This is a genomic window from Microvirga zambiensis WSM3693, from assembly GCF_016735695.1.
In the GTDB taxonomy this organism is placed as follows: Bacteria; Pseudomonadota; Alphaproteobacteria; order Rhizobiales; family Beijerinckiaceae; genus Microvirga; species Microvirga zambiensis.
Genome location: NZ_JAERQD010000010.1, coordinates 1 through 115343 on the forward strand (window position 1 = coordinate 1; position 115343 = coordinate 115343).

The 115343-nt window shown below is 61.4% G+C and carries 98 protein-coding genes, 2 pseudogenes and 1 riboswitch; of the genes and pseudogenes, 76 read left to right on the forward strand and 24 right to left on the reverse strand.

What is annotated here, in order from left to right; all coding sequences use genetic code 11:
- Window positions 1-422 precede the first annotated feature (422 nt).
- The 4 genes from JKL46_RS09935 to JKL46_RS09950 all read left to right on the forward strand — a co-directional run bounded on the left by JKL46_RS09935 (window position 423) and on the right by JKL46_RS09950 (window position 5143).
- On the forward strand, window positions 423-2288 hold the full coding sequence (locus JKL46_RS09935; protein WP_201832453.1) for a TRAP transporter large permease: 1866 nt from the start codon (window positions 423-425) through the stop codon (window positions 2286-2288).
- A 53-nt stretch (window positions 2289-2341) separates the two neighbouring features.
- Window positions 2342-3352 carry a TRAP transporter substrate-binding protein gene (locus JKL46_RS09940; RefSeq protein ID WP_201832455.1) on the forward strand — a complete coding sequence of 337 codons (1011 nt, stop codon included), beginning with the start codon at window positions 2342-2344 and terminating at the stop codon, window positions 3350-3352.
- 85 nt (window positions 3353-3437) lie between these two features.
- On the forward strand, window positions 3438-4241 hold the full coding sequence (locus JKL46_RS09945; protein WP_201832456.1) for an SDR family NAD(P)-dependent oxidoreductase: 804 nt from the start codon (window positions 3438-3440) through the stop codon (window positions 4239-4241).
- Window positions 4242-4288: 47 nt separating this feature from the next.
- On the forward strand, window positions 4289-5143 hold the full coding sequence (locus tag JKL46_RS09950) for a PCC domain-containing protein (protein WP_201832458.1): 855 nt from the start codon (window positions 4289-4291) through the stop codon (window positions 5141-5143).
- A 2-nt stretch (window positions 5144-5145) separates the two neighbouring features.
- On the opposite strand, the gene rocF is transcribed toward JKL46_RS09950, so the two are convergent.
- The 4 genes from rocF to JKL46_RS09970 form a co-directional block, all read right to left on the reverse strand.
- Window positions 5146-6096 (reverse strand): arginase, encoded by a 951-nt coding sequence (rocF, locus tag JKL46_RS09955; protein WP_201832465.1) that lies wholly within the window; start codon window positions 6094-6096, stop codon window positions 5146-5148.
- 145 nt (window positions 6097-6241) lie between these two features.
- Window positions 6242-6676, reverse strand: a complete 435-nt coding sequence (locus JKL46_RS09960; protein WP_201832468.1) for a hypothetical protein — start codon at window positions 6674-6676, stop codon at window positions 6242-6244.
- A gap of 77 nt (window positions 6677-6753) precedes the next feature.
- Complete coding sequence (locus JKL46_RS09965) at window positions 6754-7386, reverse strand: L,D-transpeptidase (protein ID WP_201832470.1); 633 nt, start codon at window positions 7384-7386, stop codon at window positions 6754-6756.
- Between the two features lie 229 nt (window positions 7387-7615).
- Window positions 7616-8092, reverse strand: a complete 477-nt coding sequence (locus JKL46_RS09970) for a MarR family winged helix-turn-helix transcriptional regulator (RefSeq protein ID WP_343074036.1) — start codon at window positions 8090-8092, stop codon at window positions 7616-7618.
- Between the two features lie 17 nt (window positions 8093-8109).
- Between JKL46_RS09970 and hmgA the strand changes: the two genes are divergently transcribed.
- The 14 genes from hmgA (at window position 8110) to JKL46_RS10040 (ending at window position 24315) form a co-directional block, all read left to right on the forward strand.
- On the forward strand, window positions 8110-9468 hold the full coding sequence (gene hmgA, locus JKL46_RS09975; RefSeq protein WP_201832472.1) for a homogentisate 1,2-dioxygenase: 1359 nt from the start codon (window positions 8110-8112) through the stop codon (window positions 9466-9468).
- Window positions 9469-9476: 8 nt separating this feature from the next.
- Window positions 9477-10784 carry a fumarylacetoacetase gene (fahA, locus tag JKL46_RS09980; protein WP_201832473.1) on the forward strand — a complete coding sequence of 436 codons (1308 nt, stop codon included), beginning with the start codon at window positions 9477-9479 and terminating at the stop codon, window positions 10782-10784.
- Window positions 10785-10794: 10 nt separating this feature from the next.
- A complete protein-coding gene (maiA, locus tag JKL46_RS09985) occupies window positions 10795-11430 on the forward strand; it encodes a maleylacetoacetate isomerase (protein ID WP_201832474.1) in 636 nt (211 codons plus the stop codon).
- A gap of 417 nt (window positions 11431-11847) precedes the next feature.
- The gene (locus tag JKL46_RS09990) at window positions 11848-13044 is read left to right on the forward strand and encodes an ABC transporter substrate-binding protein (RefSeq protein WP_201832475.1); all 1197 of its coding nucleotides are present in this window, start codon (window positions 11848-11850) and stop codon (window positions 13042-13044) included.
- A gap of 70 nt (window positions 13045-13114) precedes the next feature.
- The gene (locus JKL46_RS09995) at window positions 13115-14038 is read left to right on the forward strand and encodes a branched-chain amino acid ABC transporter permease (protein WP_201832476.1); all 924 of its coding nucleotides are present in this window, start codon (window positions 13115-13117) and stop codon (window positions 14036-14038) included.
- Window positions 14039-14043: 5 nt separating this feature from the next.
- The gene (locus JKL46_RS10000; RefSeq protein WP_201832477.1) at window positions 14044-15825 is read left to right on the forward strand and encodes a branched-chain amino acid ABC transporter ATP-binding protein/permease; all 1782 of its coding nucleotides are present in this window, start codon (window positions 14044-14046) and stop codon (window positions 15823-15825) included.
- 15 nt (window positions 15826-15840) lie between these two features.
- On the forward strand, window positions 15841-16563 hold the full coding sequence (locus JKL46_RS10005; protein WP_201832479.1) for an ABC transporter ATP-binding protein: 723 nt from the start codon (window positions 15841-15843) through the stop codon (window positions 16561-16563).
- A gap of 31 nt (window positions 16564-16594) precedes the next feature.
- Window positions 16595-17455 carry an IclR family transcriptional regulator gene (locus JKL46_RS10010; protein WP_201832481.1) on the forward strand — a complete coding sequence of 287 codons (861 nt, stop codon included), beginning with the start codon at window positions 16595-16597 and terminating at the stop codon, window positions 17453-17455.
- A 296-nt stretch (window positions 17456-17751) separates the two neighbouring features.
- Window positions 17752-18501 (forward strand): SDR family NAD(P)-dependent oxidoreductase, encoded by a 750-nt coding sequence (locus tag JKL46_RS10015; RefSeq protein ID WP_201832483.1) that lies wholly within the window; start codon window positions 17752-17754, stop codon window positions 18499-18501.
- A 10-nt stretch (window positions 18502-18511) separates the two neighbouring features.
- Window positions 18512-19231 carry an EthD domain-containing protein gene (locus tag JKL46_RS10020; RefSeq protein WP_201832485.1) on the forward strand — a complete coding sequence of 240 codons (720 nt, stop codon included), beginning with the start codon at window positions 18512-18514 and terminating at the stop codon, window positions 19229-19231.
- A gap of 128 nt (window positions 19232-19359) precedes the next feature.
- Complete coding sequence (locus JKL46_RS10025) at window positions 19360-21096, forward strand: FAD-dependent oxidoreductase (protein ID WP_201832486.1); 1737 nt, start codon at window positions 19360-19362, stop codon at window positions 21094-21096.
- A 2-nt stretch (window positions 21097-21098) separates the two neighbouring features.
- On the forward strand, window positions 21099-22286 hold the full coding sequence (locus JKL46_RS10030; RefSeq protein WP_201832487.1) for an NADH:flavin oxidoreductase/NADH oxidase: 1188 nt from the start codon (window positions 21099-21101) through the stop codon (window positions 22284-22286).
- 15 nt (window positions 22287-22301) lie between these two features.
- Complete coding sequence (locus JKL46_RS10035; RefSeq protein ID WP_201832488.1) at window positions 22302-23258, forward strand: MBL fold metallo-hydrolase; 957 nt, start codon at window positions 22302-22304, stop codon at window positions 23256-23258.
- A 118-nt stretch (window positions 23259-23376) separates the two neighbouring features.
- Entirely contained in the window at window positions 23377-24315 is a 939-nt protein-coding gene (locus tag JKL46_RS10040) for a DMT family transporter (RefSeq protein WP_201832489.1), read from the forward strand.
- On the opposite strand, the gene JKL46_RS10045 is transcribed toward JKL46_RS10040, so the two are convergent.
- Complete coding sequence (locus JKL46_RS10045) at window positions 24312-25292, reverse strand: LysR family transcriptional regulator (protein ID WP_201832490.1); 981 nt, start codon at window positions 25290-25292, stop codon at window positions 24312-24314. The genes JKL46_RS10040 and JKL46_RS10045 overlap by 4 nt on opposite strands.
- Window positions 25293-25484: 192 nt before the next feature.
- Here JKL46_RS10045 and JKL46_RS10050 point away from each other — a divergent pair, with 192 nt between their 5' ends.
- From JKL46_RS10050 to JKL46_RS10115, 13 genes and pseudogenes are all read left to right on the forward strand, one after another.
- Window positions 25485-26654: a M20 aminoacylase family protein gene (locus JKL46_RS10050; protein ID WP_343074037.1), complete on the forward strand. Its 1170-nt coding sequence runs from the start codon at window positions 25485-25487 to the stop codon at window positions 26652-26654.
- Between the two features lie 108 nt (window positions 26655-26762).
- Window positions 26763-27557 carry an HpcH/HpaI aldolase family protein gene (locus JKL46_RS10055; protein ID WP_201832491.1) on the forward strand — a complete coding sequence of 265 codons (795 nt, stop codon included), beginning with the start codon at window positions 26763-26765 and terminating at the stop codon, window positions 27555-27557.
- Window positions 27558-27698: 141 nt separating this feature from the next.
- Window positions 27699-29222 carry an ABC transporter substrate-binding protein gene (locus tag JKL46_RS10060; RefSeq protein WP_201832493.1) on the forward strand — a complete coding sequence of 508 codons (1524 nt, stop codon included), beginning with the start codon at window positions 27699-27701 and terminating at the stop codon, window positions 29220-29222.
- Window positions 29219-30649 carry a M20/M25/M40 family metallo-hydrolase gene (locus JKL46_RS10065; RefSeq protein WP_201832495.1) on the forward strand — a complete coding sequence of 477 codons (1431 nt, stop codon included), beginning with the start codon at window positions 29219-29221 and terminating at the stop codon, window positions 30647-30649. The genes JKL46_RS10060 and JKL46_RS10065 overlap by 4 nt, the downstream gene beginning before the upstream one ends.
- Window positions 30643-31560: an ABC transporter permease gene (locus JKL46_RS10070; protein WP_201832497.1), complete on the forward strand. Its 918-nt coding sequence runs from the start codon at window positions 30643-30645 to the stop codon at window positions 31558-31560. The genes JKL46_RS10065 and JKL46_RS10070 overlap by 7 nt, the downstream gene beginning before the upstream one ends.
- Window positions 31561-31572: 12 nt before the next feature.
- Window positions 31573-32403 (forward strand): ABC transporter permease, encoded by an 831-nt coding sequence (locus JKL46_RS10075; RefSeq protein WP_201832499.1) that lies wholly within the window; start codon window positions 31573-31575, stop codon window positions 32401-32403.
- Entirely contained in the window at window positions 32400-33407 is a 1008-nt protein-coding gene (locus JKL46_RS10080) for an ABC transporter ATP-binding protein (RefSeq protein ID WP_246529237.1), read from the forward strand. Before JKL46_RS10075 ends, JKL46_RS10080 begins: the two co-directional genes overlap by 4 nt.
- The gene (locus tag JKL46_RS10085) at window positions 33404-34462 is read left to right on the forward strand and encodes an ABC transporter ATP-binding protein (protein WP_201832501.1); all 1059 of its coding nucleotides are present in this window, start codon (window positions 33404-33406) and stop codon (window positions 34460-34462) included. Before JKL46_RS10080 ends, JKL46_RS10085 begins: the two co-directional genes overlap by 4 nt.
- A gap of 299 nt (window positions 34463-34761) precedes the next feature.
- Window positions 34762-35616, forward strand: a complete 855-nt coding sequence (locus tag JKL46_RS10090) for a substrate-binding periplasmic protein (protein WP_201832502.1) — start codon at window positions 34762-34764, stop codon at window positions 35614-35616.
- Window positions 35617-35745: 129 nt separating this feature from the next.
- Entirely contained in the window at window positions 35746-37410 is a 1665-nt protein-coding gene (locus tag JKL46_RS10095; protein WP_201832503.1) for a gamma-glutamyltransferase family protein, read from the forward strand.
- A 5-nt stretch (window positions 37411-37415) separates the two neighbouring features.
- On the forward strand, window positions 37416-38399 hold the full coding sequence (locus tag JKL46_RS10100) for an ABC transporter substrate-binding protein (RefSeq protein WP_201832504.1): 984 nt from the start codon (window positions 37416-37418) through the stop codon (window positions 38397-38399).
- Window positions 38400-38439: 40 nt separating this feature from the next.
- Window positions 38440-39953: pseudogene (locus JKL46_RS36265) on the forward strand (amino acid ABC transporter permease/ATP-binding protein).
- 130 nt (window positions 39954-40083) lie between these two features.
- Window positions 40084-40180, forward strand: a riboswitch (glycine riboswitch).
- A gap of 150 nt (window positions 40181-40330) precedes the next feature.
- Window positions 40331-41587, forward strand: a complete 1257-nt coding sequence (locus JKL46_RS10115; protein ID WP_201832507.1) for a D-amino acid dehydrogenase — start codon at window positions 40331-40333, stop codon at window positions 41585-41587.
- A 51-nt stretch (window positions 41588-41638) separates the two neighbouring features.
- Here the strand turns inward: JKL46_RS10115 and JKL46_RS10120 are convergent, their stop codons facing one another.
- Window positions 41639-42436, reverse strand: coding sequence for a DeoR/GlpR family DNA-binding transcription regulator (locus tag JKL46_RS10120; protein WP_201832508.1), 798 nt, complete (start codon window positions 42434-42436; stop codon window positions 41639-41641).
- 195 nt (window positions 42437-42631) lie between these two features.
- Here JKL46_RS10120 and JKL46_RS10125 point away from each other — a divergent pair, with 195 nt between their 5' ends.
- From JKL46_RS10125 to JKL46_RS10150, 6 genes are all read left to right on the forward strand, one after another.
- Window positions 42632-43438 carry an HAD-IIB family hydrolase gene (locus JKL46_RS10125; protein WP_201832510.1) on the forward strand — a complete coding sequence of 269 codons (807 nt, stop codon included), beginning with the start codon at window positions 42632-42634 and terminating at the stop codon, window positions 43436-43438.
- A 27-nt stretch (window positions 43439-43465) separates the two neighbouring features.
- Entirely contained in the window at window positions 43466-44467 is a 1002-nt protein-coding gene (locus tag JKL46_RS10130) for an ABC transporter ATP-binding protein (protein ID WP_201832512.1), read from the forward strand.
- 78 nt (window positions 44468-44545) lie between these two features.
- Window positions 44546-45829, forward strand: a complete 1284-nt coding sequence (locus JKL46_RS10135) for an ABC transporter substrate-binding protein (protein WP_201832514.1) — start codon at window positions 44546-44548, stop codon at window positions 45827-45829.
- A gap of 79 nt (window positions 45830-45908) precedes the next feature.
- Complete coding sequence (locus tag JKL46_RS10140; protein ID WP_246529247.1) at window positions 45909-46811, forward strand: carbohydrate ABC transporter permease; 903 nt, start codon at window positions 45909-45911, stop codon at window positions 46809-46811.
- Window positions 46808-47617 carry a carbohydrate ABC transporter permease gene (locus JKL46_RS10145; protein ID WP_201832515.1) on the forward strand — a complete coding sequence of 270 codons (810 nt, stop codon included), beginning with the start codon at window positions 46808-46810 and terminating at the stop codon, window positions 47615-47617. The genes JKL46_RS10140 and JKL46_RS10145 overlap by 4 nt, the downstream gene beginning before the upstream one ends.
- A complete protein-coding gene (locus JKL46_RS10150) occupies window positions 47617-48456 on the forward strand; it encodes an endonuclease/exonuclease/phosphatase family protein (RefSeq protein ID WP_201832516.1) in 840 nt (279 codons plus the stop codon). Before JKL46_RS10145 ends, JKL46_RS10150 begins: the two co-directional genes overlap by 1 nt.
- A 105-nt stretch (window positions 48457-48561) precedes the next feature.
- Here JKL46_RS10150 and JKL46_RS10155 read toward each other — a convergent pair whose 3' ends face one another.
- The 10 genes and pseudogenes from JKL46_RS10155 to JKL46_RS10200 form a co-directional block, all read right to left on the reverse strand.
- A complete protein-coding gene (locus tag JKL46_RS10155) occupies window positions 48562-49197 on the reverse strand; it encodes a helix-turn-helix domain-containing protein (RefSeq protein ID WP_281399858.1) in 636 nt (211 codons plus the stop codon).
- Between the two features lie 140 nt (window positions 49198-49337).
- Window positions 49338-50264 carry a hydroxymethylglutaryl-CoA lyase gene (locus JKL46_RS10160; protein ID WP_201832518.1) on the reverse strand — a complete coding sequence of 309 codons (927 nt, stop codon included), beginning with the start codon at window positions 50262-50264 and terminating at the stop codon, window positions 49338-49340.
- Window positions 50265-50267: 3 nt separating this feature from the next.
- Window positions 50268-51491: a CaiB/BaiF CoA transferase family protein gene (locus JKL46_RS10165; RefSeq protein WP_201832519.1), complete on the reverse strand. Its 1224-nt coding sequence runs from the start codon at window positions 51489-51491 to the stop codon at window positions 50268-50270.
- Entirely contained in the window at window positions 51488-52483 is a 996-nt protein-coding gene (locus JKL46_RS10170; protein WP_201832631.1) for a branched-chain amino acid ABC transporter permease, read from the reverse strand. Before JKL46_RS10170 ends, JKL46_RS10165 begins: the two co-directional genes overlap by 4 nt.
- A gap of 5 nt (window positions 52484-52488) precedes the next feature.
- Window positions 52489-53376 carry an ABC transporter permease subunit gene (locus JKL46_RS10175; protein ID WP_201832520.1) on the reverse strand — a complete coding sequence of 296 codons (888 nt, stop codon included), beginning with the start codon at window positions 53374-53376 and terminating at the stop codon, window positions 52489-52491.
- 3 nt (window positions 53377-53379) lie between these two features.
- Window positions 53380-54087 (reverse strand): ABC transporter ATP-binding protein, encoded by a 708-nt coding sequence (locus tag JKL46_RS10180; RefSeq protein WP_201832522.1) that lies wholly within the window; start codon window positions 54085-54087, stop codon window positions 53380-53382.
- A complete protein-coding gene (locus JKL46_RS10185) occupies window positions 54077-54829 on the reverse strand; it encodes an ABC transporter ATP-binding protein (RefSeq protein ID WP_201832523.1) in 753 nt (250 codons plus the stop codon). The genes JKL46_RS10180 and JKL46_RS10185 overlap by 11 nt, the downstream gene beginning before the upstream one ends.
- On the reverse strand, window positions 54826-55488 hold the full coding sequence (locus JKL46_RS10190) for a glutathione S-transferase family protein (protein ID WP_201832524.1): 663 nt from the start codon (window positions 55486-55488) through the stop codon (window positions 54826-54828). Before JKL46_RS10190 ends, JKL46_RS10185 begins: the two co-directional genes overlap by 4 nt.
- An 89-nt stretch (window positions 55489-55577) precedes the next feature.
- Window positions 55578-56777: an ABC transporter substrate-binding protein gene (locus tag JKL46_RS10195; RefSeq protein WP_201832525.1), complete on the reverse strand. Its 1200-nt coding sequence runs from the start codon at window positions 56775-56777 to the stop codon at window positions 55578-55580.
- 134 nt (window positions 56778-56911) lie between these two features.
- Window positions 56912-58374: pseudogene (locus tag JKL46_RS10200) on the reverse strand (aldehyde dehydrogenase).
- Window positions 58375-58845: 471 nt separating this feature from the next.
- On the opposite strand from JKL46_RS10200, the gene JKL46_RS10205 reads away from it, so the two are divergent.
- Entirely contained in the window at window positions 58846-60345 is a 1500-nt protein-coding gene (locus JKL46_RS10205; protein ID WP_201832526.1) for a fumarate hydratase, read from the forward strand.
- 17 nt (window positions 60346-60362) lie between these two features.
- Here JKL46_RS10205 and JKL46_RS10210 read toward each other — a convergent pair whose 3' ends face one another.
- Window positions 60363-61145, reverse strand: coding sequence for an enoyl-CoA hydratase-related protein (locus JKL46_RS10210; protein WP_201832527.1), 783 nt, complete (start codon window positions 61143-61145; stop codon window positions 60363-60365).
- A 136-nt stretch (window positions 61146-61281) separates the two neighbouring features.
- Window positions 61282-62115: an enoyl-CoA hydratase-related protein gene (locus tag JKL46_RS10215; protein ID WP_343074038.1), complete on the reverse strand. Its 834-nt coding sequence runs from the start codon at window positions 62113-62115 to the stop codon at window positions 61282-61284.
- A gap of 363 nt (window positions 62116-62478) precedes the next feature.
- On the opposite strand from JKL46_RS10215, the gene JKL46_RS10220 reads away from it, so the two are divergent.
- The 24 genes from JKL46_RS10220 (at window position 62479) to JKL46_RS10335 (ending at window position 90004) form a co-directional block, all read left to right on the forward strand.
- Window positions 62479-64071 (forward strand): ABC transporter substrate-binding protein, encoded by a 1593-nt coding sequence (locus JKL46_RS10220; protein WP_246529239.1) that lies wholly within the window; start codon window positions 62479-62481, stop codon window positions 64069-64071.
- A gap of 99 nt (window positions 64072-64170) precedes the next feature.
- The gene (locus JKL46_RS10225; protein ID WP_201832528.1) at window positions 64171-64743 is read left to right on the forward strand and encodes a biotin transporter BioY; all 573 of its coding nucleotides are present in this window, start codon (window positions 64171-64173) and stop codon (window positions 64741-64743) included.
- 47 nt (window positions 64744-64790) lie between these two features.
- A complete protein-coding gene (locus JKL46_RS10230; protein WP_201832530.1) occupies window positions 64791-66047 on the forward strand; it encodes a CaiB/BaiF CoA transferase family protein in 1257 nt (418 codons plus the stop codon).
- On the forward strand, window positions 66044-67585 hold the full coding sequence (locus JKL46_RS10235; RefSeq protein ID WP_201832532.1) for an acyl-CoA carboxylase subunit beta: 1542 nt from the start codon (window positions 66044-66046) through the stop codon (window positions 67583-67585). The genes JKL46_RS10230 and JKL46_RS10235 overlap by 4 nt, the downstream gene beginning before the upstream one ends.
- A gap of 14 nt (window positions 67586-67599) precedes the next feature.
- Window positions 67600-67827, forward strand: a complete 228-nt coding sequence (locus JKL46_RS10240) for an acyl-CoA carboxylase biotin carboxyl carrier protein subunit (RefSeq protein ID WP_201832533.1) — start codon at window positions 67600-67602, stop codon at window positions 67825-67827.
- Window positions 67824-69239 carry an ATP-binding protein gene (locus JKL46_RS10245; RefSeq protein ID WP_201832534.1) on the forward strand — a complete coding sequence of 472 codons (1416 nt, stop codon included), beginning with the start codon at window positions 67824-67826 and terminating at the stop codon, window positions 69237-69239. The genes JKL46_RS10240 and JKL46_RS10245 overlap by 4 nt, the downstream gene beginning before the upstream one ends.
- A gap of 88 nt (window positions 69240-69327) precedes the next feature.
- Complete coding sequence (locus JKL46_RS10250; protein WP_201832535.1) at window positions 69328-70503, forward strand: CaiB/BaiF CoA transferase family protein; 1176 nt, start codon at window positions 69328-69330, stop codon at window positions 70501-70503.
- 43 nt (window positions 70504-70546) lie between these two features.
- Complete coding sequence (locus JKL46_RS10255; protein ID WP_201832536.1) at window positions 70547-71278, forward strand: SDR family oxidoreductase; 732 nt, start codon at window positions 70547-70549, stop codon at window positions 71276-71278.
- Window positions 71279-71289: 11 nt separating this feature from the next.
- Window positions 71290-72147 carry a MaoC/PaaZ C-terminal domain-containing protein gene (locus JKL46_RS10260; protein ID WP_201832537.1) on the forward strand — a complete coding sequence of 286 codons (858 nt, stop codon included), beginning with the start codon at window positions 71290-71292 and terminating at the stop codon, window positions 72145-72147.
- Window positions 72144-72947 (forward strand): enoyl-CoA hydratase-related protein, encoded by an 804-nt coding sequence (locus JKL46_RS10265; RefSeq protein WP_201832538.1) that lies wholly within the window; start codon window positions 72144-72146, stop codon window positions 72945-72947. The genes JKL46_RS10260 and JKL46_RS10265 overlap by 4 nt, the downstream gene beginning before the upstream one ends.
- A 3-nt stretch (window positions 72948-72950) precedes the next feature.
- The gene (locus tag JKL46_RS10270; RefSeq protein WP_201832539.1) at window positions 72951-73955 is read left to right on the forward strand and encodes an NAD(P)H-dependent flavin oxidoreductase; all 1005 of its coding nucleotides are present in this window, start codon (window positions 72951-72953) and stop codon (window positions 73953-73955) included.
- Between the two features lie 71 nt (window positions 73956-74026).
- On the forward strand, window positions 74027-75610 hold the full coding sequence (locus JKL46_RS10275) for an AMP-binding protein (protein ID WP_246529250.1): 1584 nt from the start codon (window positions 74027-74029) through the stop codon (window positions 75608-75610).
- A gap of 269 nt (window positions 75611-75879) precedes the next feature.
- A complete protein-coding gene (locus JKL46_RS10280) occupies window positions 75880-77448 on the forward strand; it encodes an ABC transporter substrate-binding protein (protein ID WP_201832541.1) in 1569 nt (522 codons plus the stop codon).
- A gap of 315 nt (window positions 77449-77763) precedes the next feature.
- Window positions 77764-79335, forward strand: a complete 1572-nt coding sequence (locus JKL46_RS10285) for an ABC transporter substrate-binding protein (protein WP_201832542.1) — start codon at window positions 77764-77766, stop codon at window positions 79333-79335.
- Window positions 79336-79459: 124 nt separating this feature from the next.
- On the forward strand, window positions 79460-81037 hold the full coding sequence (locus JKL46_RS10290; protein ID WP_201832543.1) for an ABC transporter substrate-binding protein: 1578 nt from the start codon (window positions 79460-79462) through the stop codon (window positions 81035-81037).
- 25 nt (window positions 81038-81062) lie between these two features.
- Entirely contained in the window at window positions 81063-81983 is a 921-nt protein-coding gene (locus JKL46_RS10295; protein WP_201832544.1) for an ABC transporter permease, read from the forward strand.
- A complete protein-coding gene (locus tag JKL46_RS10300; RefSeq protein WP_201832545.1) occupies window positions 81976-82860 on the forward strand; it encodes an ABC transporter permease in 885 nt (294 codons plus the stop codon). The genes JKL46_RS10295 and JKL46_RS10300 overlap by 8 nt, the downstream gene beginning before the upstream one ends.
- Window positions 82861-82916: 56 nt before the next feature.
- Entirely contained in the window at window positions 82917-83867 is a 951-nt protein-coding gene (locus JKL46_RS10305) for an ABC transporter ATP-binding protein (RefSeq protein WP_246529241.1), read from the forward strand.
- Complete coding sequence (locus tag JKL46_RS10310) at window positions 83864-84865, forward strand: ABC transporter ATP-binding protein (protein WP_201832549.1); 1002 nt, start codon at window positions 83864-83866, stop codon at window positions 84863-84865. The genes JKL46_RS10305 and JKL46_RS10310 overlap by 4 nt, the downstream gene beginning before the upstream one ends.
- Window positions 84862-86583, forward strand: coding sequence for an AMP-binding protein (locus JKL46_RS10315; RefSeq protein WP_201832551.1), 1722 nt, complete (start codon window positions 84862-84864; stop codon window positions 86581-86583). Before JKL46_RS10310 ends, JKL46_RS10315 begins: the two co-directional genes overlap by 4 nt.
- Window positions 86580-87350, forward strand: coding sequence for an SDR family NAD(P)-dependent oxidoreductase (locus JKL46_RS10320; RefSeq protein WP_201832553.1), 771 nt, complete (start codon window positions 86580-86582; stop codon window positions 87348-87350). Before JKL46_RS10315 ends, JKL46_RS10320 begins: the two co-directional genes overlap by 4 nt.
- A 34-nt stretch (window positions 87351-87384) precedes the next feature.
- On the forward strand, window positions 87385-88554 hold the full coding sequence (locus tag JKL46_RS10325) for a thiolase domain-containing protein (protein WP_201832555.1): 1170 nt from the start codon (window positions 87385-87387) through the stop codon (window positions 88552-88554).
- A gap of 3 nt (window positions 88555-88557) precedes the next feature.
- On the forward strand, window positions 88558-88962 hold the full coding sequence (locus JKL46_RS10330; protein WP_201832557.1) for a Zn-ribbon domain-containing OB-fold protein: 405 nt from the start codon (window positions 88558-88560) through the stop codon (window positions 88960-88962).
- Window positions 88963-89005: 43 nt separating this feature from the next.
- Window positions 89006-90004 (forward strand): LysR substrate-binding domain-containing protein, encoded by a 999-nt coding sequence (locus JKL46_RS10335; protein WP_201832559.1) that lies wholly within the window; start codon window positions 89006-89008, stop codon window positions 90002-90004.
- 22 nt (window positions 90005-90026) lie between these two features.
- Here the strand turns inward: JKL46_RS10335 and JKL46_RS10340 are convergent, their stop codons facing one another.
- Together JKL46_RS10340 and JKL46_RS10345 are read right to left on the reverse strand one after the other, a co-directional pair.
- A complete protein-coding gene (locus JKL46_RS10340) occupies window positions 90027-91004 on the reverse strand; it encodes an MBL fold metallo-hydrolase (protein WP_343074039.1) in 978 nt (325 codons plus the stop codon).
- A 118-nt stretch (window positions 91005-91122) separates the two neighbouring features.
- Window positions 91123-92856 carry an AMP-binding protein gene (locus JKL46_RS10345; protein WP_246529242.1) on the reverse strand — a complete coding sequence of 578 codons (1734 nt, stop codon included), beginning with the start codon at window positions 92854-92856 and terminating at the stop codon, window positions 91123-91125.
- Window positions 92857-93258: 402 nt separating this feature from the next.
- Between JKL46_RS10345 and JKL46_RS10350 the strand changes: the two genes are divergently transcribed.
- From JKL46_RS10350 to JKL46_RS10400, 11 genes are all read left to right on the forward strand, one after another.
- The gene (locus JKL46_RS10350) at window positions 93259-96630 is read left to right on the forward strand and encodes a carboxyl transferase domain-containing protein (protein WP_201832563.1); all 3372 of its coding nucleotides are present in this window, start codon (window positions 93259-93261) and stop codon (window positions 96628-96630) included.
- A gap of 62 nt (window positions 96631-96692) precedes the next feature.
- Window positions 96693-97325 carry a hypothetical protein gene (locus JKL46_RS10355; RefSeq protein ID WP_201832565.1) on the forward strand — a complete coding sequence of 211 codons (633 nt, stop codon included), beginning with the start codon at window positions 96693-96695 and terminating at the stop codon, window positions 97323-97325.
- Window positions 97326-97428: 103 nt separating this feature from the next.
- Window positions 97429-98628, forward strand: coding sequence for a pimeloyl-CoA dehydrogenase large subunit (pimC, locus tag JKL46_RS10360; protein ID WP_201832568.1), 1200 nt, complete (start codon window positions 97429-97431; stop codon window positions 98626-98628).
- Between the two features lie 7 nt (window positions 98629-98635).
- Entirely contained in the window at window positions 98636-99787 is a 1152-nt protein-coding gene (locus JKL46_RS10365; RefSeq protein ID WP_201832570.1) for an acyl-CoA dehydrogenase family protein, read from the forward strand.
- A 254-nt stretch (window positions 99788-100041) separates the two neighbouring features.
- The gene (locus JKL46_RS10370; RefSeq protein ID WP_201832571.1) at window positions 100042-100965 is read left to right on the forward strand and encodes an SDR family NAD(P)-dependent oxidoreductase; all 924 of its coding nucleotides are present in this window, start codon (window positions 100042-100044) and stop codon (window positions 100963-100965) included.
- A gap of 39 nt (window positions 100966-101004) precedes the next feature.
- A complete protein-coding gene (locus JKL46_RS10375) occupies window positions 101005-101832 on the forward strand; it encodes an HpcH/HpaI aldolase/citrate lyase family protein (RefSeq protein ID WP_201832572.1) in 828 nt (275 codons plus the stop codon).
- Window positions 101829-102683 (forward strand): HTD2 family dehydratase, encoded by an 855-nt coding sequence (locus tag JKL46_RS10380; protein ID WP_201832573.1) that lies wholly within the window; start codon window positions 101829-101831, stop codon window positions 102681-102683. The genes JKL46_RS10375 and JKL46_RS10380 overlap by 4 nt, the downstream gene beginning before the upstream one ends.
- Window positions 102684-102706: 23 nt before the next feature.
- Complete coding sequence (locus JKL46_RS10385) at window positions 102707-103870, forward strand: acyl-CoA dehydrogenase family protein (RefSeq protein ID WP_201832574.1); 1164 nt, start codon at window positions 102707-102709, stop codon at window positions 103868-103870.
- A 13-nt stretch (window positions 103871-103883) separates the two neighbouring features.
- The gene (locus tag JKL46_RS10390) at window positions 103884-105272 is read left to right on the forward strand and encodes an MmgE/PrpD family protein (RefSeq protein ID WP_201832575.1); all 1389 of its coding nucleotides are present in this window, start codon (window positions 103884-103886) and stop codon (window positions 105270-105272) included.
- A gap of 142 nt (window positions 105273-105414) precedes the next feature.
- A complete protein-coding gene (locus JKL46_RS10395) occupies window positions 105415-105660 on the forward strand; it encodes a hypothetical protein (RefSeq protein ID WP_201832577.1) in 246 nt (81 codons plus the stop codon).
- 157 nt (window positions 105661-105817) lie between these two features.
- Window positions 105818-107005, forward strand: a complete 1188-nt coding sequence (locus tag JKL46_RS10400) for a multidrug effflux MFS transporter (RefSeq protein ID WP_246529243.1) — start codon at window positions 105818-105820, stop codon at window positions 107003-107005.
- Window positions 107006-107062: 57 nt separating this feature from the next.
- Here the strand turns inward: JKL46_RS10400 and JKL46_RS10405 are convergent, their stop codons facing one another.
- From JKL46_RS10405 to acnA, 4 genes are all read right to left on the reverse strand, one after another.
- Window positions 107063-107449 (reverse strand): acyl-CoA thioesterase, encoded by a 387-nt coding sequence (locus JKL46_RS10405; protein ID WP_201832582.1) that lies wholly within the window; start codon window positions 107447-107449, stop codon window positions 107063-107065.
- A 31-nt stretch (window positions 107450-107480) separates the two neighbouring features.
- Window positions 107481-108401: a GntR family transcriptional regulator gene (locus tag JKL46_RS10410; protein ID WP_201832583.1), complete on the reverse strand. Its 921-nt coding sequence runs from the start codon at window positions 108399-108401 to the stop codon at window positions 107481-107483.
- A gap of 133 nt (window positions 108402-108534) precedes the next feature.
- Window positions 108535-109500 (reverse strand): tripartite tricarboxylate transporter substrate-binding protein, encoded by a 966-nt coding sequence (locus tag JKL46_RS10415; protein WP_201832584.1) that lies wholly within the window; start codon window positions 109498-109500, stop codon window positions 108535-108537.
- Between the two features lie 54 nt (window positions 109501-109554).
- Window positions 109555-112245 (reverse strand): aconitate hydratase AcnA, encoded by a 2691-nt coding sequence (gene acnA, locus JKL46_RS10420; protein WP_201832585.1) that lies wholly within the window; start codon window positions 112243-112245, stop codon window positions 109555-109557.
- A gap of 528 nt (window positions 112246-112773) precedes the next feature.
- On the opposite strand from acnA, the gene JKL46_RS10425 reads away from it, so the two are divergent.
- Genes JKL46_RS10425 through JKL46_RS10435 form a run of 3 tightly spaced genes read left to right on the forward strand, consistent with a single transcriptional unit; the run spans window position 112774 to window position 115170 of the window.
- Window positions 112774-113403, forward strand: a complete 630-nt coding sequence (locus tag JKL46_RS10425; RefSeq protein ID WP_201832586.1) for a hypothetical protein — start codon at window positions 112774-112776, stop codon at window positions 113401-113403.
- A gap of 45 nt (window positions 113404-113448) precedes the next feature.
- Window positions 113449-114078: a L,D-transpeptidase gene (locus tag JKL46_RS10430; RefSeq protein ID WP_201832587.1), complete on the forward strand. Its 630-nt coding sequence runs from the start codon at window positions 113449-113451 to the stop codon at window positions 114076-114078.
- A 54-nt stretch (window positions 114079-114132) separates the two neighbouring features.
- On the forward strand, window positions 114133-115170 hold the full coding sequence (locus tag JKL46_RS10435; protein WP_201832589.1) for an amino acid ABC transporter substrate-binding protein: 1038 nt from the start codon (window positions 114133-114135) through the stop codon (window positions 115168-115170).
- The last annotated feature ends 173 nt before the right edge of the window (window positions 115171-115343 follow it).

The window sequence follows — 115343 nt, forward strand, 5'->3', positions numbered from 1 at the left end:
CTCTCCTCGACGATATCGCTCAGCTTGGCGCCGCCCTCGGCCTCGCGCCCGACGAGCGCCAGCAGACGCAGGGCGCGGTCGACGCTCTGGGATCCTGACAGATCGCCGGTCGATAAGGAGGCTTCATCCATCGTGCGTCGGAGATCCATATTGTGGACCTTAGATTCCATGCTCAGACTTCAGTCGCAAGCTAAATTGCTTCGATCCAGGTTGCAATGACTTGTAAGAAGTGTATCTTTTCCGCCATCCGTTAGGAAATAAAGATCCATAGAATGGACCTGTCTGATCGCATTCGTTGCGATTGCCGCAAGAACGGGAAGGAATCGCGATGGAGGCCCTCCCAGTCACGGCAGCAGGGATATCCGCCGGCCGGTGCGCAATGCTCGAACGCGCCGGCTTGAGCTGAGATAGGGGAGAGCACGATGGCTGCTGCCGGCGACACGATCGCCCTGCCGAATGCCGACGAAGAGGTGACACACCGCGTCGGCTCATTGCTGGTCCGGCCGCTCGAGGTGGTGTCGGCGGTGCTTCTCTCCGTCATCATCGTCTTGCTGCTGGCGGGCGTCGCCTCGCGCTATGTCTTTTCCTATCCCGTTGTGTGGATCGACGAGGCCGCCTCGATCTCCTTCCTCTGGCTCGCCATGCTGGGCGCCGCCATCGCCATCGACCGAAACGAGCATCTCAAGCTGACGCTGTTCCTCGGGATGTTCCCCGAGAGGATCCGCGGCTTCATCCAGACCCTCGGCCTCGTCCTTACCGCGACGTTCCTGCTCGTCATGCTGCAGCCGGCGATCGAGTATGTGGAGGAGGAATGGTTCGTCACCTCCGCCGCGCTCAACATCCCGAACAGTTTTCGCGTTGCGGCCATCGCCTTCGGCATCTTCGCCATGCTGGGCTTCACCGTGGCGCAGGCGGTGAAGACATCGTCCTTACGCGACATCGTCGCCTCCGTGCTGCTCGTCGCCGCCATTGCCGGGGCGTTCTGGCTTCTGTCGCCCGCGCTCCTGCGGCTCGGCAACATCAACATCCTGATCTTCCTCGTCGGCGTCGTGGCGCTCTGCCTCGTCATGGGCGTTCCCATCGCCTTCTGCTTCGGCATCGGAACGCTCGCCTTTCTCGCCTTCAGCACGCGCGTGCCCATCTTCGTGATGATCGGCCGCATGGATGAGGGCATGTCGAGCATCATCCTCCTGTCGGTTCCGATCTTCGTCTTTCTCGGCTGCATCCTCGATGCGACCGGCATGGGCAAGGCCATCGTCGACTTCCTCGCCTCGCTCCTGGGCCACGTGCGGGCCGGCATGTCCTACGTGCTGCTCGGCTCGCTCTTCCTGGTCTCGGGCATTTCCGGCTCGAAGGTGTCGGATATGGCGACCGTGGCACCCGCTCTCTTTCCGGAGATGAAGCGGCGCGGGCACAAGCCGCGCGAGATGATCGCGCTTCTCGCGACGGGTGCGGCGATGGCCGATACGGTTCCGCCGAGCATTGTGCTGATCGTGCTCGGATCAGTCGCCGGCGTCTCCATCGCCGGGCTGTTCACGTCGGGCTTCGTGGTCGCCATGGTGCTGCTCGCGGTTCTCGCCGTGCTGGCGCGGATCAAGGCCGCCCGCGAGGAACTCGGCAACGTGCGCCGCGCTCCTCTTGCGGTCATCGGCAAGACGATGCTGATCGCGGCGCCCGCCCTGGTGCTGCCCTTCATCATCCGCAGCGCCGTCGGCGGCGGCATCGCGACCGCGACCGAGGTGTCGACCATCGCGGTGCTCTACGCGCTCATCATCGGCATCTTCCTCTATGGCGGCATCGGCCTGCGCAAGTTCTACCAGATGCTCGTCGAGACGGCGGCGCTCTCGGGCGCGATCCTGCTGATCCTCGGCACGGCGCTTGCCATGGCCTGGGCGCTGACGCAGACCGGCTTCGCGCAGCAGCTCGCAACCTTCATGGCGAGCCTGCCCGGCGGCTGGATCATCTTCATGGCCGTGACCATCGTGGTGTTCCTGCTGCTCGGCTGCGTGCTCGAGGGTCTGCCTGCGATCGTGCTGATGGCGCCGCTGATGTTCCCGATCGCGAAGAATCTCGGCATCAACGACATCCATTATTCCATGGTGGTCGTGACTGCGATGAATATCGGCCTGATGGCGCCGCCCATCGGCATCGGCTTTTACATCGCCTGCAAGATCGGCAACGTCTCGCCGGACGAAGCCATGGGCGCGATCTGGCCTTACATCCTGGCGCTGCTCGTCGGCCTCGTGCTGATCGCCGCGATCCCGGGGATTTCCACCGCATTCCTCTGACCGGAGCCAACCTCCAAAACCGTTCACCAAAACAGCCGAAAGGGAGAGAAGACATGACGATTTCACGCCGCACCCTGCTGCAGGGCACTGCCTCCGTCGCGATGGTCAGCACGTTCGGAGCCCGCGCCCAATCGGCCGAGTTCACCTACAAATACGCCAACAACCTTCCGGTCACGCATCCGATGAACCTGCGTGCGAAGGAAGCGGCCGACAAGATCAAGCAGGAAACGAACGGACGCGTCGAGATCCAGATCTTCCCCAACAACCAGCTCGGCTCCGACACCGACATGCTGAGCCAGGTCCGGTCCGGCGGCGTGGAGTTCTTCACCCTCTCGCCCCTGATCCTGTCGACGCTCGTGCCGAACGCGTCGATCAGCGGCATCGGCTTCGCCTTCCCGAACTACGACACGGTCTGGAAGGCGATGGACGGCGAGCTCGGCGCCTATGTGCGCGGCCAGATCGCCAAGGCGAACCTCGTCGTGATGGACAAGATCTGGGACAACGGCTTCCGCCAGATCACGAGCTCCAACAAGCCGATCCAGACGCCTGAGGATCTGAAAGGCTTCAAGATCCGCGTTCCGGTGAGCCCGCTCTGGACCTCGATGTTCAGCGCCTTCGGCTCGGCACCGGCCAGCATCAACTTCGCGGAGGTCTACACAGCCCTTCAGACCAAGGTGGTCGACGGCCAGGAGAATCCGCTCGCCATCATCTCGACCGCGAAGCTGTTCGAGGTGCAGAAATACACCTCCATGACCAACCATATGTGGGACGGCTTCTGGTTCCTGGCCAACCGCCGCGCCTGGGAGCGTCTGCCGGAGGATCTGCGGGCCATTGTGGCGAAGCACCTCAACGCCGCGGCCGTCGAGGAGCGCGCCGATGTGGCGAAGCTCAACGGAAACGTCAAGGACGAGCTCGTCTCCAAGAGCATGCAGTTCAACGATCCGAATCCGGCTCTCTTCCGCGAAGCCCTGCGCAAGGCCGGCTTCTATGCCGAGTGGAAGAAGAAGTATGGCGACGAGGCCTGGGCGATTCTCGAGAAGTCCGTCGGCAGCTCGTTGAGCTGATCGGGTCAGCTCTCTCGCTTGGCGACCGGCGGCATCCGCCGGTCGCTAAAAGGCAAAGCGCCGGATCGTGGCGCAGGAGACATTCATGGTCGACCGTCTGAAGGGAAAGACGGCCATCGTGTTCGGGGCCGGTTCCTCCGGGCCCGGCTGGGGCAACGGCAAGGCGGCGGCGGTGGCTTATGCCCGCGAAGGCGCAAGGGTTGCCTGCGTCGATCTCGTGCTTGAGACGGCGGAGGAAACCGCCGCCATCATCGCGAATGAAGGTGGAGAGGCCATCGCGGTTGCAGCCGATGTGACCGACACCGGTTCCGTTGAATCGGCAGTCATGCAGACGATCACGCGTTTCAGCGGCATCGACATCCTGCACAACAATGTGGGCGTGACTCATATGGGCGGCCCGGTCGAACTGACCGAGGAGCAGTTCGAGGCCGCGGTGAAGCTCAATCTCGGGCCGGTCTACCGCACGGCGAAGGCTGTCATCCCGCACATGCTGCGGCGGGGCAGGGGCACCATCGTCAACATCTCGTCGCTCGCTGCGATCCGCTGGACCGGCTATCCCTATTTCGCCTATTACGCCACCAAGGCCGCCGTGAACCAGGCGACCGTGGCGCTTGCCATGCAATATGCCCGCCAGGGAATCCGCGCCAACTGCATCATGCCCGGCCTCATCGACACGCCGCTGATCTATCGGCAGATCTCCGGGCAATATGCGAGCGTTGAGGAGATGGTGGCGGCCCGTAACGCGGCGGTCCCGGTCGGTCGCATGGGAACGGCCTGGGATGTCGCCAATGCCGCGGTGTTCCTCGCCTCGGACGAGGCGCAGTTCATCACGGGTGTCTGTCTGCCCGTGGACGGCGGGCAGAGCTGCGCGGTCTCCGAGTTCCATTGATTGCACGTTTCGCTGATTGTAAGTTTCGCTGATTGATCGAACGCCTCATGAGACACATTCGACATCCAGGACCTATCGCACCTGAGCGCGTTGCCGCCGTGATGGGTTCAGGCGTTCCATTGCGCTTCGTGCTCGAACCCGGCCGGACGGTGGACGAGGCGGTTGCCGGTGGCATGAAGGCTGCCGGCTGCATCGGAGGCTTCGTCGCCTTCAAGGGCGGGACATGCGAACCCTTCCGGTATGTGATGCCGGCAGGATCCACTGATCCGCTCCATGCCGCCTGGTACAGTGAGACCTATGAGCCCGCGGGCCCCGTCGACGTAACCCGCGCTTGCGCCATCGTCGGCATCCGCGATGGAAAACCTTTTCTGCATTGCCACGGCGTCTGGCGCACGGCCGACGGGCTGAAGGCGGGCCACATGCTTGCTCCTCAGACGATCGTGGCTGAGCCGATCGAGGTCACGGGCATCGGATTCGCGGATGCCACCTTCGAGGCGATGCCGGATGCGGAGACGAACTTCACCCTCTTCGAGCCTGTTCACAAGGCTCTTGGTGACGGTGGCGCCGCGCATCCGCGGATGCTGCTCGCCAAAGTGCGCCCCAACGAGGATATCGATTTTGCCATCGAGGAAATCTGCCGTCGACACGGCTTTGCTGCGGCGAATGTCTACGGCATCGGCAGCCTGAACGAGGTGCGCTTCACCGACGGCAGAGCGATCGATTCCTATGCGACCGAGGTCCTGATCCGGAGCGGCCGCGTGTCCAGGATCGGCGGCGAGCTGCGATCCCGGCTCGAGATCGATGTCGTCGACATGGACGGTGCGATCCATTCCGGCGAGCTGGTGCGCGGCGACAACCCGGTCTGCGTCACGTTCGAACTCGTGATCGAAGCAGCGGATTAGCTTCAACTTGTCTTCGGCGTATGGCTGTAGCTCTGAGTCGGGCGGTCGAGAACGCTTCGTCCCATGAGGCTGGCGACGAGATCGACCATGAGCAGCGCCGTGCGTCCGCGCTCATCGAGAAACGGATTGAGCTCGACCACATCGAGGCTTCGCACGAGGCCGCTGTCGTGGAGGATTTCCATGATGAGATGGGCTTCACGGAACGTCGCCCCACCGGGAACGGTGGTGCCGACGCCCGGCGCGATTGCCGGATCGAGGAAATCGACGTCGAAGCTGACATGTAGAATGCCGTCCGCATCCGCGACGCGCTTCAGGAATGTGTTGAGAAGAGTAACGACGCCGTTTTCGTCGATTGCCCTCATGTCGTGAACCGTCACGCCGGAGCTCCTCAACGCTGCGCGCTCTGCGGGATCGACGCTGCGGATGCCCATCATGCACACGTTCTGCGGCTTGATCGCAGCAGCAAGCGGAGGGAAATAGCCTTCGAAGCCGTTCAGACCCGTGGCATAGGCCATGGGCACGCCATGGAGATTGCCGCTCGTCGTCGTTGCGAGGCTGTGGAAATCCGGATGCGAATCGAGCCATAGAACGAACAGCTCGCGATTGTCCTCCGCCGCGCGACGGGCGAGTCCCGTCATCGAGCCTGCGGAGAGACTGTGGTCTCCTCCGATGAAGATCGGGATGCCTTTCCCGCTCGCCTCATAGGCTGCTTCCGCGATGGCTTCGGTCCAGGCGACCGTCTCCGGCAGGGCCTTGATCGCCGCGTTGGGGTGGTGAATCTCCCGGTGCGGCTTGGGAGCGATGTTGCCCCGGTCCTCCACGTCGTAGCCGAGGCTGCGCAGCTCCGTCTGCAGACCGGCGGTGCGGAACGCACTCGGGCCCATATCGCAGCCGAGACGGCCCGCGCCTTCCTGAACCGGAGCGCCGAGGACGATACAGGTCTTCGATGTCATTCTACCCTCCCTCCCTGGCCGTCCGCCGGAGCCGGCCCACGGCATATGAAGCAAGGTCGTGTAGCAGAAAGAGCGCCCGATGCTCCACCCCCGGCAGGGTTCGCGGCTGCGTCAGGCATCAGGTGAGCGGCCGGCGCCGACCATTCTACGGCTTTGCCGGGCCTTCGATTTTACGGTGCAGGATTCGAACCCGGCCGTGCCCGAGATCATCGGCGAGATCGTCGGATGGAGCTGAGCGCGCCTCATCCATCGCTTCGCCGGCGACCCATCCTTCCGAACGCCAGGATTCCCGCTGCTCGTCCAGGTCGAGAACGCCCTCCTGGTCCAGGATGCCGACGACCTGGCCGACCTCGGCCGCGCCGCATTTCACGATGACGACCGATCCGCCGCGAATAACGCCTTCCGCATACGCATAGGCATCGGCCCGCGACACGCCGAGATCCTCCAGCAGGGGAGCGAGATTATGCGGCGTCGACCAGATGTCGATTTCGTCCTTCGGGATGCCCGCCTGCTCCAGGTGCTTCGCTGCAGACGCCGCATGCTGATCGGTGTGGAAAAGAGACGTGACTGTCTTGGTCATAGGGTCGATCTCCTGCGGAGGCGCGATGCTTCAATTCATCTGCGAAGAGCTGGGCCGGTTCCTATCGCATCAATCTATCATGGCGCGCCTGTGGCAGCCATCGGAGCCTGCGTCGCTGAGGCCGAAGGTTTCTCGGACGAGCCGGGGCTTTCACTCACTCTGGCTCTCGGCCCGGATCCGCCGGCCATGATCCCCGTCGTCAGCGGATCGAAGCTGGTCAGCCGGCCGTAGCGTCTCGGCGATCCGGGCTCGCCCCCGAGAGCGATCCCGATGGGCTCGTCGCCCGTGATCTCGATCTTCGTGTTCTCCAGTCCCTCCGCAAGGACCAGCCTGAAGAGCGCTTCGGCATTCCTCGGCGCGAGACGGACGCAGCCGTGGGAGGCCGGCTGGCCAAGGCGACCGATCGCGCTGCTGCCGTGGATGGCGTGTCCCGCATCTGTGAAGAAGATCGAGTGCGGCATGGGCGCGTTGTCCCATTCCCGCGAAAAGTGGTGCCTTGCCAGCCGCGACGGGGTAAAGGCGCCCGTCGGCGTGACATAATCTTCGAGGCCGGTCGAGACGAGCCACGCGTGGCGTTCGACGCCATCGACCGTCACGGTCATGCGCTGGGTTCTCTTGTCGACCGTGATGCGCACCTCAGCTGCCGCCGCTGTCGACAGGGCGGCGAGGGACGCAATGACAGCCATCACAGATAAGCTTGCCCTGTACATCGGCCGGTCTCCCCATCGCATGCTGGGAAGATGACGGCTGATTAAGGCTAAGGTTCCATGTCCGACGAGATTGCGAGCCTCGCTGCTCGGTTTGGCTCCAGTCGGAGACGGACCGGCGTGAGAGGCTGCAGTTCAGGTAGCTCTCGATACCATCTATCAGGTACGAGGTACCATTTGATCTGCCATCGGCAGGCGGGCGGTATCCGTGCTTTGATCGGCCCGGAAAAACCTATCGAATCTTGAAGATCGTTTCGAGCTGGCGGAGGGCGGCGTGGAGATCCTCTGCTTCCGGTCCGAGCCGGTCGAGGATCTGCTTCTCGAAGGCGAGTGCCTTGGGCACGATGTCTTTGTAGACCTTGCGGCCCTGGGCGGTCAGGGACAGAATCTCCTCGCGCCGATCCTCCTCGCTCTCGCGACGGGTGAGCCAGCGCCGCTCCTCCAGCGCCCTCACGGCCCGGCTCACCTTGGTTTTATGCATTGAGGAGTGCCGGCCGATCTCCTTGGCGCTGATCCGCTCGGATTGGCCGAGCGTCGCCAGAACGCGCCATTCCGGGATGGTGAGATCATGATGCGGGCCGTAGACGGAGCGGAAATCCTGGGAAACGGCGGCCGCAATCCTGTTCAGGCGGTAGGGCAGAAAGGTTTCGAGCTCGAGATCGGCCATGGTGTTGTTGGTTACAAAATCGACAGTTACATTCGTGACCAATTATGGAGGTCATGCCCATGAATGTCCAGAATCCAGCCCTGAAATCCCAGGCCGCCGACCGGGCCGAAAGCGCCATCCAGCCGGGCTACATGTCAGGCTTCGGCAACGGCTTCGAGACGGAAGCACTGCCCGGCGCGCTGCCGATCGGCCGCAACTCGCCCCAGCAATGCGCCTACGGCCTTTACGCCGAGCAGCTCTCCGGATCGCCCTTCACCGCGCCGCGCACCACCAACGAGCGCTCCTGGCTCTACCGCATCCGTCCGACGGTGACCCATTGGGGCCAGTTCCAGAAGGCCGATATCGGCCTGTGGCGCACCGCGCCTGCCGCTGAGGTCGAGGTGCCGCTTGCTCCCATGCGCTGGGATCCGATCCCGCTTCCGGACCGCCCGGTTTCCTTCCTCGAAGGCATCCATACCATCACCACGGCGGGCGATGCCGGCTCGCAGGCCGGCATGGGCTCGCACGTCTATCTCGTGACCCGTTCGATGGCGGACGAGTATTTCTACAATGCCGACGGCGAGCTGCTTTTCGTGCCGCAGCAGGGAGACCTTCGCCTGTGGACCGAGTTCGGCATCATCGACATCGAGCCGGGCGAGATTGCCGTCATTCCGCGCGGGGTGAAGATCCGGGTCGAGCTCAAGGACGGGCCGGCGCGCGGCTATCTCTGCGAGAATTACGGCGGCGCCCTCACCCTGCCGGAGCGTGGACCGATCGGGGCGAACTGCCTCGCCAACCCGCGCGACTTCCACACCCCAGTGGCGGCCTATGAGGACAGGGACGCGCCGTCGAAGATGTACGTGAAATGGGGGGGTACGCTCTGGGTGGCGGACATGGACCATTCGCCCCTCGACGTGGTGGCCTGGCACGGCAATTACGCGCCCTACAAGTACGACCTGCGGCGCTACTCGCCGGTGGGGCCGATCCTCTACGACCATGCCGACCCGTCGATCTTCACCGTGCTGACCTCGCCCTCCGAGACGCCCGGCACGGCCAACATCGATTTCGTGATTTTCCCGGACCGCTGGCTGGTCGCGGAGAACACGTTCCGTCCGCCCTGGTACCACATGAACGTGATGAGCGAGTTCATGGGGCTGATCTACGGCGTCTACGACGCCAAGACCGGCGGCGGTTTCGTGCCCGGCGGCATGTCCCTGCACAACACCATGCTGCCGCACGGGCCGGACGTCGACGCGTTCGAGAAGGCCAGCAACGTGGAATTGAAGCCGCATCGGCTGGAAGGCACGCTCGCGTTCATGTTCGAGACACGCTTCCCGCAGAAGGTGAGCGCCTTCGCCGCGCAGACGGACGCGCTGCAGAAGGACTACGCCTCCTACGGACACAAGCTCAAGAAGCACTTCAACCCGAACAAGAGATAAGCGGGACCATGGCTCAACTCGATCGAACCCATGATCCGAAGCTCGAAAGCTGGGTGCCTTCGGCCAATGGCCATCCGGACTTTCCGATCCAGAACCTGCCCTTCGGAATCTTTAGTCCTCCTCCCGGCGGCAAGCGGGGCGGCGTCGCCATCGGCGACCAGGTGCTGGATCTGTCGGCCGCTCTCGCCGCCGGCCTCTTCACCGGCGAGGCGGCGCGGGCTGCCGAGGCCGCATCCGGCCCGGCGCTCAATGCCTTTCTGGCCCTCGGAGCCGGGCCGCGACAGGCGCTGCGGCTGCGGCTGTCCGAACTTCTGACGAAAGGCAGTCCCGATCGCGAAAAGGCAGAGCGGTGCCTGCACGCGGTGGAAGCTTGTACCCTGCATCTGCCAGCTCATATCGGCGACTATACCGATTTCTATGTCGGCATTCACCATGCCACCAATGTCGGCAAGCAGTTCCGCCCCGATAACCCGCTGCTGCCGAACTACAAGCATGTTCCGATCGGCTATCATGGCCGCGCGTCATCCATCAACGTGACCGGGACGCCGGTGCGCCGTCCGAAGGGCCAGACGAAACCGCCGGATGCCGAGGGCCCTGGCTTCGGCCCGAGCCGCCGGCTCGACTACGAGCTGGAGCTCGGCGTCTGGGTCGGAACCGGCAACGCTCAGGGAGAGCCGGTCGGCATCGGGGAAGCGGGAAGTCACGTGGGCGGCTTCTGCCTGCTCAACGATTGGTCGGCACGCGACATCCAGGCTTGGGAGTACCAGCCGCTCGGCCCCTTCCTTTCGAAGAGCTTTGGGAGCACGATTTCCGCGTGGATCGTGACGCCGGAGGCGCTTGCGCCCTTCCGCATTCCGCAGCCGCAGCGGCCGGAAGGCGATCCTGCGCCGCTGCCCTACCTGACCGATGCGGGCGATCAGAGGGAAGGCGCTTTCGATCTCGAACTGGAGGTTCTGCTTCTCACGCCGGCCATGCGAGCGAAGCGGCTGGCGCCGCATCGGCTCGCCCTGTCTCATGCACGGCACATGTACTGGACGGTGGCCCAGATGATCGCCCATCACACCAGCAACGGCTGCAATCTCCAGCCGGGCGATCTGCTCGGTACGGGAACGATTTCGGGCCCCGATCAGGAAGGCTGCGGCAGCATCCTGGAGGCGACGCTGGGTGGAAAGAACCCGGTCGTTCTGGCCTCCGGTGAGGTGCGGCGCTTTCTGGAGGACGGGGACGAGATCATCCTGAAAGCGCGGGGCAACCGGCAGGGCTATGCTTCCATCGGCTTCGGCGAATGCCGGGCTGCGATCCTACCGGCACCATAGTGGCAGACGCATGAAGCTATATACCTATTGGAGATCTACCTCCTCCTACCGTGTGCGCATCGCTCTTGCCTTGAAGAGCATCGAGCCCGAGCAGGCCTTCGTTCATCTGGTCCGCAACGGCGGCGAGCAGAATTCCTTGAGCTACCGGGCCATCAACCCGCAGGGGCGCGTGCCTGCGCTCGAACTCGATGACGGCACGGTCATCATTCAGTCGCCGGCGATTCTGGAATATCTGGAGGAAGCATATCCCACTCCGGCGCTGCTTCCTGCCGATCCTGCTGCCAGGGCCAAGGTCAGGGCCGTGGCGTCGCTCATCGGCTGCGATATCCATCCCCTGCACAATGTCGGCCCGCTCAACCATCTCAGAAAAACGTTCGACCGATCCGAGCCGGAGGTGGCAGCCTGGATCGCCACATGGGTCGGGCAGGGGCTTGCCGCCGTCGAGGCATTGATCGGAGATGAAGGTTTCTGCTTCGGCTCAGAGCCATCGATGGCCGACGTTTACCTTCTGCCACAGCTTTATGCCGCGCGGCGGTTTGCGGTGCCCCTGGAGGATTATCCGCGCATCCGGCGCGTGGAGGCGCTTGCGGGCGAGCATGCGGCCTTCCTGAAGGCGCATCCCTCCGCCCAACCGGACGCGGAATAAGCTGAACCCCATCCCAGCCCTGTGAATCCAAGCGGCCGCTCATGCCTTGAGCGGCCGCGTTTGCATGGGGCCCGCATTCCCGGAAATCGAGGGTTCGGACACCGATTCCACCGGACCGCTACCAAAGTCAGATCATTCGTCTATTGCAAACGCGTTCGCTGTTATGTACGAATATCGGCAAGCTCTGGCAAAAGAGCGACAGCATGAGAAATGCAGAAGGGAAGGAACTTCCAACGGCCGAGCCCGGCAATGACGGGCGATAGCGCGGCTGTTGTCGGCGGACGAAGGTCCGCTCCTCATTCCCTCCCTTCGACCTTCGGAAGTGGCAGGCCTTCCTGCCCGAAAGCCCTGGGCGGGGCGTGCGCATCGAGCGCCGAACCCGCAGCCGAAATCGTACCCTTTGAGGGAAGGAAGATTATGACGCCACAATCCAAAGCTCTGAACGCCGCTCTTCTTTGCAGCGCGCTCGCCTTTTCCTCGGCGGCCTATGCCCAGGAGATCAAGATCGGTTTCAACGGCGACCTTTCGGCTTCGCCCTCCGCCCAGAGCGGACAGGCCGGCGTGCTCGGCATCCAGGCCGCCATCGACGACATCAATGCCGCCGGCGGCGTGCTCGGCCGCAAGCTGACTCTCGTGGTGCGCGACGATCTCTCGCAGCCGCCGAAGTCGATCCAGAACATGAGCGACCTCATCGACAACGAGAAGGTCGTGGCCGTGCTCGGCCCGACGAATTCGGGCAATGCGCTCGCCTGGAAGCACATTCCAAACCAGAAGAAGAACCCATCCATCGGCTGCATCGGATCCGCGACCGACATCACCAAGCCGATGAGCGCCAGTGCCGACAACTACATGTACCGCGTCTCCATGGTGGACCGGGCGCAGGTCGCCGGCCTCATCGCCTATGCGAAGAGCAATCCCAAGACCAAGAATGTCGGCTTCCTCGTCGAGACCACGGGCTACGGCCAGGGCGGTCTGAAGGATCTTCAGGAGCTCGCCGAGGCCAAGGGCCTGAAGCCGATTGCAACCGAGAAGTTCGGCGTGAACGACACCGACATGACCTCGCAGCTCAACAAGCTGAAGGCTGCCGGCGTCGATACCGTTCTCGTCTGGGCGCAGGGTACGCCGATCGGTCAGCTCGTGCGCAGCATGGAGAAGATCAACTACTTCCCCGTGACGCTGACCTCCTGGTCCTCCGACAACGCGAGCTTCTACGACACGGCGGGCAAGAATCTGGCCGAGAAGCCGGTCTTCATGCGCACCATCACGGAAGACCGCACGCCGAAGCAGCAGCAGCTTTACGATCGGCTCGCTCCCAAGATGACCTCGAAGAGCGCCTTCAGCTTCGCAGCGCATTGTTACGATGCGCTGATGATCACCGCTGCCGCGATCAAGCAGGCGGGCGGCACGGAAGGGGCGAAGATGCGCGAGGCGCTCGAGAATCTTCAGGCGCCCGTCGAAGGCATCATGAAGACCTACACCAAGCCTTTCTCGGCGACCGAGCACGAGGCTCTGACCGCTTCCGACTATCGCTGGACGGTGTGGAAGGACGGACGTCTGGTCTCCTACACCGATGACGTGGTGAAGGCTCTCAAGCCCTCCGACTTCACGCAGTAAAACATAGGCTTGTGGGCCTGCCGGCTAGAAGCGCCGGCAGGCCCTGATATCCCGTACCGGTGGAGCCCCCATGCTGGACGTATACCTCCAGACACTCCTGAGCGGCCTTGCCGTCGGCGGCGTCTATGCCCTGATCGCGCTCGGCTTCAGCATCACCTTCACGACCACGAAGACGCTGAATTTCGCGCAAGGAGAGTTCATCTCGTTCGGCGCCTTCATCGGCGTGACGATGCTCCTGTTGCTGTCGGGCCTGGCGAGCACGACCACGGCCGTTCCCAGCGAGGCGGCTTCGGCCTGGCGCTATCCTGCAGCCGTTATCGGTGCTGGAGCCGTGGCCGGCTTCATGGGCATTCTCATCTTCCTGCTCGCGGTCAAACCCTTTGCCGGCAAGGGCGGCATGAACTGGGTGATGAGCACCCTCGGGTTCGGCGTGATGCTGCAGAGCCTCGGTCTCGCGATCTGGGGACCGGCTCCCGTCATGGTGCCGTCTCCGCTCGGAGATAACGTGCTGCGCATTGCCGGGGCCGGCGTGCGCCCGCAGGAGCTTCTGGTTCTGGCCTGTGCCATCCTGATCATGGTGGCGCTCGATCTGGTGATGCGCCGCTCGCGGATCGGCAAGGCCATGATGGCCGTCGCCCATTCTCCCCAGACGGCAAGCCTCATGGGCATCAATGTCAACCTCGTCATGATCGGCGCCTTTGCTTTGTCGAGCGGGCTTGCCGGCGTCGCAGGCGTTCTGATCGCCCCAATCGCCTCCGCTTCGCTTTTCATGGGCATGGGATTCGCGCTCAAGGCGTTCTCCGGCGCCATCATCGGCGGGCTCAACAATCCGCGCGGCTGCATTTATGGCGGCTTCATCCTGGGCGTTCTGGAATCCGGCATCGGGCTCTGGCAGGCGCAATGGCGTGAGATCGTGGTGTTCGGCTTGATCATTCTGGTTCTGGCGTTTCGCCCGGCGGGCCTCTTCGGCCAGGCTGCTGTCGACAAGGTGTAGCTCGCATGCGCCATCTGATTGGATCCGTCGCTCTCGTTGCCGCAATTGCCGCAGTCGCCTCGTTCATCGAGAACGAGTTCTATCTGCGCACCATGTTCATGATCTGCATCTACTTCCTGTGTGCTGCAGGGATGAACGTGCTGCTGGGCTTTGCAGGGCAGAAGTCGCTTGGACAGGCCGGTCTGTTCGCTGCAGGCGCCTATGCGGTCGCGCTGCTGACAACCCGCTACGAGGTGGGGCCCTGGCTGTCTCTTCTGCTCGCCTGCGGCGTGTCGGCGTTCTTCGGCGTTCTCATCGCCGTACCTTCGCTGCGCGTGAAGGGGCCGAGCCTTGCCATGGTGACCCTCGCCTTCGGTGTCGTCATCGAGAAGGTGGTTACCGAAGGATCGGAAGTCTTCGGCGGGGCCATGGGCATCTATTCGATCCAGCCGCTCAATATCGCCGGCGTGCCGTTCACGATGCTGCAATGGGTCTGGTTCGGCCTGGCGCTCTGCCTCGTCACCCATCTTCTCCTGCGCAACCTTCTGCAGGGCCGGTTCGGCCGCGCCTTCCTCTCGCTCCAGGCGGACGAGGTTGCAGCCGGCGCGGTGGGCGTCGCAGTCTATCGCTACAAGGTCCTCGCCTTCGTCATCGCCGCCGTCACCTGCGGCCTCGCCGGCGCCCTCGTGGCGCAGCAGAACCAGTACATCAATTCCGACTTCATCAATTTCCACCTGTCGATCTTCATTCTCCTTCTCGTGCTCTTCGGCGGCAGCGGATCGCTCTACGGGCCGCTTCTCGGATCGGTGACGCTCGTGATCATCGGCGCGCTCGTCGCGCGCTGGACCTGGATCGAGCATTTCGTCAACGGCGCGCTGCTGCTGTTCGCCCTGTACGCGATGCCGAAGGGGTTGGCCGGCGTGTTCGGTTCACTGTTCAAGAGGTTCGGGCTCGGCGGCGCGACCACCCGCGCGGACGCTGAACTCGGTCGCATCGCGCCCAGGCTGCCGACCCGCTCCGTCGCGCGTAGTGCCAATGCAAGCCTGCTGACGGCCGACAGCCTCAACAAGGCCTTCGGCGGCGTCGTTCCCGCCAAGGATGTGTCCGTCAATCTGACGGAAGGGCATATCCATGCGCTGATCGGGCCGAACGGTGCCGGCAAGAGCACGTTCATCAACATGCTCACCGGAATCATTCCGCCGGATCGTGGCACGGTGACGTTCTTAGGACGCGACATCACGCAGCAATCGGTGCACGGCATCTGCGGCGACGGCGTTGCGCGAACCTTCCAGAATCTCCGGTTGTTCAAGGATCTGTCGGTGCGCGAGAACGTGCTTCTCGGCCAGCATTCGCGCATGCAGAACGGTTTTCTCTCCTCGCTCCTCGGCTTGCCCAAGTCACGGCGGGAGGAGGCGAAGGCACTCGAGAAGGTCAACAACATCCTGCATTTCACCGGCCTTTCGCGCTATGCCGATGCTCCGGCAGGCAGCCTCGCCTACGGTCTTCAGCGCCGCGTCGAGCTGGCACGCGCGCTTGCGTCCGAGCCGATCCTGCTGCTGCTGGACGAGCCCGCGGCAGGGTTGAACCCGCAGGAAACGGCGGAGCTCGGCCAGCTTCTGGTGCGCATCCGCAACGAAGGCATCACGATCCTCCTGATCGAGCACCATATGGACCTTGTCATGACGATTTCCGACCACGTGATCGTTCTCGATTACGGCCAGAAGATCGCCGAAGGCACGCCCGGCAAGATCCAGGCCGATCCGCGCGTGATGGAAGCCTATCTCGGCACCACCATCGAGGCGGCGTAGGGGAGGGGGACGAACATGCTGACATTGAAGGACGTTCACCTCGCCTATGGTCCGATCGCGGCGGTCCGCAGTGCCTCCATCGACGTGAAGGCGGGAGAGGTCGTCGCCATCGTGGGCGGGAACGGCGCGGGCAAGAGCACCCTGCTCAAGGGCATTGCCGGGCTGATGCCCGTAGGCTCAGGCCAGATCGTCTTCGAGGGCGAGGACATCTCGCGGCTGGCGCCGCACAAGCGGGTGGCGCGCGGCATTGCCCTTTCGCCCGAGGGGCGGCAGGTCTTTCCCGACCAGAGCGTCTACGACAATCTGACCCTCGGCGCCTATTTCCGGAAGCTGCCGAACGACGCACTCGACGCGGAGGTCGAGGAGCAGTTCAAGCTCTTTCCCCGCCTGAGGGAGCGGCGCGATCAGCTCGCCGTCACCCTTTCCGGCGGCGAGCAGCAGATGCTCGCCATCGCGCGGGCACTCATGGGCAAGCCCCGGCTGCTCCTTCTCGACGAGCCGTCTCTGGGTCTGGCGCCGAAGATCATTCAGGAGATCTTCGACATCATCGTCTCCCTGCGCCGGTCCGGCATCACGATCCTGCTCGTGGAGCAGATGGCCAATATGGCGCTGGCCATTGCGGATCGGGCCTATGTGCTCGAAACGGGCAGTGTTACACTGTCGGGAACAGGGCAGCAGCTCCTTCACGACCCCAAGGTCCGCGCGGCGTATCTCGGGGTGTCCCACAGCGCCGCATGAAGCGGCGCGGACCAACGATATTGAGCAGACGATGAGTATAGACGGACGCGGCGTACAGTCAGTGGAGGTCGGAGGGCGGATCCTCGCAGCTCTGGTCAGTGCCGGAAAGCCCTTGATGCTGCGCGAACTCGCCACCCTGGCCGACGTGGCGCCCGCCCAGGCCCATGCCTATCTCGTGAGCTTCCGCAAGCTCGAACTCGTCGAGCAGGAGGCGGCGAGCGGGCGCTATCAGCTCGGCCCCTTCGCGCTGCAGCTCGGCATCGCACGGCTGCGCAGCTTCGATCCGTTGCGGCTCGCGGGCCAGGCCATCATCGATTTCTCGGAAGAGATCGGCCTCATGGTCACGATTGCCGTATGGGGAACGCACGGCCCGACCATCGTGCAGGTGCAGGAGGGCAGCGACCAGGTTCACGTGAACGTGCGCACCGGCACCGTCTTCACGATCACCGGCACAGCGACCGGAAAGGTTTTTGCGGCCTTCATGCCGCCGAAAGTCATTGAGACGCAGGTGACGGAAGAGCTGCGCAAGGGGGCACGCATCCAGGGCATCGGCACGGCCACGTCGCGCAAGGAACTCGAGACCGATATCGCCAGCGCCCGGAGCCTCGGCTACGCTCCGACGGAGGGCAAGCCCGTCACCGGAATCAATGCCATCGCCGCGCCGGTTTTCGATTACAGCGGGAAGATGCAGATCGTCATTACCGTCATCGGTCCGATGGGCGTTCTCGATGTCGGTGCCGACAGCGCCTACACCAAGGCGCTTCTGGCCTTCACCCATCGATTGTCGGCGCAGCTCGGCTATACCCCGCACGCGGTCGACGGGGCGAGTCAGGAAGAAGTCGCGTCTGCCGCGAGCACCGGAACACCGGCGAAGCGTCGCCGTCGCGCTTAAGCTTTTTTGGCTTAACAGACCCTAGAGCATCGGACCCAAAAGTGGACCCACTTTTGGGATCCAATCCGATGCTCCACTCTTTGAAGAGCGCATCGCACGATGCGCTATCGAACACTTCCCAGCGCGTGCTTTGCCTTGCGAAGCGCGCGCTTTTTCACGTCACGGGAATGGCGGAATTTTGCGGTCTACGACTATTCGCTATTTGCGAATGCGTTCGCCATATGCTTATCTAATCTCAGCCTCCACCGACATCAGAAGAGGTGGTTTTCTCAATTCAGTTCAGGGAGCCGAAACGGATGTTGCTCGAAGAGCGTATCGCACTTGTCACCGGGGCCGGGCAGGGCAATGGCGCAGCCATCGCAAAAGGTCTTGCGAAAGAAGGCGCGCGGATCATCGCGACGGATTTGAATGGCGAGGCTGCCGAACGCACGGCCAGGGAGGTCGTCGAGAGTGGCGGCGAAGCTTGGGCCTACACGCTCGATGTCGCCGATGCCGAGGCATGCAAGGCGCTGGCACGGGATGTCGAGACATCCATCGGCCAGGTCTCGATTCTCGTGAACAATGCGGGCATCTGTCCGCGCAACACCATCGACAGCCCCGACGTGATGCGCCTCTGGGACGCCGCGATGCAGGTCAACCTCAACGGCACGCTGAACGTGACGCTGGCTTTCGTTCCGGCGCTGCGGGCGACGAAGGGAACGGTCATCAACATGGCCTCGATCGCATCCTTCGTGTCGACCTCCACATCGATCAGCTACTCGACCTCGAAGGCTGCCGTGCGCATGCTCACCCAGAACCTGGCGCAGGAACTCGCCAAGGACGGCGTTCGCGTGAACGCCATCGCGCCGGGGACCCTCAACACGCCGATGACGGAAGCGACGCGCACCAATCCGGAGCGCGCCGAGCGATTCCTGTCGCGCATTCCGCTCGGCCGTTTCGGCGAGCCCGAGGAGCTTGTCGGTCCGACGGTGTTCCTGGCTTCAAACATGTCGACTTACGTCACCGGAACGACACTCGTCGTCGACGGCGGCTATCTGGCCGTATGAGGAGACGATCATGATCGTACGCATGGGACTTCTCACCCGCCGGCCCGAGATCAGCAGTGCCGAGTTCAGGCACCATTGGCGTGAGGTGCATGGCCCTCTCGCCGCGCGCCTGCCGGGCCTGCGAGGCTATCATCAGAACCACGTCGTCGACAGTCGCCAGCTCGCCATCGATCACGCGCGCGGTTCCTGGTCCGTCGACGGCATTTCCGAACTGTGGTTCGACAGCCTGGACGACATGAACAAGGCCGTGTCGTCGGAGGAATACAAGGCCGTTGCGCAAGACCATCACACCTTTGTCGGCACTACGGGTCTGATCACGGCCGTGCAGAACGTCGTCGTGCCCGTCGATGTCACGGCCGGGCCGCTGGTGAAGCGGATGTCGATCCTCTCGCGCAAGCGAGGCCTCACGCCTGATCAGTTCAAGCATGAGTGGTGGGGCTTCCATGCCGAGGCCGTGCGTAAGTTCCCGAACCTGATGGGCTACACGCAGAACCTCGTCGTCGAACGCAGCGCAGGCTTAGGTCAGCCGGCATCGCACGACGATCTTCCCATCGATGGAATGGTGGAAATGTGGTTCCGCTCCGTCGCCGATATCGAGACCGCTTTCCGCTCTCCGGCCGCCGAAGTCTCGCAGACCCATGCGCTCAGCTTCATCGCGGAGATCACGACGTTTCTCGTCGAGACGCATGAGATCGTGAAGGCGGATCCGCTGCCGGCAGTGGGCGCGTAAGAAGCGCAAAACATCTTGAATTAACGAATGCGTTCGTCTAAAACAAATTAACGAACGCATTCGCAAATGCTGAAGCAAATGTCCTCCCGGCGAAGCTGAGCGGCCGGTACGAGATCAAGAGGAACGCCATGAAGCCGACGAAAACTGTTACCTGCGATGTTCTCGTGGTCGGATCCGGTGCAGGCGGTCTTGCGACCGCGCTCACGGCCCGTCATCACGGGCTCGAGGTGATCGTGGCCGAGAAGGAGCCGGTCTTCGGCGGGACGACGGCGCGCTCCGGCGGATGGATGTGGATCCCCTGCAACCCCCTGGCGCAGAAAGAGGGCTTCAAGGATTCGAGGGAAGCGGCCCGCACCTATCTCCAGCACGAGGCCGGCAACCATTTCGATGCCGGGCGCGTCGATGCATTCCTCGACAACGGCCCGAAGATGGTCGATTTCTTCGAGAAGAATACGGAGATGGAATTCACCCTCGGTCCCGCCTTCTCGGATTACCATCCCGATGCCCCTGGTGGCATGGCGGGCGGACGCTCCATCGTCGCGACGCCTTATGACGGCCGCAAGCTCGGCAAGGAAATTTCCCGCCTGAGGCCGCCGCTCAAGGAGATCACCTTCCTCGGCATGATGATCGGCTCCGGCAAGGAGTTGCTGCACTTCTTCAACGTGACCCGTTCCGTCAAGTCGGCCGCCTATGTCGGCGTGCTGCTGGCGAAATATGGCCGCGATCTCGTCTCGCATGGACGTGCGATGCGCCTGACCAACGGCAATGCCTTGATCGGCCGGCTCGCGAAATCGGCCATCGATCAGAATATTCCGATCTGGACCTCGGCGCCGGTCAAGGATCTCATCGTTGAGAACAATGCGGTCAAGGGCGCGCTCGTGCAGACCGAGGACGGCGTGACCGAAGTGCGCACGCGTCGCGGCGTCGTTCTTGCCGCCGGCGGCTTTCCGCAGGACGTGCTGCGCCGCAAGGAGTTGTTCGCGCATGCGCCTTCGGGCCAGGAGCATTGGTCGCCCGCACCTCCCGGTAACACCGGCGACGGCATTCGGCTGGGCGAAAAGGTCGGCGGGCGTGCCATCGCGGGCCTGCCGAATGCGGCCGCCTGGGTTCCGGTGTCGCTGGTTCCGCGCCGCGACGGGACGTCGGGACCGTTCCCGCACTTCATCGATCGCGGCAAGCCCGGCGTGATCGCCGTGACCAAGAGCGGCAAGCGTTTCACCAACGAGGCCAATTCCTATCATGACTTCGTGCAAGCCATGGTCGGCGCCTGCGGAGACGATCCGGAAAAGGCGGCCTGGCTCATCGTCGATCACCCGACGATCCGCCGCTACGGCCTCGGCTTCGTGAAGCCCTTCCCGGTTCCGCTCACTCCCGTTCTGCAGAACGGATATCTGCTCAAAGGACGCACCCTGCGCGAACTCGCAGCCAAGGCCGGCATCGATCCTTCCGCCTTCGAGCAGACGGTGGAAACCTACAATCGTGACGCGCGCAAGGGCGACGATCCGCAGTTCAAGCGCGGCAGCACGGCCTATAACCGCTATCTCGGCGATCCGGATCACAAGCCGAATCCTTGCGTCGGTCCCATCGAGCGCGGTCCCTTCTATGCCGTCAAAGTCGTGCCGGGCGATCTCGGTACCTTCGCCGGGCTCAGGACCGATCCGAATGCACGGGTCATCGATGAGGACGGGCAGGTCATCCCGGGCCTCTATGCCGCCGGCAACGACATGGCGAGCATCATGGGCGGCAATTATCCCGGCGGCGGCATCACGCTCGGCCCCGCCATGACCTTCGGCTACATCGCTGGCCGTCATCTGGCGGGCGTCGCCGAGACGGGCAACGCCGCTGCAGATCGTCCGGCGGCATAGCGATGTCATCGCCGCACCGGCCGATTCTCTTCCAACCGCTGCAGATCCGCGGGCTCGAACTCAAGAACCGCGTGGTCATCTCGCCCATGTGCCAGCATTCCGCACTGGAGCGCGGCTGCGCGGGAGCGTGGCATCTGGTCCATCTGGGAAAGTTCGCGCTTGGCGGGGCGGGACTGATCTTCGTCGAGAGCACGGCGGTGGAGCAGGGGGCGCGGATCGGCGTTCGCGACCTCGGTCTCTGGTCTGACGAGCAGGTGGCGCCCTTCAAGGCCATCGTCGATTTCGTGCATCAGAACGGCGGCGCCATCGGCGTTCAGCTTGCCCATGCCGGCCGCAAGGCGGGATCGCAGGCACTGTGGGAAGGCGGCCGAGCCCTGACCATGGAACAGCTGCAGGCGACCGGTGAGCCGTGGCGGCGGATCGGCCCGAGCGCTGTCGCGGCAGGGCCGGAATGGTCCGAGCCGGAAGCATTGAGCCTCGACGGCATTGCCGACATCCGACAGATGTTCGTCGCTGCGGCGGAGAGAGCCGAACGCGCGGGCTTCGATGTTCTGGAGCTGCATTTCGGCCACGGCTATCTCGTCGCATCGTTCTTGTCCCCGCATTCGAATCGTCGCGAGGACGATTACGGCGGTTCGCGAGACAATCGGATGCGGCTCGCCCTCGAGATTGCGCGCGACGTCCGCGCGGCCTGGCCTAAGGAAAAGCCGCTCTTCGTGCGGATTTCCGCCGTCGATGGCACGGAGAACGGGTGGGGGCTTGACGATTCCGTCGTGCTTGCGCGCGCGCTCAAAGAGGTCGGCGTCGACGTGATCGACTGCTCGTCGGGCGGGCTGTCCGAGGAGACGCGCAACGCGAACGTGCCGCGCGGGCTCGGCTTCCAGGTCCCGTTCTCGGAGCGCATCCGCCGCGAGGCGGATGTGATGACCCAATCCGTCGGCGTCATCCTCGACGGTCATCAGGCTGAAGCCATTCTGCAGGAGGGTCGTGCCGATCTGGTCGCCGTCGGACGACAGGCTCTGTACGATCCCTATTGGGCGCACCATGCCGCCCACGCCTTGGGCTATGATCTTCGCTTCGGAGGCTGGCCGATCCAGCATGGTCCATGGCTCGCAAAGCGCGCACCGCTCATGGAGCAACTCCAATTCACGGATAACAACACCAGGAGCCTGAACGGCTCGGGTCGCTAAAACGGGAGAACAGACATGACCGCCAAATCCTTCGCTTCGACAGGTGATCTCTCGGAGAAGAACGTATCGTTTACCGAGATTGGGCCGGATCTGTATGCCTACACGGCGGAAGGTGATCCCAATTCCGGCATCATCGTCGGCGACGACGGCTGCATGGTGATCGATGCGCAGGCAACACCCGCCATGGCCGAAGACGTGATCGCCCGCGTACGCACGATCACCGACAAGCCGATCAAGTATGTGGTCCTCTCCCACTATCACGCTGTCCGCGTGCTCGGCGCCTCGGCCTATAACGCGCAAGGCATCATCGCCTCGAACGCCACCTACGATCTCATCGTCGAGCGCGGCGAGCAGGACAAGGCTTCCGAGATCGGGCGCTTCCCGCGCCTGTTCCGCGGCGAGAGCAGCATCCCGGAAGGCTTGACCTGGCCGACGCTCACCTTCGAGAGCGGCATGTCGGTGTTTCTCGGCAAGCGCGAAGTCAAGCTGTTCCATCTCGGTGCAGGCCATACGGCAGGCGATATCGTCGCATGGGTGCCCGATGCGGAGGTGATGTTCTCCGGCGACCTCGTGGAATACCACTCCGCCTGCTATTGCGGCGACGCTCACCTGCGTGAATGGCCGCAGACGCTCGATGCGATCATGGACTTCCAGCCCAAGGCGATTGCTCCCGGCCGCGGCGATGCCCTGCAGGGCGAGCGCCAAGTTCGCGAGGCCATTGCCATGACGCGCGATTTCGTGACGAGCCTTTATGGCGCGGCGGAGATATCGGTGGCGAAGGGGCGGTCGCTGAAGGAAACCTTTGCGGCGACGCGCGAGGTGATGGATCCCAAATTCGGCTCCTTCGCGATCTACGAGCATTGCCTGCCGTTCAACGTCTCGCGTGCCTTCGACGAGGCGTCCGGCATCGATCATCCGGTGATCTGGACCGCCGAGCGTGACCGCGAAATGTGGGCCGCGCTGCAGGGTTAAAGAGATCCTTTCAAACGATCCTGAGCGAGCGATGGTCGATAACGGGATCCTCGCTCGCTCAGTGGCAACGTGCGTTCATACTCTCCGGACGCTGAAGGCTTGCGCGAAGGTTGCATCGATGTCTCTTGCCGGAACGAGCGGTCTTCAAGCAGGCAAGCGGAAGGCCGTTGCGGTCGGCATTCTCTGGGGGCTCGTCGCGGCTTTGGCCTGGTCCGGCTACAATGTCGGCTCACGCCTCGGGCGGCTCGATGGTCTTTCGCCGACCGACATGTCCATGCTTCGCTTCGGGGTTGCGGCCCTGCTGCTGGTACCCTTCGTCGCGTCGCGCCGCAATGGGCATCCGCTCGGCTGGCTGCGTCTCTTGTGCCTCGTCGCTCTCGCAGGGCCGCTCTTCGGCCTGCTGATCAACACCGCCTTCGGGCTGGCACCGTTGTCGCATGCGGTGGTGCTGACGGCGGGGGGCACGATGGTGAGTGCCACCGCTCTTTCCTGGGGGCTCGATCGCAAGAGCCCGCCGCTGTTCAGAAGCGTCGGAATGGCGATCCTCATCGCAGGTCTCCTGGTGATTGCGTCCGATCAGGAGGCACAGGAGGCACGAGCCTCAGGACATGTATGGCTGGGCGATCTGTGCTTCGCCGCCGGGGGGGCGCTTTGGGGGACCTTCACCTATCTTCTCGGGCGCTGGAAGGTGGATCCTCTCGCGGGCATCGGCCATGTTTCCGTTCTGTCGGCGCTCGCTTTCCTGCCCTTCTTTCTGGTCTGGCACACCGGTGATGCCATACCCGCAGGCATCTGGCTCAGCCAGGCGTTCTACCAGGGCGTTCTCGGCGGCTGTCTGGCACCCGTTGCCTTCGCCAAGGCCGTATCGCATATCGGTGCGTCGGAAGCCGCATTGTTTCCCGCCCTCGTGCCGTCTGGCGCACTCCTGCTGGCTATCCCGTTGCTCGGCGAATGGCCGAGCGCATCGGAAAACGCCGGCGTCTTCATCTGCACCGCAGGCTTGCTCACGGCATTCAATATCCTGCGCTTCCTTCGGAAGGACCGCTCCGTTCTTTAAGGCATCGACGCCTGCTCGAGGCCCGTGCCTACGAATGTGCGGAACTCGGCGATGAAAGCTTCCGCCAGCAGGGACGACGGCCGCTGTTCCGACCGGATCGCTTCGAGCATGATCGGCGTCTCGGGAACGAAGGGCTTCACGACGACATTCGGGAACATGCTGAACAATGCGGAATACGGATCGACGATGGCGATGCCGGCACCTGTGTTCACCATGGCCCAGGCATTGATGATGAGGCCAACCTCCACGGCGGGCTGAAAGTTGATGCGCGCTTCGGCGAAGATCCCATTGATGATCGGCGCCAGGCCTTGACTGCTGGTATAGCTGACGAGGGGATAGGGCGCGATATCCGCGACAGACACCGAGTCCAATGCTGTCAGAGGATGTCCCTTCGGGATGATGCAGATCAGGTTCTTCTCGACGATGTCTTCGACCTTGATCGTCGGAAGCTCGGGGGTCAGGAAGCCGAATCCGAGATCGGCAGCACCTGTCGACACCAACTCCATGACTTCCCGTCGCGAATGCATCTGAAACCGGATACTCACGTCGCTCCGGTTCGCGAGGAACGCACCGACGGCTGAGGGCAGCAGGGTCGTGCCGATCGCCGGGATAGCCACGATATTGAGCGTGCCGCTTTTCGCCTCGCGCAACCCTTGGATGGTCCGCTTGACCACATCGACCCGGTCGAAGACATGCTCGATCTGGTTGAAGAGGATCCGCGCTTCCGGCGTCGGCTCGAGCCTGCCCTTGACGCGCTGGAACAGGCTGAAGCGCAGGCGATCTTCCGTGTAGCGCAAGACCCCGGTGACCGAAGGTTGGGAGATGTTGAGCATCTTGGCCGCACCGGTCACCGTACCCGATACCATGATCGCGTAGAAAACCTCCATCTGACGCAAATTCATGGTGCGGCGTGTCCCCAGGCCCCGGCTGAGATTATGGCCCAGATTGGCGAAGTCGCCCTTCGATGGGAAGGCCATAATTGAGCCAACTCTGCCTAAACCGCACCTGAGAGGCCGATTTCGCCGCCATTCTCAAGAACAAAAATCGAACATTCCCTGCGCATGGTCCCATAGCTTCGCACTATCGATCTGCGACATTTTCCAATTTGCCCCATCGGAAGCGGCAACCGATGATCCTGGGCATCGATATTCCGATTGGGAGAAGCGCTGTTGACGAGCATTGCCTCCACCCGCCTCACAGCCGAGATGCAGGCCTGGCGGCATCACCTTCATGCCATCCCCGAGACCGCCTTCGAGGAGTTCAAGACCTCCGATTATGTAGCGGGTCTGCTGACGGAGTTCGGGCTCGATGTTGCTCGGGGAATCGGCGGAACCGGTGTCGTCGGGAGCCTCACGCGCGGCAGAGGGCGAACGATCGGTCTGCGGGCAGAGCTCGATGCCCTCGACATCGAAGAGGTTCGAGATCTTCCTTACCGCTCGCGCCATCACGGCAAGATGCATGCCTGCGGCCATGATGGCCATATGGCGATGCTGCTCGGCGCGGCACGTTATCTTTCGGCTTCCGATACGTTTCGCGGGACAGTCCGTTTCATCTTTCAACCGGCGGAAGAGAACGAGGGCGGCGGGCTGCGCATGATCGAGGACGGTCTTTTCGACCGGTTTCCGGTCGATGCGGTCTTCGGCATGCACAATTGGCCCGGTATCGAAATGGGCCACATGGCCGTCCGGTCCGGGCCGATCATGGCAGCCTCGGACATGTTCGAGATCACCGTCACGGGGCAGGGCACCCATGCGGGCATGCCGCATATGGGCTCGGATGCCATCGTGGCCGCCTCCGCCCTCGTGGCCGCGCTTCAGACCATCACCAGCCGGCGCGTTCACCCGGCGGAGCCGAGCGTGGTCAGCGTCACGCAGATCCACGGCGGGAACACCTGGAACGGCGTGCCGGCAGAAGTCGTCTTACGCGGAACCGTGCGCTCCTTCGATCCGGGCGTCCGCCACGGCATCGAAGCCGCCATGGGCACGATCGCTGCCGGAATCGGCCGGACGCACGGCGTCACGGTCAAGGTGGACTACGATCGGCGCTATCCCGCCACGGTCAATCACCCCGAGGCCGTGGAAACGGTGGCAAGAATTGCCGCCTCCCTGTTCGGAGCGGCCAATGTCGTCAGGGATGCCTTGCCATCCATGGGAGCCGAGGATTTCTCCTACATGCTTCAGAAACGACCGGGATGCTTCGTCTGGCTCGGGGCCGGACCGACCGCCGACGGCCATGTGCTCCATAACGAGCACTACGACTTCAACGACCGGCTGCTTCCGCTCGGCGCCGAGTTCTGGATCCGGCTCGTGCAATCCGAACTCCCTGTCGAAGGACCATAGGCTCACCTTATCGAAGATTCCAAAATCAGTATTGGCCCGACACCGAGCTGCAATCTCAAATTTCCCTACGGTCAAAGGCATCAGCCGAAGCAACGGAGACATCGGCCCATGTATAGAAAGAACACCCTCAAGGAGCGCCTGCGGAACGCGGAGAATGTCTTCGGCTGCTGGACCATGCTGGGCAATCCGCACGTGACGGAGATCCTTGCGCTGGCGGGCTTCGATTATCTCATCCTGGACCAGGAGCACGGCCTCGGCGACCCGACATCCCTGTCGCTGCAATTGCAGGCTGTATCTGCCACGAACACCACGCCGATCGTGCGCGTGCCCTGGAACGATCACGTCTATCTCAAGCGCGTGCTCGATGTCGGCGTCGAAGGCGTCATGATTCCGAGCGTCGAGACGGCGGAGGAGGCCCGTGCCGCGGTGGCGGCCTGCCGCTATCCGCCCCTCGGCCGCCGCGGCACCGCCGCCAGCACGGTCCGCGCCTCGAGCTACGGCATGGCGCCGGATTACGTGTCCACCTGCGCGGACAATCTGCTGATCGTTCTTCAGATCGAGTCGGCCAAGGGCGTGGAGAACATCGACGAGATCCTCGAGGTCGAGGGCATCGACGTCATGTTCATCGGGCCCTACGATCTCTCGGGAACGATGGGGCATCTGGGCAACATCAAGCATCCCGAGGTGGCGCGGGCGATCGAGCATGCGGAGAGCCGGATCAAGGCGAAGGGATTGCCGATGGGAACCGTCCCGCATCCCGGCTGCACGTGGAAGGATATGTTCGCGCGCGGGTATCAATTCGTGAACGCCGGCAGCGACGTGGCTCGCCTGCGCGACGGCTCGCTCGTCGACGTCAAGGCATTCCGGGAGATCTACCGGGATCCAAAGCTTTCGGCGGCATAAGAGCAGGGCGAATGCGCGGGAGCTCGTTCTCCCGCGCATAATGGAGCATGAGGCCAAAGAGCGAAGAAGATGCCGGCACAGGCGCGAACGCTCAGCAGAGGAACTCGGACGGCTGTCCTTGAGCGAAAGTGGAGAGAGCGAATGGCAAGCAACCCAGATTTCACCCGCCGGCACTTTCTCGGCGGTCTTAGTGCCCTGACGGCGGCAGCAACATTCGGAGGGTCCGGCATCGCCTTTGCCCAGGCCGTCGGCGATACGCTGGTCGTCGGTCAGACCGGGGACATCATGTCGCTCGATCCAGCCTACCGCCTGGATACGCTGACCGGCATCGTGCAGAAGCATCTCTACTCCTCCGTCCTGAGTCGAATGCCCGACATGAGCGTCGGGCCGGGCGTTGCCAAGACGGCAGAGCGCGTGTCGCCGACGAAATGGCGTCTCGTGCTGCGCGAAGGGATGAGGTTCTCCAATGGCGAGCCCGTGGATGCGGAGGCTGTGAAATATACGATCGCGCGTCTCAATGCCGAGGAAACGAAATCTCCGATCAAGAGCTTCTTCGTCAACCTGAAGTCCGTCGAGATCGAGTCGCCTTATGTGGTGACGATCGAAACCGAAGCGCCCGACGCCCTGTTCCAGGCGCGCATGACGAACCTGCAGCTCGTGCCGCCGAAATACACAGCGGGCGTCGGTCTGAAGTTCAACGAGGCGCCGATCGGCTCCGGCCCGTACACGCTCGACCGCTGGCGCCGTAACGAGGAGGTTGTCCTCCTTGCGAACCCGACCTACGGCGGCGAGGTGAAGCCGAAATACAAGCGCATCGTGTTCCGTCCGGTGCCGGAGGAAATCGCACGCATCTCGGCCGTCAAGACCGGTGCCGCGCATCTCGTAACGTCGCTGTCGCCCAATCAGGCCGCGAGCCTGTCGAGCAACGAGGACGTCCAGGTGCTCAAGGTCGAGAGCAACCGCGTCATGGTGGTTCAGTTCAACCCCTTTGCGGAGCCGGCGACGAACCCGCTGTTCCGCCGCGCCGTGGGGCTGGCGATCAACCGCGACGAGCTGATCAAGGGCCTGATGAAGGGCTATGCGAGCCCGGTCAAGACGATCTACGCATCGTCGATCCAGGGCGTGCCGGCCGATGCGCAGGGCGATTTCCCGTACAATCCCAACGAGGCCAAGAAGATCATCGAGGATCTCGGTCTCAAGGGGAAGGAGATCGAGCTGGCAGGTGCTGCGGGGCGCTACCCCCTCGACAGAGAGACGGCGCTCGCCGTCGGCGCTCAGTTGCGGCGGGTTGGGCTCGATGTCAAAGTGCGGACGGAGGAGTACGGATCCTTTGCCACCAAGATCAAGTCGAATACGGTCGCGCCGATCTTCATCCAGCCGCACGGCAATGTCTGGCTCGATCCGCTGCCGCAGATCATCGCCTTCTTCTACAGCAAGGGCCATTGGTCGGGCTGGAAGGAGCCGGCTCTCGACGCCATGATCGACAAGGCAAACCAGGCGGACGGGCCCGAGCGCGTCGCCCTCGTCGGGCAGCTGATCAAGAAGCTCAGGGACGATGCCTCCGCCGTTCCCCTGTTCGCGCATGAGGTCGTCTACGCCGCCGCGCCCTCGCTGAAATGGCGCCCGCGTGCCGATGACCTCATCGTCGCCGAGGAAATCGGATGACCCTTGAGGCGTCTGACGAGGCGAGGCTGATCGCCTGGATCGAGCGGAGGGCGGATCTCTCACTCGAAGAGATCCGGCGCTCGATCCGGCAGCCGAGCGTCAGCCAGACGGGGGAGGGGATCGCGGAGATGGCCCAATGGACGCGGGCCTATCTGCAGGAACTCGGAGCGCAGGCCCGGCTGGTGCCGGGCCGCCACGCTCCGATCGTGGAAGGCGAACTCATCGCCGATCCGCAGGCTCCGACCTTGCTGCTCTACGACCTCTATGACGTGCAGCCGGCCGCAGGCCAGGCGGGATGGAACGTGGAGCCCTTCGCCGCCGAGATCGTTCCCGAGGCGAACGGGCGGCAGCGCCTTGTCGGCAGAGGCACCTTCAACTCCAAGGGGCCTCTGTTCGGGACGCTCGCCGTTCTCAAAGCTTTTCGCGAAGCCGGGATCCAACCTCCGGTGAATGTCCGCTTCCTGATCGAAGGTGAAGAGGAAATCGGTAGCCCATCCCTGCCGGGATATATCGACGAGAACCGGGATACGCTTACGCGGTGCGATGCCGCCTTCATTCCCTATTTCGGCACGACGGGTGCCGGCCATACGATTCTGCGTCTGGGATTCAAAGGTCTTGTCCTCCTGGAGTTCAAGGTTACGGGAGGCGCCTGGGGCGGTCCGGTCGCGGGCGATCTTCATGCCCTGCATGGCGCCCTCGTCGCGAGCCCCTCGTGGCAGCTTGTGCAGGCGCTCGCAACGCTCGTCGACCGTCAGGAGAGGATCGTTGTCGACGGCCTCGACGCTGTGACGCCGCATCCGACCGAGCTTGAGCAACGGCTCATCGACACCGTGGCGAAGGTCCATGATTTCGAAGCCTATCGCGCGGAAATCCGCGGCGCGCGCCTGAAATCCGATGCACCGCCGCGGGACCTCCTGACCGAACTCATGTTCTCCTGCACGCTCAACATCGACGCGCTCAAGGCGGGAAAGGTCGAGGAGGGGCACGACCCGGCGACCATCATTCCCCGCACTGCCAGCGCATATGCCGATCTGCGCGTCCTGCCCCGCATGGATCCGAACGTGGTGGTGAGCCTGATCCGGCAGCATCTCGACAGGCGCGGATTCGAGCATGTGGAGATTATCGTTCGATCCGCATATCCGGCATCGAGCAGCGCGGCGGACGAGCCGGTGGTGAGAGCCCTGGCCGAGGCATGCCGCGACCACGGCGCCGATCTGCGGATCTATCCGCTCCATGCGGGTGCTGCGCCCATGTACCTGTTCTCGCAGGTGCTGGGCCTGCCTTACGCATTCGGTGGAATCGGTCACGGCGCCGGATCGCATGGGCCGAACGAGTACATCATGGTCGATGACATCGTGTCGTTCATGAAATCGGTGGCGACGTTCTTTTACCGCTTCTCCCGCTATCAGCGAGACAAACGATGTTGACCTATCTTGCCAGACGGAGCCTCCTCGTCATCGTCACGATCACCGGCGTCATGACGATCCTCTTCGGTCTGCAGAAACTCGCCGGCGATCCCACCATCTTTCTCCTTCCGCCCGAGGCGACGGAAACCGAGCGTCTGAACCTCCTGCGGCAGCTCGGCCTCGATCGGCCTCTCATCATCCAATACATTTCATTCCTGACCAATGCCGCGACCGGGAATATCGGCCTGTCGTGGAAGTACAATCAGCCAGCGCTGCCCATCGTGCTCGAGGCCTTTCCCGCCACGATCCTTCTTGCCACGTCGGCCCTTGCATTCAGCATTCTTACGGCCGTTCCGCTCGGTATTCTGGCAGCGCTCAGGCGCGACACCTGGGTCGACACCTTCGCGAGCGGCATTGCCGTGATAGGTCAGGCGATGCCCGTATACTGGTCGGGGCTGCTGTTCATCCTGCTGTTCAGCACCACGCTGCGATGGCTTCCATCCATGGGCAGCGAGGGATGGCTGGCCTTGATCCTCCCCGCTATCACTCTGGGCCTGAACACCATGGCCCGCATCATGCGCATCACGCGCTCGTCGATGCTCGATGTGCTCGGTCAGGATTACGTGAGAACCGTCCGAGCCAAAGGCATTCCCGAATATACCATCCTGTTCAAGCATGGCCTGCGCAATGCTGCGGTCCCGATCGTTGCGCTGATCGGGCTGCAGCTCGGCGGCCTTCTCGGCGGCGCCGTCCTCATCGAAACCGTCTTCTCCTGGCCGGGCGTCGGGAGACTGGCCGTCAATGCCGTCTACTCCCGCGATTTCCCGCTCGTGCAGTCGGTGGCGCTCATGGTCACGATTACGTTCTCACTCGTGAACATGTTCGTCGATGTACTCTGCGCGATGCTCAACCCTCAAATCCGATTGAATTGAACGGGGATCGACATGTCGAAGAAAGGTCTCGTCGGATTTGGCATCCTTTTCCTGGTGATCGTTGCGGCGATCACGGCCCCGTGGATTTCCCCGTTCGATCCCAATGCCCAAGACATCATCAATAGCCTTGCCGCGCCGCTCGCCGAGGGGAGCGAAGGTGGCATTCATCTCCTTGGCACGGACCGGCTGGGGCAGGATGTCATGAGCCGCATCATCTACGGCACGAGGGTGTCGCTGACGGTCGCGTTCGGCGCCGTAGGGGTGTCGGCCCTGATCGGCATTCCACTCGGGCTCGCGGCAGGGTTCATGAATCGCTCCATCGAGTCGCTGGTCCTCGTCGCCACCGATATCGTCCTCTCGATCCCGTTCATCCTCCTTGCTCTCGTTCTCATGAGCGTGCTCGGCGCCAGCCTGACCAACCTCATCATCGCCTTTGCCGTCGTGCGCTGGGCGCAGTTCGCCCGGGTGACCTATTCGTTGTCCCTCGAGCTGCGGGAAAAGGAATATGTCCTGTCCTGCAAGGCAGCGGGCATTTCGTTGCCGCGGACGCTTGCCGTTCACGTCCTGCCCAACATGGTCGGACCCCTGATGGTGGTGGCGACCCTTGAGCTCGCTTATGCGATCCTGATGGAATCCGGTCTCTCTTTCCTAGGCCTGGGCGCTCCACCGGAGACGCCGTCCTGGGGTGGAATGCTGCAAGAGGGACGCAACGAGCTCGACACGGCCTGGTGGCTCACGGCGGCTCCGGGGATCGCCATCATGGCGACCGCCATCGGGTACAACTTCGTCGGAGATTGGATCCGCGATCGTCTCGATCCGCGCCTGCAGGGAGTGCTGCGATGAACGCGCCGGTCTTTCAGATGCGCAATGTCAGCATCGACCTCGACAGCCCGAAGACTCCGGCACGCCGGATCGCCAACGGGATCGATCTCGAACTGCATCGCGGCAAGACGCTGGCCCTCGTGGGTGAAAGCGGTTGCGGAAAATCCGTGACAGCTCTGTCGGCGATGAATCTCCTCTCGGCCCCTCTCAGGATCAGCGAGGGTTCCATCCTCCTGGAAACCGAAGCGGGTCGGGAAGACATCGCGAGGTTGAACCCTTCGGGATCGCAGATGCGGGCCATTCGCGGGCGCCGCATCGCGATGATCTTCCAGGATCCGATGACGGCGCTCGATCCTGTCTATACCGTCGGCGATCAGATCACCGAAAGCCTGTGCCAGCATCTCGGCCTGTCCCGCAAGGATGCTTGGAAAAGGGCAGTCGAGCTTTTAAGGCTAGTCGGCATCCCGGCGCCCGAGCAGCGCGCCAGGAACTATCCCTTCCAGCTCTCGGGCGGAATGCGCCAGCGCGTGATGATCGCCATCGCGATCGCCTGTTCTCCAAGTGTCCTGATCGCAGACGAGCCGACCACGGCACTCGATGTCACTGTCCAGGCTCAGATCCTGGAACTTCTGCGCGGGCTTGGCGAAGACCTTGGAATGGCGACCCTTCTCATCACCCACGATCTGGGAGTCGTTGCCGAGAATGCGGACGAGGTCATCGTCATGTATCGCGGTTACGTGGTCGAGAAGGCCGGTGTCGATGCTTTGTTCGACAATCCGGCTCATCCCTATACCCAGGGTCTCATGGCGTCCCTGCCGCCAGCGGATGGAGAGCGGATCGAGCTGACGCCCATCCCCGGCCAGGTTCCAGCGATCACCGAGGATATCGTCGGCTGTCCCTTCGCCAGCCGGTGCCCTCATGTCATGCCGAAATGCGGTGAGACGATGCCTGCCCTTGGCGCAATCTCCTCCGAGCAGTCGGTGGCCTGCTGGCTGTATCCTGCTGCCGCGGAGGCTCGCCCATGACCGACCGGCTTCGCATCAGCGATCTCAAGGTCCATTATCCGGTTCGTAAAGGCTTGCTGCGGCGGGTCGTCGGCGCGGTCCGGGCGGTGGATGGTGTGAGCCTGTCGATTCCGACCGGCGCAACCTTCGGCCTCGTCGGAGAGAGCGGCTGCGGCAAGAGCTCCCTCGCGAGAGCCATTCTTCAGCTGCAAAAGCCGAGCGGAGGCAGAATCCTTTTCCGGGCGGAGGGGCAGGACGATGCGGCGACGGACCTGACAGCGCTGAGCCCGCGCAGGCTGCGTGCCTTGCGGCGGGAGATGCAGATCGTCTTTCAGGATCCCTATTCGGCACTCAACCCGCGTTTGCGCGTGAAGACGATTCTCGATGAGCCCCTGCGGGCAATGGAAACTTTAAGCCGTGCGGAGCGCCGCGCGCGGATCGTGCGAAGTCTCGAGGCTGTCGGCTTGACGGAGGCTGCTCTGGAGAGATTCCCGCACCAGTTCTCGGGCGGTCAGCGCCAGCGTATCGCGATCGCCCGCGCGCTCCTCTCGAACCCGAACTTCATCGTCCTCGACGAGCCGGTCTCGGCGCTCGACGTGTCCGTTCGCGCACAGATTCTCAATCTTCTCATTCAACTGCAGCGCCAGCTCGGACTGACCTATCTCTTCGTCTCTCACGATCTGTCAGTGGTCAAATATCTCTGCGATCAAGTTGCCATCATGTATCTCGGGCGCATCGTCGAGAGCGGGCCGACTGCGGAGATTTTTGCCAATCCCCTTCACCCCTATACCAAGCTTCTTCTCGCCGCCGTACCGGTGCCGAAGCCCCGGCGCGGCAGGAAAGCCGTGAAGCTGCAGGGCGATCCACCGAGCCCCATGAACATTCCCGACGGTTGCCCGTTTCACACCCGCTGCCCATCGGCGACGGAGGAATGCCGGAAGAGCGTGCCGTACCTCCGCGAACTTGGGTCCGCCCATGTGGTGGCATGCCATCATGCGGAGCGCTTGACCGCACAGGAGAGTGTGGCCGCTGCCGGTAATCCGAAGAGCATGATCCCGGTTCGCGCGTCGGCTTGATCTTAGAGACGACCGAAGACGGAAGCCTCGGCATCGAAATTATGCCCGACAACTCTATGAGCGGGACCGAGGGTCCGAGCTTGGCCGCGAGAGCATATAGCCCTGACCTATACTTCATCCAAATGTTTGAATTTTTCGCAGTTTTTCTCCTGCGTAAGATGACCTGAAGACGCCGGCACTGACCAAGTTCAGGACGGTTTCGGGCGATCGTGCCTGGAGCGGCCATCCTACTGATCTTGGCTGAGAGACAGATCAAACGCATCCGGCGTCTCAATGAGGATCACCTTCGGGAGAGGCAGATGAGACATTCAAAGTCGTTCCGGCATTGGCTCGGTGCCTGTGCACTTACGCTGAGCGCGGCGTTCGCTGGATCCGCCGCCGCGCAGAATGCCGCGGTCGAGACCGTCGTTCCGGGTCAGTTGACGGTGCTCTTCAATCCGGCCTCGCCGCCGACATCCTTCATCAAGGACGGCAAGGCGACGGGCATGGCCGTGGAGATCGTGGAAGAAATTGCGAGGCGCCACAATCTCAAGGTGGAATTCAAGGCGCATGCCGATCTCGCGGGGGCCCTGCCGGCTGTATCGAACCGGCAATATGACCTTGCCGCCATGGGTCTCATGAGAACGCCGGAGCGCGAGGCCGTCGTCGACTTCTCGGGCTCCTGGTACTATGGCTGGTTTCCGCTGATCGTCGACAAGAGCGCCGGCCTGAACGGCTACAAGGACCTGTCGGGCAAGACCGTCGGCATCAACAAGGGCAGCATCCAGGAACGCTATATGTTGGATAACCATCCCAACATTCAGCTGATGGCGTTTCCGAACGACACTGCGGCCGTCGCGGCGCTCAATGCCGGAAAGGTCGATGGCGTTCTGACGGGCAGTGCGCTGCTCGGAGAGACCCTGAAGCGCTTTCCGCATCTGACGGTGGCGGCACGCACGCCGACGCCCTACCCGAATGCATTCCCGGTGCGCAAGGGCAACGATTCCCTCCGCAAGGCTCTCGACGACGGGCTGCGCGAGCTCGTCAAGGACGGCACCTACGTCAAGATCTTCGACAAGTGGCACGCAGGCGATGCTTTGCCTGAGCCCATGTACAAGGATTATCCCGGCCTGGAGGTCCAGCGCGCTCCCGGCGTAGCCTCTCCGCGCTCTTAAGCGTCCGAAGGAAGGGCAGGATCGCAATTGATGCCGCTGCCGCATGCAGCGGCATCCGATCCCCCATCTCCATCCCCGGCGGCATTTCAGCGCCGCTTCCCGTCACCGGAAAACTGTTTCGAGGGGTCCATGGGCTCGATGGTGGTCTGTCCTGAGCCGCCCGCGGCTGCGGTCGGCGCGGAAATCCTGCATCGCGGCGGCAATGCGGCCGATGCGGCCGTTGCTGCGGCATTCGCCCAGGGCGTGACGAATCCGTTTCTCTGCGGACTTGGAGGCACGGCGATCCTTCTCGCCATGGATCGGCATGGCGAGACGACCGTGATCGATGGCGAGGCCGAAACCGGGTCAGGCCCCGTTCCCGCCGACTGGATCGAAAACCTCCAGGGACGCTCCGAGGCGATCGGCCGGTTCATCGTCGACGGGGAGGACAATCAGATCGGCGCCAAGTCGGTGATGGTCCCAGGATTCGTCGCTGCCTGCGCCGAACTCCACCGCCGGCATGGCAGCGGCAGGCTGTCCTGGGCCGAGCTGATCGCACCATCGATCCGCCTCGCCGCCGGCTTCGAGGTCTATCCCTACATTGCCGAGATCTGGGCCCGGGAATTCGAGGGGCGTGGGCCCGCGGCTCCAGGATATCCGTCCATCATGGCGAAGTTCGAGCGCGACGATCAGGCACGACGGATCTATCTCAAGGACGGATCGAAGCCTTATCGGACGGGCGATACGCTGCGCCAGCCGCTCCTGGCGCGGACGCTGGACCGGATCGCGCATGCGGGGCCGGAGGACTTCTATCGCGGTGCCGTGGGGCAGAGTCTCGGTGCCGATCTGGAGCGGAAGGGCAGCCTGATCCGAAAGGGCGATATCGCGTCCTACAGAGTGCACGGGCAGAAGGCGCTGCACAGCCGGTATCGCGGCCACGACATCTATACCTCGCCGCCGCCCAGCCCGGGTGTCCAGCTTGTCGAGATGCTGGGTGTTATCGAGAAGCTGGATCTCCTGTCACATCCACGCGACAGCCTTGAAGCCGTCGATCTCATCGCGCAGGTCATGCGCGCCGGTTTCGTCGACAACCGCGACGTGAAGGCGGTTCTGCTCCCGGAGGCCGATGCCTGGACGCGTCGCGTGACGGCGGGCGACCGAATCCGCGATTGGGCGGACCGCATCGCGCGAGGCGAGCGCATCGCCGGCGAGGTCGAGCGGCAGAGCACCGGGACCACCCACGTGGTGGTGGTCGACGACGATGGCCTCGCGATCAGCTTCACCCATTCGATCGGCTCCGTCGCGGGATCCGGAACGATCTCGCCGGAGCTAGGCTTCCTGCACAACAACTTCCTCGGCCATTTCGATCCTCGCCCGGGACGGCAGATGTCGATTCTCTCCGGGCGTCGCATCGGCAGCGGCATGCCGACCATCGTGCGCAAGGATGGCCGCACGAAGCTGGTGATCGGCGCTCCCGGAGGAAGCCGCATCATCACCTCGATATTCCAGGTTCTGCTGAATGTCGTGGACCGGGACATTGCGGCGGATGTGGCCGTCGGCCTGCCGCGCTTTCACAGCGAGGAGGATCTCCTCGTCCATCTCGAGCCGGGATGGCCAGACGCCATCCGCTTAGGCCTCGAGGCGAGAGGCTGCAGCGTGCGCTGGAACATCTATCAGGCGCGCGTGCAGGCCATCCAGATCGCAGATGATGGCCATCTCATCCCCGGAGCCGATCCCCGCGGCGGCGTCGTCGGACGCGGACCGGGTAGCGCTGCGCTGTCGTCTTCTTATTCCAACTCACCCATCGGAGAATGAAACCTATGTCCGACCTGCAATTGAACATGACTCTTCGCGCCTACGATCACCTGACTCCGCTTTTCCTGGGCGATGTGCCAACACCGGGAATTAAGCTCAATCTGGATCACCGGGCGCCGCTGACGAGCGCCTTCCCTGAAGGGCTGGCGGCCGCCGAGGTTTCGTTCAATCGCTATGTCCTCGCCGCCGCGAAAGGTGACGACAGCATCATCGGCCTGCCCGCCTTCATTCTCCGCGGCTTCCGTCACCGGAACTACATCGTGCGCCGTGACAGTCCGCTGGAAACGCTGGCGGATCTGCGCGGACGCAAGGTCGGGACGAATTCCTGGAGCGATACCGGCACCATGTGGGCGCGCGCCGCGATGCGCGATGCCGGGGTCGAGGTTTCGGAGGTGCATTGGGTGATCGGCGATCTCGACGAGGCCACCCCTTTGAAGCCTCCGACGGCGCTTGACGTCGATCCGCCGAAAGGGACGCATTTTCTGCGTTCCGGAGAGGCGCTCATGGGCAAGCTTCGCGAGGGAGGCATCGATGCCGTGACCACAGCCTTCATGCCGGAACCCGTCTTCCAGCCCAATGGCGAGTTCCGTCGCCTGGTGCGCAACTACCGTGACGTGGAACGTGAATTCCATCATCGCACGGGCGTCTATCCGGGCTTTCATATCGTTGCCGTGCGCCGCGAGTTCGCGGAGGCGCATCCGGAAGCCGTGATGACCCTCTACCATGCCTTGCGGAAGTCCTGGGACATCTGGTGGTCCAAGGCCAAGAAGTTCGCTGAGGGTTCGCCTTGGGCCATGGAGGAGATCGAGACCATGGTTCGCGACTTCTCCGGCGATACGCCGCCTTTCGGAACCGAGACGGCCGCACACAGGCGCATGCTCGCCATGATCTGCCATGAGCAGTTCGCGCAGGGGCTGATTTCCCGCGCCGCCCGGCCGGAAGACCTGTTCAGCGGGTTCGAGAATCTTGGAGCGCGCATCGCCGCCTGAGCGCGGGTGAGAGCGCCGGAAGCATGGTGAGGGGAGCGAAATGCCTGAGGGATTGCAACGACTCTGGCGCACATTCTTCGATGTCGACCAGATCATGGCCATACTTCCCGAGATGCTGGCGGTCGGTGTGCCGAACACCATCATCCTGGCTCTGGTGGCGGTGGTCATCGGCACCGTCATCGGGCTGGTCGTCTCCATGATGCTGATCAGCCGCAACGCTATCGTGCGGATGCCGGCACGCACGTTCGTGGATGTGTTCCGCGGATTGCCCGTGATTCTGACGATCTACCTTGTCGGTCAGGGGCTGCCGATCGCAGGCATCCGCATTTTCGGCGGGAACAGCTATGCCTATGCCGCGCTCGCTCTCGGCCTGATCGAGGGCGCCTATATCAGCGAGATCTTTCGCAGCGGCATACAAAGCGTCGAGCGCGGTCAGATGGAGGCATCGCGTTCCCTCGGGCTTTCCTATTTCGAAACGATGCGCTGGGTCATCGTTCCACAAGGCATCCGGCGAGTTCTACCGGCCCTGACCGGACAGTTCATCCACATCATCAAAGGATCGTCGCTCGTCTACCTTCTCGGATTGCTGCCGGACCAGCGCGAGATTTTCAGCATCGCCTCGGACGCGTCGCATATCTCGGGGACATTATCGCCGATGGTGGCGGCTGGAATCGTCTACCTCTGCCTCACCATTCCTCTGACTTATGCGGTCAATGCCTTCGACAGGCGACTCCGTGACGGCGCGCGGCCCACACCGGAGCCGGTATTGACGCCGGCGCATCAATCCTAGCATCGAGGTCGGCTGCCATGTCTTCATCCCGCCATCCCGTCGGCGTGCACGCCGAGAACATTACCAAGGTGTTCGACCGCCATCCCGTTCTCCAGGACGTCAGCCTGAAGGTCGAGCCGGGGACAACCACCTGCATCATCGGTCCATCGGGATCCGGTAAGTCGACCTTCCTGAGATGCATCAACCGGCTGGAGGAGCCGACGGCGGGCCGCATCGTGATCGGGGGAGAAGACATAACGAGCGATGATGCGGACATCGATGCCATCCGCTCGCGTGTCGGCATGGTGTTCCAGAGCTTCAATCTCTTCCCTCACATGACCGTTCTCCGCAACATCACGCTGGCCTTGATGCGCGTGCGGAAAATGCCGCGGGATCAAGCGGTTGCCGTTGCAGAGGCTCAGCTCGAAGAGGTCGGCCTCCTGGCTTTGAAGGATCGGCGCCCATCCCAGCTCTCTGGCGGCCAGCAGCAGCGCGTCGCCATTGCCCGGGCTCTTGCGATGCAGCCGGACGTCATGCTCTTCGACGAAGCGACATCCGCACTCGACCCGGAGCTGGTCAAGGGCATTCTCGAGATCATGAAGCGTTTGGCCGCGTCCGGCATGACGATGATGGTGGTCACCCACGAGCTGCGTTTCGCCCGCGAGGCTGCCAATCAGGTCGTCTTCCTCGACAGAGGGCACATTGTCGAAAGCGGGCCGCCGGACAAAGTCTTCAACACGCCATCGTCGGACAGATTAAGGGAGTTCTTGTCGCAGATGTTATAGGGTACTAGTTGCCTGTCGAGGCAGAAGCATGCCACTCGGTGGGTGCGCTGCATCTATCGTGCCGTGCCAAGGCGCGGCTCGGCTTCTGCGTGATCTTCAGAGGAAATGCGGAAGAAATTGTTTTGTCTGGAAAGGCGATGCGGGAGAGTCCGATCTGGAATAATCCAGGCCGGCGCCGACGGAGCAACACCCCGGAATCTCTCAGGCTCAAGGACCGTATCGCTGGACAATCTGGAGAGAGGCGGTGCTCCGCCCACCGAAGGGGATACCGAGCGTCGATGAGGCGGTCAGGTTAAGCTCTCAGGTACCCGAGACAGATGGGGATCGTCGGACCGCCGCAGGGCGGTTCAGAGACCTTGCTGCTTGGGAGAACGTATATGCCTCATATCGTCGTTATCGGAGCCGGAATTACCGGTGTGACTACAGCCTACGCGCTTCTCAAACGCGGTTTCGACGTAACCGTCATCGAGCGGCATCGCTATGCCGGGATGGAAACTTCCTTCGCCAACGGAGGCCAATTGTCCGCGAGCAACGCGGAGGTGTGGAACAGTACCTCGACCATCCTCAAGGGGCTGTCCTGGATGATGCGCAAGGACGCACCGCTTCTGTTCAATCCGCTTCCCAGCTGGCACAAGCTCTCCTGGATATCGGAGTTCGTCGCGCAGATCCCGCATTACCGCCGGAATACGGTCGAGACGACACGGCTGGCCATTCAAGCCCGCCGTTATCTTTTCGAGATAGCGGAGGACGAGAAGATCGATTTCAATCATGAGCGCCGCGGCATTCTTCATATCTATCGCGACCGGAAAAGCTTCGAGCATGCGGCGTCGGTCAATGGCCTTCTGCGTGAGGGCGGGCTCGACCGGTATGCCGTCACCTCCGAGGAGATCCATGCGATCGAACCGGAGCTGCATGGAACCTACTACGGCGGCTTCTTCACGCCCTCCGATTCAACAGGGGACATCCACAAGTTCACGCGCGGCCTGGCGAGCGCCTGCGAGCGTTTGGGTGGGAGGTTCATCTATGACGCGGCTTTCGAGCGGATCGCGCATCTGAAATCCGGAGTGGAGATTACGTGGAGGTCTACCAAGGCAGTCGATGACTCGGCCCGTTCTGCTGCATCGAATCGCATTGCGGCTCATGGCGTCGTCGTGTGCGCAGGAACCGCCAGCAGGGCCATCGCCAACCATCTCGGTGACCGGGTCAATGTCTACCCCGTCAAAGGCTATTCCATCACGGTCCATCTCGATTCCGAACAGAGTCGGAACAGTGCCCCATGGGTCAGCCTCCTTGACGATAAGGCAAAGATCGTCACGAGCCGGCTCGGTATCGATCGGTTCCGCGTCGCCGGCACGGCCGAGTTCAACGGATTCAACAAGGATATCAGAGCCAATCGGATCAGACCCCTGGCCGATTGGACCCGCGACCTCTTCCCCGGCATCGAGATGACGAAGGTCGTTCCGTGGAGCGGCTTGAGACCGATGATGCCGAGTATGCTGCCCTATACGAAGGCAAGCCGGCGGCCGAACGTGTTCTATAACACCGGCCATGGGCATCTCGGCTGGACCTTGTCTGCGGCCACATCGGAAATCGTAGCCGAGAAAGTCAGACAGGCCGTGGCCGGGGCGGGTTGACGGCGCAAGCTAGCCCTTGGCACCTGCTGGCAGAGCGCATTCGGAAGTCTCTCATGACGCTTCGGACAGCCTGTCCTCCCGCACGTGAAGGGTAACACCGCTTATCCGCAGCGCATCGGCCATAGGCCCTGTGGGCAAGGCCTCGGTCACGATGTCCGAGAGGTCTCTCAAGCGACAGACAAGCTCGAGATGACGGCGATTGAACTTGCTGGAGGCAACGAGCAGAGCCCGCCTCTCTGCCCGCTCCAGCATCTTGCGCTTGACCCAGCAGGCACCTGATTCCACATCGTTGGGGCCGTCCGGTGTCAGGCCACTGGCGCCGATGAATGCGATGTCGGCGTTGAAGCGATCCAAAAACGCGCAGGTCTCAGGTCCGTAGACGCCGCCTTCGTGAGCGGAGAACTCTCCCGGACAAAGGACGACACGGGTCTTCTTTTGCGGTGCGAGCGCCTGCGCGACGGCAAGGCAGTTGGTGATCACCGTCAGGCCGTCGATGGAATAGGCCAGGGCTCGTGCGAAATGGGCCGTCGTCGAGCCCGAATCGATCATCAGCACGTCGCCCGGCTTGACCATCCGGACAGCCATGCGGGCAATGGTGTCGCGCTCTTGGACTGCCGTTGCGTCACGATCCTGAAATCCTGGCTGCAGGCCGAGCTGGAGACCGGTCGCGCCGCCATAGGTGCGGCTGACGAGACCGCGCCGCGTCATCTCTTCGATATCGCGCCGGACCGTTTCCGCGGAGACACCAAGACGGGTGGCGAGCTCGGAGGTCCTGACGCTGGGGCTGAGGGCAAGCTCGGTCATGATGACCCGCTGGCGGGTGGCCTTTTTCCCTTCCGAGAATGACATCGACAAAATCCTGAAACAGTCGAGCGGCCATATTGTGTGGTCTTCCTCAAAAATTTTGGACATTCCACATTAGTATGATTGATCTTCCAAATTTCTATTCCTAAGGTCCACAGAAAATACGGTGAGCCGGCTAAAGGGAGTGAGATGTACTCAGATGCAGCCCATGGCGCGGACGCCGCTCGAGAGGTTGAGAAAATGAAGCCCCTGTCCGCGCTGTCTCTGAAGGCGGCTCGCTCCATCCGTGTGGTGCTGACGGACATCGACGACACGATAACCACCGACGGGCAGCTCACCGCTGATGCCTATGCCGCTCTCGAGCGCCTGCATCAGGCGGGTTTCCTCGTGATCCCGGTCACCGGCCGCCCCGCTGGATGGTGCGATCACATCGCCCGCATGTGGCCGGTGGATGCGGTGGTGGGCGAGAACGGGGCCTTCTATTTCCGCTACGACCGGGCCACCAAGACCATGCGCCAGCGCTTCTGGGCCAAGCCGGAGGAGTTCGAGCGCAATCGAGCCAAGCTCGATGCCATCGAGAAAGAAGTGCTGGCGAATGTGCCGGGGGCGGCGCTCGCCAGCGACCAGCCTTACCGTTTGGCCGATCTCGCCATCGATTTCTGCGAGGACGTGCCGCCGCTGCCGGAGGCGGAGGTGGACCGGATCGTCGCGATTTTCGAGCGTCATGGTGCGCAGGCCAAGGTCAGCTCGATCCACGTCAACGGCTGGTTCGGCGATTACGACAAGCTGAGCATGGCGAAGGTCGTGCTCGCCGACGAGTTCGGGATCGGCTGGGACGAGGCCAGGGCCTGCGTCGTCTATGCCGGCGACTCGCCCAATGACGAGCCGATGTTCGCGGCGTTTCCGCTGAGTGTCGGCGTCGCCAACATCCAGGCCTTCGCGCATCGGCTCAGGCACAAGCCGGCCTTCATCGCGCAGGGCCATTCGGGGGAAGGCTTCATCCAGCTTGCGGAAGTGCTGCTCGGGGCACGAGAGAAGACTGCCTGATATCAGAAAGCCATAGGTTCGACGCTCATGTCCGAAATCGTTGTCAATGCCGTGTCGAAATCCTGGGGAGGCGTGGGAGGCGTCGACCGGATCAGCTTCAAGGCCGAGGCGGGGACGCTTCTCGTCCTGCTCGGTCCCTCCGGATGCGGCAAGTCCACGACCCTGCGGCTCATCGCCGGGCTCGAGGAGGTCGATTCCGGCACGATCACCATCGGAGGCAGAGATGTCACTCATCTCTCACCGGCCGAACGGCGCATCTCAATGGTGTTCCAGTCCTACGCCCTCTTTCCCCATCTGAACGTCGCCGAAAACATCATCTTCGGCCTGAAGGTTCGTCGTGTCGGGCGTGCCGAGCGGGAGGCGCGGCTGAAGAAGGTCGCCGATATTGTCGGCCTATCGCATCTGCTCGAGCGCAAGCCGTCCCAATTGTCCGGTGGTCAGCGCCAGCGTGTCGCTCTCGGGCGCGCGATCATAGCGGAGGCGCCGGTCTGCCTGATGGACGAGCCTCTGTCCAACCTCGATGCCAAGCTGCGCCACGAGATGCGCACGGAAATCCGCAGCCTGCAGCAAAGGCTCGGGATGACGATGGTCTATGTCACACATGACCAGACCGAAGCGATGACCATGGCCGACCGGGTGATCCTGATGCGCGACGGTCACATCGAGCAGAACGGGGCTCCGCACGAACTCTATAACGAGCCGGCGAGCGATTTCACCGCGCGTTTCATCGGCACTCCGCCCATGAACATCATTGGGTGGCGCGACGGATCGCTTCTGGGCGTCCGCCCCGAGCACATTTCCCTGGTGGAGCGCGACGGAGTATCGGCGAGGGTCAAGGCGGTCGAGTATCTCGGCGCCGACAGCATCATTCTCTGCGACACGGACGGAGGAACGGTCTGCGTCCGCCAGACAGGATACTGCTCGCTGCCAGCCGGTGCGCAAGTCGAGCTGGGGTGGCAAAACTGTCATATACATCTGTTTGACAAGGACAGCGGAAAGCGTCGCACCGGCGGTGTCTCGCCGCACTGATCGCTTTCTTCTGAAGAAACGCAGGCGGCAACAGCCGCAGGCGCGAAGCTTCAAAGAAGCTCGAAACGGGAGGGTAAAATGAAGTTCAAGTCGAAGGCCCTGCTCACCGCAGGTTTCATGACGCTGGCGAGCCTGGGCGCAACCACCGCTCAAGCGGTCGATCTCACTATGTATTATCCGGTCGCGGTCGGCGGTCCGGTCACGAAGATCATCGACGAGATGGTGCAGGGTTTCCAGAAGGAAAACCCGGATATCAAGATCGAGGCGGTCTACGCCGGCAACTATACCGACACCATGACCAAAGCCATGACGGCCATGAAGGGTGGGCAGCCGCCGCAGCTGTCGGTCCTGTTCTCCACCGACCTGTTCACGCTGATGGACGAGCAGGCCATCGTGCCGATCGATGAGCTCGCCGGGTCCGACGGCAAGGAATGGCTCAACAGCTTCTATCCCGCGTTCATGGAGAACGGTCAGGTCGGCGGCAAGACCTGGAGCGTTCCGTTCCAGCGCTCCACCATCGTGCTTTACTACAACAAGGACGCCTTCAAGGAAGCCGGCCTCGATCCGGAGAAGCCGCCGGCGACCTGGGCCGAGATGGCTGAGGTGTCGAAGAAGCTCGTGAAGAAGGACGCATCCGGCAACGTGACCCGCTGGGGTGTCGAGATTCCCTCCACGGGATACGGCTACTGGATGCTGCAGGCGCTCGCCATCGAGAATGGGCAGAAGCTCATGAACGAGGCCGGCAACAAGACCTTCTTCAACGAGAAGAAGACGGTCGAGGCCCTGCAGTACTGGGTCGATCTGGCCGCCAAGGACGGCGTGATGCCGAAGGGTGCCGTGGAGTGGGGAACCCTGCGCACGGACTTCCTCGAAGGCAAGACCGCCATGATGTGGCACACGACCGGTAATCTCACGGCCGTGAAGGAAGGCGCCAAGTTCAATTTCGGCGTCGCCATGCTGCCTGCCAAGGAGCAGCGCGGATCGCCGACGGGCGGCGGCAACTTCTATGTCTTCAAGAGCGCCACTCCCGAGCAGCAGAAGGCGGCGGTGAAGTTCATCCGGTGGATGACCGCTCCCGAGCGGGCCGCCGACTGGAGCATCAAGACCGGTTATGTGGCTGTCACCCCGGCCGCCTACGAGACGGAAACGATGAAGACCTATGTGAAGGGCTTCCCGCAGGCGATCGTGGCGCGCGATCAGCTCAAGCACGCGGTTGCCGAGCTGTCGGTGCATGACAACGGACGCATCTACAAGATCGTCAACGATGCCGTGCAAGCCGCCGTCACGGGCTCTCAGAGCCCGCAGGAAGCCCTGGAGAGCGCTCAGAAGCAGTCCGAGCGGGTTCTCAGCCGCTACAAGTAGTCAGCAATCCATGCGTCGCGGCGATGCCCGCCGCGACGCGATCGTCCTGCATCAGGAGAGATCGATGGTCGCCGCCGTGATGAGCGATGCCGCGCCGAGTGCTGCCAAGCGCAGAACCTGGACGACGAGCATCAATGCCTGGCTCCTGCTGCTGCCGGCCATCGTTCTTCTTGCGACCTTTACGCACTATCCGATCCTCGCCACGCTCTATCACAGCTTCTTCTCCCTCGGCCGGAGCGGCCCTGCCGAGTTCATCGGCCTGGACAATTACCGCTACATGCTAGACGACGACGTCTTCCGGCAGGTGCTGCGCAACAATTTCATCTTCGCCATCGCGACCGTTCCGACGAGCATTGCGCTTGCGCTCCTGATGGCCGTCTGGGTCGACAAGAAGATCGTCGGCCGTTCCTTCCTGCGCCTCGCATTCTTCACGCCGACGGTGCTTCCGATGATCGCGGTGGCCAATATCTGGCTGTTCTTCTACACGCCGGATTACGGCCTCCTCGACCAGTTCCTGAGGTTTCTCGGGTTCGCCGGCCACAATTGGCTCGGCGATCCAGCCACCGTCATGAGTTGCCTCGCGGTCATGGTAGTCTGGAAGGAGGCCGGCTTCTTCATGATCTTCTATCTGGCCGCCCTGCAGACCATCCCGCCAGAACTGAAGGAGGCGGCATCCGTCGAAGGGGCGAGCCGCTGGTATTTCTTCCGTCGCGTGACGCTTCCGTTGCTCATGCCGACGACTTTGTTCATTTCCATCAATGCGCTGATCAACTCGTTCAAGCTGGTCGATCAGCTCGTCATCATGACCAAGGGAGGGCCGAACAACGCCAGCTCCCTGCTGCTCTACTACATCTATGAGGTGGCCTTTAACTTCTGGGATACCACCTATGCCGCGACGCTGACGGTGACTCTCATCACCATCCTGGCAGCAGTGGCTCTTACCAAATTCGTCTATCTCGATCGCAGGATCCACTACCAATGAGAAGAGACAGCTACTCGATCGAGACTCTCGCCGCCTGGACCCTTGCTCTTCTCTGGCTTCTGCCGTTGGCCTATAGCCTCTGGAGCGCGTTCCATCCGTCGGAATACGCGACACGCTTCGACCTCACTGCGCCCCTTACATTCAACAACTTCGTCAAGGCCTGGAACCAGGCGCCTTTTGCCCGGTACTATCTCAATACGCTCATGCTCGTGAGTCTGGTGCTGGCCGGTCAGCTCGTCATCGCGACACTGGCCGCCTATGCCTTTGCCCGATTCAAGTTCGTTGGTAGGGACGTTCTTTTCGCCTTGGTCCTCGTGCAGCTCATGATCATGCCGGACGTGCTGATCGTCGAGAATTATCGGGTCATCAGTGCGCTCAACCTCCTCGACACGATACCGGCCATCGCACTGCCTTACATGGCATCGGCTTTCGGAATCTTCCTGCTGCGCCAGACTTTTAAGGGTGTACCGACCGAACTGGTCGAGGCGGCACGTGTCGAGGGTGCCTCGTCCTTCGGCGTGCTGTGGCGTGTCTTCGTGCCTCTCGGCAAGACCACCTATATTGCCTTCGGTCTCGTCTCGGTGAGCTATCACTGGAACAATTTTCTTTGGCCGCTCATCGTGACGAACTCCGTGGAGAGCCGCCCGCTGACCGTCGGCCTGGCTGTCTTCGGGGCCCCTGAAACGGGAGTCGACTGGTCGGTCATCACGGCAGCCACCGTCATGACGATGGCGCCTCTGCTTCTTGCCTTCCTGCTGTTCCAGCGCCAATTCGTTCAATCCTTCATGCGCGCAGGGATCCGCTGATGAAGATCGTCACGTGGAACATTCAATGGGGGCTCGGCTGCGACGGCCGGATCGATCTCGCCCGCATCGTTCGGACCGCGAAGGAGTTGGGCGATGCGGATGTCTTCTGCTTTCAGGAGATCTCCAGTGGCTTTGCCGCCCATGACGGTGGCGAGGATCAGCCAGCGATCATTGCCTCGCTGCTGCCGGGTTACCGGCCGATTTTCCGTCCCGCTGTCGAGAAGCTCGACGAGAACGGCAGGCTTCAGGTCTTCGGCAACATGATTCTGTCACGTCTGCCAGTGCTGCAGATCATCAGCCATATGCTGCCTTGGCCGGCGACACCCTGCAAAAGCATGCAGCGCCAGGCGCTGGAGATTCTCGTGGAGAGTTCGTTCGGTGCCTTGCGCGTAATCACCACTCATCTGGAATACCACTCCGAAATCCATCGGGAGGCGCAGATCGGCTATCTGCGTACGATTCACGAGGAGGGTGAGAAGCGAAGCCAGATCGGATTCGAGGATCGCTCCGAAGGGTCATACCGCACCATGCCGCGACCAGTAGGAACCGTCATCTGCGGCGACTTCAATCTCGGGCCGGACGAGAAGCTCCATCGCGACATTCAGGAGCCATACGCGCGGGGCGTGCCTCGACTTCTCGATGCCTGGACCGTTGCTCACGGTCGGACGCCGCACGCCCCGACCACGGGCGTGGCGGATTTCAAGCAATGGCCGCAAGGACCCCATTGCCGGGATTATTTCTTCGTGACGGAGAACCTGACCGAACGTGTCGCGCAGGTGCAGGTGGATGTCGAGACGACGGCATCCGATCATCAACCGCTGATGCTTGAGTTGAAGTAGTTCGGCGTCGCCGAATCGATCTTCTTCCTCTGGACCGACGCGCAGGATGTTTGAGGCCTCGCAGAAGCCGAAGCGGTTCTCGGAAGCTAAATTCTCGGCGGAGGCCTATGGTATGGATCTGACTGGGCTTCCAAGGCGCGACATGAAAAGGTAGTAGCTCACGGGTGTCGCTTCAGGATTGGAGAAGCTATAGGTCGATGTCACGTCGAAGCGCAGCGCATCGCCTGGCTCCATGCCATACCTCTCGCCGCCGATCTCGACGATGAGCGGGCCGCTCGGCGAGAAGATGAGCTTGCGGGTTGGGATGGGGTATGGCGGAAGTGGACCTGTCGATTGAAAGCCAGGCAGGACATGCCGGACCAGCTCGATGTCGTCACCCTCGGCAGGAGAGAATACCGATTCCCGCTCGAGGCCCGTCGCGGGATCGCGGAAGCGGTTGCGGCGATCGGCGCGCTGCAGCTGGATGGCGGCGGGTGGCACCTGCTCGCCAAGCAGCGCGGACAGGGAGACGTTGAGGCCCGTGGCGATGCGAACGAGAATGCCCACCGTCGGCATCTTTTCTCCCCGCTCGATCTTCGAGATCATGGCCCGGCTGACCTGAGCACGCTGAGCCAGCATCTCAAGTGTCAGATTCAATCTCCGCCGCAGATCGCGAAGACGGGCCCCGAGACTGGAGAGCAATTCGCTCGCGGACTCGTTTGCATCTTCGGCATCCTTGATCACCGGAGGGCGTGTTTGCATCGGACTAGGCCTGGATCGGAACAAAAGGGCTGATGAATGGAAGGAGCTCGAGAATTTGCACGACCTTCACCTCATCGCAAGGAAGTGCCACAGGTCGCTCTGCCGGGTGAAGAGTATCCGCGGGAGATGAGAATACATTATTACTCCCCACCGCTGTCACTCCGATTGAGGCGCGGGCCTGCCTTCATCACCTGCCCATCGAGCTTGTGACCGACCAGATTCTCGGCCAAGCGTGCGGCCTCCAGCAAGCGGTTGAGATCCAGCCCGGTCTCTATGCCCATTTCATGCAGCATATGGACCATGTCCTCCGTGCAGACATTGCCGGCGGCATTCGGCGCGAACGGGCATCCGCCCAATCCTCCGACACTGCTTTCGAAGCGTTCAATCCCTTCCTGCAGCGCGACCAGCACACCAACCAGCCCGAGCCCCCGCGTGTTGTGAAAGTGGAACGTCGGTTCGATCGCTGGCAGCTCGCTCTTCAAGGCCCGAGCGACCGCCTGAACCCGGCGCGGCGTGGCCATGCCCGTGGTGTCGCAGAATGTCGTTCTCGTAATGCCTATCTTTTGGAACTCGCGCGCAAGACCGACGACTCTCTCGACCGGGACATCGCCCTCGAAGGGGCATCCGAAGGCCACAGAGAGCGAAACTTCGGCCCGAATGCCGGCATCTGCGGCCATCCCGACAATCTCGCGCAACTCGGCCAGTGAATCGCGAGGTGTCCGGTTCAGGTTACGCTTTCCATGAGTGTCGCTGGCCGAAAGGACGAACACCAGCACATCCGCTTTCGCCGCAATGGCGCGCGCGCCGCCGCGAAGGTTCGGGACCAGCGCCCTGAACTCGACTTCCCGCACATGACGCAGCGCCGCGAGGAATTCGGATGCATCCGCCAGCTGAGGAACGCGGGCAGGAGAGACGAAGGATGTCAGTTCCAGGCTGGTGTGTCCTGCGTCGATCAACGCATGTGCCAAGTCCAGCTTCTCGTGCGTGGACAGGATGCGAGGCTCGATCTGCAGTCCGTCTCGAAGGCCGACTTCCGTAATCGAAACGCGATTGGGCCAGCGTGTCACGGCTCAGAGGGTCCCATCGCGAGAAAGCCGCTCCAGCCGTGCCTCGTCCACGCCTATGAGACCGCAATAGATCTCGCGATTATGCGCGCCGATGTCAGGGCCGGTCCAGCGAACCTGGCGCGAGGACCCACCGAACATCGGCACGGTTCCTGGGTGCAGGACTTTGCCGAGCCGCGGATCATCCACCCACTGCACCATTTGTCGGGCGTTGTACTGCGTATCCTCTGCGATATCGGCAGCTGTATAGACACGACTGGAGGGGATATCTGCTTCCGCCAGCCGACGCTCGAGTTCCCGTGCGTCGTGCTGACGGGTCCATGCGGAGATCTCGGCTTCGAGCACATCGACGTTTCTGCAACGGGCCGGATTATCACTGTAGCGCGGGTCGTCTGCGAGATCCGGACGCTGCATCAGTTTGCACAGGGTGCGGAACAGAGCATCAGAATTCGCTGCGATCAGCACCCAGCTCCCGTCTGCCGCAGGGAAGGCGTTGGTCGGCGCGGCGGTGCTGATGCGGCCGCCGGAGGGCTCGCGCACCATGCCCGTGGCACCGTATTCCGGCAGCACGCCTTCCGTCACGCTCAAGACCGCCTCGGTCAACGCCACATCCGCAACCCTGCCGGCCGGCGCCTTGGACAGAAGTCCGGCGAGCACGGCGATTGCGGCGTAAAGGCCGGCGAGGGAATCGCCGATGCTGACGCCCACCCGCACTGGCGGAAGGTCGGACGTGCCGGGCGTGTGGTTCGACAGGTAGCGTAGCCCACCCAAGGCTTCGCCGATGGCGCCGAAGCAGGCACGATCGGCCAATGGCCCCGTAAGGCCGTAACCGGAGATATGGCAGATGACCAGATCCTGGCGAATAGCCTGCAGCCGCGCGTCGTCGAAGCCGAGCTTTGCCAGCTGTCCGGGGCGAAGATTTTCGACCAGCGCATCGGATCGAGCCACCAACTCGTGCAGCAGGGCGCGGCCTTCCTCGGATTTGAGGTTGAGCGTGATGCACTTCTTGTTCCGGCCGTGAACCGACCACCAATAGCTGCGGCCATCGCGCGCCTTTCCCCAATTTCGCACGGGATCGCCCGAGACAGGCGGCTCGACCTTGATCACCTCGGCACCCAGATCGGCCAGCACACGTGTGGCGAAGGGCGCGGCGATGTAGTGGCCGATCTCGAGGATCCGCAAGCCTTCCAGTGGCAGGCCCTCGGGGGTGATGGGCTTTGCGGCCGTCATTGCAGCTCCACCTTCTTGCGGATCGAGTCAGCAGCCCACTCGCGGCGCATGAAGGCGTCGATCTCGCCAACAATCCCTTTGCGGAAAAGCATGACGCAGATGATGAAGGCCGCTCCGATGAAGATCGTGACCGGCACGGAGGTGGAGGCCATATAGTTTTGAATGGTCAGAACGAGTGCTGCACCAATAACCGGGCCAAGGAAGGTTCCGACGCCACCGAGAAGCGTCATGAGGATCACCTCGCCCGACATCTGCCAAGCGACATCGGTGAGTGTCGCAATCTGAAAGACGAGCACCTTGAGCGAGCCTGCGAGCCCCGAGAGCCCTGCCGATATGACGAAGACAGTCAGCTTGTAGCGATTGACACGATAGCCGAGCGACAAGGTGCGCATCTCGTTCTCGCGGATCGCCGTCATCGAGGCGCCGAAGGGCGAATGGATCACCCGCCAGATCACCGCCATGCCGATCAGGAACACGGCCACGACGAAGTAATAGAGCGCCAGATTGTCGGCGAGCGGCACGAAGCCGAGGAAATTCGGGCGCGGCACGCGCTGGATGCCGTCCTCGGCATTGGTGAACGGTGCCTGGAAGAAGGCGAAATAGGCCATCTGCGACAGTGCAAGCGTCGTCATGGCGAAATAGAAACCCTGCCGGCGGATGGCGATGATCCCCATCAGAAATCCCGCCACCAGGGCGAAGGCGACGCCGATCATAAGGCCGGAGCCGGCGCCGAAGCCCCATTCCTTGATTGCGTGGGCGGTGACGTAGGCTGCCCCGCCAAAGAATGTGGCATGGCCGAAGGCAACCATGCCGCCATAGCCGAGGACGAGATTCAGTGCCGCGGCGAAGAGACCGAAGCACAGAAGCTTCATCAGGAAGACCGGATAGAGAAACATTGGCGCTGCGGCCAGCAGCGCTAGTCCCGCAGCCAGCAGCGCGAGCTTGGCATACATGCGCCGGTGCAGGGGACATACTTGAGTTTTGGCGAGCATGGCAGTCATTCCCCTTTTCCGAAGAGGCCGCGCGGACGCAGGAAAAGCACTACGGCCATGATGAGGAAAGGCACGAGATTGGCGGAAGGCGGCCAGTAGACCTTCGCCAGAGCTTCCAGCACGCCCAGCATGAGCCCGCTGACGATCGCACCGGTGATCGAGCCGAGACCGCCGATGATGACAACCGCAAAGACAACGATGATGAGATTGGATCCCATCAGCGGACTGACCTGGAAGACCGGAGCGGCAACGACGCCCGCGAAACCCGCCAGCGCTCCGCCGAATGCATAGGTGCATGTCAGGAGGAGCGGAACGTTGACGCCGAACACTTCGAGCAGGGAACTGTTCTCGGTCGCGGCACGAAGCTTCGCACCGAGGGACGTGTATTCGATGATCAGCCAGGTCAGCAGGCAGAGGAGCAGCGATATCCCGATCGCGAAGGCCCGATAATGCGGAAGAAACATGAAGCCGAGATTGCTGGTGCCGCTGAGGACGGCTGGCACCTGATAGGGCTGGCCGGCCACGCCGAAGAACATCTGAAGCATTCCCTCGATGAGCAGCGCGATGCCGAAGGTCAGCAGCAAGCCGTAGAGGGCGTCGAGGCCGTAGAGCTTCCGCAAGAGGCTCCGCTCAAGCACTGCGGCGAGCACGGCAACGATCAACGGAGCGATGAGAAGGCTGGCCCAGAAGCTTAAGCCTGCCTGATTGGTGAGGAGAAAAGCCGTGAAGGCTCCTACGGTGTAGAAGGCGCCGTGGGTGAAGTTGACAACCCGCAGCAGGCCGAAAATTACACCGAGACCAAGGCTGAGCAGAGCGTAGAAGGCACCGTTGAACAGGCCGAGGACGAGCTGAGAGGCCAGAGCAACGAGAGGGACGCCGAAGATCATTGTCACGGCCTATACTCCGATCAGGCTGGAGACGGTCTCAAGATTCGCGTCGAGTTCGCCAGCGGGGAAGTCATCCACGACCCGGCCTTCTTCCATCAGGTAGAAATGGTCCGCCAGGTGACGTGCGAAATGGAAGTTCTGTTCGACCAGGAGCATGGTCAGCCCATCCTGCTTCAGAGCGCTCAAAACGCGGCCGATATGCTGAACGATGACGGGGGATAGCCCCTCGGTCGGCTCATCGAGCACAAGCAGTTCGGGACCCGCCCGCAGCACGCGTGCGATGGAAAGCATCTGCTGCTCGCCCCCGGAAAGAGTTCCTCCGGCAGCATGCCGACGCTCCCTCAGGTTCGGGAAAAGATCGAAAATCCGCTCCAGACTCATGCCACGGTCGCCGATCCTGGGCAGCAGGTCGAGGTTCTCCTGCACGGACAGAGACGCATAGATGCCGCGCTCTTCGGGAACATAGCCTATGCCGTTAGAGGCAATGCGATGGCGTGGCATGCCGATCAGTTCGGTGCCGTTCATGCGGATGGAGCCGGTGGCACGTGTCAGGAGACCTACGACCCCGCGCAGCGTGGAGGTTTTTCCGACTCCGTTCCGCCCCAGTATGGCGATCGTGCGGCCGTGCGGCACAGAGAGATTCACGCCGTGGAGGATATGACTCTCGCCGTACCAACCTTCGAGGTTCTCGATCCAAAGCAGGGGCTCATACCTCAAAGCCAGCTCCTATATAGGCCTGCCGCACGGCAGCATTGTCGCGGATCTCGCGATAGGTGCCTTCCGCCATCACCTCTCCGCGCACCAGCACTGTAACCCTGTCGCAGAGACGCTCGACGACCGAGAGGTTGTGTTCGACCATCACTACCGTGCAGTCCTTGGCAACGCTGCGGATCAGCTCGACGATCATCGGGATATCTCCCGCCGCCATGCCGGCGATCGGTTCGTCGAGAAGCAGAACTTTCGGCTGCATGGCGAGCGTCGTAGCGATCTCGAGCGCGCGCTTGCGACCGTAGGAGACCTCCGAACAAAGCCTGTCGGCCAGCGGCGCCAGCCCAACGCGATCCAGAAGCTGATCAGCCTCGTCATCGAACCGGGAAAGCGTGCGCGACGGCAGCCAGAATTGATGGCTCAGCCCGTGACGATGCTGGAGAGCGACACGTACGTTGTCCCGCAGCGTCAGGCCCGGAAATATGGACGAGATCTGGAACGAGCGGCAAAGGCCACGCAAGGCGACGTCCGCCGGGCCCTCTCCGGTGATGTTCTCGCTGTCGAGAAAGATATTGCCGGAGCTCGCGGCGTGGAACCGGGTCAGAAGGCCGAAGAGCGTGGTCTTGCCAGCACCGTTCGGGCCGATCAGTGCGTGGACGCTTCCTTTTTCCACCTTGAGATCGACATTCTTGACGGCATAAAAGCCGCCAAAGTTCTTGCTGACCTTCCGTGCTTCGAGAACGATGCTCATTCGGTCCCCGCATGGTCGAATGGAACGAATTTGGTGAAGAGCGGCCGGGTTCTGGCGAGGGCAGGGCGATCCCGAAGCACGGACACCAGATCGGCGAGATGCCATCGATCAGCAGAGTCGAATGTACTTCCAAAGCGCATCTGCAGATACTCGACCACGATCACAGGAAGAAAGGCTGCGATGCCCGGTTTCTCGATCAGCGTCTTGCTCCCATCGGACAGCAATCGTTCCAGACGATCCAGGCTGCGCCCAATGGCAGCCTGCCGGCGGCGGGCGACCGGCGACGAATCGAATGCGGTCTCATTGACCGAGCCTGATGTGACCATGCGGCCGGCCATGATCGCAGCCGCGGCATCGATGATCCCGAAGCAAACACCGCCGAGCTGCTGCTCGGCATCATTCCGGAACCAGAGACGCTCCGCTTCGCCGGCGCGACGCACCGCGAAATCCGCGATCAAAAGCGATTCCGTTATAGTTCGCGGCTGATCCCCGCCCATAACCAGGGCCGGAACCCGCCCGGCAGGATTATGCTCCAGCAGCTCGGGCGGGTTCTGCCAGGGGTCGAGGATCACGATCTCCAGACCCTTGAGGCGAGCCTCGAGGCACATCACGCATGCCAAGCGTGCGTAGGGAGATGTCGGACTGACATAGAGTCTCATGATAAATCTCCGCTCACGGGGGACCTGCTCGCGCGAGAGCAGGTCCAAGCGCTTCTGGAGGCAGAGGCGGGGGAGCCCGCCGAGTGGGATCACTTCACGAAGGGGCAGCCGCTGTCCTTGGCTGCGCGGAACAGGCCTTCGGCCGGGATCTTGGCGATGATCTTGTAGAGATCGTTCGGACCCTTCGACTCTGATGGATCCTTCACCTCGACCAGCAGCATGTCGTAAGTCACGCGGCCATTGGCCTGGATGCGCGGGTTCTCCCAGATTCCGGTAGTGATGGGGAGTTCCCGCATCTTGGCCGCTACCTTATCAGGATCGTCAGTGCCGGCGGCCTTAACAGCTTCGAGATAATGCGTGACCGCGCCATAGGCGCCCATATGGCCCATGGTCGGAGTCTTGCCGCCGTTCTTCGCCATCATCCGCTTGGCGAGCTCACGTGTCTTGTCGTTCAGATCCCAGTAGGTCGAGACCGACATGCGCATTCCTTTGGAGGCGGCGAGAGACAGCGCCTCGATGTTGTTCTCGTAAACCATCATCGCCGCGAGCTTGCCGCCGAGCCCGAACTGGGCGGCCTGCTTCACCGTCGTCTCGAGGTCCGTGCCGGCATTGGCGAGGCCGATCACATCGGCGCCCGATCCTTGAGCCGTCAGCAATGCCGAGGCCATGTCGTTCGAGTTCAGTGGGTGCAGAGTCTGCCCGAGCACCTTGCCGCCGGCGGCCGTAATCGATTTGGTCGCGTCATCCCTCAGCGAGTGACCGAACACGTAATCGGCGACGATCATGTGCCAGGTTTTCTTGCCCTCGCCGACGATGCGCGAGGTCACGGCACGCGACAGTTCCTGGGTGGAGGGTGCGAACTGGAAGCCGTAGGGCGAGCATTGAGCTTCGGAGAAGTTGGGGGCATAGGCGCCGCTGGCGAGCGTGAACACCTTCGCCTCGGCTGCCCGCGCCTGTGCGGCAAGGCCGACGGCGCTCGATCCGCCGAGGGTTATGGCGCGAACGCCTTGTTCCTGAATGTAGCGCTGGGCTTGGGCCGAGCCCACATCGGGCTTGTTCTGATGGTCCGCTTGCAGGATTTCGATGGAACGGCCCAGCACCTTGCCGCCCGCATCCTCCACGGCCATCTGCACTGCCATCAGCGTTCCGGGGCCGCCGTTCGCTGCGAAGATGCCGGACATGTCGTCGAGCACCAGGATCTTCAGCGGACCGCCCTGTGCGAGTGCGGTCAGGGGCATGACCGATGATAGAAGTGCGGCACTCAGCAGTGTCTTCCAATTGTTATTCATGTCGTCCTCCCTCATTTTTTCGGCAAGCTCGGCGGATTGTTTCCTCCGCTCACCACCGGGATCGCCTGCCTTGTCCCGGATCGATTTTCTGTTCAGGTCCTCCGAACCCGCTGCCTTCGAGGCGTTGGGCTCCTTCACTGCAGGGTGAACGGGTTGGAGATTCTCGATTTCGGATTGATGAAGACGCTCTTTGCTTCGAGGTATTCGTAGATCGCGGCCTTGCCGTTCTCGCGCCCGATTCCCGAAGACTTGAAGCCGCCGAACGGTGCCATGTAGCTCACGACGCGATAGGCATTGACCCAGACCGTACCGGCTCGCAGCCTGCGCGGCAGCGTGATCGCGCGCTCGAGACTCTGGCTCCACAATCCGGCGGCAAGCCCATAGGGTGTGTCGTTGGCAAGCGCCACCGCTTCGTCATCGGTGCGGAACTTGAGAACCGAGAGAACAGGGCCAAAAACCTCTTCCCGTGCAATGCGCATCGAATTGTCGACGCCGGTGAAGATCGTCGGTTCGACAAACCAGCCTTGCTTCAAGGCCTCCGCATCCGGGCGCCTGCCGCCCAGCGCGCAAACCGCTCCCTCCGACCGGGCGATGTCGATGAACTCGAGCGTCTTCGCCAGCTGGGGCTCGGTGGCGATCGGGCCGACATCGGTGGTCTCGCTGCGCGGATCGCCGAGGCGCGCCTGCCGCATGCGCTCGACCAGCTTCTCGACGAAGCTGTCATGGATGCTGTCTTGGACGATGAGGCGTGAGCGGCCATGCAGGTCTGCCCCGCCGCGGCGAAGATGCCGGAAATGACCCCCTTCACCGCCGCATCGATATCGGCGTCATCGAAGATGATATGAGGCGACTTGCCGCCGAGTTCCAGCGAAACGCGCTTGAAGCTCTCTGCCGCCGCGCGGGAGACCATCCGCCCTCCGGCATCCGATCCCGTGAACGCGATCCGGTCGACGAGCGGATGCTCCGCCAGGGCTGCGCCGGCCTCGTGGCCGAAGCCCGTCACGACATTGACGACGCCTGGAGGAAAGCCCGCTTCCTCGAAGAGCTCGAGGAATGCCAGCATCGAGACGGAGGCATGCTCGGAAGGTTTGATCACCACTGTGTTGCCGGCCGCAAGGGCGGGTGCAAGCTTCCAGACGGTCAGGAGAAGCGGTGAGTTCCATGGGGTGATCGCGCCTACGACGCCCACCGGCTCGTAGCGGATGTAATGCAGCATATCGCCCTTATCGATCGGCGTCACCGCTCCTTCGATCTTGTCCGCAAGGCCGCCATAATATTGAAACCAGCGCGGGATGTAGCGCATCTGCCCCAGCATCTCGACCTTGAGCTTGCCGTTGTCGCGCACCTCCAGATCGGCCAGACGCTCCGCATTCCGCTCGATGAGATCGGCAAGGCGATACAGAAGCCTCCCGCGGTCGCTGGCGATCATCGTGGACCAGGGGCCCGCGGTGAAAGCGGCATGGGCGGCGCGCACAGCGCGGTCGACATCATGCGTATTGCCACGCGGAAGCCGCGCCCAAGGCTTACCGCTGTACGGGTCTTTGGTTTCGAACCAGTCACCGGACGACGATCCACACCGCTCACCTCCGATCAGCATCCGGAAGTCCTGGAGCGGCGCTGCTCCGACGCTTGTGGATCCCACGCGAAAGCCTCCCCCTTGGTCAGCACATGCTCGGCTGAAGGCTTTGCGTCCTGCTCGCCAAGTGCTGTATCGTTATTATGTTTATATCATCTACCATAGTAGAACCGCGCCAGGCAATGGGAAAAATCTTCTATAGTGGATTCCCGTGGCTGCCTCGCGCCGTGAGCGCGCTTCCATAAATCATAGGTTGAGTGACCCGCTCCCGCATTAGCCGGCATCTGAAGCACGCCCGGAAGGCTATCGTGTTCGTCGTTCCAGCATGGTGGGCGGGCAGCGTCGTCGTTGAGTGGGCACGTAACCGATTGCGGCAAGCGTGGCCGATCGTCGATCCGACCGCGTGCAGTTTCGCGACGTCACATCTGTTCGACTTGATCTGCTCTTCAACGTCTGCAACGCTGCGTGCATCAACAAGAGTATGCGGGACAGATGGCCGTGACGAATTGGATTGCTGAAAAGGATATCGTCGACAGTGTCACTGACGCTCTCCAGTTCATCTCCTACTTCCATCCGCAGGACTTCGTACAATACCTCTCTCGTGCCTATTCCGTCGAAACGAGCCCAAGTGCGCGCAGTGCCATCGGGCAGATACTCGTCAATTCCAGAATGGCCGCGATGGGCAAGCGGCCTCTCTGCCAAGACACCGGCGTCGTCAATGTGTTTGCGAGGGTGGGCATAGAGGCTCGTATCGCAAGCAAAAAGCCTCTCCAGGAGCTTATCGACGAAGCGGCCAGGCGAGCGTATCTCTCCGATGAGAACCCGCTGCGCGCCTCCGTCGTCGCCGACCCGCTCTTCGCAAGAAGGAATAGCGGCGACAACACGCCCGCCATGGTGAACGTCGAACTCGTGGCGGGAGATAAGCTGGAATTCGATGTTTCGGCCAAAGGCGGCGGCTCCGAGAACAAAACGAAGTTTGCCGTTCTGGAGCCCTCCGATTCCGTCAGCGACTGGGTGGTGAAGACGGTAGAAAAACTCGGTGCGGGATGGTGCCCTCCCGGAATCCTTGGAATAGGCGTCGGGGGAAGCGTCGAGAAGACGATGCTGATGGCAAAGCAGGTTCTCAATGAACCGCTGGATATGTGGGATATTCTCCGTCGCGGACCGTCATCAAAGCTCGAGGAGGTGCGGGTCGAGATCTATGAACGGGTGAATGCGCTCGGCATCGGTGCGCAGGGCTTGGGAGGCATGACGACCGTTCTCGATGTCAAGATCCGGTCGTTCCCAACTCACGCGGCATCGCTGCCCGTTGCGCTCATTCCAAACTGCGCTGCGACCAGGCATGTGCATTTTTCCTTGGATGGATTCGGCCCAGCGCAGTTCGAGCCGCCGGATATCCATGACTGGCCGCAGGTCATTATCGACCACACCGCCTCTTCAGGAAGGCGGGTCGATCTTGATCACCTGACGGATGACGAGATTGCAGGCTGGAAGCCGGGCGAAACGCTGCTTCTGTCCGGTACGCTTTTTACCGGCCGCGATGCCGCTCACAAACGAATGCTCGAAGCGTTGAGAGCTGGGCAACCCCTTCCGGTGGATCTGCGCAATAAGGCCATTTACTATGTAGGCCCCGTGGATCCTGTCGGCGACGAGGTCATCGGGCCGGCAGGTCCGACCACGTCCACGCGCATGGACCGGTTTCTCGATGAGCTTCTGCCGGCGACCGGGCTCAAGGTCATGATCGGAAAGGCCGAACGCGGCGATAGCGCCATCCGAGCGATCGCGAAGAACAAGGCTGCCTATCTCATCGCCGTCGGCGGTGCAGCGTACCTGGTCTCCAAGGCCGTTCGTTCGGCGCAGCCGGTTGCCTACCAGGATCTCGGCATGGAGGCGATCTATCGCATGGTTGTCGAAGATATGCCTGTCATGGTGGCGGTCGATTGTCGGGGCACATCGATTCACACGGTCGGACCAGCGCTCTATCGCCGTTAGGTCCAACCCGTATCACCTTATCGTCCGACGAAGCGTGCAGGCCTCTTTTCACGAAATGCCTTCACACCCTCGATGAAATCCTCGGAGTTTCCCGCCTCACATTGATATTTCCGCTCGAGGGCGAGCGAAGCAGCGTACTCGCTTTCGATAGCGGCCCAGGCGGATTTGCGCGTTAGAGCGAGGGAATATGTCGGCCCGGAGGCGAGTTTCGCTGCTATCGATTCCACCTCCGCGTCAAACTTGCCCTCGTCCACACATCGGTTGATCAGGCCCCATTCGAGTGCAGTGGCAGCAGGCACCTTATCGCCCAGCAGCATCATTTCCATCGCACGGACGCGCCCCGCGCCGCGCGAGAGCACGAACGCCGATCCTCCGTCAGGGATGAGGCCGATCCTCCGGAACGCCTGCAGGAAGTATGCTGATCGGCTTGCGACGATCAGGTCGGCGGAAAGGGCAATCGAGCAGCCGACACCTGCAGCAGCCCCCCGGACGGCGGATATCCAGGGAATGGAGAGGTTCCGGAGATCCGTCATCAACGGGTTGAAGTGAGTCTCAAGCCGCAGCCCTGCGTCAACACCTTTCTGCCCGACTGGACGATCGGGAGAGAGATCCGCGCCGGAGGAGAAGTTGCCGTTCGCGCCCGTGATGACAAGCACGCGCGCAGATTTCTCCGCTTCTGAAATCATGCTGCGAAGGGTCTCCACCACGAGTGGAGAGATCGAATTCATGGTCGAGGCATGATCGAGAACAAGCCGCGCGACCGGCCCCTCGCGCTCCAAGCGAACCCTATCCGATGTCATGCGCGGCTCCGATACTCTAGGTGTTCTCTCTCCAAGTCCGGAGAGGATAGCAATGTAGCCGCGTGCCCCGCCAATAGGCTTCGGATATACCGGGTTCGGAGAATGGCAGGGGCCGCGATCCGATACAGGTGCGTCGCTATCTGTTTTTCCATTCGGGCTCCCGCTTTTCGACGAAAGCGGCGATCCCCTCCTTGAAGTCCTCAGTGTTGCGCAGTTCATCCATCTGCATCTTGCTGTAACGCAGGCTCGCGCCGAGATTGTCCAGATCGTCCATGAAATTCAAGACACGCTTCGTCGCTCTCACGGACGACGGAGATGCGGAAGCGATTTCGCGAGCCTTCTCCATCGCACGGTCCATCAACCCGTCCTGAGGCGCGATCTCGTTGACAAAGCCCAGACGCCATCCCTCCTCGGCCGGCACTCTGCGACCCGTCAGCATGATCTCGACCGCGGGCTTCCGACCGATCTGCCGGCTCAGACGCTGTACGCCCAGTGCAGCCGCGAACAGGCCGACTTTCACCTCCGGCAACCCGAAATTTGAGGATCTTGTCGCGATGATGAGGTCGCAGCTCAGCGCAGTTTCGAAGCCTCCCCCCATCGCGTAGCCGTCCACCGCGGCGATAATCGGCTTCTCGAGATTGAAACGCGACGTCAATCCAGCGAACCCGGATGAGGGCATAGCGCCCCTGTTCCCCTGCGCGGTGTACTTCAGGTCGTTTCCGACGGAAAACGCCCGCCCCCCCGCGCCTGTGAGGACAGCGACCCTGAGTGCGGGATCGGCTGCATACACATCCCAAACCGCTGACAGCTCCTGATGCATGGGCGGATGCATGGCATTCAAAACTTCGGGGCGATTCAGCGTGACGACCAGGATGGAACCGAAAGACTCTGCTTTGATGAACGCGTTCGCCATGAAGGCCTCTGCTCTTCCGGTCTGCCGTTCCATCACGCTTCGATCCGTGACGACCATGCGCGCATTGTCCCGCCGCGCCGAAGGCACGCGAAGCCCGGCAGCTCTCACCCTTATCGATGAAAGCCGATCAGCAGGTCAGCGTGACTTTAGATGCTATCGCGCGCGGATCTAATCCGCTTTTGAATCTTGGGGTATAGGAGGCGTCTATAGCTCGCCTGCAGGCCTTATAACGCCGATCTATAGCGCCCAACGAGTCCGCTATTGGACGGGCTCCGGCTCAACTGTCACCTTCGCCTTAATCGTTCAAGAACCAAAAGATCTGCCGCGAGGAAAAAGCCAGCTTTCGAGATTCAGGTCAGTCGAGGGGCTAGGCCGATGGCAGTGCAACTACACGTTAGGGAGGAAATGATGCCCGCTCGAATGATGGAAACGATCCCCAAGGGTGCCAAGACTCCGGCAAAACTCGCCCGGGTGCTGGTGCTGTCGGCTGCTGCCTCGGTCTTCGCCCTGTCGGGAGCCTCCGCTCAGCAGAAGAACACGCTTACCGTCGCTCTCGCGACGGAAGCGCTGACAATGAACCCGTTCAAATATGCGGGCGCCGCCGACCTTTATTACATCAGCCAGATGTTCGAGATGCTGGTGCGGCCCGACCGTAACGGCAAGATGGTGAACTGGCTGGCGGAAAGCTGGAAGATCGAAGGAACGCCCGAAAAGCCGATCATCGACGTCCAGATCCGCAAGGATGTCGTCTTCCACAATGGTCAGCCACTGACGACCGAGGATCTTGAGTTCTCGTTCCGCATGCAGAGCGATCCTAAGGTCAGCCGCCTTGCCCAACGCCTGAGCAATGTCGAGCGCTTCGAGATCATCGACGATCATCACTTCAAGCTGCATTTGAAGGAGCCGGACGGAAACCTGATCTCGGCTTATCTGCAGATTTTCGCCGTGCCGAAGAAATATTTTCAAGAGGTCGGCGAGGAGGCATTCGCACAGAAGCCGGTTGGAACAGGCCCCTGGAAGTTCGTCTCGCGCAAGATCCGTTCTGACTTGCAGCTTCAGAAGCACGACGCCTACTGGAACAAGGAACATCGGCCCACGGCGGACAACCTTGTGGTGAAGATCATCCCGGAGGACATCACGCGCGTCGCGGCCTTCGAATCGGGTGAGATCGACTGGATCGACAACGTCCCGGTCTCTCTGGTCGAGAAGTTCAAGAAGATGAAAGGGGTTCAGACTGTCAGCCTGCCCGGCGGCAATCATCTGTTCATCGACTTCCCGGCTCACAAAAAGAACTCGCCCTTCGCGAAGCTCGAAGTTCGCCAGGCTATTGCGCATGGCTTCGACATGGAAGCGATCATCAAGTCGGTTCTGAACGGGCAGGGCGAGCGGTATACCGGGATCGGGACCGACAGCCTGGCCTATGATCCTGCGGTCAAGCCTTACCAATACGACCCTCAGAAGGCGAAGGAGCTCTTGGCGAAAGCCGGGTATCCGAACGGCTTCGATACTCCGTGCTACAACCTGACGACACAGCGTGAAGCCAATGTCAAAGAGGTGGGCGAGGCAATCTTCACCTATCTTCAGACGATCGGCGTCCGCTGCCAGATCGTCGGCCTCGAATATGGTGCCTGGGTCGACAAGCTCCGCCGCGCCTCCGGCGACATCGACGGCATTCTCTCGACCATGTCCACGCAAGGAATGCCTGCCGATCCTGGCAACGCATGGGTGCTTTCGCTCCACAGCTACACTCCCGGCACCGGTTATGGCGTCTATTCGCAGACAAGCGATGCCAAAGCCGATGAAATGGTCGAACGGCTGCAGAAAGTCATGGATGTCGACAAGCGGGTCGCGCTCATTCGCGAGATCGGGAAATACAAGTACGATAACCTGTTGGCCGGCATCCCGACCTATCAACCTATCCTAACCTTCGCCTGGCGTGACAATGTCACGTTCGAGCCCTGGCCCTATCCCGGCTATTGGCGCGCATTCCAGGAGATCGGTCTCAAGAAATAGCCCTGGTCTCAAGGCGACTTGAAAAGCCCCCGCGCAATTCTCGCGAACGCGGCTGGCGAACCACGCCGGCTGCTCTCTCTCCAAAGAACGAGGACAAGCATGAACACGAAAACGCTGGCAACCGTCGCAACTCGCAGGGCCGACACATCCATCTTCTTGCGGATCGCCATCCTCGCTCTCGCGTCGGCATTGCTGGCCGCGTCAGCCTATATGCAGGTGCCTGCCTGGCCGGTGAAGATTTCCATGCAGACCGCAGTGGTCTTCGCCATCGGGATCGCACTCGGGTCGCGTATGGCTGTTGCGGCAGTCCTCCTTTACATCGCCGAGGGCGTCATGGGGCTGCCGGTGTTCCAGAACGGATCGGCCGGGCCGCTCTACCTTCTGGGTCCGACGGGCGGCTACCTTCTTGGCTTCGTCCTCGCTGCCTATTTTGTCGGCCGGGCTGCCGAAACGGGTCTCATGTCGACTTTCGGTCGATCGGTCCTGGTCCTGGTTGCCGCAAACGTTATTCTCTACGTTCCCGGCGTTGCCTGGCTCGCGGTTCTGATCGGTGCCGACAAGGCCTTGGCCGCAGGCGTTCTGCCATTTCTTCTCGGCGACGCTTTGAAGATTCTCCTTGTCGCGTCACTTGTTAGCGTCGGCATCCTTCCGTCCACGAAGTCGGTACGCTGAAGTCGTGAGAATCGCGGGCCGGGATCGGCTGTGGGAGGAAGAGTAACATGACTGCAGAGGCTCCTTCACGGGTGCAAGGGCAGCATCGACCGGGTCCGTTGCAAGGGGTTCGCGTCCTCGATCTGACGCGGGCCCTGGCCGGGCCGTTTTGCGGTACCCTGCTTGGTGATCTGGGTGCCGACGTGGTCAAAATCGAAACCTCGGCGGTCGGCGAACGCTCGCGGAAGCTCGAGCCGTCGACGTCGGGCCAGAGTCTCTATGCGCTGGCGGTCAACCGTAACAAGCGCGGCCTCGTCCTCGACCTTCGGAGCGAGGAGGGAAAGGCGGTCCTGCGGGATCTGATCGCCACCAGTGATGTTCTGGTAGAGAATTTTCGACCCGGCGTCATGGAGAGGATGGGCTTCGGCTGGGATGTCGTTCACGCGATCAACGAGCGCTTGATCATGGCCCGCATCTCCGGCTTCGGCAGTGACGGTCCCTACGCTTCACGCCCCGGCCTCGACATGATCGGGCAGGCGATGAGCGGTATCATGCATCTCACCGGCGACCCCAACGGCCCCCCGACAATGGCCGGTGTCTATATGTGCGACTACACGACCGGGATCTATGCCACGCTGGGCATCGTCAGCGCACTCTATGCTCGCCAAGCGACCGGGCGTGGTCAGGTCGTCGAAGCAAGCCTGATCGACACGGCACTTCCCATGCTCCACGGCACGATTGCGGATCTGCTGATCAATGGTCGCAGTGCTGAGCGCATGGGCAATCGCGATCGTCACACCAGCCCAGCCAACACGTTCCGCACGAGCGACGGTCATTGGATCATGCTTCTCGCCGGCAATCAGCAGATGTGGGAGAGGCTTGCCCGCCTGATTGGAAAGCCGGAACTGATCGACGATCCTCGATACCTGACGTCGCCATTGCGCAATGAACATGTCGAGGACGTTGAGAGCTTTGCGGCGGAGTGGATTGGAGCGCACCCTGTCGAAGAGGTGATCGAGGCTATGGCGAAAGCGGCCATACCCTGCGCCAAATGCGCGACTGTGGATGACGTGGTAACCGACCCGAATCTCTTGGCCCGTGGTCGAATTGTCTATGTCGATCAGCCGAGCGGTGCGAGCGTTCCGGTGGCGAATACGGCGGTAACGCTCTCCGACACACCAACGAGCATTCGGCGCGGACTGCCAAATCCGGGGCAGCACAGCGCCGAGGTCCTGACTGAGTGGCTGGGCTATGAGGCGGACAAGATCGGTACCTTGGCGCAAAAGAATATCGTTTATCTCGGCGAGGATGCGGCGCGGAAATGAGTTGGGAAAAGGAAGTAGAAGAGCTCAATCGCCTCAAGGCAATGACCGCAGCCATGGGGGGCGAAGCGGCTCTTGAGCGCCGACGCTCCAGTGGGCGCCTGAACGTCCGCGAACGTATCGAGAAGCTTGTCGACGCAGACTCGTTCCGAGAAGTCGGCGCTCTTACCGGCCGGCCCGAGTTCGACGAAGGCGGCCGGGTTTCGAATCTCGCGCCGGGCAATCTCATCTTCGGTCGTGCGAAGATCGACAGCCGGCCTGTCTGCGTGGCAGGGGATGATTACTCCGTCGTCGGCTCCGCTGGCGGGGCGACGGTTCCCGGCAAATTCGCAATGTGCGAGAAGATGGCCAATGAGCTGCGTATTCCGCTCGTCCGTCTTCTGGAATCGACCGGCGGCAACAGCCGCTCGCTCGAACAATTGGGGCGCACCTATATCCCCCAAATGGAAGGGTGGGAGACAGTCGTCGAGAACATGGGCACCATCCCGGTGGTGGCGCTCGGCCTCGGCCCGGTTGCCGGAATTGGCGCCGCCAAGATGGTCTTCAGCCACTATGCCGTGATGGTTCGTGAGCGGTCCCACATGTTCATGGCCGGTCCGCCGCTGGTGGCGAGACTCGGTGAAGTGGTCACCAAGGAAGAGCTTGGTGGCGCCGAGTTGCAGGCGAGGGCAGGTGGCGTCGACGAGGTCGTCGATACTGAGGAGGAAGCTTTCGCCTGCGCCAAGCGTTTCCTTTCCTATCTTCCGTCCTCCGTCTACGAGCTCGCTGAGAGAACCGTTCCCCAGGACGATCCACACCGTAAGGACGAATGGCTGATCAAGGCCGTCCCGCAGGAGCGGCGGCGTGTCTATGACATGCGGCGCATCATCAAGTCGGTCTTTGACAGCGGCTCATTTATGGAGATGACACAGCGCTATGGCGCGTCGGTCATAACCGGCCTTGCCCGGCTCGATGGTTGGCCGGTTGCCGTCATGGCAAGCGATCCCTATCGCTATGGCGGAGCCTGGACGGCGGAATCCAACGCCAAAGTCGAGCGTTTCGTCGATTTTGCCAACACCTTCCATCTTCCGGTGGTCAATCTCGTCGATGTACCGGGGTTTCTGATCGGGCGCGACGCGGAAATGGCAGGCACCATCCGCTCAGGCGCGCGGGCGCTGAGCTCCGTATTTCAGGCGAAGGTTCCCTGGTGCACCGTGCTCGTGCGTAAGGTATTCGGCGTTGCCGGTGCATCGCACGCCAACCACGCCCGCTATCATTATCGCTTCTCCTGGCCTTCCGGGGATTGGGGCTCGATTCCCGTGGAAGGCGGTGTTGCCTCCGCCTACCGTGATGAGATTGCAAAGGCAGAGGATCCGGATGCGATGCTCAGCCTGATCGAAGCGCGCCTCAATCAGGTTCGCTCGCCATTCCGTGCGGCCATGGCCTTCGATTGCGAGGATATCATCGATCCCCGCGAGACACGCCCACTCCTGTGTGAATTTGCGAACAATGTGGCCAAGCTGCGCGAGCCCGGGCCCGTGGCAACCGCGCTCCGCCCCTGAACGAGGAAGACCTGATGTCGCTGAAGCTCATACACAGCCCGATCAAAGCTCTCGTCTGGAAGGTCGAAGTGGAGGCTGGGCAACCTATCGAGGAATACGATCCTCTTATCATCTTGGAATCGATGAAGACAGAGATCCCCGTCGACTCGTCGCTTTCGGGAATCGTGCGTGAAGTCCTCGTCAAGGAAGGTGATTCTGTTGAAGAGAACCAGCCGCTGGTCAGCATCGAGGCCGCGTTGTGACGCCTTCCTCGCCACCCTTCGCCAAGGTCCTCATCGCCAACCGGGGTGAGATCGCTTGCCGGATCATCCGCACCTGCAGAAGGCTTGGCGTTCGGACCGTTGCAGTCTTTTCCGACGCCGATGAGGGGAGCCTTCACACATTGATGGCCGATGACGCCGTTCTGATCGGAGGAGCGCGCGCGGCTGAAAGCTATCTCAACATCGCTGCCATCATCGATGCTGCAAGGAAGACGGGCTGCGAGGCTATCCATCCTGGCTATGGGTTCCTTTCGGAGAATGCCAATTTCGCCGAGGCGTGCGACGCTGCCGGCATCTGCTTCATCGGGCCTTCCGCGGCAACGATACGCTCCATGAGCTACAAGGGCGCGGCGCGGCAGATCGCAGAATCCTGCGGAGTGCCTTTACTGCCGGGATACGACGGTGACGAGCAAGATGAAGCCTTCCTCGCGAATGAAGCCGAGCGGATCGGTTGGCCAATCATCATAAAGGCTGTCGCGGGCGGTGGCGGTAAAGGGATGCGCCGGGTTGACGCTCCGGCGCAATTCCCACGCAACCTGGCGGCGGCGCGGCGGGAGGCGCAGTCGGCTTTCGGTAACGATCAGGTTCTTCTTGAGAAATTCCTCGTCGAGCCTCGTCATATCGAGGTTCAGATTCTAGCCGATTCTCACGGTAAGGTTGTTTCGCTCTTTGAGCGTGACTGTTCGATCCAACGCAAGCACCAGAAGGTTATCGAGGAAAGCCCGGCGCCGGGCATGCCTGAGGACATGCGCGCGGAAATGATCTCGGCGGCGGTTCGACTGGCTGCGCAGGTTGGATACGAGGGCGTAGGCACAGTAGAGTTCGTTGCCGATGTCAGCGCTGGGCTTCGCGTCGACCGCTTCTATTTTCTGGAGATGAATACAAGGCTGCAGGTTGAGCATCCCGTCACCGAAATGATTACGGGCCTGGACCTCGTCGAGTGGCAATTGCGCGTGGCGGCAGGGGAAGCCATTCCTTTCGATCGCGAGGGAATTACAAGAACCGGGCATGCTCTGGAAGTGAGGCTTTGCGCGGAGGATCCCTCAAAGATGTTCCTGCCCTCTCCCGGCGAACTGACGCGGTTTGATCTCGGCAGTGAGGTTTGCGGGCTGCGTATTGAGACCGGCCTGCGCCAGGGCGACAAAGTCACGCCTTACTATGATTCCCTGCTGGCAAAGCTTGTCGTTCATGCCGCCAGTCGCGATGAGGCGATCCGCACGCTCGGGGATAGGCTGCAGATTATTCAGGTGGAGGGCCTGAAGTCAAACCGTCTTCTGCTTCAGCGCATCTGCGCCCATCCGGATTTCACCGCCGGAGGCGTCAGCACAACCTTCATCGAGCGAAATGCCGAAGTGCTGCTTGCGCCGGAAGCATCGGCGCCAGCCGCCACATAGCAAACTCATATAGGGTGCGAAGAAGGATATATTGGCCCAGAGCCGCGCAATTTTCGACTGTAGCTCATAACGTTTGAGAGCATTGCATATGATCCAACCCCTAGCCGGTACTCTCGTTGTTGCTGTCGAGCAGGCAGTTGCCGCGCCTTACTGCTCCGGCCGTCTCGCCGCAGCGGGCGCACGGGTTATCAAGGTCGAGCGCCCCGATGGTGACTTCGCCCGCCGGTACGACGATTACGTGCTGGGCGACAGCTCCTATTTTGTCTGGCTGAACCGCGGCAAGGAATCCATCTGCCTTGACCTTAAAAAGCCGGACGATGTCGAGGTGCTGCGTAGCATCGCGAGAACCGCTGACATTCTGATCCAGAATCTCATTCCTGGTGCGATGGAGAGACTTGGCCTTGCGCTTTGCGACCTCCGGGAGGAAAACGAGAAGCTCATCACCGTCTCCATTTCCGGATACGGCGCAGAAGGTAATCTCAGTCACCTGAAGGCCTATGACCTCCTCGTGCAAGCTGAGAGCGGTCTCTCGTCTCTTACGGCCAATGCAGCCGGCCCTGCGCGTGTAGGTGTCTCCATCTGCGACATCGCCGCGGGGATGACAGCCTATCAGGCTGTCCTCGAGGCGTTGCTGCAACGATCGATTACGGGGAAGGGGATGCACATCGATGTATCCCTTTTCCACGCGACGGCGGACTGGATGAATGTGCCTCTGCTTCAATACGTCTATGGCGGAAAAAATCCGGAAGGAACCGGTCTCGCGCATCCGACGATTGCTCCCTACGGAGCCTTCAGCTGCTCGGACGGGCGCCAAGTCCTGATTTCGATTCAGAACGAGCGCGAATGGAAAGTGTTCAGCGAGCGGGTGCTCGAGCGTCCCGACATCGCGGTCGAGATTCGCTTCGCGAGCAATACAAGCAGGGTCGAGAATCGGGCGGAACTCGACGCGATCATCAAGAATATCTTCGGCCGATTTGACCGGGATGAGGCAATTCGGAGGCTCGAAGCTGCACAGGTTGCCTATGGTCGAATTAGCACAATGGATGATTTGGCGGATCATCCGCAGAACCGCTACGTCGATGCCGTTACATCGACGGGGCAATCGATCTGCATGCTGTCTCCGGGTGCGTCGTTCAATGGCCTCACGAACGTCAAGAAAGACGTTCCGGCGCTCGGAGCAGACACTGATTCCATTTTAGCGGAGTTCGGATCGGCGCCTCCTGAAATGGAGCGTAAGTCGGCTCGTATCGGAAACAATCAATAAATATTGCTCTTCGGGAGGTAAAATGGAGAAGCGTACTGCAGTAGTGACCGGCGCGGCAGGTACAATCGGCGGCGGGATCGTCGAGCAGTTGCTCAGGCACTCACGTCGCATCGTGATGGTCGATATCGATGGCGGTCGCCTTAACGAGGCCGCCGAACGCTTCCCGCGCGACAAAGTTACTGCGATCGACTGTGATATTGGCGATGAATCCTCAGGAGCTCGTATCCGCGAGTTCATTGCCTCGCTCGGCTGGCGCCCTGCCGAAATTCTCATCAACAACGCCGGAATTTCCCCACGCCGCAATGGCCAGGTCGCAGGTGCCCTCGAGGTCAGCCTCGAGGAATGGAACCACACGATCCATGTCAATCTGACCGCAATGCTGCTTCTGGCCCGGGCATTCATCCCGGATATGAAGGCTTCGGGATGGGGGCGCATTGTCAATTTCTCCTCGCGCGCGGGCCGCACCAATGTCGGCACCTCTGGTCCGGCCTATGTGACCAGCAAGGCCGGCGTGTTGGGCTTGACGCGCTCGCTGGCCTGCGACTTCGCGTCGTATGGAATAACCTGCAATGCTATCGCGCCTGGGCTCGTCGATTCCGCAATGACACGAGCGCTTCCGCCGGAGCGCTTCAAGATGCTCCTCGACGGAACGCTTGTCGGCCGCCCGGGAACGGCAACGGAACTCGGTGCAACAGCCGCGTTCCTGGCGTCGGAGGAGGCCGGATTCATCACCGGTGCCTGTGTCGACGTCAACGGCGGCCGCTCAATGCTTTAGGACGTGCAGATATGATCGATTACGACAAGCTCATGAATCTGCGCATTCCGGAAGTGCGCGCGTCCTACAATTTCAAGGACTCCATTCTCTATGCGCTCGGTATCGGGCTTGGATACGACTCTCTGGACGAACGCCAGCTGGTTTATGTCTATGAGAAGAATCAGCAGATTTTCCCGACAACGCCGGTAGTGCTCGGCTCGCCTGGCTTCTGGATGCGCGATCTCGATACCGGCATCGACTGGACGAAGATCGTACATGGCGAGCAGACACTGCGAATTCATGCGCCGATGCCGGTCTCCGGAAACTTGGTCGCCCAATCGAGAGTCGTCGACATCATCGACAAGGGGGCGGGAAAGGGAGCTATCCTTTACTCGGCTCGCGAACTCCATGACGCGAATACGGGCGTGCATTACGCAACCGTCGGCAATGTCAGTTTCTGTCGCGGTGACGGAGGGTTCGGCGGCCCTCAGAAGTCGCAGCCGAAAGCTCCACCCGTGCCGGAGCGCGCACCGGATTATGCAGTCGATTTGCCGACGCGCCCGGAACAGGCACTGATCTATCGTCTGAGCTCGGACATGAACCCGCTTCATGCGGAGCCGGAATTCGCGCGCAAGGCGGGATTCGATAAGCCGATCCTGCACGGGCTTGCAACCTACGGGACCTGCGCGCATGCCGTTGTCGCTGCCGCCCTTGATTATGACGGGGCCCGGTTGAAGAGCTTCGATGCCCGATTCTCATCGATCGTCTTCCCGGGGGAGACGATCCGCACGGAGATTTGGCTTGAAGACGATGTCGTCCGGTTCCAAGCCAAAGTCGTCGAGCGCGATGCGCTCGTTCTTTCCAATGGTCGTGCAGAGATATCCCAATGACTGAGCAGCTAAGCGATGATGATAGGCCATTGGTCCTGTCCTCCAGAAAGGGCGACGTTGTCACGCTGACCCTGAACCGCCCGGAGGCGCTGAATGCCACCGTTCCCGGAATGGTACCCGCGCTCGCGCTGGCGTCCGATCATGCTGTTGACAGCGGAGCCCGGGCAATTGTTCTGACCGGCTCCGGACGCGCCTTCTGCGCTGGAGCTTTCCTCAAGGGTGGAGGTCAGAAGCCTGGGGAGAAGGACATGGGGGAGGGGCTGGAGAGGATTCTCAACCCTCTCATCGAGAAACTTCTGACGATTCCCGTGCCGATCGTCTCGGCGATCAACGGGCCAGCCGTCGGCGCCGGCGTCGGGCTGGCGCTCGTGGGAGACATTCTGATCGCGGCAAAGTCCGCATATTTCATGCTCGCTTTCTCAAAAGTAGGTCTCGTCGCAGATGCAGGCCTCACGTGGCAACTTCCTCGCCTGGTCGGCCGTCAGCGGGCCCTGGAGATGATGTATCTCGCCGAGAAGGTTCCTGCCGATGAGGCACACCGTATCGGCATGGTGAACAGGGTTGTCGACGACGGAGATTTGGAGGCCGTCGCTGCCGATATAGCAGCGAGGATCGCAGCAGGTCCGACCGCGACCTATGCCGCCATTCGGCAGGGCGTAAAGCGCTCGCTCGAAAGCGACCTTGCCGCATCCCTGACGCAAGAAGCTGCGGCTCAGCGGGCCGCCGGGTTCCGTGCGGATTTTGTCGAAGGTGTCATGGCTTTTGCGGAGAAGCGGCCAGCTCGCTTCGTAGGGCGCTAGGCCATGCCGCTGCCATCCTTGTTGAGGAACCTTCGGCTGCCCCTGATCGGGGCGCCCATGTTCATCGTCTCCGGCCCGGATCTCGTCATTGCTCAGTGCAAGTCCGGAGTTGTAGGCTCGTTTCCGGCCCTCAATGCGCGCGAGAAGGAAGGCGAACCGGTTCAGCTTGAACTCTGGCTTCAGCGGATCAATGAGGAACTCGACCGTCATAACCAAGAAAGTCCGGAAAATCCCGCTGCGCCTTTCGCCGTCAACCTGATCGTCCATCGGTCGAATATCCGCCTGGAACGCGATATCGAGATCCTTACACGCTGGAAAGTACCGATCTGGATCACGTCGCTCGGTGCTCGTCCCGATGTGAACGCTGCGGCGCATGCCGCGGGCGCCATCACGCTGCATGACGTGATCAACGATCGCTTCGCCCGCAAAGCGATCGAAAAGGGGGCCGATGGTCTCATTGCGGTTGCCGCCGGTGCGGGCGGCCATGCAGGTGCACTCTCGCCGTTCGCTTTGATCCAGGAGATCCGAGGTTGGTATGATGGCCCGCTTGCGCTCTCCGGCGCGATCGCGCGCGGAGATGCTATTCTGGCCGCACAAGCGCTAGGCGCAGATCTCGCCTATGTCGGGTCGGCCTTCATCGCCACGAGAGAGGCGAATGCGACCGCCGGCCACAAACAGGCTATCGTCGATGCGGCTGCGTCGGACATTCTCTACACGGACTACTTTACCGGGGTTCACGGTAACTACCTTGCCCCCTCGATCCGCGCGGCCGGTCTCGACCCGGATGCCTTGCCGAAGCGAGAGGGGAATCTCGATTTCTCGGCCAAGAGCGAAAAGCCGAAGGCATGGCGGGATATATGGGGCGCAGGGCAAGGTGTCGGCGCTCTGACTTCAGTCGTGCCCGCTGCCGATCTCATCAATCGACTGCATCGTGAATACCGGGCCGCAGCTCACCGCATCGCCGAACTGGGATTTGCAGCAAGGGAATTGGAAAGCACACCGGCATGAGAATCCACGTCGATCGTCCTTGGCTGAAGCACTATCCCGAAGGCGTCAGCCGCAGTTTTGACCCGCAGCCGATGACCCTTCCGCAATTCCTTGCGGAATCCGTTGAAAGGTTCGCGGAGCGCCCGGCCATCGAGTACTTCGGTCACACATTGAGTTACTCTGACCTCGGTGAAGAGGTGGCCGTGGCTGCCGAGGTTCTTCGCAGGGCAGACGTGCAGAAGGGGGATCGTGTCGGCATATTCCTGCCCAACTGCCCGCAGCACCCATTCTTCTTCTTCGGCACTCAGTTCGCAGGCGGGGCTGCGGTTCATCTGTCGCCTCTCGATGCCATCCGTGAATCCGAGCATAAACTCAGGGACAGCGGCGCGCGCGTGCTCGTGACGCTCTCGACCAAAGCTTTCGCCGAGAAGGCGATGGAACTTCTGAGACGTGGTGCCGTCGAGAGGGTCATCGTCTGCGAGGACCCCGTATCGGCTGCCGCAGAGGGAGCCATCGGCGACTTGCCGAAAGGATTTGTGCGCTACAATGAGCTCGCTGCAGGTGCCAGCAGAGAGCTGGTTGTTCCCGACAGGGATCCGCAGGAATTGGCGCTGCTGCAATATACTGGAGGGACAACGGGTCTGCCGAAAGGCGCCATGCTGTCCCAGCGCAACATCACGGCAGGAACGCTGATCGCGGTGGAGTGGTGGAAGAAAGCGCCAGGTGGCGGGCCGGACAATATCTATCTGTGCTATTCGCCTTTGTTCCATGCACTCGGCCTGACCGGGTTGTTGCGCCGGTTGCGAGAGGGCGCGCTCAGCATCATCCGTCAGCGCTTCGATGTGGAGGATGCCCTCGATCTGATCGAGAAGCGGCGAATCTCGACATTTGCCGGCGTTCCAACCATGTGGATTGCCATCGCCAATTTTCCCGGCATCGAGAAGCGAGATCTATCGAGCCTCCTGTATCTTGGCTCCGGGGCAGCTCCCCTGCCTCTGGAGGTGTCACGCCGGCTTGAGTCCCTGACCGGACATCGATTGCGTGGCGGATGGGGCATGACCGAGCTCGGTGGCGCAACGACCATCCCAAGAGAGTGGCCCCGGGAAAAGAACGGAACTGTTGGAATTCCTCTTCCCGGAATCGACATGCAGATCGTCGCTGCCGATGACCCGCGGAAAGTCCTGCAGGCCGGTGAGGTTGGGGAACTGCGCGTGCGTGGGCCATGCGTCATGTCCGGGTATTGGAACAAGTCGGAGGAGACGAAAAATGTCTTCGTCGATGGTTGGCTTATGACCGGTGATATCGCCCATATGGACGCAGACGGCTATTTCTACATCGTGGATCGTAAAAAGGACCTGATCCTTTCCGGCGGTTTCAATGTCTATCCACTTACCATCGAGAATGCCGTCATGGAGCACCCGTCGGTTGCGGAAGCGATGGCAATCGGTGTGCCGGACGATTATCGGGGTGAATCGGCTAAGATCTTCGTGGTGCTGCGTCCGCAGGCGTCGGAATTTACGATCGAGGAACTGCAAGTCTTTCTCAAGGACAAGCTGGGACGTCACGAGATGCCTCGCTTGCTCGCGTTCCTCCCTGAGATCCCCAAGACGTCGGTTGGCAAGTACTCGCGAAAGATGCTCCGCGACAAGGTTTTGCTGGAAGCGACCGTAGGCTGAAAGTTCCGGCCCGATCCAGTCAGTCGATCTGCCTTCCCGGCTGACTGGATTGGCAATGGTGCCTGCAATGTCGCCGAAATAATAAGATCGCGGCGATCGGCATAGAGTCTCGCGGGCAAAGAAGGTGCCATTTCAGTGATGGCAACAGACCTTCTTGAAACGCAGTCATATGGTTTGGCTATAATACGAAAACTATCTCCTATTGGAAAACGGATCCGCAGAGGGGCGATGCTCAAGGCGTGGATCTGAGTATCCAAGGGAGGACATCAATGATCGCGAAACTCTGTGGCGGGGCCTTGCCGGCCTTGCTTGCAACATCGGTGGGGCTGGCGACCCCAGGCCTCGCACAGGACAAGAACGAAACACTCGTCGTCGGCTTCACGAATGAAGCGGTCACGCTGGATCCGAGCAAGATGGCCGGCACGGCCGACCGCTTCTTCCTATTTCAGATGTTCGAGCTCCTCGTTCAACCTGACAGGGATGGAAAGACGATCCCGTGGCTTGCCGAGAGCTGGAACGTCGTCGAAGAGAATGGCAAGAACCGCATCGACGTGACACTACGGCCGGGACTCAAATTTCATAACGGCGATCCCGTCACCAGCGAGGATTTCGAGTTTTCCTTTCAGCGCGAATCCAATCCGCAGATATCGCGTGGCGCGTCGCGCCATACCAAGGTCGAACGGTTTGAGGTCATCGATGACCGCCGCTTCAGCATTCATTTCAAGGAACCTGATGGCGGCTATATCGCCAGCTATCTGCATCTCACAGCACTTCCAAAGAAATATTTCCAGAAGGTGGGAGATCAAGGCTTCCTCAAGCACCCGATTGGAACCGGCCCCTGGAAGTTCGTGTCGAGAAAACCGGGTGAGGAATTACAGCTGACCTTGAATGAAGATTATTGGAACAAGGACCATAGGCCGACAGTCAAGAACCTCGTCATTCGCGTCATCCCCGAGGAGCTGACGCGGGTTGCCGCCTTCCGCAACGGGGAGGTGGACTGGATTGACAATGTCCCGCTGCCGCTCGTGGCTGAGTTTAAAAAGATGAACGGTGTCAAAACCTTCAGCACTCATAGCGGCAACAATCTTTATTTCGATTTCCCGCAGCACAACACAAAGTCGCCTTTCCATGATGTCCGCGTTCGCCAAGCCGTCGCCATGGGCTTCGACATGGATGCCATCATCAAGAATGTGCTCTATGGGCAGGGTAGGCGGTATACGGGGATCGGAACATCGAGTTCCGGCTATGATGCGGCCGTCAAACCCTACGCCTATGATCCGGTGAAGGCGAAGGAGCTGCTTGCTGCTGCCGGCTACCCGAACGGCTTCGATACGCCGTGCTACAACATGACGACGCAACGCGAGCCGTCGATCAAGGAGATGGGCGAAGCTGTCTATGCCTATCTGCAGACGATCGGCGTGCGCTGCCAAATCCGAAATGTCGAGTACGGCGCCTGGATCGACCTGATCAAGCGGAGCAACAGCAAGCTGGATGGAATCACCACCAACATGTCCTCTCAAGGGATACCTGCCGATCCTGGCAACTCCTGGGCTGCGATCCTGCACAGCTATGATTCGGAACAGGGCTTTGGCGCGTACTCCCATACCGCAGACAAAAAAATGGACCAGTATGTCGAGCAGCTTCAATCGACCATGGATGCGCAGAAGCGGGCTGAGGTGATCCGCGAGGCAGGGCGCTACAGGTACGAAAATGTGCTTGCAGGCATTCCTACCTACGAGCCGATCATGACGATGGCCTGGCGCGACAATGTGGACTTCAAGCCCTGGCCATTCCCTGGCTACTGGCGGGCGTTCCAGGAGGTCGGCCTTAAAAACTGAATGGATTGCGGCGGAAAAGCCTGAGATGCTTTTCCGCCCGGTTCTGCTGGGATCTAAGCGGCCGCATGCAGGCCACGCCCGCAAGCTCTTAAGCAATCACCAATCCCCCAGGATCCGATGGCCACGGGTAGCAGGCGAAATGCTGCATTGGCCATCGGTTTCTTCGTTCTACTCCATAGACATATGTTCTTCGCCGTCATCGGCAGCGCCGAGCCATAAGGTGTCTGTATAGGCAGAAAGCGAACTCCTATTGGAAACCTATAGGGAGAATGGGGGAAGCTCGATCATAGAATTATTGAAATATGGGAGGACGTGATGGCGGCGAAGATCCGCAACTGCTTTGCAGTGGGATTGCTTGCATCCTCGATCGCCTTTGTCGGATCAGCTTTTGCCCTGGCCGCAAAGGACACGCTGGTCGTGGGCTTCACGAATGAGGCCACAACGCTCGATCCCAACAAGGTGGCCGGCACCGCCGACCGCTTCTTCCTTTATCAGATGTTCGAGCTCCTTGTTCAGCCGGACCGCGATGGCAAGCCGATGCCCTGGCTTGCCGAGAGCTGGAACGTTGTGGAGGAGAACGGCAAGACCCGCATCGACGTGACACTCCGTCCTGGGGTCCGGTTTCACAACGGCGACCCACTCACCAGCGAGGATTTCGAATATTCTTTCCAGCGTGAATCCGATCCCAAAGTTTCCCGGGTCGCCTCGCGCCATCGGAAAGTCGAGCGGTTCGAGGTTATCGACGATCGCCGCTTCAGCATTCACTTCAGCGAGCCGGACGGGAACTATGTCGCAAGCTTCCTCCACCTCGCGGCCGTGCCTAAGAAATATATCCTGAAAGTGGGCGAAGAGGGATTCAACAAGGCGCCGATCGGAACCGGGCCTTGGAAGTTCGTGTCGCGAAAGCAGGGCGATGAATTGCGGCTCGCCCTGAATGAAGATTATTGGAATAAGGATCATAGGCCGACGGTCAAGAACCTCGTCATCAAGGTCATTCCCGAGGAGTTGACGCGGGTCGCCGCCTTCAAGAGCGGCGAAGTCGACTGGATCGATAACGTGCCTCTGCCGCTGGTCCAGGAATTCAAGTCGATGAAGGGCGTCACGACGCTCAGCGTAAACGGCGGCAACAATCTCTATTTCGATTTCCCGCAGCACAACACGAAGTCGCCCTTCCATGATGTCCGCGTTCGCCAAGCCGTCGCCATGGGCTTCGACATGGATGCCATCATCAAGAGCGTACTTTACGGGCAGGGCAGGCGCTATACAGGGGTAGGGACCTCAAGCCCGGCCTACGACCCGAGCATCAAGCCCTATGCCTATGACCCGGTGAAGGCGAAGGAGCTGCTTGCTGCTGCCGGCTACCCGAACGGCTTCGATACGCCGTGCTACAACATGACGACGCAACGCGAGCCGTCCATCAAGGAGGTGGGCGAGGCCGTCTACGCCTATCTGCAGACGATCGGCGTGCGCTGCCAGATCCGCAACGTCGAGTACGGCGCCTGGGTCGATCTGATCCGGCGCAACAGCAACAAGCTCGATGGTATCACCACCAACATGTCGGCTCAGGGCATCCCCGCGGATCCCGGCAATACATGGGCGTCGTCCACACTGCACAGCTACCAGCCGAACGAGGGTTTCGGTGCTTATTCTCATACCTCTGATGCAAAGGCCGATGAGATGGTCGAAAAGCTCCAGGTGACGATGGAGCCGGAGAAACGCGACGTGCTGATCAAGGAGATCGCACGCTACAAGTATCAGAACCTGCTCGGTGGAATTCCGACATACGAGCCCGTCATGACGATGGCCTGGCGTGACAATGTGGATTTCAAGCCTTGGCCATTCCCCGGTTATTGGCGGGCGTTCCAGGAGATCGGCTTCAAGAACTAAGGCTGTGCCTCGAAAGGCGGCGATGAGAGGAAACATTCTCACGCCGCTCCGAAGACTCGAGTGCCGAGCGACTGCCTAAAGCGCCGTTCCACGGAGCGGCTTCACAATAAAGCGGGGAGATGAAATGAAATTGCGCGCTGCTAGACTTGTCACGAGTATGGGGTTTGCGTTGGGGCTTGCTCTGGCGTCCCTGCCCGCATTCTCGCGAGATGCCGATACGGTCGTTGCCGCTTTCTCCGCAGAGACGACGACGCTCGATCCGGCGCGCAGCTCGGGAACCGTCGATCGGTTCTACTATTTTCATTTGTTCGAGATGCTTGTGATCCCTGATTCGAAGGGGAACATGTCTCCTTGGCTCGCCACGAAATGGGAAGTAGGCGAGAAGGATGGCAAAGCCTATATCGACGTCTGGCTGCGGGACGACGTGCGTTTTCACAACGGCGATCCGATGACCGCCCAGGATGTAGAGTTTTCCTGGCAGCGCCAGCGCGATCCGAAGGTTTCTCTGACCGCCTCGCGTCATCGCAATGTCGAAGGCTTTGAAATCTTCAACGACCATTACTTCCGCATCAACTTCAAGCAGCCCGATGGCAATTATCTCGCGGAGTATCTGCAGATCGTCGTCATGCCGAAGCGATACTTCGAGAAGGTCGGCAGCATGGAGGCCTTCGGTGCCAAGCCCGTCGGCACCGGCCCCTGGAAGTTCGTATCGCGCGAGATCAAACGGGAACTGAACCTCACTCGAAACGACGATTACTGGAATGCGAAGAATGGCCCCAAAGCCAAGAACCTCACGATCAAGATCATCCCGGAGGATCTGACGCGGGTCTCCGCACTGCGCGCCGGCGAGGTCGACTGGATCGACAACGTTCCTCTTCCCCTGATCTCGGAATTCAAGGCCGACAAGCGCTTCAACACCTTCAGCGTCCAAAACGGCAACTTCGTCTATCTGGATTTCCCGAGTCACAACAAGGCCTTGCCCTTCGCCAAGCTCCCCGTGCGCCAGGCGATCGCTCATGGCTTCGACATGGATGCGATCCTGAAGGTCGTCCTTTATGGAGAGGGAAATCGCTTTGCGGGCATCGGCACAGACAGCAATGCCTACGATCCGAACTTGAAGCCTTACGAATTCGATCCGGCGAAGTCGCGAGAACTGCTGGCAAAGGCAGGATATCCTAACGGTCTCGATATTCCCTGCTATAGCCTGACGACCCCTCGTGAGCCGAACATCAAGGAGGTCAGCGAGGCGATCTATGCCTATCTCCAGCAGGCTGGGATCAGATGCCAGATCCGCGCGGTGGAGTTCGGCGCGTGGCTCGATCTACTGCGCCGCGCGAACCCTCCCCATCTCGACGGCCTGTCCATCCATATGTCCGCGCAGGGAATCCCCTCCGATCCGGGAAATTCCTGGTCCTCGTCGGCCCTTCACAGCTACGCGCCGGAAATCGGCTTCGGCACCTTCTCGCAAACGGCTGACCCGAAGGCGGACGAGTATGTCCAGAAGATCCAGCAGATCATGGACATGGAGAAACGCCGATTGTTGATCCAGGAGGCTGCCCGCTATCGCCAGGAACAGGTCCTGGGCGGCATTTCGCTTTATCAGCCGCGGACGACCTATGCCTGGAACAAGCGGATCGATTTCACGCCCTGGGCCTATCCGGGCTACTGGCATCTCTTCCAACTCGTCGACATCGTCGACTAGCTGATCGGGAGCGGAAAACGCGACAATGTGGACTTACATCCTCAAAAGACTGCTGCACGGGCTCTTCAGCATCATAGGCGCGAGCTTGCTGATCTTCGTGATCACCCGCCTGACGGGCGATCCCGTCGCCATGCTGCTACCGCCCGAGGCCACGGAGGAGATGGTGCGCCAGATGCGCGCCACCCTCGGTCTCGATCGGCCGATCTGGGAGCAGTATCTGATCTTCGCGAGCCATGCGCTGCAGGGTGACCTGGGCATGTCCTATCGGTGGGAGATGCCTGCACTGACCCTCCTGCTCGATCGGTTGCCGGCAACGATCCAGCTTGCCTCCGCAGGCCTGCTGTTCAGCATCAGCGTTGCGGTGCCGCTTGGGGTTCTGTCCGCCGTTTATCGCGGATCCTGGATTGACCGCGTGGGCAAGACGCTCGCCATGGCGGGGCAGGCCATGCCCAATTTCTGGGTGGGCCTTATCCTCATTCTCGTCTTTTCAGTCTCCCTGGGTTGGCTCCCGGCCTATGGTTCAGGCTCGTTCAGGCATCTGATCCTGCCGGCCATCGCGCTCGGGTCATATCCCGTCGCGGCGCAGACCCGCATCGTGCGCTCGTCGATGCTCGACGTGCTGGACAGCGATTACATCAAGATGGGGCGCATCCTCGGCGCCAGCGAGAGCGTGCTGGTCTGGAAATATGCATTCCGGAATGCCGCGGTTCCGCTGATCACGGTTCTCGGCGTCTACTTTGCAGCGATGTTGGGAGGAACCTTCGTTGTCGAGGTCATCTTCGCCTGGCCCGGGGTCGGAAGGACCGTGGTCGAAGCCGTATTCGCGCGCGACTTCCCTGTCGTCCAGGCTGGCGTGCTCTTCACTTCCGTCGTCTTCGTGACAGTCAACCTGCTGGTTGATCTCAGCTACGGCGTCATCGATCCGAGGGCTCGAGTCAATGTCTAGCGTCGAAACCGCCACCATCTCCGCGCCGCGAGCGAGGCTGAATCTGAGCGCGATCATGCGCCTGCCCTTCATCCCGATCTTCATTCTGAGCGTCCTGGTGATCTGCGCCATCTTTGGGAACCAGCTCGCCCCACATAACCCGACCGCGCTCAATCTCGGAATGGCTCTCAAGCCGCCCGGATGGGTCGAAGGGGGGAGCTGGGCCTATCCCCTCGGAACGGACAATCTTGGCCGCGATATCCTGAGCCGCATCATTGCCGGTGCGCGGATTTCCGTGATCGTGGCGATCTACGCAATCATCGTTTCAGGTGGAATCGGCGCGATCTTCGGCATGATGGCGGGCTATTTCGGTCGTACCGTCGATACCGTGATCATGCGTATCGTCGACATCCAGATGTCCGTACCGGCCCTGGCACTGGCGCTCGTTCTCGCGACCCTGCTTCGTCCGAGCCTCAGCACGGTGCTCATCGTCATCGCCATTACCTACTGGAGCTGGTATGCGCGGATCGTCCGTGCCGAGGTGATCTCGCTCAAGCAGCGTGACTATGTGGCCTTGGCGCGCATCGCAGGCGTGTCCACCCCGGTGATCTTCATCCGGCACCTGCTGCCCAACATCATGAACACACTTCTTGTGCTCGCCACGCTGCAGGTTGGCCAGGTCATCATCTTCGAGGCCTCGCTGAGCTTTCTCGGCCTCGGCATTCAGAATCCTGACGTCTCATGGGGGCTGATGCTTGCCGATGCCCGCAGCTACATCACTGTCGCCTGGTGGGCGATCACGATGCCGGGCATCGCGATCATGCTGACGTGCCTTGCCGCCAATCTTTTCGGAGATTGGATGCGCGATACCTTCGATCCCAAGCGCAGGCAGCTCTGAACATGCTAGCAAACAATCGACAACAGACGAGCCAGCCGCTGCTCGAAGTCAATGACTTGCAGACGCACCTTGTGCTGGGTCGCGGAACGCTCAAGGCGGTCGACGGTGTGTCGTTCAGCCTGAACCGGGGGCAGACTCTGGGAATCGTCGGCGAGTCCGGCTCTGGGAAGACCCTCACCAGCATGTCGATCATTCGACTGTTGCCAAAGCCGAGCGGGAGGATTGTCGGCGGCTCGATCAAGTTCGACGGGATCGATATCGTCAGCTTGCCGGAGAAGGAAATCGCCAAGAATTGGCGCGGCAATCGGATCTCGATGGTGTTGCAGGATCCGTTGACCTCGCTCAATCCGGTCTACAGCATCGCGGATCAGCTCGGGCAGCCGTTTCGTTACCATTATAAGGACATGAGCCGCCGCGAGATCAGGGATGCCTCGATCGAGATGCTGCGGAAGGTGCGGATACCCGCGCCGGAAAAGCGGCTCGCAAGCTATCCGCATCAGTTCTCGGGCGGCATGCGCCAGCGGGCGGTCATCGCCATGGCGATCGCAGCCAAGCCCGAGCTGCTGATTGCCGATGAGCCGACGAGTGCGCTCGATGTCACAATTCAGATCCAGATCATGGATCTGTTCCGCAAACTGCAGGAGGAGACCGGCGTCTCGATCATCATGATCACCCATGACATGGGTGTTGCCGCGCAGCTCTGCGATCGGGTGGCGGTCATGTATGCAGGCCGCATTGTCGAGATCGGCGATGCGCGGGACATCTTCAAGCGCCCTGCGCACCCCTACACCCAAGGGCTCCTCCAATCGATCCCGAAGATCGGCCAGCGGCAGAAGCGCCTCTATGCGATCCCAGGGCAGCCGCCGAGCCTGTTCAATCCCCCGAAGGGCTGCCGGTTCGCCGATCGATGCCCGCATCGCATGCCGAAATGCGATGTCTACCCGCCGACGGTCGAGTTGGAGAGCGGGCATTCCGCAGCCTGCTGGCTTCTGGAGAGCAAGGCATGAGCAGTCCTATCCTGAAGGTCAGCAACCTCACCAAGCACTTCGCCACCGGCATGTTCGGCAAGCAGACCGTCGTCCACGCAGTGGAAGATGTCAGCTTTCAGATCAACCGAGGCGAAACCTTCGCGCTCGTCGGCGAGTCCGGTTGCGGCAAGACCACGCTTACGAAGTTGATTCTGGCACTCGAGACGCCCACGTCCGGATCCATCGTCTTCGACGACATCGAGCTGGTCGGCGCATCGCGTGCCGATCTGGCCCGCTATCGTCGTGCGGCACAGGCGGTCTTTCAGGACCCTTATTCGTCACTCAATCCTCGTTTGCGGGTCAAGGGAATCATTTCCGAACCGCTGCAGGCGCAAGGCTATGGCGATCGCGCCGCACGCATGGACCGGGTCAGGGAGGTGCTGAAGATCGTCGGTCTCCCGGCCAGCGCAGCGGACCTTTATCCGCATGAGTTCTCGGGAGGACAGCGGCAGCGCATTGCGATCGCGAGGGCGCTGGCGCCGCAGCCGCCCTTCATGGTGCTGGATGAGCCCATTTCGGCACTCGACGTCTCGATCCGGGCTCAGATCCTGAATCTTCTGACGGATATCCAAAAAGAGTTCGGACTGACCTATCTGATCGTCGCGCATGACCTTGCCTTGGTCGAGCAGTTCTCGACTAATGTCGGCGTCATGTATCTCGGGAACCTCGTCGAGCTCGGTCCCGTCGAGAAGGTGTTCTCCGAGCGCAGCCATCCCTATACGCAGGCCCTTCTCGCTTCGGTTCCCAATCCTGATCCGGACATGCGCAATCCCGCGGACATGATCCGCGGAGAGGTGGGAAGTCCCGTCAACCCGCCATCGGGCTGCAAGTTTCACCCGCGCTGTCCATTCAAGATGGATATCTGCACCACGGAATTCCCGCCGCGCTATCAACTGGACGGAAAGCATTGGTCCGCCTGCTACCTGCACAAGGATGACAGGGCTACGGCTGCTGCTCTCGAGAAGGAAACAGCATGAATCCGGAAGAAGAAAAGGTCCAGTTCGCGGAGCTCGACACCTTGTGGGAGAAGGCGTGGCCGGCCGAGGTCTCGCGCAATCTCCACTACCCGATGGGTCAGATTCCGCTTTTCCGCTACATCACGGAATGGGCCAAGCGCGACCCGGGGCGTCCAGCCATCATCTATTATGGCCGAACTTGGACTTATGCCGAATACGATGAAATGTCGGACAGGTTTGCGGCGCTTCTCGCCGAACGTGGTGTGCAAAAGGGGGATCGCGTCGGGATCTGCATGCAGAACTGCCCGCAATACATGTTTGCATTTTACGGAATCATGAAGCTTGGTGCCGTTTATACGGCAATCAGCCCGCTTTCGAAGAGCTTTGAGATCCAAAACCAATTGCGTGACAGCGGCACGCGCGTCCTCGTCGTCCAGGATCGTGCCATGCAGCTTGCCGAGGAAGCGCGCGAAGCTGGGCTCCTTGACCATATTTTCGTGACCTCGCTTGCGGATGCTCTTCCCGAAGATCCGGAGATCCCGATCCATCCCTCCATCCCGCGAGACAAGATCGCCTGTGAGGGTGCCATCGATCTGATGCCAGCGCTTTTGTCCGCGCGGCGCGAGTACCCTGATAACGACGTCGGGCTGGATGATCTGGCCGCGCTCAACTACACGGGTGGAACAACCGGATTGCCGAAGGGATGCATGCACACCCACGGCAACATGCTCTACACCACATCCTCTTCCCGCTCTCTCATCGGCCGCGAGGACAGAATAGACTGCACGCTCGTTTTCCTACCGCAATTCTGGATTGCCGGCGAGAACGGCAGTCTCATCGGTCCCTTGCTCTACGGTGAGACGGTCGTTCTCATGGCGCGATGGAACCCGCCCGCCGTCCTGAAGGCGATTGCAAAGTATCGGATCACGCAATTCACGCTCCCCGTGGACAGCGCTATCGAGATCGCCGAGCGCACGGATCTCGATGAGTATGACCTGTCGAGCCTGATGAGCGTGCGGGTCATCGGCCTCATCAACAAGTTGACCATAGAGCTACGCAGGCTTTGGCAGAAGAAGATCGGCGTTACGCTCATCGAAAGCTCCTGGGGCATGACCGAAACCCATGCCTCGGACACCTTTACATTCGGAATGCAGGACGACGATTTCGATCTCAAGCAGCCGCGGACATTCGTCGGGCTGCCCGTCGTCGGCACACGGTTCAAGATCGCGGAGTTCGGAACCGGCAGGACCTTGCCGATCGGAGAGGAGGGGGAGATCTGCTGCAAGAGCCCGTCTCTGACCAAGGGCTATTGGCAGCGACCGGATGCGACCGCGGAACTCGTCCGTGATGGCTGGCTGCACAGCGGCGATCTAGGCTTCATCGGCAAGACAGGGCACCTGCATTACCTCGGTCGCCGGAAGGAGATGATCAAGGTTCGCGGTATGAGCGTGTTCCCGGCGGAGATCGAGGTCGTTCTTGCAATGCATCCGGCGGTGGAGATCTCGGCCGTTGCGCCACGCCCCGATCAGCACAAAGGCCAGGTTCCCGTTGCCTTCGTCCGCGTGAAAGATGCGGTCGAACCGGAGGAGCTTCGCCGTTGGTGCTTGGACAAGCTTGCCGACTTCAAGGTTCCGGAAATCCGAATTGCCGACGAGTTGCCGATGACGGGGACAGGCAAGGTGCGCAAGCAGGTTCTCGCCGATTGGCTGGCGGATGAAGCGAAGGAGTCCGCCGCATGAGCGATGGCCGACTGAAAGGGCAGGTTGCGGTGGTGACCGGTGGCGGCCGGGGCATCGGCCGCGCGATCTGCACCCGGCTTGCTGCCGATGGTGCCCATATCATCGTCGTCGATATCACTGATGAGGGAAACGAGACCCGCGATACCATCGTTGCCGGCGGGGGGTGTGCTGACTCCATCCGGATGGATGCGACCGATTTTGCTGCCATCCGCCAGCTTGTGACTGAAACCGATGAAAAGTTCGAACGGCTCGATATCTTGGTCAACAACGCCGCCATATCGCCGAAGAACAACGGCCGAAAGTTCTTCCTCGAGGAGACGACCGGCGAGATGATGAGCGAAATTCTGCACGTCAATCTGACCGCGCCGTTCGTCTTCGCCCGCGAGGTGCTGCCGGTCATGCGCAAGGGCGGAAAAGGCGGTAGGATCGTCAACATCATCTCGCAGGCCGCCCGCACCAAACCGGACAAGACATCGGGCCACTATACCGCGTCGAAGGCCGGTCTTCTGGGGCTGTCACGGGCGCTTGCGAACGAGGTGGCCGGGTATGGCATAACCGTGAACTGCGTCGCTCCAGGCTTCATCGACACCATCAAGCTCGCCGGGTTCTCCGCCGAGACTCGAGAAGAGGTGACGAAGAAGGTGCCGCTCGGTCGCTTCGGCCTGCCTGAGGATATCGCTGGTGCCGTGGCTTATCTGGTTTCTCCGGATGCTTCCTATGTCACCGGCGCGACAATCGATGTGAATGGCGGCGCCTTCATGGCCTGACACTTCTGCTGTGATCTGAACAGGACCTCAAGAAATGGAAAAACTGCAAGCAAGGCTCGTTGGAGCCTATGAGCATCCGACACGGTTTGCGCCGGACAAATCCCTCGTGCAGCTTCACACCGAAGTGGCACTTGGCGCTGTCGCGGATGCGGGGCTGTCCTTATCCGACGTTGACGGCTATTTCTGCGCGGGCGATGCACCGGGCCTGGGCCCGCTGAGTGTTCTCGACTACTTCAATATCACTCCGCGCTATGTCGACACCACCGAAACCGGTGGATCGTCCTACGTTGCGCATGTGGCCCATGCGGCGCGGGCGATCGACGCGGGGCTTTGCGATATCGCCCTGATCACACTCGCCGGTAAGCCTCGGAGTGAGAATAAATCGGCGAGCTCCGTCGCGCTCGCGCTCCCGGCAGACCGACCGGAGCGGGATTTCGAAGTGCCTTATGGCCCGACCGTTCCGGCGAATTACGCGCTGTGCGCAGCACGCCATATGCATGAATTTGGCACGACGAGCGAGCAACTCGCCTGGATCAAAGTCGCAGCCTCCCACCATGCCCAGTACAATCCTCATGCGATGCTTCAGAAGGCTGTCACGGTAGAGGATGTACTCTCCTCTCCGATGGTAGCCTCTCCGCTGCACCGCCTCGATTGCTGCGTCATCACCGACGGCGGGGGGGCGCTCATCGTTGCTCGCAAGGAGATCGCGCGTGATCTGGCGAAGCCGGGCCTCCGCATTCTCGGGACAGGCGAGGCGATCAAGCATCAGAGTGCCGGCGACATCGACCTGACATTCAGCGCAGGAAAATGGTCGGGCAAGCAGGCATTCGACATGTCGGGCGTAACGCACGACCAGATTCAATATGCGTCGATCTATGACAGCTTCACGATCACAGTGCTTATGGAGATTGAGGATCTCGGCTTCTGCAAGCCCGGGCATGGTGGCGGGTTCGTCGCAGAAGGCAATCTGATCTCCGGAAGGGGCAAGCTTCCTTTCAACACCGATGGAGGAGGTCTCTGCAGCAATCACCCGGCGAACCGAGGTGGAATGACGAAAGTGATCGAGGCGGTTCGCCAGCTGCGTGGCGAGGCTCATCCGGCCGTGCAGGTCCCGGATTGTAAGATCGCCCTGGTGCACGGCACCGGTGGCAGTCTTGGAACACGGCATGGTGCCGCGACACTAATTCTGGCCTGCGAGGATTGAGAGATGAGCACGACACGCGAATATATTCATCCGGAGATTTCCCCGGAAGCACGTCCCTTTTGGGATGCGGCCAACGAGGGCAAGCTCGTCATTCATACCTGCAGGGATTGCGGACGCGGTCATCACTATCCACGCGCCATGTGTCCTCACTGCTATTCCGCGGATCTCGAATGGAAGGAGACCGATGGCCACGGCGAGATCTATTCCTTCAGCGTGGTGACGGCGGGCAAGGATCTGCCGCGTTATGTCATTGCGTATGTGGAGATTGCGGACCGGGTCAAAGCGATGACGAATATCGTCGATTGCGACCCGGATTCGCTAAGGATCGGGCAGAGAGTCAAGGCAGTGTTCCGTCGATCGAAAACAGGCCAAAACATTCTGCTTTTCAGCCCCTTAGAATCGTTGTAACCACAATGCTTCAATCAAGGGCTTTGAAACGAAGGGATATTGCGTGAACATCCGGCAATTGCAATTTTTTGTTGCTATTGTTGAAGAAGGCTCTCTATCGAAAGCAGCACTGAAGGTTCACGTCGCTCAACCCTCTCTCAGTCAGCATGTGCGCCAGCTAGAAGCCGAAATGAAGTGCCAGCTTCTGTTCCGAGGCCCGAAAGGGGTCGAGCCGACGGAAGCTGGGCAAACACTCCTGCATCATGCGCGAATCATCCTTGGCCATGTCGAGGTGGCTCGCGATGCAATCATCAGCAGTCAGGAACAGCCAGTCGGCCATGTCCGCTTCGCTCTTCCAGGGACCGTTGCCAATGTGCTTGCATTCCCAATGGTCGAGGCAATTCGCGCGCGTTTTCCGCTGATCCGCCTGAGCGTCGCCGAGGCTATGAGCGGCGACATTCTTTCCTGGCTGCGCGAAGGGCGAGTCGATCTCGGCATCATTTATCGCACGGCCGACGCACAGCTCATCAGCTCGATCCATATTCTCACCGAGGAACTCTGGGTCATAGCACCAAACCGGAAGAACCTTCCGACGCTCCCGATGTCGAAGATCAGCTTCCAGGAAGCCGCCAAATTGGATCTCGTCCTCCCGACGAAGGTCCATGGCCTGCGCACCATTCTCGACGACTTCGCAGCCAAGGAAGGGATCGCGCTCAATCCCCACATGGAGATCGACTCCGCCACCCAGATCAAGCTGATGGTGGAGCGTGGGATGGGCTATTCCATTCTGCCGCTGATGGCGGTCAGCCAGGAAGTGGTTCTAGGGACCCTGAAAGCCATCCGCATTGTCGATCCCACGCCGACACGCAAGCTGTTCCTGGCGCATTCGGCGGAAAAGCCGCTGTCCAATGCGGCGGTTGCAATCCACCGCATGACCGGAGACCTGATCCGAAAGCTCATCAACGCCGGTACTTGGCCCGCCGAGTATGTCGGTGTGACATCCCGGACCCAACAGCCTTCAGCCCCGCGCTACGATGTCGAAGACGACGTCTTGAGCGACTGAGTTCCGTTCGCTATCCCTGCTATCAGGCGGCGATGACCCGGCGTATTCCGTCTTTCGCACACCAGGTCAGTTCGCCCCGCTCCACCATATGATTGACATGGGCATGTGCCTCGCTGAAGGCGAAGGTGAACTGATGCGGGTCGAGAGTGCCTTTGAACAGAACCGGCACGATGTCGGCAACCGTTTTGGCTTCCGTCCGACAGGCCCCGGCAATCCGAAGACAGCGCTCCTCATGATGAGCCGTCAATTCCCGACAGCGCTCATGCAGCCGACGGAAAGGCAGCCGGTGCCCAGGGAGCACCAGCGTGTCTTCCGGTAGCGTCCGCTCGAGAGCGGCGAGCGAGCGCAGGTAGAGGCCGAGCGGGTCGCCATCCGGGTCGGGCGCCCATACGCTGATGTTCGGAGAAACCGTCGCGATGACCTGATCGGCGGCCAACAAAAGCTTGTCCTCGGCGGAATAGAGCATGATCTGCTCCGGCGCATGCCCGTCACCGGACAGGACATCGAACGCTCGCGCTCCCAAGGTCAGGGTGTCGCCTGCCACGATGCGCTTGAAGGTGAGGGGCAACGGCGAGATCATGCGCAGATAGGAATGACCTCTTCCGCTGATCAGCTTCGCCATTTCGGCCGTCAGCCCGTGTTCCTTATAGAAATCCTGATAGAATGCGGCTTCGAGAGCGCCCGGATTGAGCGCGATGTTGAGGCAGCCGAGATAAGAGGACTGGCTCGTCAACAGGGGAACATCGAACCGCTCGCACATCCAGCCCGCGAGGCCGATATGGTCTGGATGATAGTGAGTGGCAATGACCTTCGTGAACTTGAATCCGGCTAGTGGACCAGTCAGCAACGCCTCCCACGCCGTCCGCGCCCTGTCATTGTCGATGCCGGTATCGAGGATCGCCCAGCCACCAATGTCCTCGATAAGATAGACGTTAACGTGGTCGAGCTGGAAGGGGAGTGGAATCTGAGCCCACAAAAGGCCTGGCGCAACTTGTTGCACCTCCCCAGGGCCAGGCGGTTCGGGGAAGGGGAAATGGAGCCTGCCCTCGTGTGAGGCAGCTTTGGTTTTGGAGGCGGTGTTCGATCCCATTTGCTGCGATACCCAAATATGCGGCCGGCTATTGCGCGGCTTGATCCGCGAGCTCGGCAAGCTGCGCCTTCTTGATCTTGCCTGTGCCGGTCATGGGAAATTCGGTGACAAGCCTGACCTCCGGCACCTTGAATGTCGAGAGGCGGTCCTTGCACCATGTGCGAAGCTCATCGACCTCGACCTGATTGCGCGGAATGACGAAAGCCACCGGAACCTGCCCTTTGTCGGCATCGGTGCGGGGCACCACGGCCACGTTGAGAACAGCGGGATGCAGCCTGAGAATTGCCTCGATCTCGGCCGGAAACACGCTCATGCCCTTGACTTTGATCATCTCCTTGCGCCGGCCGAGATAGTGCAGATGTCCCTGTTCGTTGAACATCCCAATGTCACCGGTATGGATCCAGCCATTTCGGATGAGGTTCCCGGTTGCCTCGCTGTTGCTCCAATACCCCTTGGTCGCCGATGGCGTGAGCACGCAGATTTCGCCTTCCGAGCCGATCGGGAGCGGTACGCCGGTTTCGAAGTCGACGATCTTGAACTTGGTTCCCGGAACCGGAAGGCCGACGAAAGTCGGCCGCGCCTTGAGGTCGAAATCGTCGCCCTGCATTCCGAGAGTGAAGGAATCGCTGGTATGAGTCTCCGTCATGCCATACGAGGCCTCGTACAGGATCAACCCCGTTGCCTCCTCCCAGCGCCTGCGCAGTTCGATCGTCAGCTTTCGTATCAGGCTGATCGCCCGGACCGACCTCAACGAAGACAGGTTGTATTCGCTGAAATCAGGACGATCGATGAGCTCGATCGCGGCATCGACGGGCAGCGAGAGTTGAGTGACGCCATAGAGCTCAACGGCCTTCAACACCGCCTGCGCGTCCCATCGTGTCAGCAGCACGATCGTGTTGCCATCGATCATCGGGGCGACGAGGCTCGTGTTCTCGCCAGCGATCCAGAATTGAGGCACGAAGACGAGGGGGAGCTCCGAGCTTGGATTCTGAGCGGCAAATCGACCGGCCGCGCCCGTATAGAGCATATTGAAATGGGTATGCATGCAGCCTTTCGGCATACCCGTTGTGCCGCCGGTATAGTTGAGCGCAGCCAGGTCATTGACATCGATGGACGGTAGGCGACCGTTCACTGGCGTGGCAGCGAGAGCGGGCATCAGATCGATTGCATCGGCGCAGGCGATACGATCCCGTGCGATGTCGGCGTGCAGCGGCAGCTCAGGAGTGGCCGGCAAGACATCTGCAAGCGATGTCACGAACACGGTGTCCAGCAGGCCCGTCTTGCGGGCCTGCCTGACGAGAGGAATGAGCTGATCCTGCGCAACGATGACCCGGGCTCCGGAATCCATCAGCTGGTGAGACAGCTCGAAGGTCTTGGACATCGGGCTGATCGGCGTATAGACAGCGCCGGCTTTGAGAATGCCATAGAACGCAATGCTGAACTGGGGGCAATTCTGGAGCAGAACCGCAACCCTGTCGCCCTTCTTGACGCCGTTGGCGAGGAGAAGGCTAGCGAACTTGTCGCTCAAAGTATCCAATTCGCCGAAGCTGATAATGCGCCCGTAATAGATGATGGCCGGCTTCTCGGGGTGGACCTTCGCCCACTCACGCAGGTAATCGCAGATTGCCCGTCGACCATGAGGAAAGCGCAATTCACGCGGAAGGTTGGCCGGCCAAGCCTTCTCCCAAAGGTCTTCCAGCTCCTTAACCGAACCGAGGCTCGACGGGTCCGCTTGAATGGGCATTTCGCTAACAATATTCATGGGGATTTCCTGATGCGTGCTGTCTCGGCGCGCGGCCTGCGGTCAGCGAAGCTATTCGACGGAATAAAAGTCCCAAATCCGTGCCGGCGGCGGGAATGTTGCAGCGCCGGTCCAGAGCGGGGCACCCCATCGATGTGGCTCACACGATTTCCTCGATCGATACCGAAACCTGTCGGTGCGGCTGGCGCAAAGCGCCATTCGCTCCTTCCTACGTAATAGGTAACGGTTCCGCTGCGCGCCGCGAAATAGCGGTTCGCGTACCCCCTATACTCAGCGTCTATATCTGCGCGCTGGATTCAGCTCATAGCCCTATAGGCGGAAAATATTGGACGCTCCAGACCGCCGCGCGGACTGTAATGCACGGAACAGAAGCCGCTAAGATCGAGTTGGGGAGGCCGTACTTTGAGCCTTAAGAAGGTGCTTATCGCCAATCGCGGTGAGGTCGCGGTTCGGATTATTCGAACCGCGTCGGATCTTGGTCTCGAATCCGTGGCGATCTATTCCGATGACGACCAGAGGGCTCTGCATGTCGCGATGGCTGACGAGGCATTGGCCATCGGCAAGCCAGGTGTCGCGGCCTATCTGGACGGTGCTCGCATTGTCGAACTGGCCTTGGAGGCGGGCTGCGACGCCATACATCCCGGCTACGGCTTTCTGAGTGAGAATGCGGCCTTTTCAGAGGCCTGCGCCTCGGCCGGGATTTCCTTCGTTGGTCCGTCCCCTGAGACATTGCGGCTCTTCGGCGACAAGGCCGCTGCGCGGGACCTTGCGATCAAGCTCGGAGTTCCTGTCATCGAAGGAACGCAAGGGCCAACCACGCTCGCCGAAGTCGAGAAGTTCTTTGCCCGACTAGGCGATGGCGCCGCGGTCATGATCAAGGCGCTGGCCGGCGGTGGTGGCCGCGGCATGCGGCCGGTTCGCAGCGCTGACGAGCTTCCCGATTCATACCGTCGTTGTCAGGCGGAGGCGAAGGCTGCCTTCGGAAGCGACGAGGTCTATGTCGAGAGGTTGTTCGAGAACGCCCGACATATCGAAGTGCAGGTCGTTGGTGACCGCCATGGCGGCCTGACCCATTTGTGGGAGCGGGAATGCTCTTTGCAGCGACAGCGTCAGAAGGTGGTCGAGATCGCACCGGCTCCCTTCATCGTGCCGAAGGTTCGGGAGCTTCTGATAGACTATTCTCTCCGTCTTGCCGCCGAGGCTCGTTACTCCAGCCTTGGAACTTTCGAATTTCTCGTTTCCGCCTCCGCAGACGGCGATGCCGATGTCCGTTTCATCGAGGCGAACCCCCGGCTGCAGGTTGAGCACACCGTTACAGAGCAGATAACCGGCTTCGATCTTGTCGCAGCGCAATTACAGATCGCCGGTGGTCGAAGCCTTGACGATATCGCGATCCGGCCCGGCGTCGCTCCGCCCAAGGCCGTTGCCATACAGGCTCGCATCAATGCCGAAACGATGATGGCCGATGGCTCCGCGCGCCCCTCGCATGGAATTCTCTCTGCTTTCCAGCCTCCGGTCGGTCCCGGCATTCGTGTCGACGGATGCGGCTATGCAGGCTATAGTTGGAATCCGAATTTCGACTCGCTCCTCGCGAAGGTCATCGCAACGGCCCCCGACGGAGATTTCGGACGGGCTTGCCGGTCTCTAAGGCGCGCTCTGTCGGAGTTCCGGATCTCCGGTGTCGATACGAACATCACGTTCATCCAGGCAATCCTCGGAAATCCGCGCTTCGCATCGGGTGAATTCACGACAACCTTCATTGCGGAGAACATCGCCGCTCTTATGGAATCCACCGCTCCGCGCTCCCGCTTCCTCGAGCCGGCCGCGGCAGCCCGCCTGGCGGGCGCCCGCGTCAATAGTAACGACCCACTTGCCGTCATCGATTACGGCCGAAGCTCCGGCCTCTCTTCGAATGGTGTTCCGGAGCGGTTGGCCGCGCCGACCGATCCCAATCAGGTCTGTGCGCCGATGCTCGGCAGCGTTGTCCAGGTCTGTGTCGAGCCCGGATCATCTGTCCGCAAGGGCGATCTCCTAGTCGTCATCGAAGCCATGAAGATGCAGCACGAGGTACGTGCGCCGCATGCAGGATTCGTTCGAGGTATCAGCGTCGCAGCCGGTGATACCGTCAGCGAGAACAGCCCGCTCGTGAATGTCAGCCGATCGGGGCATGAGGTCGACAGCTCCGCGAGCGGTGCCGATAGTGTCGATCTCGACGTGATCCGGCCGGACCTCGCCGAGGTTCTCGACCGCAAGGGACTCACGCTCGATCAGAATCGTCCGCAGGCGATCGAAAGGCGTCGCAAAACCGGTCAGCGCACCGCCCGTGAGAACATTGCCGATCTCGTCGACGAGGATTCGTTCGTCGAGTATGGCGCCCTGGCGCTTCCGCTGAAGCAGACGAAACCCACCCACCGGGAAATGACCGAGGTCGCACCGGGTGACGGGCTCGTGATGGGACTGGCGCGCGTCAACGGCGAGCACTTCGAGGATGAGAAGGCGCGCTGCGCGGTGATGTCCTATGACTACACCGTTTATGCGGGCACGCAAGGCAAGCGTAACCATGTGAAAATGGACCGCATGCTGCAACTGGCGACGAAGCTCAAGCTGCCCGTCGTGGTCTTTGCGGAAGGCGGCGGCGGACGCGGTGGCGATACCGATACGGGCCATGGCGGCGGCCTCGTCGTCGAAACCTTCCATATGCTGGGCAAGATGAGCGCTCTGGTGCCGCTGGTCGGCGTCGTGTCCGGACGTTGCTTTGCCGGAAATGCGGTCGTTCTGGGCTGCTGCGATGTCATCATCGCAACGCGCAATACGACGCTCGGCATGGGTGGCCCTGCCATGGTCGAAGGTGGCGGGCTGGGCGTCTATCGCCCGGAGGAGATCGGACCGATCAGTGTCCAGGCACCGAACGGAGTCGTCGACGTCGTGGTCGAGGACGAGGAGGAGGCCGTTGCGGTCGCACGCAAGTACCTCTCCTATTTCCAGGGCCGGGTGGACGACTGGGAATGCCAGGACCAGCGGCTCTTGCGGCACGCCATCCCGGAAAACCGGCTGCGCAGTTATGACATCCGCAAGGTGATCGAGCTCGTCGCCGATGCGGGATCGGTTCTTGAGCTGCGCCAGAACTTCGGCGTTGGCATCATCACGGCCTTCATGCGCATCGAGGGGCGGCCGGTGGCCGTCATGGCAAACAACCCGAATCATCTTGGCGGTGCGATCGACAGCGATGCGGCCGACAAGGCGGCGCGCTTCATGCAGCTCTGCGATGCATTCGACATTCCGATCCTGTCGCTTTGCGACACGCCGGGGAACATGGTCGGTCCGGAACACGAGCGGACAGGCCTGGTGCGTCATTGCTGCCGCCTCTTCGTCATCGCGTCGAACGTCACCGTCCCGGTGATCGTGGTGGTGCTGCGCAAGTCCTATGGCCTCGGTGCGATGGGCATGGCGGCGGCCGGCTTCCGCGAGCCGATCCTTGCGGTGTCCTGGCCAACCGGCGAGTTCGGAGGCATGGGCCTCGAGGGATCCATCAAGCTGGGCAAGCGCGCCGAGCTTGCCGCCGTCGAGGATCCTGAAGAGCGACGCAAGCTGTACGAGCACTATGTCGGCAAGCTTTATGAACGCGGCAAGGCACTGAGCAATGCCGCGGTCTATGAGATCGACGATGTGATCGATCCTGCTGAAACCCGGCGAATGGTTGTGGAAGCCCTTCGAGCCACCCCGTCACCCTTGCAGCGGGAAGGGAAAAAGCGGCCTTGGATCGATACATGGTGAGATCGCGCAACCTGCGATAACGAATTGACCGATCATACGGTTTGAATGGAAGGAGAAACGCCTTGAAATTCGATATTACCCAGCGGCTTGCAGAGGTCGATGAATGCATCGCCCGGACGGAGAACCCCCGTCACCTCGCTATCCTGAACAACTATGTCCGCCATGCCAATCTCGAGGTCTGCGGCCTCTGGCACGGCATCGTCGCGCCTGACATGATGGTCGAGCACCCGATCTACCGTTTCCACTCGCCGCAAGGCTTGCGTGTCATCGAGGGCATGCAGGCGGTCCGCGACGAGTATCAGGGTTATGTCGATCTGCAGAATACGGTCATCTACCACACCGACGGTCATGTCACGGTGAAGGATGACGGCTTCATGACCGAATACGTCACGCACCGCTTCTGGCCGGGATGGCTGCTTCGTAAGATGGGGGATGACATCGATGATCCGGAAGCGTTCTATATCGTCACCAATACGCAGATGATGTGGTGGCCCTATGACGATCTCGGCCGCCTCCGGGAGGAGCGTGTCTACCGCGGCGCCGATCGCAGCCTTCGAAAGGCGCATCCGGACGAGGTCATTACGATCGAGGAGGCTCGCGAAAAGCTTCTGCCGATTACTCCCCCAGTGTGGACAATCGGCCAGCCGAAGCCGGATTGGACTCCCGGCACAATCGCACCCTATCCCACCGAGTGATTCCCGATTGATGCATGGACCAGGAGTGGGGCCGATAGTCGGCCCCACTCGGCGTCACGACGCGTATCGCAGCAAGGCTGCATTCCGGACCTAGGTATACGAGATGGATCTCCGCTTCACCGATGAGGAAGTCGCCTTCCGGGAAGAGGTCCGCGCTTTCCTGCGCGAGAACCTACCTGACGACATGCGGAAGGTCGTTGCCGACGGCAGACTGCCGAGCAAGGAACAGCTCCGCTCGTGGACGCGCGTTCTCAAGGCGAAGGGATGGGCCGTTCCGCACTGGCCGGCCGCATATGGCGGCACCGGCTGGGATCCGATGAAGCAATACATCTTCCTTGAGGAGATGCAGAAGTATCCGGCGCCTCAGCCACTGGCGCTCGGCGTCAATATGGTTGGACCGGTCATCTATACATTTGGGAACAAGGAGCAGAAGGATTTTTTTCTGCCGCGTATCATTGGTTTGGACGATTGGTGGTGCCAGGGTTTCTCCGAGCCGGGAGCGGGCTCCGATCTTGCGTCCCTCAAGACGAAAGCGGTTCGCGACGGCGACCATTACATCGTCAATGGCCAGAAAACCTGGACCTCGGTGGCTCAGCATGCGGACTGGATGTTCTGCCTTGTTCGGACCGATCCGGAGGCCAGAAAGCAGGAGGGAATTTCCTTTCTCCTGATCGATATGCAAACGCCCGGCATTGATGTGCGGCCGATCGTAACGATTGAGGGCGAGCGCGAAGTCAACGAAGTCTTTCTCACGGATGTAAGGGTTCCCGTCACAAATCTTGTCGGCGAGGAGGGAAAGGGCTGGAACTATGCCAAGTTCCTGCTTGGGAACGAGCGCACCAATCTTGCCCGAGTCGGAGCATCGAAGCAGCGGATCGCACGCATTCGCGACATCGCTGCGAAGGAGATGGTGGACGGAAAGCCGTTGATCGAAGACCATCGGTTCCGTGAGAAGCTGGCATCGATCGAGATCGAGCTTAAAGCTCTGGAGATAACGCAGCTGCGTGTCATCGCGGCCGATATGAGGCGAGGCAACACCGGCAAACCCGATCCAGCCTCTTCCATCCTGAAACTAAAGGGAACCGAACTGCAGCAGACAACGACCCGCCTGCTGATGGAGGTCGTAGGCCCCCACGCGATGCCCTGCATAGCGGATGGGGAGGCGCTCGGAGGCGAGCCGGTCGGTCCGGATTACGCAGCGCATGCTGCCCCACTCTATTTCAACTATCGCAAGCTCTCGATCTTCGGCGGCACCAACGAGATCCAGAAGAATATCATCGCGAAGGCCGTGCTGGGGTTGTGAGGGGACAATGGATTTTAGCCTGACCGAGGAACAGTCCATCCTGAAGGACACGCTGGGCCGCCTTCTCGGGGATCATTGCAGCTTCGAGGCCCGTCGCGCCCATCTCGAGAGCGCTCAAGGTTGGAGCCAGCCCATGTGGGCCCGCTACGCCGGTTTGGGACTGATGGCGCTGCCCTTCCCGGAGGCAACCGGCGGCGATGGCGGCAGCTCCGTCGAAACGATGATCGTCATGGAGGCGCTCGGCGAGAAGCTGGCGCTGGAGCCCTATCTCACCACAGTCGTGCTTGGAGGCGGTTTCGTTCGTCTCGGCGGCGATTCACGGCAAAGGGAAGAATTGATTCCGGCCATTTCCGAAGGCTTGCTTAAAATCGCATTCGCGCACACCGAGCGACACTCGCGCTACGATCTTTCCCATGTCGAAACATCGGCCCAGCGGGATGGAGATGGCTATGTGCTATCAGGCGCCAAGGGCATCGTCATTCACGGCGATAGCGCAGACAAGATCTTTGTCACTGCGCGAACGTCCGGCAATCCCCGCAGCAGAGAGGGCATCGGCCTTTTCCTTGTCGACGTCAATGCCGAAGGAGTTTCGCGGCGGAGCTACAGGCTGCATGACGGCCTGGGTGCCGCGGATCTGACACTGGACAAGGTCAAGGTTCCCGCATCGGCCGTCTTTGGCGATCCTGGAAGCGCAATGCCGATCATACAGCACGTGGTCGACATAGGCATTGCAGCGCTTGCCGCGGAGTCGGTCGGCGTGATGTCTGCTATGCAGGCACTCACACTGGACTACCTTAAGACGCGCCAGCAGTTCGGGATGCCGATCGGCTCGTTCCAAGCGCTGCAGCATAAGGCTGTCGACATGTACGTCGCCATCGAACAGGCGCGATCGATGGCGCTTTATGCCGCCATGATGGCCGAAGAGGCAGATGAGAAGGAGCGCGCGCGTGCGATGCACGCAGTCAAAGCCGAGATCGGCCGCAGCGGACGCCTTGTCGGCGAGACGGCGATCCAGCTTCACGGCGGCGTTGGCATGACAATGGAGTTCGCCATCGGCCATTACTTCAAGCGGATGACGATGATCGACGTCATGTTCGGCGATTCGGATCATCACCTGCGGTCCCTCGGAAAACTGGGCGGTCTTCTCGATGTGGCCTAGCGGCTGCACCACAGGCTTTTCAATCCAGGATTCCTGCTGCCGATCTTGACTTCCGGCCGCGCACCCTCTGCCGAAATGTGTCTTCGGCAGGCCTGCTGATGCCCGGTGCATCGCTCCGGGATATCCTTGTCAGTCCCGAATCCACAGCCTAGTGGAACATATAATAGGCCCATAGGATCAGCTATACTTCTCAGAAGTTTGCACCAGTCCCTATACCTTCAATAGCAATGATTTGAAGTGTGAGGTTAAAAGCAATGGCAAGTGAATCCCGCTCCATGGAGGGCAAGGTCGCAATCGTCACCGGCGCGGGCCGTGGCATCGGGCGTGCCATCGCGATGCTGATTGCCAAAGAGGGAGGCAGCGTTATCGTAAACGATATCGGCGCAAGCCTCGATGGTGAAGGCATTAGCGCAGGCCCCGCCGAGGAAGTGGTCGCGGAGATCAAGGCGGCCGGCGGCAAGGCTGCGGCCAACACGCTCTCCATCACCGAATACAAGAACGGCGGCGCCATCGTCGATCACGCCCTTTCGGAGTTCGGTCGGCTCGATGCCGTCGTGAACAATGCCGGCATCCTTCGTGATCGCATCTTCCACAAGATGCAGGAATCCGATTGGCTGGATGTGCTCAATGTCCACCTCAACGGCTCGTTCAATCTCAGCATCGCGGCGGCCCAACAGTTCCGCAAGCAGGAGAGCGGCGCCTATGTCCACATGACCTCGACCTCCGGTCTGGTCGGTCAGACGGGACAAGCCAACTACATGGCCGCGAAGATGGGTCTGGTCGGATTGGGCAGGGGCATTGCGCTCGATCTGGCGCGCTACAATGTCCGCTCGAACATGGTTGCCCCCTTCGCCTGGAGCCGCATGGTGTCTTCGGTCCCGGCCGAAACCCCCGAGATGCAGGCTCGGATGGAACGCGCCAAGACTTTGACGCCGGAAACCGTCGCCCCTCTCGTGACATACCTTCTGTCCGATCTTGCGAGCGGTATTTCGGGACAGATCTTCTGCGTCCGTAAGAACGAGGTGTTCCTGTTCAATCAGCCGCGTCCCATCCGCGCGATCCATCGCTCAGAAGGCTGGACGCCGGCGAGCCTCGGCGAGCAGCTGAAGGGTGCGTTCTCTTCCAGCTTCACGCCGCCGGAGGAATCCCGCGACGTGTTCTCGTGGCCGTCGATTTAGAACGATTGCTCCAGTTGCAGCCGGGAGGAGAGACGCTCAATGGAAATGATCGAGGATCGGATTGCCTATCTTTTCGTGCCGGGTAACCGTCCGGAGCGATTTGAAAAGGCAATGGCAAGCGGCGCGCTGCCGATCCTCGACCTCGAGGATGCGGTCGCACCCGGCGACAAGGCGGCAGCGCGCCAATGTCTCGCCGTTGCGCCGGAGATCGTCTCCCGCTCCATAGTCCGGATCAACGCCTGCACGACGCCGGATTTCGAGCGCGACATTTCCGTACTTCGCTCAGTTTCTCCCGCTGGTGTCCTTCTGGCAAAAGCGGAGACGGCGCACGACGTCGATGCAGTGCGCTCTTCGCTTGACGCCGGAACTCCTATCTTCGCATTGATCGAGACGGCAAAGGGAATGGCCTGTGCCCGCGAAATCGCGGCTGCCGGCGTTGCCCGCCTTGCATTCGGCACTGTCGATTTCTGCGCCGATCTGCAGATCCGCGACGATGGCGAGCCGCTGGCGTCATTCAGGACTGAACTGGTCCTCGCATCCCGCCTTGCCGGGCTGCGGGCACCCATTGACGGCGTCTGCACGCAGATGACGGACGACGAGGCTTTGCGCCGTCACGCGCGCCGCGCTGCCGCCTTCGGGTTTGGCGGTGTCCTGTGCATTCATCCTCGCCAGGTCCCGGTTGTCGAACGGGTCTTTGCCCCAACCCAAGAGGCCGTTGAGCGCGCCCGAAAGATCGTCGAGGCCAGCGCAGCCCAGGTTTCGGGAGTTATAACGGTCGACGGAATGATGGTGGATCGGCCTGTGATCGAGCTCGCCCGTCAGACCCTTGCGTTGCACCATCGGCTGCTCGGGGAGGGCAGGCAATGAGCACTTCAGATGCCTACAAGGCATGGATCGGCAAGACGGAGGAAGCTTCCGATAAAGCCCGCCCGTCCGATCGCGTCCGTTTTGAAGCGATATTCGGCTCGGATGCAGCCAAGTCTTCGGACGTGCTTTCCCCTCTCGCGCATTGGATGCTCTTCCCGGCCATCGTGCCTCAGGATGGGATCGGACCCGACGGTCATCCGAAACGTGGCGGCTTCCTGCCTCCATTCGATCACCTGCCGAGGCGCATGTGGACAGGGGGGCGGCTGACATTCCATGCGCCGGTCAAGGTCGGAGACGATCTGGTCAGGCGCTCGACGATCAAAAGCATCAATGAGAAGGCTGGTGGAAGCGGAGAGCTTGTCTTCGTAACGGTGGCTCACACTGTATTCGACGAGCAAGGAGCGATTCTTATCGAAGAAGAGCAGGAACTGGTCTATCGCGGAATGGGATCCGGCAGCACGCCACCCGGTGCGCCGACAGCGGATGCCGCTGTCAGTCTGACGAGCATTCCGGATCCGGTGCTTCTCTTCCGGTACTCCGCGGTGACATTCAATGGCCACCGCATCCACTATGATCGCAAATATGCCGTTGAGGAAGAACGTTATCGTGGCCTCGTGGTTCACGGACCTTTGGTCGCGACCATGTTGCTGCGCACAGCCTGCCAAACGGCCGGTGACGCAGATCCAGTGAGGTTTCAATTCCGTGCAAGTTCTCCAGCCTTCGATGGCGAGCCGCTGACGTTTCGAGCAACGCGGCCCGATGGAGATGGCGTCGTGAAATGTTGGGCGTCCAATGCAGAGGATCAGCTGGTCATGTCCGCGGAGGCAGCATTTCCGCTGCGTCGAGGCTGAGCCAAGAATTCAGGAAGACGAGAATGGCTAATTCAAGAGTCGACCCGCACCAGGATATGCGAGACGCGCTGCGCAATCTTTGTGCTGAGTTTCCGGCGGAGTATCACCGAAAGCATGATGAGAATGCCACCTATCCGGAGGAGTTCATCAATGCGCTGACCAATGCAGGCTGGCTCGCCGCAATGATTCCGGAGGAATATGGCGGGTCGGGCCTGGGTCTGACCGAGGCCTCGGTCGTCATGGAGGAGATCAATCGTTCAGGCGGCAATGCCGGGCATTGCCATGGCCAGATGTACAATATGAGCACCCTGCTGCGTCATGGTTCGGAAGAACAGAAGCGGTTCTATCTGCCCAAGATCGCGAGCGGCGAGCTGCGCCTGCAATCCATGGCCGTGACCGAGCCGACCACTGGCACGGACACCACCAAGCTGAAGACGACGGCAATCCGCAAGGGTGATCGCTACGTGGTCAACGGCCAAAAGGTCTGGATCAGCCGTGTGCAGCACTCGGACCTCATGATTCTGCTTGCGCGCACCACGCCTCTTGCCGAGGTGAAGCGCAAGTCTGATGGGCTTTCGATCTTTCTGGTCGATGTCAACAAGGCGCTTCGCAGCGGGATGCGCGTCAACCCGATCCGCAACATGGTCAATCATGAGACAAACGAGCTCTTCTTCGACGATCTGGAGATTCCTGCCGAGAATCTCATCGGCGAAGAGAGCAAGGGCTTTCGCTACATCCTCGATGGGCTGAACGCGGAGCGCACGCTTATCGCCGCCGAGTGCATCGGGGACGGCTATTGGTTCATCGACAAGGTCTCTCGCTATGTGAGCGACCGCATCGTCTTCGACCGTCCGATTGGGCAGAACCAGGGCGTGCAGTTTCCGATTGCCCGCGCCTATATCAATATCGAAGCTGCGAACCTGATGCGCTTCGAGGCGGCACATCGCTTCGACAGTTATCAGGATTGCGGTGCCCAGGCGAATATGGCGAAGCTGCTGGCCGCGGACGCCTCATGGGAGGCCGCTAACGCCTGCCTGCAGTTTCATGGTGGCTTCGGCTTCGCGGCGGAGTATGATGTCGAGCGCAAGTTCCGTGAAACCCGCCTCTATCAAGTTGCGCCGATTTCGACGAACCTCATCCTCTCCTACGTTGCCGAGCACGTCCTCGGCCTGCCACGATCCTTCTAGGAGCGTCACCATCATGACAAGATCCACACCCAACCCCCTTCTGGCCGGCGCGAGCGGTGACGAGAGCGTGAGGCTGGCTGCCTTCGCAGCGGGTCTAAAGTTCGAGCATATCGACCCGGCAGCCCGGGAACGCTGTGTCGATCTCTTCGTCGATTGGCTTGGCTCAGCCCTCTCGGGCCGGAAGCAGCGGGCGATTTCCGCCATCGAGACCGTTGCCCGCGCAATGGGCCCGCAGGACGGCCCGTCGGAAGTCCTGACAAGCGGTGGATCGAGCACGCCATTGTTCGCGGCCATGATCAATGCCGCAGCCTCTCACATTTCCGAACAGGACGATGTGCATAATGGCTCGGTCTTTCATCCGGCGACGGTCGTTTTTCCAGCGGTGCTCGCGGTTGCGCAGTCGATCGGCGCGTCCGGCCAGGCACTGATCACGGCCTCGGTCGCGGGTTACGAAGTCGGTATCCGCGTCGGCGAGTTTCTCGGGCGCTCGCATTACAAGGTGTTCCACACCACGGGAACGGCCGGAACCATTGCGTCGGCTGCGGCTATCGGTAATCTTCTCGGTCTCTCATCCGAGCAGATGCTGAACGCCTTCGGCTCCGCGGGCACGCAGGCCGCAGGCCTGTGGGAGTTCCTGAAGGACGCTGCGGATTCCAAGCAACTGCACACTGCGAAAGCCGCCTCCGACGGATTGCTCGCTGCCTATCTGGCGAAGGAGGGTTTCACCGGCGCTCGGCGCATCCTGGAAGGGACCCAGGGCATGGCAGCCGGCATGTCGGACGATGCGGATCCGACGAAACTGGTCGATGGCCTTGGCACGCGTTGGACGATCTCCGAGACCTCCTTCAAGTTCCACGCCTCCTGTCGCCACACCCATCCGGCCGCCGATGCACTGCTGAAGGCCATCACCGATAACGGCCTTATGGCCAAAGACATCCGGAGCGTGACGGCCCATGTCCATCAGGGCGCCATCGACGTCCTGGGCGCTGTGCGCCATCCTGTGACTGTCCACCAGGCCAAATTCTGCATGGGGGCAACTCTCGGCCTGATCGCAACCCATGGCCGTGCAGGGATGACGGAATTCGACGGCGTTCTGAAGGATGATGCGGCGAAGCGCTTCCTGGACTGCGTCGAGATGAAGATGGATTCCGAGGTGGATTCCGCCTATCCCAATCGCTGGATTGGAAAGGTGACGGTAGAGACGAGGGACGGCCGCGTATTCGACGCCCGCGTAGACGAACCGAAGGGCGACCCGGGCAACACCTTGTCTCGGGATGAGATCACGACCAAAGCCAGGGCCCTCGCGATTTACGGCGGCATTAAAGAGCAAACTGCCGACGAAATCATTGCCCGCTCTTGGAGCATTGCAGCGAGCAACCAAGTCGGCCATCTTGGGGCATAATCCTGACGGATAAGGCTTCATGGCAATCCAGGTTCGTTGCCCGGTTCGAGACGAATCCCCCGAGAAGTTGCCGCTCCGTTGGCTACATCTTCCAGACCCGGATTGATTTGGGCAATGAATTCTCAACAATGGGAGGATGGCCGTGATTGCCGATACGTGTGGCGCTGCCGATGCTGGCTTTGAGAAGATCGCACATCTACTCTGGCGCGTGGGAGACATGGACATTGGCCCAGAGGAGGTCCGGCAGCTGACCGATGAAATGTCCCGCCTGCTTTGGGACATCAGTGCGCTCGGCTATTCTCTGAGTGAACCTGCAGATCTCTCGGGCCATGAAGCACGCCATGAAGAGTGGGATGAACTAACCTCCTCTCACCGTGCTGATCGATGAATCCAACGCCCTGCACAAACCCACAAGGCGAGGTTCAGCGAGCCTTACTATATTCAACCGCCTTGAAAAGAAAGTGGCCGGGGATGCTGCGATATCTCCGTAGCGGAGAACGGCTTCCGCGCCGGCGCTCGAGGGCGGACCCGGAATGAAGACCCTGATGTCTGAAACCCGGACAGCGGCCATCGGGGCACTCATCGTCGCCCTCGGGCCTGTCAGCATGGCTCTTTATACGCCCGCGATGCCTACGCTGGTGGAGGTGCTCCAGACCACGCCTGCAGCAATCAAGCTGTCATTGTCGATTTACCTGTTCGGTTTTGCGTTTTCTCAGCTCGTCTGCGGTCCTCTTTCGGATGCATTCGGCCGCCGCCCGGTCGCCCTGAGCTCATTCTCCATCTACTTCATAGGCAGCGTCGTTGCACTGCTCTCTCCGTCCATCGGGTGGCTTCTTGTCGGACGCGCCCTCCAGGGTATCGGCGTCGCTGCCGGGGTCGCAATCTCGCGGGCCATCGTGCGCGATCAGTTCGCCGGTCAGCGCTCGGCCCACATCATGAACCTGATTGGCCTGATTCTTGCTGTCGGGCCGGCGATTTCGCCGACCATCGGAGGTGTGCTGCTCAATGCCTTTGGGTGGCATTCGATTTTCCTTCTCATGGCCGTCTACGGCATCGTGACGGTGCTCGTGATTGGCCTCTGGTGTGTTGAGACGAACATCGCGCCCGATCCCGCGCAGGCCCATCCAAGCCAGGTCGCGCGGAACTACGGGATGCTCCTCACGGACAGGCGGTTCATGGCAGGCGGCCTTGTCCTCGGCTTTGCCATCGGTGCGTTCTATACGCTCGCCGCGATGCTTCCGTTCGTCTTGATGGAAGTGGTCGGGCTGACCCCGACTGAGTTCGGCCTTGTAATGCTCTTTCAAACCGGCTCCTACGCTCTCGGAGCCTTTGTCACGGGGCGCCTGCTGCGGCGGTATGAGGCGTCGAAACTGATTCCAATGGGGCTGACCCTCATTGCAGTTGCGGCTTTGAGCTTCGGCATCGGCCTTCGCCTTCTGCCTCTCTCCTGGCACAGCGTGATCGCCTCCGTCGCGCTCTGGTCATCGGGCAGCGCACTGGTGATACCCGGGGCCACCATGATTGCCCTCGCGGGCTTCCCGAGAATCGCCGGGGCAGCCTCCGCTCTGGTCGGGTTCCTACCGATTGGAATCGGGCTCGCGGGAACCGCTCTGGCAGCGCTGCTCTTCAACGATCCGTTGACGGCTCTTCAAACTGTCATGCCGAGCCTAGGCATACTCGCATTGCTCGCTCATTTCGGTCTCACGCCGAAACGGAACGACGGAGCAGATTAGGGACCTCATCGCAATCGGTCCTACACGCCTGCTTGCGCCCCAACTTCCGTACCTTACTCAGCCCGGTGGCAAAGGCCGCGGACGTGAGCCGCTGTCGATGGCGACGAAGGTGAAGACCGCTTCCGTCACCTTGATCTGTTCGTCGCCATCACGGGAGCGGCGCCAGGCTTCGACCTGAAACTTCATGGATGTGCGGCCCGTGGAGATCAGATCGGCATAAACCGAGACCTCGTCGCCGACGTGAACCGGTGTGTGAAAGACCATGCCGTCGACGGCGACCGTGACGCAGCGCCCACGGGCCCGCCTCGCAGCGGCATTGCCTGCGGCCAGGTCCATCTGCGACATGAGCCAGCCGCCGAAGATGTCGCCGGCCGGATTGGTGTCGGAGGGCATTGCAATCGTCCGGATGACGGCTTCTCGCGGCTTCGTGTCCTCGACCGTCATGTTTGTTCCCCTTCTCTGTCTGTGGCAGCGCTCAGCGTTCCAGGATCGGCCTGATCTCTTGAAGGTTCCCGATCGTATGTTCGAGATGCCGGCGCAGAGCCTGCGAGGCTTCCTCGTTTTTCTCCCTTTCCAGGAGATCGAGGATCTGCAGGTGTTCCTCGCATTGCTGGCGGTAGCGCTTGCGGTCGACCATCGAGCGATAGGAGAGCAGGCGTCGGACGCGGTTGATGCGTCGCACTGCTTCCAGAAAGAAAGGATTGCCGGAGGCGCCGACGATCGCCTCGTGGAACCTCACGCCGCGTTCATGGAGGGCGTCGGCGCTGTCCGTCTCGATGGCGCCCCGAAGAAGCCTGAGCTCCGCCTCACGGCAGCGGGTGGCGATATCGGGGTCCAGACGGTAGGTCGGCTCCAAGAGAGCCGCGGGTTCGAGGGCGAGGCGCACGCGATAGGTCTGCTCGAGGCTTTCCGGGGTTGTGAGCATCGGCGAGAAGGACCAGCCGTAGCCGGGGCGACGTTCGGCCCAGCCCTCCTGGGCAATCCGGCCCAGCACCGCGTTCAACTGCGCCTTCGTCAGCCGATAGTTTTCTTTCAGATAGGCCTCGGAGGCCGGATCGGGCAGACGACCGTGAAGGTGATCGTCGGCCATCCTGAAATAAATATCGGAGGCATCGTCCCGCGTCGTCAGGCCGAGGCTCTCCGGCGACACGTCCTGGACGTCCGATACGAAGTAGCCGCGGTTGCGTTCATGGGTGAGGGCGCCCTTGGTCGCGAGCAGCTGCAAGGCCTGGCCGACCGGAAAGCGGGAGACGCTGAAGCGCGCAGCCAGCTCCTGGGCCGTCAGATGGGTTCCTGCTTGCAACCCACCTTCGCGAACATGGTTGAGGATCTGCGCGGCCAGGCCCTCGGTCAACTCTCGCTTCCCGTTGACCGTGCGCTCCCCGGCTGAACCCATGAACTTTACCTCGGACCCTTAGACGATGGCTCGATCCTTCTTTAGCCGATTTGTCGAGGCCATGGTACTCTCGGGCACGACTTGAATGTGTCGAAGGAGGAGAGGGAGCCCGAGGCGGCCCCCTCGCTTTGTCTCAGGACTTCACAAGGCCGATCGACTTCAGGATATCGCCCACGCGGGCCTGCTCTTCCTTCAGGAACGAGTCGAACGAGGCGCCGGTCAGATAAAAGTCCTCCCAGCCGCGCTGCTTGAGGATCTCGGCCCATTCCTTCGACTTGACCAGCTTGTCGACGGTATCGGCATGCACTTTCTTCTGGTCCGCCGTAATGGCCGGAGGAGCCATGATCGCGCGCCAGTTCACGACCTCCACATCCATGCCCTGTTCCTTCAGGGTGGGGACATCGGCACCGGCCAGACGCTTGCCGGACGAGATCGCCAGCGCCCGCAGCTTGCCAGCCTTGATCTGGCTCTCGAACTCGCCATAGCCCGAAACACCGGCCGTCACCCGGCCGCCAAGCATCGCTGCCAGGGCCTCGCCGCCACCCGAGAAGGCGATGTAGTTGACCTTCGCCGGATCGGAGCCGGCGGCCTTGGTGAACAGGGCCGCGAGGATATGGTCCGCTCCGCCGGCGGAGCCGCCGGCCCATGTCACTTTCGCCGGATCGGCCTTTGCGGCTGCCGCAAGCTCCTGCACGTTCTTGATCGGCGAGTTCGCAGGCACGACTATCACGAGCGGATCGCCGGTAAGGCGCGCAATCGGCGTGACCTGATCGAGGCCGACCGGCGACTTGTTGCTCAGAATGGCACCGATCATGGTGATGCCGTTGACCATCAGCTGGTTCGGATCGCCTTTTCCGTTGTTGACGAATTGCGCCAGGCCGATGGTGCCGCCTGCGCCGGTGACGTTGGTCACTTGAACGCTCTTCGCGAGGCCGGTCTGCGTCAGCACCTGCTGAATCGAGCGGGCGGCCGAATCCCAGCCCCCGCCGGGCCCTGCGGGGGCCATGATCTTGAGTTCCTGCTGCGCAAAGGCAGAAGACGCCACGAGTGTGAGAGCGGCAACGGCGACGCCGCGGATCGTCTTGGTGAATTGGCTCACGAGTTCCTCCCTTAAGGTTGCGTGAGATTGTGAGCGCGAAGCGGGCGTTGCCGCTCAGCGCCTGGTATTCGGCGAAGTCTCTCGCCGGGTGGTCTCACCGTTGCCGGTGATCTCGGATGCGGACGTCTCGCGGCTTGGGGCCTCCGCGTTGATGACGCGCTGCAGAATGAGGGGAATGACGCCGCCGCCGCGCAGGAGCTCGACCTCGAGGCCGGTCTCGATGGCGGCAGTGGCGATGAAGGTTTCGGTGGTGCCCGATGCGTGCTGGATCGTAACGGGAACGGCGCAACGCGGCCTGATCTTGTCCGGGGCGGCATCGATGACGATCCGGTCTCCCGGTCGCAGATGCAGGCCGGTCGGATGGCGATCTGCGGGAAGCCGCAGAGGCAGGACGCCCATGCCGACCAGATTGGAGCGATGGATGCGCTCGAAACTCGAGGCCAGCACTGCGCGTGCCCCGAGGAGTGCGACACCTTTCGCTGCCCAGTCGCGCGATGAGCCCATGCCGTAGCGCTCGCCCGCCACGACGACCACAGAGTCTCCATCATCGGCATAGCGTTCGGCAGCGCGGAACAGTGGCAGGTGTTCGCCCGACCCGGCATGGATGGTGAAGCCCGGCGCGATCTGCGGATCGAGCAGGTTGCGCACCGACTTGTTGGTGAACAGGCCCCGGATCATCGCTTCCCAATTGCCGCGGCGGGAAGCGAACACGTTGAGGTCACGCGGGTTCTCGCCGCGCGCGACAAGGTACTCCGCGGCCTCGCCCTTGGAGGGAACAAGCCCGGCCGGAGAGATGTGATCGGTCGTTATGTCGTCGCCGAGCACGAGCAGCGGATGTGCCGCATAGGTGCCGAGCAGCGTGCCTTTGCCGAAGCCTGCAAAGGGCGGGCGGCGAATATAGGTTGAGCTCTCGTTCCAGGGAAACAGGGGCGTCGCCGGCGCATCGAGCACGCGCCAGGTTTCGCTGGCTTCCGCCTGCTCGTATGAGGTCTCGTAGTCGCTTGCGTCGATAGCCAGAGCAAGGGCTGCATCGATCTCGTCGCCGGTCGGCCAGAGATCGGCGAGATAAATCGCCGTGCCGGTCGAAGAGCAGCCGATGGGATCGACGAGGATGTCGCGGTTGACGTCGCCCGCGAGTGCGAAGGCCACCACCAGCGGAGGCGAGGCCAGGAAGCCTGCCTCGAGTTGCGGATGCACACGCCCGGGGAAATTGCGATTGCCCGACAGAACGGCGACGGGAAGGATTCCCCGCTCGGCCATGGCCTGTTCAATCACCGCGGGCAGCGGGCCGGAATTGCCGATGCAGGTGGTGCAGCCGTAGCCGACGATGCCGAAGCCGACTGCTTCGAGATCTTCCATCAGGCCGGCGCGTCGCAGGTATCGCTCGGCGGTGGGCGAGCCGGGTGCGAGCGAGGTCTTCACCCATGCGGGCGGCATGAGGCCGTACCTGTGCGCTTTACGGGCGAGCAGACCTGCGGCAACCAGCAATCTCGGATCGGAGGTATTGGTGCAACTCGTGATCGCGGCGATCGCTACTGCACCATTACCAGGCTGCTCGCCGGAGGACGGGGCAGGGCGGGCAGCGAGCATCGGCGCAAGCGCCTCGATGGTTCTGCCGGCCGGGATTCGATCCTGCGGCCGCCGGGGTCCGGCGAGACTGATTTCGACCTCGCCGAGATCGATCTCGATCACGTTCGTGAAGTGCGGCGACGCCTTCGGGTCAAACCAGAGGCCCTGCCGTTTGGCGTATTCCTCGACGAGACGCACCTGATCGTCGGGGCGGCCGGTGTTCCGCAAATAGCGCAGCGTCTGCCCGTCGATGGGAAAGAAGCCGGAATTGGCGCCGAATTCCGGGGTCATGTTGGCAATAACAGCACGGTCGCCGGCCGAGAGTTCCGATACACCCTCGCCATAGAATTCGACGAAGCGATCAGTGAGGTCGATGCGCCGTAGGTGCTCGGTGATCGTGAGGGCCACGTCCGTGGCGAGCACTCCCTGGCGCAGGTGCCCTTTAAGGCGCACACCGACGATGTCCGGCACTCGGATCATCACCGGCATGCCGAAGAAGACGCTTTCGGCCTCAAGTCCGCCCACGCCCCAGCCTAGCACGCCGATGCCGTTGATCATGGGCGTATGGCTGTCTGTACCGATCAGGGTATCGGGCATGGCCCAGGACACGCCATCGCGCTCTACCGTGGTGACGACGCTCGCCAGACGTTCCAGGTTAAGCGTGTGCATGATGCCGGTGCCAGGCGGATGAACGCGGAAGCCCGCCAGCGCGCGGGTGGCCCATTTCATGAAGCGGTAGCGTTCGGCATTGCGCCCATACTCGCGCTCCATATTGCGGCGAAGGGCATCAGGTGAGCCGAACACGTCGACACCGAGCGAATGATCGGTCGAGACATCGACCGATAGCACGGGGTTCAGCAGGCTCGGATCATACCCGGCCTCCGCAAGCGACGCGCGCATGCCGGCAATATCCACCAGGGCAGGCCCGCAGGTGGTGTCGTGCATCATCACGCGACTGGGCAGAAACGGGATTTCGTCCTCGCTGCGCCCGGTCTCAAGCCAGTTCAGAATCGCCGTCTTGGCACGCGAGGCGTCGTCGCCCGCATTGCGCAGGACGTTTTCCAGCATGATCCGCAGGATATGTGGCAGGCGCTCAAGTTCCCCGTCGGCTGCCGCAGGAAGGTCGACGATGCGATGGCGGCGCCCGGCGACCATGATGTCGGCATCCTCCCGCATCGAACCTCCTGCGTTTCCCTGAACGAGTTCGCCACCAAGCCGTGTCGGTCAGGGCACATTATCGATGCTATTTTGCATAAATTGATTCATAAATGCAAGAATAATTGCATTTTTAGTCATCGATATGCTAATTCAGCCTTGGAAAGGTATGCCCGGGCTCATGGAAAAGGATTTTTAATCAATACTTTAGCGAGGTAGTATCCCGGCGGGGTGCATTCTGCTTGGGACAAGCGTGGCAACTGGGATTCTTGCCTGATGTTTGCATGATGAATGACGCGCAGACAGACTTGGAAGATGCCGATGTCGAGTGAAACGAGCATACCATAGAAGCGGTTTGCCCTATTGCCGCCGTCCGCAGGAGGTTCGACCTCACCTGTCCTAAATTGCCAGAAGGGCGTCTCAAATTGTCAAGCGTGAGCGCGTGAACCTGCATAGTGTCGGTGTTCCAGAATGAATGGGCAGCGGGTGAACGGGGAAGCAATCGGCACGGGTAGTTTCGATCCGTAGTCTCGTATGCGGACCGAGGGCATGATCCTCGGGACGGGCTTTTCGCTGCCGCTGATCCGGGATGAGCTTTGGTCGCAAAAGCAGGAGCAAGATGTGCCACCGGAAGCGCTTATCGCGAGAGTGAGCCAGGACAGTTGCCACGATGGCGTTAACTCGTCTGGGAAGCTTCGTTTCTTCCTGCGCTATCAAAAAGGAATCCGCGGGTTAATGGCCGCGGCAATCGTTGCGCCGGTGCTGGTCGGATGCACCACATCCGGGGAAGGGACAGCGCCCGCCGCAAATGCGGAAGCTCCCGCAGCCTTTGCGCGGGAGCGCTTGATCGGCCGATGGGGCGTGGCGTCGTTCCATACCGACAAGGATCGGCCGAGAACCGAGCGCGAGGCGCGCGCCCAGTGCGGTCAGCCCTACACGATTGCCAAGGGTCCGACCGATGGCGTGATGATGCATGTGGCCGACGACCCGAAGCTCTATGAACTCAGGCTGAAGGGCGACACGGCAGGCCGGACTTTTCTCGGATTCGAAGCGCCGCCGGGCGATCCGCAGGATCGCGAGATTATCTCGGCGACGAACAATCTGATGCTCATGCGCTTTGTCGATCCTGACGCGAACCGGCGCTACGGAACATTCGTATTCGTGCGCTGTAGCGCCTGACGGTCGAGACAACAAGTGGAGGATGGTATTTTGCGAGAACTGCGGATGAATCCTCGCCGGCTGCCGCTGTTTTACGGGATTGCGGGAGCCTGGTTCGCGCTGGTGGCCTGTGTTGCGATATCGCAGGCCCACGCGCAGGCGGCGCGCGCTGCGCCGGAGACGCTTCAGGTCCTTGACGAGCCGGGGCGCATATCGACCGAGGAGGTCGTCATCACGGATGGGCCCTATGCCCGTCAGATGGTGTTTTTCAGATCCAACGAGGCACCCGGGACACTTGTCATCCATACGTCTGAGCGATTTCTCTACATCGTTCAGGGCAACAACCGAGCGCTGCGCTACGGCATCGGCGTCGGGCGTGAAGGATTTCAATGGTCAGGATTGGTGCAGGTCAGCCGCAAGGGCGAGTGGCCCGACTGGCGCCCGCCGCCGGAGATGATCGCGCGGCAGCCCTATCTTCCACGTTTCATGGCAGGCGGTCCGGGCAATCCGATGGGCGCCCGTGCGCTCTATCTGGGGTCGACCGTTTTCCGCATCCACGGCACCAACCAGCCGGAAACGATCGGACACGCCATTTCATCAGGCTGTTTCCGGCTGGCCAATGGCGACATCATCGATCTTTACGAACGGGTTCCTGTCGGCACGAAGGTAGTGGTCCGGCACGGCGCCAGCCTCTGAAGCAAGTTATCGCGATCCTGGAATGGGACGCATCACCGAGCGGGGATTGAGATCATGTTGAATGCATCCCAAATTGCCATTCGCTGCGCGCTGGCGAGCTTCCTAGCCTTGGTGCTCGGCATGTCGGTTCTGCCTGCAGCGGCGGGGACGCTCGAGAGCGTAAAGCAGCGCGGCACTCTGCAATGTGGTGTCAGCGAGGGGCTTTTCGGGTTTTCTGAACGTAACGCTCAGGATGCATGGTCAGGTTTCGACGTCGATTTCTGTCGCGCCGTCGCAAGCGCCATCTTCGATGATCCCTCGAAGGTCACATTCGTTCCGCTTTCCGCCGGAGACCGATTCAGCGCTCTCCGCACAGGCCGCGTCGATCTGCTGTCGAGGAATTCGACGTGGACATTGGAACGGGAGGCCGGTCTCGGCTTGGCGTTCGTGGGCATCACCTATCACGATGGCCAAGGCTTCATGGTCATGCGCGATCTCAATGTCAGCTCCGCACTGGAACTCAACAATGCGAAGGTGTGTGTCGAGACGGGTACCACGAGTCAGCTCAACCTGGCGGACTTCTTCCGTGCCAACTCGATGACCTTCGAGGAGCGTGCCTTCCCGACGGCCGGGGAGGCTCTCAACGCCTTCCAGTCCGGTCAGTGCAATGTGTTGACGCGGGATCAATCCGCACTTTACGCGGAGCGCCTGAAACTTCCCCGTCCGAAAGATGCAATTATCCTCCCTGATGTGATCTCGAAGGAGCCGCTCGGGCCGGTGACGCGTGCGGATGACTTTGCTTGGTTCACCCTCGTGAAATGGGTGAATTTCGCCCTCGTCAATGCGGAAGAACTCGGGATTTCGTCCAAGAACGCGGCCGAGGCGACGAGCTCCGGCAAGCCCGATGTGCGCCGTTTCGCGGGCGTGGAAGGCGGGTTTGGCAAGATGCTGGGGCTGGACGACGCCTGGGCGTTGCGCGCCGTGCGGGCAGTCGGAAATTATGCCGAAATCTACGAGCGAAACCTCGGCGTCGAGTCTCGCCTCGGCATTCCACGTGGCCTGAACCAGCTTTGGAGCATGGGTGGCGTGCTCTACGCGCCGCCGCTCCGCTGATTGCGCACAAGCGGCGTATTTCTCCTTAGTACCGCAGGGTAATTGCCTATTACGCGCTCAGGGTTTTACCGGATACCGCAACGATCCGTCATTGGTTAGCCTTCCGACTAGAGCGTATAAATCGGGATCCTTTCTACCCCGAGCGTTCAAAGGTAGGAAGCGATGAGCAGTAA

Coding starts and splice junctions, on each gene's coding strand:
- JKL46_RS10030 (WP_201832487.1), top strand. CDS start 21,099: ATGTCATCGCCGCACCGGCCGATTCTCTTCCAACCGCTGCAGATCCGC.
- JKL46_RS10080 (WP_246529237.1), top strand. CDS start 32,400: ATGAACGCGCCGGTCTTTCAGATGCGCAATGTCAGCATCGACCTCGAC.
- JKL46_RS10240 (WP_201832533.1), top strand. CDS start 67,600: ATGTCGCTGAAGCTCATACACAGCCCGATCAAAGCTCTCGTCTGGAAG.
- hmgA (WP_201832472.1), top strand. CDS start 8,110: ATGAATGTCCAGAATCCAGCCCTGAAATCCCAGGCCGCCGACCGGGCC.
- JKL46_RS10435 (WP_201832589.1), top strand. CDS start 114,133: ATGTTGAATGCATCCCAAATTGCCATTCGCTGCGCGCTGGCGAGCTTC.
- maiA (WP_201832474.1), top strand. CDS start 10,795: ATGAAGCTATATACCTATTGGAGATCTACCTCCTCCTACCGTGTGCGC.
- JKL46_RS10385 (WP_201832574.1), top strand. CDS start 102,707: ATGGCTAATTCAAGAGTCGACCCGCACCAGGATATGCGAGACGCGCTG.
- acnA (WP_201832585.1), bottom strand. CDS start 112,245: ATGCGGGAGGATGCCGACATCATGGTCGCCGGGCGCCGCCATCGCATC.
- JKL46_RS10405 (WP_201832582.1), bottom strand. CDS start 107,449: ATGACGGTCGAGGACACGAAGCCGCGAGAAGCCGTCATCCGGACGATT.
- JKL46_RS10235 (WP_201832532.1), top strand. CDS start 66,044: ATGAGTTGGGAAAAGGAAGTAGAAGAGCTCAATCGCCTCAAGGCAATG.
- JKL46_RS10130 (WP_201832512.1), top strand. CDS start 43,466: ATGTCCGAAATCGTTGTCAATGCCGTGTCGAAATCCTGGGGAGGCGTG.
- JKL46_RS10375 (WP_201832572.1), top strand. CDS start 101,005: ATGGAAATGATCGAGGATCGGATTGCCTATCTTTTCGTGCCGGGTAAC.
- JKL46_RS10190 (WP_201832524.1), bottom strand. CDS start 55,488: ATGAGACTCTATGTCAGTCCGACATCTCCCTACGCACGCTTGGCATGC.
- JKL46_RS10270 (WP_201832539.1), top strand. CDS start 72,951: ATGCCGCTGCCATCCTTGTTGAGGAACCTTCGGCTGCCCCTGATCGGG.
- JKL46_RS10025 (WP_201832486.1), top strand. CDS start 19,360: ATGAAGCCGACGAAAACTGTTACCTGCGATGTTCTCGTGGTCGGATCC.
- JKL46_RS10265 (WP_201832538.1), top strand. CDS start 72,144: ATGACTGAGCAGCTAAGCGATGATGATAGGCCATTGGTCCTGTCCTCC.
- JKL46_RS10085 (WP_201832501.1), top strand. CDS start 33,404: ATGACCGACCGGCTTCGCATCAGCGATCTCAAGGTCCATTATCCGGTT.
- JKL46_RS10250 (WP_201832535.1), top strand. CDS start 69,328: ATGATCCAACCCCTAGCCGGTACTCTCGTTGTTGCTGTCGAGCAGGCA.
- JKL46_RS09950 (WP_201832458.1), top strand. CDS start 4,289: ATGAGACACATTCGACATCCAGGACCTATCGCACCTGAGCGCGTTGCC.
- fahA (WP_201832473.1), top strand. CDS start 9,477: ATGGCTCAACTCGATCGAACCCATGATCCGAAGCTCGAAAGCTGGGTG.
- JKL46_RS10315 (WP_201832551.1), top strand. CDS start 84,862: ATGAATCCGGAAGAAGAAAAGGTCCAGTTCGCGGAGCTCGACACCTTG.
- JKL46_RS10055 (WP_201832491.1), top strand. CDS start 26,763: ATGTATAGAAAGAACACCCTCAAGGAGCGCCTGCGGAACGCGGAGAAT.
- JKL46_RS10370 (WP_201832571.1), top strand. CDS start 100,042: ATGGCAAGTGAATCCCGCTCCATGGAGGGCAAGGTCGCAATCGTCACC.
- JKL46_RS10045 (WP_201832490.1), bottom strand. CDS start 25,292: ATGGCCTTCCCATCGAAGGGCGACTTCGCCAATCTGGGCCATAATCTC.
- JKL46_RS10170 (WP_201832631.1), bottom strand. CDS start 52,483: ATGCTCGCCAAAACTCAAGTATGTCCCCTGCACCGGCGCATGTATGCC.
- JKL46_RS10150 (WP_201832516.1), top strand. CDS start 47,617: ATGAAGATCGTCACGTGGAACATTCAATGGGGGCTCGGCTGCGACGGC.
- JKL46_RS10225 (WP_201832528.1), top strand. CDS start 64,171: ATGAACACGAAAACGCTGGCAACCGTCGCAACTCGCAGGGCCGACACA.
- JKL46_RS10010 (WP_201832481.1), top strand. CDS start 16,595: ATGAGTATAGACGGACGCGGCGTACAGTCAGTGGAGGTCGGAGGGCGG.
- JKL46_RS10125 (WP_201832510.1), top strand. CDS start 42,632: ATGAAGCCCCTGTCCGCGCTGTCTCTGAAGGCGGCTCGCTCCATCCGT.
- JKL46_RS10380 (WP_201832573.1), top strand. CDS start 101,829: ATGAGCACTTCAGATGCCTACAAGGCATGGATCGGCAAGACGGAGGAA.
- JKL46_RS10075 (WP_201832499.1), top strand. CDS start 31,573: ATGTCGAAGAAAGGTCTCGTCGGATTTGGCATCCTTTTCCTGGTGATC.
- JKL46_RS10220 (WP_246529239.1), top strand. CDS start 62,479: ATGATGGAAACGATCCCCAAGGGTGCCAAGACTCCGGCAAAACTCGCC.
- JKL46_RS10070 (WP_201832497.1), top strand. CDS start 30,643: ATGTTGACCTATCTTGCCAGACGGAGCCTCCTCGTCATCGTCACGATC.
- JKL46_RS09960 (WP_201832468.1), bottom strand. CDS start 6,676: ATGACCAAGACAGTCACGTCTCTTTTCCACACCGATCAGCATGCGGCG.
- JKL46_RS10290 (WP_201832543.1), top strand. CDS start 79,460: ATGAAATTGCGCGCTGCTAGACTTGTCACGAGTATGGGGTTTGCGTTG.
- JKL46_RS10215 (WP_343074038.1), bottom strand. CDS start 62,115: ATGGTCGTCACGGATCGAAGCGTGATGGAACGGCAGACCGGAAGAGCA.
- JKL46_RS10040 (WP_201832489.1), top strand. CDS start 23,377: ATGTCTCTTGCCGGAACGAGCGGTCTTCAAGCAGGCAAGCGGAAGGCC.
- JKL46_RS10295 (WP_201832544.1), top strand. CDS start 81,063: ATGTGGACTTACATCCTCAAAAGACTGCTGCACGGGCTCTTCAGCATC.
- JKL46_RS10205 (WP_201832526.1), top strand. CDS start 58,846: ATGGCCGTGACGAATTGGATTGCTGAAAAGGATATCGTCGACAGTGTC.
- pimC (WP_201832568.1), top strand. CDS start 97,429: ATGGATCTCCGCTTCACCGATGAGGAAGTCGCCTTCCGGGAAGAGGTC.
- JKL46_RS10260 (WP_201832537.1), top strand. CDS start 71,290: ATGATCGATTACGACAAGCTCATGAATCTGCGCATTCCGGAAGTGCGC.
- JKL46_RS10140 (WP_246529247.1), top strand. CDS start 45,909: ATGAGCGATGCCGCGCCGAGTGCTGCCAAGCGCAGAACCTGGACGACG.
- JKL46_RS09945 (WP_201832456.1), top strand. CDS start 3,438: ATGGTCGACCGTCTGAAGGGAAAGACGGCCATCGTGTTCGGGGCCGGT.
- JKL46_RS10425 (WP_201832586.1), top strand. CDS start 112,774: ATGATCCTCGGGACGGGCTTTTCGCTGCCGCTGATCCGGGATGAGCTT.
- JKL46_RS10400 (WP_246529243.1), top strand. CDS start 105,818: ATGTCTGAAACCCGGACAGCGGCCATCGGGGCACTCATCGTCGCCCTC.
- JKL46_RS10310 (WP_201832549.1), top strand. CDS start 83,864: ATGAGCAGTCCTATCCTGAAGGTCAGCAACCTCACCAAGCACTTCGCC.
- JKL46_RS10015 (WP_201832483.1), top strand. CDS start 17,752: ATGTTGCTCGAAGAGCGTATCGCACTTGTCACCGGGGCCGGGCAGGGC.
- JKL46_RS10285 (WP_201832542.1), top strand. CDS start 77,764: ATGGCGGCGAAGATCCGCAACTGCTTTGCAGTGGGATTGCTTGCATCC.
- JKL46_RS10035 (WP_201832488.1), top strand. CDS start 22,302: ATGACCGCCAAATCCTTCGCTTCGACAGGTGATCTCTCGGAGAAGAAC.
- JKL46_RS09995 (WP_201832476.1), top strand. CDS start 13,115: ATGCTGGACGTATACCTCCAGACACTCCTGAGCGGCCTTGCCGTCGGC.
- JKL46_RS10300 (WP_201832545.1), top strand. CDS start 81,976: ATGTCTAGCGTCGAAACCGCCACCATCTCCGCGCCGCGAGCGAGGCTG.
- JKL46_RS10135 (WP_201832514.1), top strand. CDS start 44,546: ATGAAGTTCAAGTCGAAGGCCCTGCTCACCGCAGGTTTCATGACGCTG.
- JKL46_RS10345 (WP_246529242.1), bottom strand. CDS start 92,856: ATGAATATTGTTAGCGAAATGCCCATTCAAGCGGACCCGTCGAGCCTC.
- JKL46_RS09935 (WP_201832453.1), top strand. CDS start 423: ATGGCTGCTGCCGGCGACACGATCGCCCTGCCGAATGCCGACGAAGAG.
- JKL46_RS10390 (WP_201832575.1), top strand. CDS start 103,884: ATGACAAGATCCACACCCAACCCCCTTCTGGCCGGCGCGAGCGGTGAC.
- JKL46_RS10430 (WP_201832587.1), top strand. CDS start 113,449: ATGAATCCTCGCCGGCTGCCGCTGTTTTACGGGATTGCGGGAGCCTGG.
- JKL46_RS10100 (WP_201832504.1), top strand. CDS start 37,416: ATGTCCGACCTGCAATTGAACATGACTCTTCGCGCCTACGATCACCTG.
- JKL46_RS10090 (WP_201832502.1), top strand. CDS start 34,762: ATGAGACATTCAAAGTCGTTCCGGCATTGGCTCGGTGCCTGTGCACTT.
- JKL46_RS10000 (WP_201832477.1), top strand. CDS start 14,044: ATGCGCCATCTGATTGGATCCGTCGCTCTCGTTGCCGCAATTGCCGCA.
- JKL46_RS10275 (WP_246529250.1), top strand. CDS start 74,027: ATGACCCTTCCGCAATTCCTTGCGGAATCCGTTGAAAGGTTCGCGGAG.
- JKL46_RS10330 (WP_201832557.1), top strand. CDS start 88,558: ATGAGCACGACACGCGAATATATTCATCCGGAGATTTCCCCGGAAGCA.
- JKL46_RS10195 (WP_201832525.1), bottom strand. CDS start 56,777: ATGAATAACAATTGGAAGACACTGCTGAGTGCCGCACTTCTATCATCG.
- JKL46_RS10280 (WP_201832541.1), top strand. CDS start 75,880: ATGATCGCGAAACTCTGTGGCGGGGCCTTGCCGGCCTTGCTTGCAACA.
- JKL46_RS10020 (WP_201832485.1), top strand. CDS start 18,512: ATGATCGTACGCATGGGACTTCTCACCCGCCGGCCCGAGATCAGCAGT.
- JKL46_RS10060 (WP_201832493.1), top strand. CDS start 27,699: ATGGCAAGCAACCCAGATTTCACCCGCCGGCACTTTCTCGGCGGTCTT.
- JKL46_RS10410 (WP_201832583.1), bottom strand. CDS start 108,401: ATGGGTTCAGCCGGGGAGCGCACGGTCAACGGGAAGCGAGAGTTGACC.
- JKL46_RS10210 (WP_201832527.1), bottom strand. CDS start 61,145: ATGACATCGGATAGGGTTCGCTTGGAGCGCGAGGGGCCGGTCGCGCGG.
- JKL46_RS10365 (WP_201832570.1), top strand. CDS start 98,636: ATGGATTTTAGCCTGACCGAGGAACAGTCCATCCTGAAGGACACGCTG.
- JKL46_RS10115 (WP_201832507.1), top strand. CDS start 40,331: ATGCCTCATATCGTCGTTATCGGAGCCGGAATTACCGGTGTGACTACA.
- JKL46_RS10065 (WP_201832495.1), top strand. CDS start 29,219: ATGACCCTTGAGGCGTCTGACGAGGCGAGGCTGATCGCCTGGATCGAG.
- JKL46_RS10230 (WP_201832530.1), top strand. CDS start 64,791: ATGACTGCAGAGGCTCCTTCACGGGTGCAAGGGCAGCATCGACCGGGT.
- JKL46_RS10145 (WP_201832515.1), top strand. CDS start 46,808: ATGAGAAGAGACAGCTACTCGATCGAGACTCTCGCCGCCTGGACCCTT.
- JKL46_RS10325 (WP_201832555.1), top strand. CDS start 87,385: ATGGAAAAACTGCAAGCAAGGCTCGTTGGAGCCTATGAGCATCCGACA.
- JKL46_RS10005 (WP_201832479.1), top strand. CDS start 15,841: ATGCTGACATTGAAGGACGTTCACCTCGCCTATGGTCCGATCGCGGCG.
- JKL46_RS10320 (WP_201832553.1), top strand. CDS start 86,580: ATGAGCGATGGCCGACTGAAAGGGCAGGTTGCGGTGGTGACCGGTGGC.
- JKL46_RS10185 (WP_201832523.1), bottom strand. CDS start 54,829: ATGAGCATCGTTCTCGAAGCACGGAAGGTCAGCAAGAACTTTGGCGGC.
- JKL46_RS10095 (WP_201832503.1), top strand. CDS start 35,746: ATGGGCTCGATGGTGGTCTGTCCTGAGCCGCCCGCGGCTGCGGTCGGC.
- JKL46_RS09990 (WP_201832475.1), top strand. CDS start 11,848: ATGACGCCACAATCCAAAGCTCTGAACGCCGCTCTTCTTTGCAGCGCG.
- JKL46_RS09965 (WP_201832470.1), bottom strand. CDS start 7,386: ATGTACAGGGCAAGCTTATCTGTGATGGCTGTCATTGCGTCCCTCGCC.
- JKL46_RS10165 (WP_201832519.1), bottom strand. CDS start 51,491: ATGACGGCCGCAAAGCCCATCACCCCCGAGGGCCTGCCACTGGAAGGC.
- rocF (WP_201832465.1), bottom strand. CDS start 6,096: ATGACATCGAAGACCTGTATCGTCCTCGGCGCTCCGGTTCAGGAAGGC.
- JKL46_RS10155 (WP_281399858.1), bottom strand. CDS start 49,197: ATGCAAACACGCCCTCCGGTGATCAAGGATGCCGAAGATGCAAACGAG.
- JKL46_RS09940 (WP_201832455.1), top strand. CDS start 2,342: ATGACGATTTCACGCCGCACCCTGCTGCAGGGCACTGCCTCCGTCGCG.
- JKL46_RS10120 (WP_201832508.1), bottom strand. CDS start 42,436: ATGTCATTCTCGGAAGGGAAAAAGGCCACCCGCCAGCGGGTCATCATG.